Annotated in this window: 91 protein-coding genes, 3 tRNA genes and 2 pseudogenes (2 of these 96 only partly in view); 55 read left to right on the plus strand and 41 right to left on the minus strand. The window is 49.2% G+C overall.

Annotation, left to right across the window (positions count from 1 at the left end):
• The 11 genes from BLT51_RS02210 to dnaA form a co-directional block, all read right to left on the minus strand.
• Positions 1-2316, minus strand: the 5' portion of a protein-coding gene (locus BLT51_RS02210) for a family 20 glycosylhydrolase (RefSeq protein WP_172801298.1). It extends 864 nt beyond the left edge of the window; only the first 2316 of its 3180 coding nucleotides appear in the window; its start codon is at positions 2314-2316; the stop codon falls past the left edge of the window.
• A 317-nt stretch (positions 2317-2633) separates the two neighbouring features.
• A tRNA-Ala gene (locus BLT51_RS02215) sits at positions 2634-2706 on the minus strand.
• Positions 2707-2728: 22 nt separating this feature from the next.
• Positions 2729-2848: a DLW-39 family protein gene (locus BLT51_RS09270; protein ID WP_216378518.1), complete on the minus strand. Its 120-nt coding sequence runs from the start codon at positions 2846-2848 to the stop codon at positions 2729-2731.
• Between the two features lie 23 nt (positions 2849-2871).
• A tRNA-Ile gene (locus BLT51_RS02220) sits at positions 2872-2945 on the minus strand.
• Positions 2946-3051: 106 nt separating this feature from the next.
• Complete coding sequence (locus tag BLT51_RS02225) at positions 3052-3489, minus strand: DUF3566 domain-containing protein (RefSeq protein WP_091279389.1); 438 nt, start codon at positions 3487-3489, stop codon at positions 3052-3054.
• Between the two features lie 42 nt (positions 3490-3531).
• The gene (gene gyrA / locus BLT51_RS02230) at positions 3532-6102 is read right to left on the minus strand and encodes a DNA gyrase subunit A (protein WP_091279392.1); all 2571 of its coding nucleotides are present in this window, start codon (positions 6100-6102) and stop codon (positions 3532-3534) included.
• Between the two features lie 23 nt (positions 6103-6125).
• On the minus strand, positions 6126-8174 hold the full coding sequence (gene gyrB, locus BLT51_RS02235; RefSeq protein ID WP_091279396.1) for a DNA topoisomerase (ATP-hydrolyzing) subunit B: 2049 nt from the start codon (positions 8172-8174) through the stop codon (positions 6126-6128).
• A 205-nt stretch (positions 8175-8379) separates the two neighbouring features.
• Positions 8380-8979, minus strand: a complete 600-nt coding sequence (locus BLT51_RS02240) for a DUF721 domain-containing protein (protein WP_091279399.1) — start codon at positions 8977-8979, stop codon at positions 8380-8382.
• Positions 8979-10208: a DNA replication/repair protein RecF gene (gene recF / locus BLT51_RS02245; RefSeq protein ID WP_091279402.1), complete on the minus strand. Its 1230-nt coding sequence runs from the start codon at positions 10206-10208 to the stop codon at positions 8979-8981. The genes BLT51_RS02240 and recF overlap by 1 nt, the downstream gene beginning before the upstream one ends.
• Before the next feature lie 4 nt (positions 10209-10212).
• Entirely contained in the window at positions 10213-11331 is a 1119-nt protein-coding gene (gene dnaN, locus BLT51_RS02250; protein WP_091279407.1) for a DNA polymerase III subunit beta, read from the minus strand.
• 345 nt (positions 11332-11676) lie between these two features.
• Positions 11677-13233: a chromosomal replication initiator protein DnaA gene (gene dnaA, locus BLT51_RS02255; protein ID WP_091279410.1), complete on the minus strand. Its 1557-nt coding sequence runs from the start codon at positions 13231-13233 to the stop codon at positions 11677-11679.
• A gap of 370 nt (positions 13234-13603) precedes the next feature.
• On the opposite strand from dnaA, the gene rpmH reads away from it, so the two are divergent.
• The 10 genes from rpmH (at position 13604) to BLT51_RS09275 (ending at position 20588) form a co-directional block, all read left to right on the plus strand.
• Complete coding sequence (rpmH, locus tag BLT51_RS02260; RefSeq protein ID WP_091279413.1) at positions 13604-13744, plus strand: 50S ribosomal protein L34; 141 nt, start codon at positions 13604-13606, stop codon at positions 13742-13744.
• The gene (rnpA, locus tag BLT51_RS02265) at positions 13745-14110 is read left to right on the plus strand and encodes a ribonuclease P protein component (RefSeq protein WP_091279415.1); all 366 of its coding nucleotides are present in this window, start codon (positions 13745-13747) and stop codon (positions 14108-14110) included.
• Positions 14103-14435 (plus strand): membrane protein insertion efficiency factor YidD, encoded by a 333-nt coding sequence (gene yidD / locus BLT51_RS02270; RefSeq protein ID WP_091279417.1) that lies wholly within the window; start codon positions 14103-14105, stop codon positions 14433-14435. The genes rnpA and yidD overlap by 8 nt, the downstream gene beginning before the upstream one ends.
• Positions 14436-14449: 14 nt before the next feature.
• Positions 14450-15589 carry a membrane protein insertase YidC gene (gene yidC, locus BLT51_RS02275; protein WP_091279420.1) on the plus strand — a complete coding sequence of 380 codons (1140 nt, stop codon included), beginning with the start codon at positions 14450-14452 and terminating at the stop codon, positions 15587-15589.
• Between the two features lie 38 nt (positions 15590-15627).
• Positions 15628-16152, plus strand: coding sequence for a Jag family protein (locus tag BLT51_RS02280; protein ID WP_091279423.1), 525 nt, complete (start codon positions 15628-15630; stop codon positions 16150-16152).
• Positions 16153-16336: 184 nt separating this feature from the next.
• Complete coding sequence (gene rsmG / locus BLT51_RS02285; RefSeq protein ID WP_231943964.1) at positions 16337-16978, plus strand: 16S rRNA (guanine(527)-N(7))-methyltransferase RsmG; 642 nt, start codon at positions 16337-16339, stop codon at positions 16976-16978.
• A 227-nt stretch (positions 16979-17205) separates the two neighbouring features.
• The gene (locus BLT51_RS02290) at positions 17206-18153 is read left to right on the plus strand and encodes a ParA family protein (protein ID WP_091279429.1); all 948 of its coding nucleotides are present in this window, start codon (positions 17206-17208) and stop codon (positions 18151-18153) included.
• Between the two features lie 13 nt (positions 18154-18166).
• Complete coding sequence (locus tag BLT51_RS02295) at positions 18167-19417, plus strand: ParB/RepB/Spo0J family partition protein (protein ID WP_091279431.1); 1251 nt, start codon at positions 18167-18169, stop codon at positions 19415-19417.
• Between the two features lie 254 nt (positions 19418-19671).
• A complete protein-coding gene (locus BLT51_RS02300) occupies positions 19672-20004 on the plus strand; it encodes a helix-turn-helix domain-containing protein (protein WP_091279434.1) in 333 nt (110 codons plus the stop codon).
• Between the two features lie 446 nt (positions 20005-20450).
• Complete coding sequence (locus BLT51_RS09275; RefSeq protein WP_231943965.1) at positions 20451-20588, plus strand: IS3 family transposase; 138 nt, start codon at positions 20451-20453, stop codon at positions 20586-20588.
• Between the two features lie 151 nt (positions 20589-20739).
• On the opposite strand, the gene BLT51_RS02310 is transcribed toward BLT51_RS09275, so the two are convergent.
• From BLT51_RS02310 to BLT51_RS02335, 6 genes are all read right to left on the minus strand, one after another.
• On the minus strand, positions 20740-21939 hold the full coding sequence (locus tag BLT51_RS02310; RefSeq protein ID WP_407922101.1) for an aminotransferase-like domain-containing protein: 1200 nt from the start codon (positions 21937-21939) through the stop codon (positions 20740-20742).
• A 112-nt stretch (positions 21940-22051) separates the two neighbouring features.
• Positions 22052-22417: a thioredoxin family protein gene (locus BLT51_RS02315; protein ID WP_091279440.1), complete on the minus strand. Its 366-nt coding sequence runs from the start codon at positions 22415-22417 to the stop codon at positions 22052-22054.
• 5 nt (positions 22418-22422) lie between these two features.
• Positions 22423-23364 (minus strand): thioredoxin-disulfide reductase, encoded by a 942-nt coding sequence (gene trxB / locus BLT51_RS02320; protein WP_091279443.1) that lies wholly within the window; start codon positions 23362-23364, stop codon positions 22423-22425.
• A gap of 44 nt (positions 23365-23408) precedes the next feature.
• A complete protein-coding gene (locus BLT51_RS02325) occupies positions 23409-25511 on the minus strand; it encodes a protein kinase family protein (RefSeq protein WP_091279444.1) in 2103 nt (700 codons plus the stop codon).
• 52 nt (positions 25512-25563) lie between these two features.
• The gene (locus BLT51_RS02330) at positions 25564-27579 is read right to left on the minus strand and encodes a DUF6049 family protein (RefSeq protein WP_091279447.1); all 2016 of its coding nucleotides are present in this window, start codon (positions 27577-27579) and stop codon (positions 25564-25566) included.
• Positions 27580-28086, minus strand: a complete 507-nt coding sequence (locus tag BLT51_RS02335; protein WP_091279448.1) for an NUDIX hydrolase — start codon at positions 28084-28086, stop codon at positions 27580-27582.
• 62 nt (positions 28087-28148) lie between these two features.
• Between BLT51_RS02335 and BLT51_RS02340 the strand changes: the two genes are divergently transcribed.
• The 10 genes from BLT51_RS02340 (at position 28149) to BLT51_RS02385 (ending at position 41856) form a co-directional block, all read left to right on the plus strand.
• On the plus strand, positions 28149-29630 hold the full coding sequence (locus BLT51_RS02340; RefSeq protein WP_091279451.1) for a CCA tRNA nucleotidyltransferase: 1482 nt from the start codon (positions 28149-28151) through the stop codon (positions 29628-29630).
• A complete protein-coding gene (locus BLT51_RS02345) occupies positions 29630-30853 on the plus strand; it encodes an MFS transporter (RefSeq protein WP_091279453.1) in 1224 nt (407 codons plus the stop codon). Before BLT51_RS02340 ends, BLT51_RS02345 begins: the two co-directional genes overlap by 1 nt.
• 46 nt (positions 30854-30899) lie before the next feature.
• Positions 30900-32174, plus strand: a complete 1275-nt coding sequence (locus tag BLT51_RS02350) for an AI-2E family transporter (RefSeq protein WP_091279455.1) — start codon at positions 30900-30902, stop codon at positions 32172-32174.
• Between the two features lie 5 nt (positions 32175-32179).
• Entirely contained in the window at positions 32180-34354 is a 2175-nt protein-coding gene (locus tag BLT51_RS02355) for a transglycosylase domain-containing protein (RefSeq protein WP_091279458.1), read from the plus strand.
• Between the two features lie 157 nt (positions 34355-34511).
• Positions 34512-34817 (plus strand): 30S ribosomal protein S6, encoded by a 306-nt coding sequence (rpsF, locus tag BLT51_RS02360; protein ID WP_091279460.1) that lies wholly within the window; start codon positions 34512-34514, stop codon positions 34815-34817.
• 18 nt (positions 34818-34835) lie between these two features.
• Entirely contained in the window at positions 34836-35366 is a 531-nt protein-coding gene (locus tag BLT51_RS02365; protein ID WP_091279462.1) for a single-stranded DNA-binding protein, read from the plus strand.
• Positions 35367-35426: 60 nt separating this feature from the next.
• Entirely contained in the window at positions 35427-35663 is a 237-nt protein-coding gene (gene rpsR / locus BLT51_RS02370; protein WP_091279464.1) for a 30S ribosomal protein S18, read from the plus strand.
• Between the two features lie 21 nt (positions 35664-35684).
• Entirely contained in the window at positions 35685-36131 is a 447-nt protein-coding gene (rplI, locus tag BLT51_RS02375; protein ID WP_091279467.1) for a 50S ribosomal protein L9, read from the plus strand.
• Between the two features lie 215 nt (positions 36132-36346).
• On the plus strand, positions 36347-37927 hold the full coding sequence (locus BLT51_RS09235) for an LPXTG cell wall anchor domain-containing protein (protein ID WP_157672863.1): 1581 nt from the start codon (positions 36347-36349) through the stop codon (positions 37925-37927).
• A gap of 197 nt (positions 37928-38124) precedes the next feature.
• Positions 38125-41856 carry an endo-beta-N-acetylglucosaminidase gene (locus tag BLT51_RS02385; protein WP_172801300.1) on the plus strand — a complete coding sequence of 1244 codons (3732 nt, stop codon included), beginning with the start codon at positions 38125-38127 and terminating at the stop codon, positions 41854-41856.
• A gap of 94 nt (positions 41857-41950) precedes the next feature.
• Here BLT51_RS02385 and BLT51_RS02390 read toward each other — a convergent pair whose 3' ends face one another.
• On the minus strand, positions 41951-43282 hold the full coding sequence (locus tag BLT51_RS02390) for an MATE family efflux transporter (protein WP_091279472.1): 1332 nt from the start codon (positions 43280-43282) through the stop codon (positions 41951-41953).
• 543 nt (positions 43283-43825) lie between these two features.
• The gene (locus BLT51_RS02400; protein WP_091279476.1) at positions 43826-44266 is read right to left on the minus strand and encodes a helix-turn-helix domain-containing protein; all 441 of its coding nucleotides are present in this window, start codon (positions 44264-44266) and stop codon (positions 43826-43828) included.
• Positions 44267-44754: 488 nt separating this feature from the next.
• Between BLT51_RS02400 and dnaB the strand changes: the two genes are divergently transcribed.
• Positions 44755-46101 (plus strand): replicative DNA helicase, encoded by a 1347-nt coding sequence (dnaB, locus tag BLT51_RS02405; RefSeq protein WP_172801355.1) that lies wholly within the window; start codon positions 44755-44757, stop codon positions 46099-46101.
• Here the strand turns inward: dnaB and BLT51_RS02410 are convergent.
• From BLT51_RS02410 to BLT51_RS02430, 5 genes are read right to left on the minus strand one after another with little or no spacing between them, the layout of a single operon-like run.
• Complete coding sequence (locus BLT51_RS02410) at positions 46098-46796, minus strand: HD domain-containing protein (RefSeq protein WP_172801301.1); 699 nt, start codon at positions 46794-46796, stop codon at positions 46098-46100. The genes dnaB and BLT51_RS02410 overlap by 4 nt on opposite strands.
• Positions 46797-46798: 2 nt before the next feature.
• On the minus strand, positions 46799-47626 hold the full coding sequence (locus BLT51_RS02415; RefSeq protein WP_091279482.1) for an aldo/keto reductase: 828 nt from the start codon (positions 47624-47626) through the stop codon (positions 46799-46801).
• Positions 47623-48210, minus strand: coding sequence for a 1-acyl-sn-glycerol-3-phosphate acyltransferase (locus tag BLT51_RS02420; RefSeq protein ID WP_091279485.1), 588 nt, complete (start codon positions 48208-48210; stop codon positions 47623-47625). Before BLT51_RS02420 ends, BLT51_RS02415 begins: the two co-directional genes overlap by 4 nt.
• A gap of 12 nt (positions 48211-48222) precedes the next feature.
• On the minus strand, positions 48223-48948 hold the full coding sequence (locus tag BLT51_RS02425) for a DsbA family protein (protein ID WP_091279487.1): 726 nt from the start codon (positions 48946-48948) through the stop codon (positions 48223-48225).
• Positions 48949-48952: 4 nt separating this feature from the next.
• Positions 48953-49873, minus strand: coding sequence for a DUF4862 family protein (locus BLT51_RS02430; RefSeq protein WP_157672864.1), 921 nt, complete (start codon positions 49871-49873; stop codon positions 48953-48955).
• Positions 49874-49992: 119 nt separating this feature from the next.
• Here BLT51_RS02430 and BLT51_RS02435 point away from each other — a divergent pair, with 119 nt between their 5' ends.
• From BLT51_RS02435 to tgt, 3 genes are read left to right on the plus strand one after another with little or no spacing between them, the layout of a single operon-like run.
• Positions 49993-50529, plus strand: coding sequence for a DUF4825 domain-containing protein (locus BLT51_RS02435; RefSeq protein WP_172801302.1), 537 nt, complete (start codon positions 49993-49995; stop codon positions 50527-50529).
• Positions 50530-50549: 20 nt separating this feature from the next.
• On the plus strand, positions 50550-51380 hold the full coding sequence (locus BLT51_RS02440; protein ID WP_091279493.1) for a DUF4261 domain-containing protein: 831 nt from the start codon (positions 50550-50552) through the stop codon (positions 51378-51380).
• A 24-nt stretch (positions 51381-51404) separates the two neighbouring features.
• The gene (gene tgt / locus BLT51_RS02445) at positions 51405-52625 is read left to right on the plus strand and encodes a tRNA guanosine(34) transglycosylase Tgt (RefSeq protein ID WP_091279496.1); all 1221 of its coding nucleotides are present in this window, start codon (positions 51405-51407) and stop codon (positions 52623-52625) included.
• Between the two features lie 9 nt (positions 52626-52634).
• On the opposite strand, the gene BLT51_RS02450 is transcribed toward tgt, so the two are convergent.
• Positions 52635-53942, minus strand: coding sequence for a hypothetical protein (locus tag BLT51_RS02450; protein ID WP_091279499.1), 1308 nt, complete (start codon positions 53940-53942; stop codon positions 52635-52637).
• Between the two features lie 151 nt (positions 53943-54093).
• Here BLT51_RS02450 and BLT51_RS02455 point away from each other — a divergent pair, with 151 nt between their 5' ends.
• Positions 54094-54693 carry a TetR/AcrR family transcriptional regulator gene (locus tag BLT51_RS02455; protein ID WP_091279501.1) on the plus strand — a complete coding sequence of 200 codons (600 nt, stop codon included), beginning with the start codon at positions 54094-54096 and terminating at the stop codon, positions 54691-54693.
• Positions 54690-57113 carry an ATP-dependent helicase HrpB gene (gene hrpB, locus BLT51_RS02460; RefSeq protein WP_091279504.1) on the plus strand — a complete coding sequence of 808 codons (2424 nt, stop codon included), beginning with the start codon at positions 54690-54692 and terminating at the stop codon, positions 57111-57113. The genes BLT51_RS02455 and hrpB overlap by 4 nt, the downstream gene beginning before the upstream one ends.
• Positions 57114-57278: 165 nt before the next feature.
• Here hrpB and BLT51_RS02465 read toward each other — a convergent pair whose 3' ends face one another.
• On the minus strand, positions 57279-59072 hold the full coding sequence (locus BLT51_RS02465; RefSeq protein ID WP_157672866.1) for a glycoside hydrolase family 13 protein: 1794 nt from the start codon (positions 59070-59072) through the stop codon (positions 57279-57281).
• 129 nt (positions 59073-59201) lie between these two features.
• On the opposite strand from BLT51_RS02465, the gene BLT51_RS02470 reads away from it, so the two are divergent.
• The 7 genes from BLT51_RS02470 (at position 59202) to BLT51_RS02500 (ending at position 68428) form a co-directional block, all read left to right on the plus strand.
• Positions 59202-60221, plus strand: a complete 1020-nt coding sequence (locus BLT51_RS02470; protein WP_091279506.1) for a LacI family DNA-binding transcriptional regulator — start codon at positions 59202-59204, stop codon at positions 60219-60221.
• A 140-nt stretch (positions 60222-60361) separates the two neighbouring features.
• Positions 60362-61597 carry a sugar ABC transporter substrate-binding protein gene (locus BLT51_RS02475; RefSeq protein ID WP_091279508.1) on the plus strand — a complete coding sequence of 412 codons (1236 nt, stop codon included), beginning with the start codon at positions 60362-60364 and terminating at the stop codon, positions 61595-61597.
• A 128-nt stretch (positions 61598-61725) separates the two neighbouring features.
• A complete protein-coding gene (locus BLT51_RS02480) occupies positions 61726-63234 on the plus strand; it encodes an ABC transporter permease subunit (RefSeq protein WP_197672585.1) in 1509 nt (502 codons plus the stop codon).
• Position 63235: 1 nt separating this feature from the next.
• Entirely contained in the window at positions 63236-64102 is an 867-nt protein-coding gene (locus BLT51_RS02485; RefSeq protein ID WP_091279514.1) for a sugar ABC transporter permease, read from the plus strand.
• A gap of 105 nt (positions 64103-64207) precedes the next feature.
• On the plus strand, positions 64208-66403 hold the full coding sequence (locus BLT51_RS02490) for an alpha-amylase family glycosyl hydrolase (RefSeq protein ID WP_091279517.1): 2196 nt from the start codon (positions 64208-64210) through the stop codon (positions 66401-66403).
• Between the two features lie 120 nt (positions 66404-66523).
• On the plus strand, positions 66524-67168 hold the full coding sequence (locus BLT51_RS02495; protein WP_091279519.1) for an HAD-IA family hydrolase: 645 nt from the start codon (positions 66524-66526) through the stop codon (positions 67166-67168).
• 27 nt (positions 67169-67195) lie between these two features.
• On the plus strand, positions 67196-68428 hold the full coding sequence (locus BLT51_RS02500; RefSeq protein ID WP_197672586.1) for a methyltransferase domain-containing protein: 1233 nt from the start codon (positions 67196-67198) through the stop codon (positions 68426-68428).
• 124 nt (positions 68429-68552) lie between these two features.
• Here the strand turns inward: BLT51_RS02500 and BLT51_RS02505 are convergent, their stop codons facing one another.
• Entirely contained in the window at positions 68553-69458 is a 906-nt protein-coding gene (locus BLT51_RS02505; protein ID WP_091279522.1) for an exonuclease domain-containing protein, read from the minus strand.
• Between the two features lie 134 nt (positions 69459-69592).
• Here BLT51_RS02505 and BLT51_RS02510 point away from each other — a divergent pair, with 134 nt between their 5' ends.
• The gene (locus BLT51_RS02510) at positions 69593-70360 is read left to right on the plus strand and encodes a hypothetical protein (RefSeq protein WP_091279525.1); all 768 of its coding nucleotides are present in this window, start codon (positions 69593-69595) and stop codon (positions 70358-70360) included.
• A gap of 239 nt (positions 70361-70599) precedes the next feature.
• Here BLT51_RS02510 and BLT51_RS02515 read toward each other — a convergent pair whose 3' ends face one another.
• The 4 genes from BLT51_RS02515 to BLT51_RS02530 form a co-directional block, all read right to left on the minus strand.
• Entirely contained in the window at positions 70600-70821 is a 222-nt protein-coding gene (locus BLT51_RS02515) for a hypothetical protein (RefSeq protein ID WP_091279528.1), read from the minus strand.
• Positions 70808-71200, minus strand: a complete 393-nt coding sequence (locus BLT51_RS02520) for a hypothetical protein (RefSeq protein WP_091279531.1) — start codon at positions 71198-71200, stop codon at positions 70808-70810. Before BLT51_RS02520 ends, BLT51_RS02515 begins: the two co-directional genes overlap by 14 nt.
• A gap of 56 nt (positions 71201-71256) precedes the next feature.
• Positions 71257-71883, minus strand: a complete 627-nt coding sequence (locus BLT51_RS02525) for a hypothetical protein (protein ID WP_157672867.1) — start codon at positions 71881-71883, stop codon at positions 71257-71259.
• Positions 71884-72087: 204 nt separating this feature from the next.
• On the minus strand, positions 72088-72768 hold the full coding sequence (locus BLT51_RS02530; protein WP_231943967.1) for a hypothetical protein: 681 nt from the start codon (positions 72766-72768) through the stop codon (positions 72088-72090).
• Positions 72769-72954: 186 nt separating this feature from the next.
• Between BLT51_RS02530 and BLT51_RS02535 the strand changes: the two genes are divergently transcribed.
• On the plus strand, positions 72955-73350 hold the full coding sequence (locus BLT51_RS02535; RefSeq protein WP_091279537.1) for a hypothetical protein: 396 nt from the start codon (positions 72955-72957) through the stop codon (positions 73348-73350).
• A 285-nt stretch (positions 73351-73635) separates the two neighbouring features.
• Here the strand turns inward: BLT51_RS02535 and BLT51_RS02540 are convergent, their stop codons facing one another.
• The 4 genes from BLT51_RS02540 to BLT51_RS02555 all read right to left on the minus strand — a co-directional run bounded on the left by BLT51_RS02540 (position 73636) and on the right by BLT51_RS02555 (position 82587).
• Positions 73636-74253, minus strand: coding sequence for a hypothetical protein (locus BLT51_RS02540; protein WP_091279541.1), 618 nt, complete (start codon positions 74251-74253; stop codon positions 73636-73638).
• A 46-nt stretch (positions 74254-74299) separates the two neighbouring features.
• Positions 74300-75421, minus strand: coding sequence for an RHS repeat domain-containing protein (locus BLT51_RS02545; protein ID WP_157672868.1), 1122 nt, complete (start codon positions 75419-75421; stop codon positions 74300-74302).
• A 330-nt stretch (positions 75422-75751) separates the two neighbouring features.
• Positions 75752-77029 (minus strand): hypothetical protein, encoded by a 1278-nt coding sequence (locus BLT51_RS02550; RefSeq protein WP_091279547.1) that lies wholly within the window; start codon positions 77027-77029, stop codon positions 75752-75754.
• Between the two features lie 2 nt (positions 77030-77031).
• Positions 77032-82587: a DUF6531 domain-containing protein gene (locus BLT51_RS02555; RefSeq protein WP_091279550.1), complete on the minus strand. Its 5556-nt coding sequence runs from the start codon at positions 82585-82587 to the stop codon at positions 77032-77034.
• A gap of 307 nt (positions 82588-82894) precedes the next feature.
• Here BLT51_RS02555 and BLT51_RS02560 point away from each other — a divergent pair, with 307 nt between their 5' ends.
• From BLT51_RS02560 to BLT51_RS02585, 8 genes and pseudogenes are all read left to right on the plus strand, one after another.
• On the plus strand, positions 82895-87265 hold the full coding sequence (locus tag BLT51_RS02560; protein ID WP_091279553.1) for an RHS repeat-associated core domain-containing protein: 4371 nt from the start codon (positions 82895-82897) through the stop codon (positions 87263-87265).
• Between the two features lie 36 nt (positions 87266-87301).
• Positions 87302-87982 (plus strand): hypothetical protein, encoded by a 681-nt coding sequence (locus BLT51_RS02565; RefSeq protein WP_231943968.1) that lies wholly within the window; start codon positions 87302-87304, stop codon positions 87980-87982.
• 64 nt (positions 87983-88046) lie between these two features.
• Positions 88047-89315, plus strand: a complete 1269-nt coding sequence (locus BLT51_RS02570) for a hypothetical protein (RefSeq protein WP_091279556.1) — start codon at positions 88047-88049, stop codon at positions 89313-89315.
• Between the two features lie 217 nt (positions 89316-89532).
• On the plus strand, positions 89533-89964 hold the full coding sequence (locus tag BLT51_RS02575; RefSeq protein WP_157672869.1) for an RHS repeat-associated core domain-containing protein: 432 nt from the start codon (positions 89533-89535) through the stop codon (positions 89962-89964).
• A 118-nt stretch (positions 89965-90082) separates the two neighbouring features.
• Positions 90083-90250 (plus strand): annotated as a pseudogene (locus tag BLT51_RS09465) (transposase); the annotation flags it as partial.
• Positions 90251-90287: 37 nt separating this feature from the next.
• Positions 90288-90665 carry a hypothetical protein gene (locus BLT51_RS09280; RefSeq protein ID WP_231943969.1) on the plus strand — a complete coding sequence of 126 codons (378 nt, stop codon included), beginning with the start codon at positions 90288-90290 and terminating at the stop codon, positions 90663-90665.
• A 12-nt stretch (positions 90666-90677) separates the two neighbouring features.
• The gene (locus BLT51_RS09390) at positions 90678-90806 is read left to right on the plus strand and encodes a hypothetical protein (protein ID WP_269456647.1); all 129 of its coding nucleotides are present in this window, start codon (positions 90678-90680) and stop codon (positions 90804-90806) included.
• Positions 90796-91191 (plus strand): integrase core domain-containing protein, encoded by a 396-nt coding sequence (locus BLT51_RS02585; RefSeq protein WP_172801303.1) that lies wholly within the window; start codon positions 90796-90798, stop codon positions 91189-91191. The genes BLT51_RS09390 and BLT51_RS02585 overlap by 11 nt, the downstream gene beginning before the upstream one ends.
• A gap of 235 nt (positions 91192-91426) precedes the next feature.
• Here the strand turns inward: BLT51_RS02585 and BLT51_RS09050 are convergent.
• A pseudogene (locus tag BLT51_RS09050) lies at positions 91427-92642 on the minus strand (IS3 family transposase).
• Positions 92643-92746: 104 nt separating this feature from the next.
• On the opposite strand from BLT51_RS09050, the gene BLT51_RS02605 reads away from it, so the two are divergent.
• Positions 92747-93202, plus strand: coding sequence for a hypothetical protein (locus BLT51_RS02605; protein WP_172801304.1), 456 nt, complete (start codon positions 92747-92749; stop codon positions 93200-93202).
• 50 nt (positions 93203-93252) lie between these two features.
• The gene (locus BLT51_RS02610) at positions 93253-93924 is read left to right on the plus strand and encodes a hypothetical protein (RefSeq protein WP_091279575.1); all 672 of its coding nucleotides are present in this window, start codon (positions 93253-93255) and stop codon (positions 93922-93924) included.
• A gap of 175 nt (positions 93925-94099) precedes the next feature.
• Here BLT51_RS02610 and BLT51_RS02615 read toward each other — a convergent pair whose 3' ends face one another.
• Positions 94100-94381 (minus strand): pyrophosphorylase, encoded by a 282-nt coding sequence (locus tag BLT51_RS02615; RefSeq protein ID WP_091279578.1) that lies wholly within the window; start codon positions 94379-94381, stop codon positions 94100-94102.
• 308 nt (positions 94382-94689) lie between these two features.
• On the opposite strand from BLT51_RS02615, the gene BLT51_RS02620 reads away from it, so the two are divergent.
• From BLT51_RS02620 to BLT51_RS02635, 4 genes are read left to right on the plus strand one after another with little or no spacing between them, the layout of a single operon-like run.
• Positions 94690-97305: a hypothetical protein gene (locus BLT51_RS02620; RefSeq protein WP_091279581.1), complete on the plus strand. Its 2616-nt coding sequence runs from the start codon at positions 94690-94692 to the stop codon at positions 97303-97305.
• Positions 97269-98531 carry an ABC transporter substrate-binding protein gene (locus BLT51_RS02625; RefSeq protein ID WP_091279584.1) on the plus strand — a complete coding sequence of 421 codons (1263 nt, stop codon included), beginning with the start codon at positions 97269-97271 and terminating at the stop codon, positions 98529-98531. The genes BLT51_RS02620 and BLT51_RS02625 overlap by 37 nt, the downstream gene beginning before the upstream one ends.
• 49 nt (positions 98532-98580) lie before the next feature.
• The gene (locus BLT51_RS02630; RefSeq protein ID WP_091279587.1) at positions 98581-102870 is read left to right on the plus strand and encodes an FtsK/SpoIIIE domain-containing protein; all 4290 of its coding nucleotides are present in this window, start codon (positions 98581-98583) and stop codon (positions 102868-102870) included.
• Positions 102870-104837, plus strand: a complete 1968-nt coding sequence (locus tag BLT51_RS02635) for a serine/threonine protein kinase (RefSeq protein WP_091279589.1) — start codon at positions 102870-102872, stop codon at positions 104835-104837. The genes BLT51_RS02630 and BLT51_RS02635 overlap by 1 nt, the downstream gene beginning before the upstream one ends.
• 164 nt (positions 104838-105001) lie before the next feature.
• Here the strand turns inward: BLT51_RS02635 and BLT51_RS02640 are convergent, their stop codons facing one another.
• From BLT51_RS02640 to BLT51_RS02655, 4 genes are all read right to left on the minus strand, one after another.
• Positions 105002-105820: a type 1 glutamine amidotransferase gene (locus tag BLT51_RS02640; RefSeq protein WP_091279592.1), complete on the minus strand. Its 819-nt coding sequence runs from the start codon at positions 105818-105820 to the stop codon at positions 105002-105004.
• Complete coding sequence (locus BLT51_RS02645) at positions 105817-107178, minus strand: MurT ligase domain-containing protein (RefSeq protein ID WP_197672587.1); 1362 nt, start codon at positions 107176-107178, stop codon at positions 105817-105819. Before BLT51_RS02645 ends, BLT51_RS02640 begins: the two co-directional genes overlap by 4 nt.
• Positions 107179-107384: 206 nt before the next feature.
• A tRNA-Arg gene (locus BLT51_RS02650) sits at positions 107385-107457 on the minus strand.
• A gap of 128 nt (positions 107458-107585) precedes the next feature.
• Positions 107586-109142, minus strand: coding sequence for an SLC13 family permease (locus BLT51_RS02655; RefSeq protein WP_091279595.1), 1557 nt, complete (start codon positions 109140-109142; stop codon positions 107586-107588).
• Between the two features lie 231 nt (positions 109143-109373).
• Here BLT51_RS02655 and BLT51_RS02660 point away from each other — a divergent pair, with 231 nt between their 5' ends.
• The 6 genes from BLT51_RS02660 to BLT51_RS02685 form a co-directional block, all read left to right on the plus strand.
• Positions 109374-109775: a DUF1801 domain-containing protein gene (locus BLT51_RS02660; RefSeq protein WP_091279597.1), complete on the plus strand. Its 402-nt coding sequence runs from the start codon at positions 109374-109376 to the stop codon at positions 109773-109775.
• Positions 109776-109834: 59 nt separating this feature from the next.
• Positions 109835-110611, plus strand: a complete 777-nt coding sequence (locus tag BLT51_RS02665; protein WP_157672872.1) for an alpha/beta fold hydrolase — start codon at positions 109835-109837, stop codon at positions 110609-110611.
• A gap of 186 nt (positions 110612-110797) precedes the next feature.
• Positions 110798-111505, plus strand: coding sequence for an NYN domain-containing protein (locus BLT51_RS02670; protein WP_231943970.1), 708 nt, complete (start codon positions 110798-110800; stop codon positions 111503-111505).
• Positions 111506-111639: 134 nt separating this feature from the next.
• Complete coding sequence (gene gnpA, locus BLT51_RS02675) at positions 111640-113802, plus strand: 1,3-beta-galactosyl-N-acetylhexosamine phosphorylase (RefSeq protein ID WP_091279604.1); 2163 nt, start codon at positions 111640-111642, stop codon at positions 113800-113802.
• Positions 113784-114872 carry a phosphotransferase enzyme family protein gene (locus BLT51_RS02680; RefSeq protein ID WP_231943971.1) on the plus strand — a complete coding sequence of 363 codons (1089 nt, stop codon included), beginning with the start codon at positions 113784-113786 and terminating at the stop codon, positions 114870-114872. The genes gnpA and BLT51_RS02680 overlap by 19 nt, the downstream gene beginning before the upstream one ends.
• A 1-nt stretch (position 114873) precedes the next feature.
• Positions 114874-115343, plus strand: partial view of a galactose-1-phosphate uridylyltransferase gene (locus tag BLT51_RS02685; RefSeq protein WP_091279607.1) — the beginning only. It continues 1018 nt past the right edge of the window; the window shows 470 of its 1488 coding nt (coding positions 1-470); its start codon is at positions 114874-114876; its stop codon lies off the right edge, out of view.

A 115343-nucleotide genomic window follows, 5' to 3' on the forward strand; every position in this document is an offset into this window, starting at 1 on the left:
CTTCAGCGGACCGCCTGCACTGTAAGCTTCAATCTCGAATAGTGAAATTCCGTAATCGGGAAGGGAACGTTCGTTTCCTGTTATCGTGATTGCCGTTACGCGTTTCTGGTCAATACTATGCTCTGCCCATACCGCATTTTTATTACTCTCGCGAGTAAACGCGAACTTATCTACTGTGGTGGAACCATCTGGATGAGCATAGGAAACCGTGTACTTTGTTGCATAGGCCCCTTCCCAGGCTAACCGAAGTTTGACAAGATCTGTTGCTTCTTTAAATGTGACAGTGATGGATTCGCCGTCTTTCTTGCCGACTGATGACCATCTCGAGTCAGCGTTCGAGGCATCTCCATCAATAGCTTTGCTGGCATCAAACTTCGCAACTTCTACAGAACTTGCCTCAGCTGTAGCGCCTTCTGATGCAAGAGCAACGTTTTTCCCTTCTGACATAACAGGTTTACCGTCATTATCAAGAACTTTAACTGGTACGTCACCAGCTGCTGTTTCAAGGAACGTAGACGTTACTTTCGCATCAATAGGGAATGTTTGGTTGGATGTATTTTTTATTTGTCCGGTCACAGTGACTGCCATCCCAGGTTTCACTGCTGTTCCAGATTGTGGAGAGACTAGGTCTGATTGGGTTCCGACGACGATCTGGTCAATGTTTGCCGGTATTTCTGGAGCATCTCCAACTGCAGCCATTGCATTCGTGAATTCTTTGATTGTGCGCTTATCGCCGGAATACCAAACGCGGTCTGCAAACGCAGTGTATGGACCTTTTGATTTATCAGCAACTTGTTCTTCAGTCAATGCACGAGCTATGTCGGACCAAATAGCAAAAGATGCACCACGTAGCCAGGTTGGATATGTTGTATCTTTACCTAGCACTGGTTTTTCTTGTGGAAATGCCTGTGGTCCACGACCTTGAGCTAAGCCTGGGAATCGGCCCGCATGGAAACCGCCATCAACAGAATCATTGCGCTGTCCTAGATAGACACGCTCAACCGTTGGATACTTATAGCCGGCTGCTTCACCAAGTACGAAGTACATGTAGGCATCATTAAAGTTGACTAGCTTAAATCCTCGATCAACAAAATCCTGGACTGACGTCATCGGCCTATCCCAATTCGTCCAGTAGTCAATAGTGAGATCTTTGTTCAGTTCAACCTTTTGAGCTACATCCGAACGATAAAAAGCATCATTCCACACTCGGACATCAGTCTTGTGATACTTGTCTTTCACATAGGTAGCCATGTCGTTAATGAATGACACAAAACCGTCAACAAATTCTTTGTCTTGACCAAGCTTAGCTTTAATACGCTCGACCGCTGCTGGATATTTCTGTCCTGCCTGAGTGAAGTTTACGTATTCATCTGCTCCTAGATGCCATTTATTTGTATCAGGGAAAAGGGGAGCAAACTCATCAATAAGTTCTTTGACAAATTTTTCTGCTTCAGGTTTCGAAAAATCAAGGCCGCGAAGATGCTCTTCATTATTAGAGCCAATGTATCTCGGCTCTAAGCGAAGATCCGCATGCTGAGATAACACTTGCTTCATATGTCCTGGCATATCGAGTGCAGGTATTACCTCAATATGATATTTCTTTGCTTCGGCTAGTATCTCAGCCAGCTCGCTTTGAGAAATATATCCGTCCGACGACATGATTTCTGGATGTTTCTTCGATTCCAGTCGGAAACCTTCATTTTCTGAAAAGTGGAGTTGCAACGTATTAATCTTGCGGTAGCTCAATTGATGAATCAGATTCAGAAGATAATTTTTAGAATAGAATTTCCGGGCCATATCTTGATGGAACGATCGTTCGCTAACATCGGCCCAATCGCGTACCGTTCCTGCTTGCACACCACCTGAGCTGGCAACCGACTGAACAACAGTCTGTTCACCCCAGAAGGCCCCATCCGCGGATTTTCCGGTTACTGTAAGCCGGTCTTTAGTCGAAACTATTTGGTACCCATCATCACGCGGAACATCTTTTAGTTCCGGATCGACGCGGAGCACAATATCGTCAGCGTCAGCTTCACCATCGATTTCTACTGTTGGCTTTATTTTGCCCTTGATAGCCAGATCCAGAGCAAGTTTATTCGCATCATCTTTAAGGTCAGAAGGAGCTACAATTTTCGTTTCCTTCGACAGTTTCCATGGTTGTCCGTCGTCGGCACTAAAATGACGCACAGCAGGAATAACGGCTTTAATTCCTGCTTCTTCTAATGGTGTTGCAAGCGCACTCGAAACACAACTTAACGAAGAGAACGCAAGAACTGTTGCTATTGCGCCTCCAATTAGTTTTTTATGGGTAGACATCATTGTCCCTTCCAAGCGAAATACATCTAAGGACGATATATAGCTCATTGATTCTAAGGCTGTGTCGAATCTTCATACGGGCAATCATCATTGATTTTACGTATCTTCATTCTTCACGTTTTCAGTCTAGTTGCTAAAACGTTTTAGTAAAACCATTTTTACAAACAAATATAGAAATTTTTGCTATCCACGCCGCACAAAATCTCGCCCAGCGCAACGGTAGCAGCCTATATCGCACTACCATGCTGAATCTCGAGATTTTGTGCGGCACAGAGCAAACAAAAAAATCCCGGTAGGCTATTTCCTACCGGGATTTGTGGAGCTAAGGGGACTCGAACCCCTGACCCTCTGCTTGCAAAGCAGATGCGCTACCAGCTGCGCCATAGCCCCATTTCGAACTGTTCGTTCGAAGCTATTCTACAGGATCTGTGACCGATTGCCACATCGCCTGCGTTTGCATCGTTTCCGATGCTTTGAGGAACAATGCATATCCCCCAACTACTGCGAGAGTGACGAGAACGAATTTCTTCATCGCTCCTCCTTCTCACGTTAGCGTGGGCCTAGATGGACTCGAACCATCGACCTCTACATTATCAGTGTAGCGCTCTAACCGACTGAGCTATAGGCCCTTGTGCATTTCTTCGTGCCGAATTAGATTAACTCAATTTCGAGTTCAGAATCAAACCACAACAGCTCCAAGCAATGCACGTCACATTTTCATGTAACTATTTCAGACTATTCATCGGTAACGGTCACATGTAAGCCGCCTACCAGCATGGCAACGACGTTGTACACAAGTGCCATGAGCGCCCCGAAAGCGGTCATCAACACAATCTCAATCACTCCTACCACAACGGAGAATGACATGACACGCCCAAACTCCATGAACTGCCCCAATTGCAACAACGCTTCGGAGTTGAGCGTCTTGAGCAGCCCATCGATTTGCGACCAAACATGCATCGAATCGAGCACAAACCACAAAACGGCGGTAGCAATTACTAGCATGATGCCGATTGCAACTGAAACCAAGAATGACAGTTTCAGAGCCGACCATGGGTCAACCCGGGAAATCGTCATCTTGACTCGCCGAATGCCAACTTCTTGCTTTTCATGTGGCACGACTTCTTGCACCATGGTTGGCTGCGGCGTCGTTTCGTCCGGTGTGGTTGTCATCTTCTTCTCCATTGACCAGGTGTGAGTGATTTACACGTAGGGTTATTCTACTTCGGTAGCGGTTTGTGCGTCATCTTTCGCGTCAGATTCCGGTTCGACGGCGGCGGTACCGTCTGCTTCCGTATCTTCGTCCTCTTCAGCTTCTTTTTCCATATTGAGCGCGATGGAAATGATCTTGTCACCCTTGTCCGGGGTAGCAAACTTGACACCTTGAGTATTACGGCCAGTCAGTGACACTTCGTCTACTGCTGAACGCACAACCTTGCCCGATTCCATAATGACCATAACTTCGTCACCTGGATGAGTGATGAGTGCGCCCACCAGATCGCCACGGGACTCAACCACGTTAGCAACCTTGATACCCAGGCCAGCACGGCCCTGGACTCGGTACTGCTCGATATCAGTGCGCTTAGCAAAGCCACCTTCAGTTACAACAAAGACTTCCGCACCTTCGTCAACAATATCCATTGCAAGCAACCGATCATCACCACGGAACTTCATACCAGTCACACCAGAGGTTGCTCGACCCATTGGACGCAAGGTTTCGTCGTCGGCCGTGAAACGCAAGGACTGCCCACCGCGCGAGACGAGGATGACGTCGTCGCCCTCATTCAGCAAACGGGCAGCCACGAGACGGTCAGTTGTGCCATCTTCACGTTCGCGCAGCTTGACGGCGATCAAACCGCCGGTACGGGCGGAATCGTAGTCACTCAAGCGGGTCTTCTTCACCAGGCCGTCTTCGGTGGCAAGCACAAGATAGTCGGCTTGATCGTAGCTACGGATCGAGACCATCGAGGCAATTGATTCACCTGGCTGGAATGCCAACATGTTGGCAATATGCTGACCCTTAGCGTCACGTGCGCCTTCTGGTAGCTCATAGCCCTTGATTCGGTAAACCCGGCCCTGGTTGGTAAAGAATAGCTGCCAATCGTGAGTGGAGGTAATACCGAAATGCTCGACGATATCGTCGTCACGCAACGAGGTTCCCTTGATTCCCTTACCGCCGCGATGCTGGGCGCGGTATTCGCTCACCTTGGTACGCTTAACGAATCCAGAGCGGGTAATGGTGATAACGACGTCGTCCTCCGGAATCAAATCTTCATCGGACATTTCACCGTCAAATGGGAGGATCTTGGTACGGCGTTCGTCGCCGAACTTGGCAACAATCTCGCCGAGTTCGTCCGCCACGATGGTTCGCTGACGGCCTGGCGAAGCTAAAATGTCCCGGTAATCGTCACGCAATGCCATCTTTTCGTCACGCTCGTCCAGGATCTTTTGCCGTTCGAGAGCAGCTAGACGGCGGAGCTGCATAGCTAAGATATGGTCGGCTTGAATTTCGTTGATGTCCAGCAACTTCATGAGGCCTTCGCGAGCTTCATCCACGGTTGGCGAGCGCCGAATCAAGGCGATTACTTCGTCGAGCGCATCGAGGGCTTTAACGAGTCCCTCTAGAATCATCAAACGCTCAAGGACCTTACGGAGCCGGAATTCGGTACGACGGCGAATCACTTCGATCTGGTGGTCAACCCAGTGGCGGACAAAACCATCGAGTGAAAGCGTGCGTGGCACGCCGTCAACCAGCGCCAGCATATTGGCTGGGAAGTTGTTTTGCATCTGGGTATGCTTGTAGAGGTTGTTGAGCACAACCTTGGCAACCGCGTCCTTCTTGAGGACGACGACGATGCGCTGGCCGGCGCGCCCAGAGGTTTCGTCGCGAATATCTGCGATACCCGGCAGACGGCCGTCTTTAATGCCTTCCACCATCTTGTCCAGCAAGCGATCAGGATTGACTTGGTATGGCAGATCGGTGATAACGAGGCATTGACGCCCATTGATTTCATCAACTTCAACAACTGCGCGCTGCGTGATCGAACCATTTCCGGTCCGATACATCGACTCGATGCCTTTGGTTCCGAGAATTGTTGCCCCAGTTGGGAAATCTGGTCCTTTGACGCGGGCAATCAGTGCTTCGAGGAGCTCTTCACGGGTAGCTTCTGGATGCTCGAGGAACCACTGGACACCTTCAGCAACTTCACGCAGGTTATGCGGTGGAATACGAGTAGCCATACCAACCGCGATACCTTCCGAACCGTTAACCAGCAGGTTCGGGAAACGAGAGGTGAGCACAGTTGGCTCTTGTACCGAGCCGTCAAAGTTTGGTGTGAAATCAACTGTGTCTTCGTTAATGTCACGAACCATTTCGACGGCGAGCTGGGCCATACGAGCCTCAGTGTAACGCGGTGCAGCTGCGCCTAGATCACCAGCAGTACCGAAGTTTCCTTGGCCGGCAACGAGTGGATAGCGCAGGTTCCATGGCTGGACCATGCGCACCATTGTGTCGTAGATTGCGGCGTCACCGTGCGGGTGGAAGTTACCCATCACGTCACCAACAATTTTCACCGACTTAGAGAAAGAGGAATCTGGCCGGTAGCCACCGTCCCACATCGCGTAAATAACGCGACGGTGGACAGGTTTCATGCCGTCGCGAACGTCTGGAAGTGCGCGGCCGATAATAACGGACATCGCATAGTCCAAATAGGACGTTTCCATTTCGCGCTGGAGATCGACGTCCTTGATGAGGCCGTGGTTGTATTCTGCTATTTCTTCAGTCATGAGTTGTTCTTAACCAGCCATTCTTAAATGTCGAGGAAGCGGACGTCGTGGGCATTGCGCTGGATGAAGGAACGACGTGATGCGACGTCTTCACCCATCAAGATCGAGAAGGATTCATCCGTTGCAGCCGCTTCGCCGATGCTGACACGCTTCAAGGTACGGGTTTCTGGATTCATGGTGGTGTCCCACAATTCTGAATCGTTCATTTCACCAAGACCCTTGTATCGCTGGATTCCTTGGCCTTCGGCTTTCGGTAGGCGCTTTCCAGCTGCGAGTCCTTCTTCGAGTTTGATGTCTCGTTCTTTATCAGAGAAGACATACTCGTGGTCTGCATTCGTCCACTTGATGCGGTAGAGCGGCGGCATCGCCAAGAAGATATAACCGTGTTCGATCAGTGGGCGCATGTAGCGGTAGACCAGGGTCAACAGCAAGGTTGCAATGTGCTGGCCGTCCACATCAGCATCCGCCATGAATACGATCTTGTGGTAACGCAACTTGTTGATGTCGAATTCTTCGCCAACACCAGTTCCGAACGCGGTGATCAGGCTCTGGATGGATTCGGATGATAGTGCACGATCGAGCCGTGCTTTTTCTACGTTCAAAATCTTTCCGCGAATCGGCATGATCGCCTGATGGTTCGGGTCACGGCCGTTAACAGCGGAACCGCCTGCCGAATCACCCTCGACGATGAAGATTTCACATTCGGCTGGATTATTCGAGGTGCAATCCTTGAGCTTTCCAGGCATTGCGGCCGATTCTAGAACGGACTTACGCCGGGTTGCTTCGCGGGCTTTACGTGCTGCTAACCGAGCAGTTTGCGCTTGGGTTGCCTTGCGAATAATTTCTTTGCCTTCACTCGGATGCATATCGAGCCAGTCCGTGAGCTGGGCGTACGTGGTTTGCTGAACAAAGGTTCGTGCTTCCGTGTTGCCAAGCTTAGTCTTGGTCTGGCCTTCGAATTGTGGTTCGCCGAGTTTAATCGAGATGACGGCTGTTAGGCCTTCACGAATATCATCACCGGTCAGGTTGGCGTCCTTTTCTTTCAGGAGGCCCTTGTCTCGTGCGTACTTATTGATAATCGAGGTCAGCACGGTACGGAAACCTTCTTCGTGGGTTCCACCTTCAGTTGTATTAATCGTGTTTGCGAATGTGTGCAAAGATTCGGAGTAACCGTTGGTCCACTGCATTGCGACTTCAACCGAGATGACTCGTTCTTTGTCTTCAGCTTCAAAGTAGATTGGTTCTGCATGAACTGGTTCTGCCTTCTTGGTTTTGATCAGGTAGGTGACGTAGTCATGCAGTCCGTTGTCATATTGGTAGGTGACTGAGGTGTGCTTCTTTTCGACGTCGTTCTCTTCGCCAGTGACTTCATCGCCGTCGGCAACCGCTGATTCACGTTCGTCAATTAGCGTGATCTTGAGGCTCTTGTTCAAGAATGCCATCTGGTGGAAGCGTTGACGAAGGGTGTCAAAATCAAAATCGACGGTTTCAAAAATGTCGGCGTTTGGCCAGAACGTTTGGGTTGTTCCGGTGCGATCTGTTGGTTCGCCTTGTTCTAGTGGCGCAACTGGGACACCGTTTTCGTAGGAAATCCGCCAAACATAGCCGTCTCGGCGAACTTCGGTATCCATGCGGGTGGATAGTGCGTTGACAACCGAGATGCCGACGCCGTGCAGACCGCCGGAAACAGCATAGGAGCCGTTGCCAAATTTTCCGCCGGCGTGCAGAACGGTCATAACTACCTGAACTGCTGCAACGCCTTCCGTTGGATGGATATCGACTGGGATTCCACGACCGTCGTCTTCAACTTTCACGCCACCGTTATCAAGCAAGGTGACAGTAATTTCCGAAGCGTATCCGGCGAGCGCTTCGTCGACTGAGTTATCGACGACCTCATAAACAAGGTGATGCAATCCGCGTTCACCAGTTGAACCGATGTACATGCCCGGACGCTTCCGAACAGCTTCAAGACCTTCAAGGACTGTAATGTCAGCTGCGTTGTATTCAGTACCTTGCGCTACTGTACCCGCATGTTGTGTAGTCTCATTTGTGGCCTTATTTTCATCTGACACGCGTAGACTTCCCCTCATTCTTCGTGGTGGCACATCTATGGCGAACACATATGTGTTCTACCTCATATAACGTGCGTAAAACCGGCTCTGCTTGATTTCGCCCCTAAAAAGGTAGGGACCTACCTCAAGGCATCCTTAGTTATTATAGCGCGTTTTTACTGCCAGAACATAGGGTTCGAACTAAAATCCCGAAATATTGAAAAGATTATCCGTAGGTATCGCGCGGACCACGTCCAGGAACTGACAACCGCCCATGCTTCCAGGACGGCACATACGGCCCATTGACCACGATTTCTTTCACTACACCTTCACCGAGCTCTTGCGCGAGTCGGGCATCGAGGTGGTGCAATAGCGAACGAATCTGTTTCTCCCACGCCACCGTTTTTGCCTGCAATGTCAAGGTTCCATCCGGCGTAAAATCAACAACCTCGCAGTGCGCCGCAAACGCTTCGCCAACGATCTCCGGCCAACGAGTCACCACAGATGCCACTTCAACCTGCGAGTTCCACCCGCGTTCCTCAATCGCTTTTTTCATCAGTGTGAACACCGGTTGCGGGTCACGATAGGACGGGCGCGCCCCCGACCCAACTTCTTGTCCAGGGCTCGGAACGAGCGGTGCATCCCCGATCGGTTTCGGCTGCGTTGCAGCTAGCGTTGCTCGGGACGTGTTTCGACGACGAACAAATCCCTGGTCTGCTGCCATGCGACGAACCCGATGCAGAATCTGTAGCGGCAAAATATCACCATGTTTGCGAGCAGCTGCCAGCCGTGCCTGCTCAATTTTGTTGTGTGTTGATGTGGCCACTATTCATCACCCGCATCGCGGGTAACGGTGCCATCGTGTACCAAAAACTTTTCACCAGATAGCTCGTCTGGCAAGTCATCTCCCACTGCGGCAGTCACGAATACTTGTTCTCCTTGGCTAACAATGTCAGCTAAGCGTTGCCGACGCCGGGCATCGAGTTCGGCAAAAACATCGTCGAGAATGAGGATGGGTTCGCCGTCGTCGGCCCAATTTCCCGAAACGTCATCACGTAAAACGCGCCACGACGCTAACCGCAACGCGAGCGCATACGACCATGACTCGCCGTGGGAGGCAAACCCTTTCGCTGGCAACGTTCCCAAGGAAATCGCTAGATCGTCGCGATGTGGACCAACTAGGTTGACACCGCGTTCTATTTCTTGAGAACGCCACTGTTTCATTGCGTCAAGAAGCTGCTCTATCGTAGCTTTTTCTTCTTGCAGATCTGCTTCATGGGTTGCGATAACTTCACTTAAGGAGTCATCGGCGTGCAGTTGTTGTGCAGTAGGTAAATCCCAGCCACTGCGATGATCGATGTTGGCTGCATAGTCGATACGGGCAACGCCTTTTCCGCCGGAAAGCTGGTGATAGTACTGGGTGACGTAGGGGCGCAGGGCACTGATAATGCGGACGCGTTCAGCAATAATTCGCGCACCGAGTTGAGCGAGCTGCTGATCGTAAATGTCGAGCATAGTTTCATCAGCAACAACGTCACGACGCCGATTTTTCCACAAGGTTTTCAGCAACGCCGCGCGCTGTTTGGCAACTTTGCCGTAGTCCGCTTTGATTTGCGCCATCCGAGGACGTAACTGAATCATGACGTCGTCGAGAAAACGACGCCGTATTCCAGGATCACCTTTAATAAGCTCAAGATCTTCCGGCGCGAACATAACGGTTCGAACAATTCCGAGGACGTCAGCAGGTTTGGCATTACCACGGTTGATTCGTGCTCGGTTCGCGCGCCCAGCCAAAATTTCGATTTCGACCGTTGTTGGCGAATCGCCATGCATGACTTTGGCACGCACTACGCCAGCATTAGCTCCTTGCCGAACCAGACTGATATCTGCATTCACTCGATGTGAAGAAAACGTTGCAAGATAGCCGATTGCTTCAACTAGATTGGTTTTCCCTTGCCCGTTTTCTCCAACGAATGTTGTCACTCCTGAACGGAAGGACACAACAACGTCGCGATATGAACGAAAATCGTTCAACGCGAGGTCGGTGATATACACGGTGTCAGTTGTTACCGAACGTACGAACAGGCATGAGCAAGAGACGGAAATCGTTCACCGATTCGCCGTCTTTTTCTGCTGTCATAACTGCTGGCTTAGTTGGGTGAGTAACGGCTAGGCGAACCTTTTCACCACTCATAACCGCAAAACCTTCTTGAAGGAAGATGGGATTGAACGCCATCTTCAGATCTTCGCCAACGACCTCAGCGGCGAGCGCTTCAGATGCTTGTGCTTGATCGCCTTGTCCAGCTTCGATTGTAACTTCGCCTTCGGTAAAGGAAAGCCGAACTGCAGCATTCTTTTCCACAACTAGGCGCGAACGCTTAATTGCATCAAGCATTTCCATCCGATCCATCACCATGTATCCAGCACTTTCAGCTGGGAACAGTGAGAGGACTTGCGGATATTCGCCATCGATAAGCTGAACTGTGTTTTGCTTACCGCCGGCTGCAAAGCCGATTAAGGAATCTGATAGTGAGATTTCGATTGGCCCGGCCGACCCAAGTGCTTTGGCAATGTCAAGAAGACGCGAGGCACGAACTAGGATGCGCTGAGAAATCGTGGTATCAGCTGGATTCCACTTAAGTTCCCGAACAGCAAGACGATAACGGTCTGTTGCCATGAGAGCAATGGAATCACCGTTAATTTCAATGCATACCGAAACTAAAAGTGGCAAGGTGTCATCATTTGAGGCTGCGATCGATACCTGGCTAATTGCTTCGAGCCACTGCGTTCCGTCTACAGTTCCAACAACTGGTGGCATCTCGGATCCCTCAGTATAGTCTTCACTTGCCATCGTCTTCATCGAGAAGTGCGAAGCTCCGCATTCGATATCGAGCTTGGTTCCATCGAGAGTCAGTTCAATTGGCTTACGTGGAAGTGCCCGGCAAATATCTGCGAGTAGACGTCCATTGATAAGAACATCGCCAGCGGTGAGAACATCTGCTTCGATATCAACGTGAGACGAGATATCTGAATCGCGTGAACCAAGAGAAACAATACCGTTTTGAGATGCCTGAATTTTCAAACCGGCCAGAACTGGTATCGCTGGACGATTTGGAATGGTTCGTGCAACCCATGTAACGGCTTCTGTGAAGACGTCATGTTCAACGATAATTTTCACCGCAACCTACTTTCCTCAAAATTACTACTTAATACTGTACGCGAAATACCCCACGCGTCGGAATCGAAACGACATTTTGTGGATTGTTGAGATTTACTCGCAGTCGGTGGCGACCAGATCTTCCCTATAACTATTTAGGTAGTAGTAGTAATAGGGTCTGTGGAAACTGTGGAAAACCCATTCTTCCGTTGTAAAATCAACATTTTCTACAGTGGATTATTTGTGGTTTATCAGTGAATAACATATGTCATTTTGTGGATGAGACAAAACGAAGTAGTTTTTATCCACAGATTCACAGGTTTTATCCACAGTTATCCACAAAATAAATCACATATTGTGTGTTATTTACTCTTGAGCGAGCTGAGCGTGGTCTTTTGCCGCGTTTTTAATGATCGTGGTTAGTTCAGACACTTGCGTGAAAATAGTTTGTTTCTCTGCCATCAGGGCTTCGACCTTGCGCACCGCATTCATTACTGTGGTGTGGTCCCGTCGATTAAATTCCTCGGCGATCTTCGGAAGTGACAGATCAGTTAATTCCCGGCATAGGTACATTGCCACGTGGCGTGGCTGGGTTAGCGTTCGGGTACGCGTTGGGGACTTCAAATCCGCTAGCGGAACGTTGAAATAGTTTGACACTTGCGCCACGATCATTCCGGCTGTGACCTGAATAGAGTTGGGATCAGAAATCATGTCCTTGAGCTGAGATTCAGCTAAATCAAGGGAAATCTGCTGTTTGGTTAAGTCAGCGAAGGCCCGGATACGGCGGAGCGCACCTTCCATTTCACGTACGTTACTGGTGATACGAGTAGCAATAAACTCAATGACATCGCGTGGCACTTCAAGACCTTCTGCCGTCGCTTTGCGATTGAGGATGGCGATACGTGTTTCAAGGTTCGGTAGATCGATTGCTGCGGTAATTCCGGACTTGAATCGTGAAATCATCCGGTCTTCGAAATCGACGAGAAGATTTGGTGCCACATCGGATGTGATAACGATCTGTTTATTGGCGTTAATAAGTGCGTTGAAGGTGTGGAAGAATTCTTCGAGCGTACGCGAGCGGTCACGCCCGGAAAGGAATTGAATATCGTCGATCAACAGAACATCGACGGTACGGAATTGGTCTTTGAAGTTATGCATTTGCCCGTTTGCCAAGGCGTTAATAAATGCGTTGGTGAACTCTTCGGCAGATACGTAAAGCACCTTTTTGCTAGGAAACATCTCCTGCACTGAGTTGCCGATGGCGTGCAGAAGGTGGGTTTTACCCATTCCGGAGTCTGAGTACAAGAACAGTGGGTTGTAGGTAGAACCAGGAAGCTCTGATACTGCCAATGCAGTTGCATGCGCGAAACGGTTAGATTCACCGGTGACGAATGTTTCGAAAGTGTAATGCTGGTTTAGGCGTGCTAAATCGCGGACTTCTTGTTGTCTATCTAGATGACGTGGCGGAGCAGGTGGCGCTGTAACGGGTTTTTCGTACTGTGGGGTAGGGAAAAGCTGTGTAGGTTCGGGGGACGACGACGGAGTTTCGTTGTAGGCCGGTTTGGCAAATTCTTGCACTGGCGTTGAAGAAACAGAATGCAGAGTCGGTTCTGGCACAGACATTGGTGATGCAGATGAAGCCGATACAGATGATTCCGAAAGAGCTGGATCAACGGAAATTTCTAGTGTCAGTTCGCGTCCGACGATAGCTGATAGTTGCTCAGTTAATACCTGTGCAACGTTGGTATTAATGAGGTTTCGAGTGAAATCAGTAGCTACGCCGATAAGGAATTTTTCGTCGATCAGCGCAAGAGGAGTTGCTAGCCGAACAAACGCTGTTTGTGATTCAGACAAGCGACCTTCAGCTCGTGAGAGCTCGATTGCTGCTGTCCAAGCATCGTTCACAAATGATCCATCAGACATGTTTTCCCCTTGTTGTGCACGCCAGCCTTTTCTGGCCTGTGACAATCATAGGAGAACCTGCGACTAAAATCTAAAGTTATCCACAGGTTTATTCACAACTGTGGATATTACATGCGTGTAATTACATGAATTGAACCGCGGAGTTGCAATGCAAAAATGTATCCACTGAAATATCCACAGCTGTGGAAAGTAATATGGAAAGAGTTATCACACGTAATTCATCATGTGACAATAGTTACGGCACCCGTGTCTTTTATTGACTATGAGCCGAAAACTCGCGTAAAGTCATCAAGTCATGTGTGTGCAGGACACACACACGAATCCGAAACCATCGGGTTCGTTTCAAGTATCGATAAGTGGGAGATCACCCATGTCTACCAAGCGTACGTTCCAGCCGAATAACCGCCGTCGTGCGAAGGTCCACGGCTTCCGTAAGCGTATGGCCACCCGTGCGGGTCGTGCAGTTCTTGCCTCCCGCCGTCGTAAGGGCCGCGCGCGCCTCTCTGCGTAAATGCTGCCAACCGTCAACCGATTACGAACATCGGGCGATTTTGCTCGAACAGTTCGTCATGGGAGGCGGAGCGGAAACAGCCTTGTAGTTGTCTACTTTTTAGCAGACAACTCCATAAATGAAGCCGACCTTTGCACAAAGGTCGGCTTCGTCGTGGGCAAAAAAGTTGGCAATTCGGTTGTCCGGCATACAGTTGCTCGCAAACTCCGCCACGTCGTCAGGAACTTTCTTCCCGAACTAGAGCCGGGAACCATCGTCGTACGCGCAAACCCCGCGGCGGCAACGGCGTCGTCGCAAGATTTCACCCGAGCACTCGACAGTGCGCTCACCAGAGCACAGGCTCGGAAGGCGCACACTCATGATTAAACGTCTGTTCATGTGGATGATTCGCTGGTACCAACGCACAATTTCAGCCGGATTACCGCGGCGGTGCAAATATCAGCCCACCTGCTCACAATATGCACTTGATTCCATTGAGGTTCACGGCGTAATTAAAGGTACACTTTTATCAGTGTGGCGATTGTTACGCTGCAACCCGTGGAGTAAAGGTGGCGTGGACTGGGTTCCTGAACCTGGTGCCTGGCCAACCAAACCCCTCGGATACACCGAACTCTTGGCGTACCGCGCCCAGCAAGAATCATCAGGCCACTACGGCCATGGCGATGATACACATCGTGGCAACTGCCCCTAAGCGAAAGAAGAACTGTGGATATTATCCTCTTCCCTATTAAATGGGTCATCTCGTGGATCATGTATGGCATCCACACGGTATTAACTACCGTCGGCATGAATAGCGGATCCGGCGCTGCTTGGGTCATGTCTATCGTTGGCCTGACCATCGTCATCCGTATCCTCATTATTCCGCTGTTCAACAAGCAGATTCGCGCAATGCGTATGGGACAAGAAATTCAGCCGGAAGTCCAAAAGCTCCAGAAGAAGTACAAAGGACGTACCGACGCTGTATCTAAGCAACGTCAGCAAGAAGAGCTTATGGCACTCTACCGTGAACGCGGCACATCGCCATTCGCATCCTGTTTGCCGCTTCTTATTCAGATGCCAATCTTCTTCGCGCTATTCCGGTTGCTCCATGCTGTGCGGCCTATTTCAACTGGCGAAATGGCATCAATTGGTGCTGTTAATAAGACGGTTGCGGAAGAAATTGCTAACTCTACTCTGTTCGGTGCACCGCTATCATCGTCGCTAGGTACTGCTGCCCAGTATGATCTGCCGACTAATGTTCGTATCGTCGCTATTATTTTGATCGTTCTGATGATGGCAACTCTGTTCTTCTCACAGAAGATGATCATGACGAAGAACCTGCCAGAATCGGCTCAGGATCCAAACAATCCAGCTTATAAGATGCAGAAGATGATGCTTTACGGTATGCCGTTGATCTACGTCTTCAGTGGTTTCGCTTTCCAGGTTGGTGTGCTTATTTACTGGTTGACTTCTAACCTGTGGAACATTGGTCAGCAGTACTGGCTCATCACCTATAACCCAACACCAGGGTCACCAGCCTACAAGAAGCGTCAGGAAAAGCTTCGTGCGAAGCGTATTGCGGCCGGCCTGCCACCTGAAGAAGAACCAGAAGAGCCTATTCAGCCACGAGTACAACCATTGGGCAAGGAACGGTCGAAGAAGGCTGCTAAGAAGAAGCACGTTGAGTCAACGACGTCGGCACCGGAAAGCGATTCCAAAGAGGTGCGCGGCCTTGACGGCTTGACTGATGCGGAACGTGCTCAAAAGCGCTATGAACGGCGTATGGCCCAGCGCCAGCGAGCTAATGAAAAGAAGCAGGCTCGCCAAAAGAAGGCAAACCGCAACAAGAAGAATCGTAATTTTTAAAGCCCGTACTACGGGAACCTGAGAACAAAGGGAACCACATGACTGAAGAAATCACTGATTTGCGCGCAGCCTTAGATGAAGAAGGCGATATCGCTGCTGATTATCTCGAAGAGCTCCTCGATATTGCAGATGTTGACGGAGACATTGAAATTGCGATCGAGGCGGATCGCGCTGCTGTCGGTATTGTTTCCGACGACGGTGGTGATCGTCGTCTGAAGCGACTGATTGGTAAGCATGGAGATACTCTCGATGCCATTCAAGAGTTAACCCGGCTCGCGGTCCAACAACAGACTGGTGAGCGGTCGCGATTGATGCTCGATATTCTGGGCTACCGCGATCGGCATCGCAAGGAAATTGCTGCTATTGCTCGGGATGCTATTGAGCGTGTCGAGGAAAGTGGCGAAGCTGTCGCGTTGAAGCCGATGAATCCGTTTGAACGCAAGGTTGTTCATGACGTCGTAGCCGACGCCGGTTTACTCTCGGATTCATCTGGTATTGGCTCCGCTCGGCACGTAGTTATCTCGTTGCCAGACGACGATGAGGAAATCGAAGACGACGAATAATTCTCATTCTTTTTGTGCCGTGTGTCCTGTACTTTACTGTGCAGGACACACGTCTATGTCGGGAAGGGTGAAGATCGTTAGACTGTAATGGCTGGTGGTCAGGTAGACTGTTAGAGATGTATCGTGATTTTACATATTACTTTTCGATAGATATGTAGCTTATATATAGGTTTGGGTGATTATTGTGGATTTTAAACAGCAGACTGAACTCCCACCTATTGAAGGTGATAAGCATTTTGGTGTTGAAATATGGGAAAAGCTTCTCGCTTTTTCACGTCTTATTGAGGCTGAAGGTGAACTCCGTGGGCTAGTCGGACCACGTGAAATGTCAAAGCTATGGTCGCGGCATATTCTTAACTCAACAGCAATTACTGATTTCATTCCAAAGAATGCAGAATTAGTTGATGTTGGTTCTGGTGCAGGATTTCCAGGTTTGATAACCGCTATTGTTCGGCCAGACCTTCGTGTGAATCTTGTAGATTCTTTAGGACGACGTACCGATTGGCTTTCTCTCGTTGTTTCAGAACTTGGGCTATCTAATGTGTCGGTATTTAATCAACGCTCTGAAGATCTGTTCGGTACTATCACAGCCGATGTTGTAACTGCTCGCGCGGTTGCTGCTCTTAAAAAATTGATTCCTTGGACAATGCCGTTGCTACGAAGTGGTGGTCAGCTTGTTGCTTTAAAAGGTGGCAGAGCAGAGCAAGAGATTGAGGACGCAGACAAGATTCTCCGCAAGTATGATGCACAGTGGGTTGATGTGCATGATATTGATGTTTGGGGTTCAGACGAAGGCACTCGGGTTCTTGTTGTTCAGAAAAAATAGTTAGCCTGCAATGTTTCACGTGAAACATGAACCCACCTAAAGTATGTTTCACGTGAAACATAGAGTTCTTCGTAAGAAGAATTTCTGTTCTGGTTCTTATGCGGCGGATCTGTATTTGTCACTTTGACAGTGATTGGTGTGGATAACTACTAACTTGTGGATCCTATACCTATAGAAGTTGTATTACCGAGTAGAATTAAACGAGTTGATCGATAGGAGCTGTTAGCATGGTGGATCCCCGAAAAAAAGCTGTTGGATATTCTGATTCTGACCATAACCAAGCTTCCCGTGCTTCATTATTTAATGATATGGACTCTCCAGTGGGTGCTGACCTGTTGCGTGATAAAGAATTGATGAAGAAGCTGGAAAAGGTTGAGTTTAAGCATCCGGAGCATACCCGCATTATTACGGTTGCAAATCAAAAAGGTGGGGTTGGGAAAACTACTTCTGCAGTTAATATTGCTGCAGCGCTTGCGCAAGGTGGTTTGAAAGTTGTCGTTATTGACGCTGATCCACAAGGAAATGCCACTACTGCTCTTGGTGTTGAACATACCGCAGGAACCCCTTCTTTGTACCATGTTCTCGAGGGTGAATTAGACTTAGGTCAAATATTGCAGCCATGCCCAGATATTCCGTTACTCTCCGTTGCGCCATCAACTATTGATCTCTCTAGTGTTGAAATTTCCCTGGTCCTTCAAGAAAATCGCGAATATAGATTACGTCAAGCAATCCATTCTTACTTAGAAGCACATGGAGAAGGGGATAAGGTTGATTACGTTATTATTGACTGTCCACCTAGCTTAGGGATTTTGACACTTAATGCTCTAGTTGGTGCGGATGAAGTGATGATTCCGATTCAAACTGAATATTATGCGCTAGAAGGTCTTACACAGTTAATGAAGACGATTGAAATGGTTAGGTCATCTCTTAATCCGCAGTTGAAACTGTCTTCTATTTTATTAACGATGTTTGATCGGCGGACAAACCTAGCACAAGATGTTGCACATGAAGTGCGTCAGTACTTCCCGAAGGAAACTCTCTCCATTGAAGTCCCACGCAATATTCGTATTTCGGAGGCACCAAGTTTCCAGCAGACCGTTGTTACATATGATCCAAAGTCGTCTGGTGCGCTAGCTTACCGTGCGGCTGCATTCGAACTGTCGGAACAACTTTAAGGGTGAATTGATAATGGCAGAAAAACGTCGTGGTTTAGGTAGAGGTATTGGAGCCCTTTTCCCTACTGATCAAGAGGAAACAAAGAAGCGACCAATTGATATCTTCTTTAGTAACCCTCAAAACAGTGTCGAAAAAGTTGACGATCACTCTGGCACAGGAGAGATAGTAGATGAAAAAATCTCTCGTTCACATCAGGAAAATCAAACAAGAAAACAAGTGGATGTTTCACGTGAAACATCTATAACAGTTCAACATAATTCTGATAGTCAGGCAGCTAATGTTGTTAAAGTTGCTGGCGTTAAAGAATCAGCAAAACACCAACGCGAAAACACACCGAGTAAAGTAGAAAAACACACAGTTAGCGCTGATATTAGCGCAGAGAACGACGCTGTGGAACAGTTACAAGCTATTCCAGGAGCAACTTTTGGTGAGTTGGATCTTGATGAAATCGTTCCAAATACGCAACAGCCTCGCCAGATTTTCGATGAAGAAGAATTAGCTGAGCTCGCTGATTCGATTAGAGAAGTCGGGGTGTTACAACCTATCGTTGTGCGTCCGCTGGTGCAACCGATTTCAGATAATCCTATAGCTCGGTATGAGCTTATTATGGGTGAACGTCGTTGGCGCGCTTCACGCTTGGCTGGGAATTCAACTGTTCCAGCAATTGTGCGCCGGACTGACACGGACGATATGCTACGCGATGCACTACTTGAAAACCTCCATCGTGTGCAGTTAAATGCTTTAGAAGAAGCAGCTGCTTATCAACAGCTGATGGAGGACTTCCACTATACTCAGGAAGAACTATCACGTAAGATTGCGCGTTCGCGCCCGCAGATATCTAATACCCTTCGCCTTCTTAAACTACCACCCTTAGTGCAACGTAGAGTAGCTGCGGGTGTAATTTCAGCAGGACATGCTCGAGCTTTGTTAGGGCTGTCAGATCCAGCGGCAATGGAACGTTTAGCTCAGCGGATTGTTGCAGAAAATTTGTCGGTGCGTGCAGTTGAAGAACTAGTCTCAATGGGTGAAGACGGGGTTCCAGAAAAACAACCACGAGCGCACCATACTAAGCGATATCAATCAGAGCTGAATAGTTTAGCTGTGCGACTCATGGATCGGTTTGACACAAAAGTTAAGGTGGTAATGGGCCAGAAAAAAGGTCGTATTTCCATTGACTTTGGATCTATCGAAGACCTGAATCGTATTCTTGGTATGTTGAATGAAGAAAACGTCGATGTTTCACGTGAAACATCTGCTGAGTAACTCTACAAAATAAATCTGCAGATTACTGTAGGAGAGTGCAACTGTTGTATGGCCTGTAGTTACGGAGTGATTAGCATAAGTAGAAAATAAGAAGCTTGCTAAGTGATGAACTGCTCCCTGAAAGTTGGACTGATTAATACGGTTCCTTCTTTCAGGGAGTGTTTCTATGTTGGTCTCGAGTAAAGCAACTACGGCTCAGCGTAAAGCGTTGGTCGAGCATTTTGAACAGGATTGGGGTTTACCGATCTACAGCGATGCGGGTTGGTTTTGGACTTAAAACCTCGCAACACTTGTGGGATCGGTGGCGGATTCATGGCAGGCTAGTCCTTATGCATAAACCTGTCAAAGCAACGTATTCCTTCGAGTTCAAGCTCCAGGCAGTCCAACGCGTCCTCAGCGGCGAGACTAGGCCTGCTATCGCCAAGGATCTTGGCCTATCATCACCAAAGATTTTAGATAAGTGGCTGAGTACCTATCGCTCTCGGGCGAAGATCAAACCTAAGGAACGCCCGAAAAAAGGACCCTTCCGGAACTGGCTACGCCGGTCAGTGAAGTCGTTCAACTCAAGCGTCGCTTGGAGTATTTAGAGGCGGAAAACGATTACCTAAAGCGTTAAGGGACTCACTAGCCCATGCTCGGGCTATTACTGGTCTTAAGTCCCACTATCGTCTTGATGATTTGCTGACAATTTCTGTCCTCGCGCGTTATCACCATGCCCGCCTATCTCAGCCCGATAAACATGCCAAGCTAGCGCGTGCTATCAGCGCGGTTTTCGATAATTCAAAGGAATGTTATGGTCACAGGAGCACCCGTTTAGCGTTGATGAAGAGAGATGGCGAATATCAAAAAAGCTGGTCGCTAAAACCATGGCCCGCGATAAACTCGTGTGTATCACCCAGACAAAGAGGCCCTATAACTCCTACCGAGACACGAGCAGTCTGCCCCTGGCTTAATCGTCCATACCGATCACGGAATCTACTACCAACATATTTCATGGTCTAGCCAACTTGCAGACATTGACGCTATCTTGTCCATGTCTCGTAAGGGAAACTCCTATGACAACTCGCTAGCAGAAAACTTCTTTGGTCGCCTCAAAGCCGAGTTCTACCACCCGGACATCTTCACCACCGTCGAGAAATTTATTGCCGGACTTGACGAGTACATCGCCTGAAATAACAACGAACCGTCCAAGAACGACTCAAGGGCCTGACCCCGGAACAATACCGGAATCAGGCCCTCGCAGCTAACAGACCGGATATGATTTAACCTGTCCAACACTTGAGGAGCAGTTCAATACGGCTGGCCTCTTATTGCGCAGCTAGTTACAGTTGACCAAATTCTTCGTCAATAGTTTTGGCAAGACGCTTAACTCCTTCTCGAATTTGTTCTGGAGTTGGATAGCAGAAAGATAGACGAACATGATCAGAACCTTGACCGTCAGCATAGAAAGCAGTTCCAGAAACGTACGCTACTCCGTTATCAACAGCTCGAGGAAGCATATGGCGAGCATTAATTCCTTCAGGAAGCTTAACCCACATATAGAATCCACCACCGGGAACAGTCCAGTCACAGTGGGGTAAATATTCCTTAAGAGCAGCATTCATTGCATTTCGGCGTTCGCAGTACATTGCTCGATAGTCTTTGATCTGGCCCAACCAGTCATATGTGCGTAAATACTCGGCGATGGAAAGCTGACCTACGCGAGTTGGGGATAACACGGCATTTTCATTAGCAAGCACAAGGCGTGCTGTTAATTCTTTGCTAGCAAGAGCCCATCCAACGCGGTACCCAGGAGCAAATATCTTAGAGAATGAACCCAAGTAAATAACACCATCGGGGTTCCAATTGTAGAGTGCACGATTGGTTTGATCGTCGAACCCAAGCATGCCATATGGATTATCTTCAAGGATGATGACCTTATGTTGCCGAGCAATTTCAACAATTCGTGGACGACGCTCAATAGCAAGGCACACGCCGCCGGGGTTGTGGAAGTTGGGGACTGTATAAATGAACTTTACCGGGCGTCCTTCATTTTCGAGGCGAGTAAGCGTGTTCTCTAATTCTTCTGGAATGAGACCGTTTTCATCCATTGCAACGTGGACAACGTTTGCTTCGTGGGCGGCGAAAACACCGAGAGCACCTACGTACGAAGGAGCCTCAGCAACAATTGTATCGCCTGGATTTACGAGTACCTGTGTCACGATATCGAGTGCTGCTTGGGAGCCGGTGGTAACAGTAATTTGATCAGGCGTTGCTTGTACACCCTCCTGCTCTAACAAGTGAACTATTTGTTCACGGAGTTCGAGCTCGCCTTGACCGCCACCATATTGGAGAAGTTCTGTGCCACGTTCCCGAACAAGACGTGCAGTCATGTCTGCAAGAAAATCCAACGGCAATCCCGCGATATTAGGCATTCCGCCTGCAAGCGACACTACTTCTGGTCGATTCGCTACTGCAAAAAGAGAGCGAGTCTCGGACTGCTTTGTATTAAGTGCACGGTTTGAATAAATATGTGCCCACATTTCCTCGCCAAGATGAGGATCATGTTTGTTAACTTGATTTGTAGAATGTTCGCTTTCACCGCTGGCAGCGGCGGCAGCGGCGGTCGTCTGGAATGTAGTGCTGCCATCCATATCAACTGCCATGGTTACTCCTTTGTGCACGAGAAGATAAGTCGTGCGTGTTAAGCGCAGAAAAAATTTCACTGCGCAAGGCCAGTTTTGGTCTTGCTCCGGTAAGAGTAAGAACATCGTAGCCTTGTATTGATAATTGAATTGTAGGAACATGATCAATGCCGTGAGTCGCCATCAGATCAGGATCGTCGTCGATATTGACGATATCTTTCTCGAAGGATGTTCCTAGTGACTCAGGCAAGTTTTTCTGAATGTATCGAGCACAATCGACGGCGACTTCGCTAAAAATTCGATTCATTTGCACGCAAGGTAAAGACCAAGGTGCATGAAAGTAGCGCAAGACAACCGTCGATTGATACTCGTCCATAGTATTTATGCGTTATTAGCCTCCAGCTGGATGAGATAAGCTTCAGCATCAAGTGCAGCTACACAGCCAGTACCAGCGGCAGTAACGGCCTGCTGGTAGGTGGCGTCAACAACATCACCACAAGCAAAAACTCCGGGAATAGATGTCTTAGCGGATGGCGAATCAACAATAATATATCCGTGTTCATCAAGCTTGACCTGTTGTTCGAGCACGGCAGTACGTGGCTTGTGTCCAATTGCTACAAACAGACCAGATACAGGCAACTCTGAGGTATCGCCAGTGACGGTATCTTCCAACGTGAGGGACTCCAAACCAGCTGATCCATTAATCTCGGAAACTTTTGAGTTCCAGTGGACTGTAATGTTTGGAATATCTGCGACTCGCTGTGCCATAACTTTCGAGGCGCGGAGTTCATCACGACGATGAATGAGATGTACAGTTGATCCAAAGCGTGACAAGAAGATAGCCTCAGTTACTGCCGAGTCTCCACCACCAACTACTGCGATTTCTTTCCCTTTAAAGAAGAAACCGTCACAGGTTGCACAATAGGAAACACCTTTACCGGCGTAAGTAGATTCGCCCTCAAGACCGAGCTTACGATATTCCGAACCAAGAGCAAGTATGACAGTTTTTGCTTGGTAAACAGCGCTATCTGTGGTTACCGTTTTAATGTCGGAAGAGAAGTCAAATGAGATTGCGTCTTCATAGCGAACCTCGGCTCCGAACTTCTCCGCTTGCTCCTGCATACGCATCATGAGTTCAGGACCCAGAATAGGCTCTGGCCAGCCAGGGAAGTTTTCGACCTCAGTGGTGGTCATCAGGGCGCCACCAGCTTCAAGTGTGCCAGCAAGCACAATTGGCGATAATCCAGCGCGGCCGGTATACGTGGCAGCTGTCCAGCCTGCCGGTCCCGAACCGACAACAATAACGTCATGAATAGTGCTCATAAAAACCTCTTTACTCGACACAAAAGTCGTACTCTTCATTCGTATTATCCCACTGAAATCTCAGCGAGGGAAATACGGTTGGTGTTCTTGTGATCAACCGGCAATTCTGTAAACCAAATGAGCAAATCTTTGGTTATAGGTTGTTGCTCGAAGTTGATGGTTGTTGATTCATCAACAGCTCCTTCATAAAGAAGCTCTCCTCCGGCAGGATTATTCCCGGTTTTTATCTGTACGTTTCCACCAGTGCCCGCAATCGCAAGAGTCAGTTGGGACACGCGTGTTTCTTGCTTTAATGAAACATGAATACCTATGCCTGAAATATTACCCATTTTTGGGTCATTAAAATACCAAGATTCCCACGAGGTAGCTGGGTTAGAATCGATGGCTTGTGAGACGCGATCAGGAAAGTTAGGTGTTTCTTCTTGTGAAAAGTATTTAGAAGAATCAGGATCAACCAACTCGGCAGAATCAATTTCCGGTTTCGGTTGTACTTTCTGTGTAGCATCTGATTTCTGATCTTCAGCGTTCTCAGAATCTGTTTGAAGTGCCTTGCTTTGTGGGTCCTGTAGATTAATGTCATGCAATGGTCGGAATAATCCAGCGAAACCAAAGATAGCAGCAATAGCAACGATTACGATAAGGAATACAATAACGAAATGAGATGAATTGAGGGAGTTGCTTCTATCTGGTGATTCCTTCTTCGTTGTCTGCCTCTCAGCTACTTTACTAGCAGATTCACGGATCTGAGCCGCTGTGTTACGAAGAGAACTGGACAGTGCCGAAATCTTCTCGGTAACAACACTTGTTTTCGATGTGGCGTGCGAGTCTGATGCTGAGTCAACACCAGTAGTAACTCCATCCTTATCGTTTTCTATAGTTACTACTGGGATTAGTTCTCTATCTGGCGTAGCTTCATCTATTGATTCCAGCTCATTTCCTAGGAACGTATTGTTTTCCGATTCTGGTTCGTCTTGCGCCTCGGAATCGGCAACGGCTTCCAACTGGCCGATTGTTGGCCATTCTTCGATGACTGGGACATCAGTCGATTCATCAACTCCGAGTAGTTCATCGACTTTCTGTATAGCTTCTTCTGGGGTTTGTGCCGGTTCGTTGCCGATGATAGTCAACTCACCTGCTACCGGTTCATCTACTACTGGTTCATTCGCCTCAGCTTCAGTATTCATGTCCGTGTTAGGTGTATCACCATCAGCAGCGTCGGCGTCGTCAGGTACATCGACGGCAACAGATGCGCCGTCGTTAAAAACCTTAGGGAAGGAGACGTCGGAAAAAGCACCTTGAGATTCGGGCGTGCCTAGATCAGAGAAGTCGGTGGAAGTAGGGTCGGGAAGTGAAGGGGCATAACTTGAGAGAAGCTGTACATCGATGTCTGTCCACGGAACAAGCTGGAGCAAGAGCCCGCTTGGCGAATTTGGAGATTTGCCGTCAGTAACTCCATTAAGGAAGGTTTCAATCTCTGCTGGAAGGTTAGGTAGGGTAGCAGCTTCGCGCACAAGATCTTGGTCAATCTCACCTGTTGTTTCACGTGAAACATTTTTGCCAGTGAGCGTTCCAGCCAGCAAGTTGATTATGGAGTTGGAATCGCGGCGATCTAGCTCGGCAGTATCCAAATCTATCGGAACACCATGCAACGCCGCTTTAATTCCATAGCCATCAATAACAATGTTTCCAGCGTCGGTAATGAAAACGTCATCAGCGGTGAGCGCAAGGTGTCGAATGCCTTGATGGCGGGCAGAATTGACTGCGGAGGATACTTCGCCAATCACTGACCGAACAAGGTTTGGATCGATGCTGTTTCCAGCTAAGAAAGAAGAGAGATTTCGCCCCGGTGGAATCTCGGTGAAAATAGCGTAATCACCGCCGCGGCCCACAACAGCGATAGTGGATACCATTGTGGCAGAAGCGTCGTCTGTTGTATGAAGCACTGAGGTTCGGCGCGCTGCGTCTAAAACCGCCTCAGCCCCATCAAACTGTGGATCAATTATGATGGCGCGGAGTTGGACTGAGCGTGCCGTATCTCGAGCAATCCATACCGAGGCATTCGGTGTATCAGAGTGCGCTGAGGCCGGATACATCAATTCGAAACGATCTGCAATGCGCTGACCGGCGAAGGCGTAGGATGTACTCACGAACTTCTCCTCAATCTAGGTATCCATGAAATGGGTATACTACTTCGACAGTTTACTCTGAGTCTTCCGAAAGTTTCTGGTCAGAATCCGGCGATGACGTAGCTGTACGTGCTCGTTGGTGCAATGCCCGGATAGCAACCTGAGCGTCCACAGGTTTTGACCGCCGGCCATTACGAATCGATTTGAAAACGCCGATGAGGAATAAAACGCCAATCGATCCAGCAATGACGATTGTTCCCATGTTTTCCCAATTGGCTCGCACCCGCACTGGCACTGTTGCCGGATTGCCCACAGGAGTCCCGTCATCGCTGGTTAAAAGAACCTTCACGTCAAGATCACCGGACCCCCATGCTTCTACCGGGAGTAGCACAGATTCAGTACCTTTAGCTGGAATGGTGGTGGTAGTTGGATTGAGTGCATGAAGACGAGTATCTGGAACATCCAGTTTTACAGTAATCGTTACCGGGTAATCGTAGGCATTGCTGACGTGGATCGGTAGCGCCGAGCTTTCCGAAATGAGATTAATAGTTGAGGATGTTTCAACCTTCAGCGCAGCCTTGTCGATGTTTCCAAGTCGTGCGACAAAAGAATCCCGCTGATCTGGATGGGTCCGCCAGTGTGTGCTAAAAAACGCATCTGAGTGCGCCTTGAATAATTGATCGACCGCAGAAGACTCTTCAAACAAGCTCTTTACTTGACGCGCATGTGCCGTTGCCTTATCAAAAACAGCGAGTTGCTGTGCACCAAATTCACCTGGGTTAGTTACCGTCTCAGGTAATGCCTCGGCTTCGTAGTGTTCTTCGGGCGTTCGTAAAATCTGATTGATGGAACTGGCGTGGTTCCATGGCGCCTGCGCAAGCGACGTGAGAGTTTCCCGAATTGCTTCCGTGTCTGTTTGAGCTGCGGTAGCACGATCGGCAACGACGACGACGTCGCGCTGATTACTTGGTTGTTGGCGATATAAAACTGCAGACATTGCTAAAGAAACTTGGCGGCGGTCTAGCTGGTCAAGTGCAAGGTTGGTATCGCCGTCGGCCAAGGTTCCAGTAACAGCATGCGACAATGCACTATTTGCGGTTAAGACTGTCATGGGCGTGCCGTCGATATCGATCGTGGTGTGTGCGTGTTCGGTATATGTTACCGGCCCAGTTTGTGGGATCTGTGAATCTGAAATGATTGCTGATGTCATCCCGGCTGCCCGAACCGCCCGCAGAGTTGCCATGTCGGTGTTGCCTGCTGGAACGTAGACGTCATTATCGCTCGTGATGAACTGGTGTAACCGGTCCGTAGCATTTGCGTGAACGAGGGCGGCGAGGTCGGCGTCGTTGGCTGGAAGCGCATGATACTCGACGTTTTTCAACGTAGCAGGGCGGGTGAGGGCTGGGTCAGCTAGTAACGTGACACCCGGGATATCCCATCCTGAAAGTTTGTCAGCATCGGCCGGTTTGTTCGTAGTCTCCGGTGGATTCAACGCTGCTTGAACGAGCTCGTACGGGGTTTGCGGGGTGACGAGAGCGTCATCAACAACCGGGACAACGGTAGTGATATTGCTTTGTGGAATTTCACTATCCGGGGTAACGACGAGATAAGAATAGTCTGTGAGCACCAGATCTTGACTGACTACTGCATCGACGGCGATACCTCGCGGTCCCCAAAACTGTGCGGTGTTCTTCCAGTTGATGTCTTTTCGAGGGACAGTAATTTTTTGGACCGTACTTTGTCCTGCCGAAATATCTAAATCGGCTTTGACTCGCCGTAACTGGTACCCGAATAGATCGCCGTTCATCCACGCAGTTATCTGTGACATATTGGATGCTGGCCACACTTGGGCGCGAAGGTTGAGTGCGGAGATAGACAACGGTCGCGATGTGGGGTTAGTAATGGTCACCTCTAACGTCAGGTCTTTTTCGGGAGCCAAGGTAGCTTCACCTACGGACGTGATCGCAATGCTCGGGGCGGCATCCGCGGTGACGGTTAGTGGAGCATGTGGGGTGCTGGCCCAGCTTGCTACTGGAGTGGTCGCTAATGACAGAGCTGCCAGAACGGCGGTGAGTATTCCCTTTTTCATTTAATTCTCCAGGAGTTCGCGGGCTACCCCAACGATTCGGCGTTCGTTGGGGTAGGCCAGGCGGCTGGTGACGCGGTCGATTCGGACCCATTCGACGAGTTCTGCTTCGTGGTCTGGATCGTTTTCTACAGTGAGAGTGCCGTGGAGTGCTTCAAGTAGGAAGTGGTGGACAACTTTATGCACTCGCCGGTCATGGCCGGAGAACCAGTAGTCGATTGAAGCGAGGTGGCGTAGTACTCGCCCGGTGATTCCGGTCTCTTCGCTAATTTCGCGTACGGCTGCTTGTTCAGCGGTTTCGATACCTTCGAGGTGTCCTTTTGGTAGACACCATTCGAGACGGCCCGCGCGGTTGCGTCGAGCGATGACAGCAACGTACGCGCGCCCTTCTTGGACTGAGATAATGACTCCGCCAGCGGATGTTTCGTTCACTATAGGCAGGGGTGAACGCCGCGCTGAATAGCTTCGGCGCGGTCCGTTTGGTGGCGGAGCCGGATATTTTCGCGACATAACTTCTACTTCACAGTCGCTGAGAATATGCTTGAGAGCGCCTTTTATGACACCCTAAGAGGGTGACTTTAAGCGATTCTGTATTCAATTCTCATACGACGACGACGGACACTGACGTTAATCAGCGTGCCCGGCTACTTACTCAGGCCCATAAGAGGCTGAGTGAGTTGCCTGCGGCAATTCTTGAACTAGGTTCTATTTTCGCACGTAATGGCTATGAATTGGCAATGGTAGGCGGCCCTGTTCGCGATGCGCTTCTCGGTATGCCGATTCATGATTATGATTTCACGACGTCGGCACGTCCTGATGAGACAGAGCGTTTGCTAGCTTCGTGGGGTGGGGCGCATTGGGATATTGGTCGGGAATTTGGCACGATCGGTGCTTCTCGTGACGGTATTGTGGTAGAAGTCACAACTTATCGTACGGAAGAATATGATGCAGATTCTCGCAAGCCGGGGGTGTGTTACGGCGATTCGCTCGAAGGAGATGTGACCCGTCGTGATTTCACAGTCAATGCGATGGCGGTGCGATTACCATCCATGGAGCTGGCAGACACAACCGGCGGTTTAGATGACATGGTTGCCGGCATATTGCGCACACCAGTAACAGCTCGGCAGAGTTTCGACGACGATCCATTGCGCATCATGCGAGCCGCGCGATTCGTGGCCCAGCTCGGTTTTGACGTTGCTGATGACGTGCGAGCCGCAATGACGGACATGGCATCCCGCCTCGAAATAGTTTCGGTCGAGCGAATCCAGGCAGAACTCCACCGGCTCGTCATTTCCCCATTTCCGCGTAAAGGTTTAGAGCTACTAGTCGAAACCGGTGTAGCTGACATTGTGTTGCCAGAGTTAGCGAATTTGCGGGACACAGTTGATGAACATGGCCGTCACAAGGATGTCTATACACATACGCTCACGGTTTTAGATCAGGCGATGGCACTAGAAACTGATGCCGAGGGTCCAGTTCCAGCACCGGATTTTATTTTGCGTTTCGCTGCGTTAATGCACGATATCGGCAAGCCGGTTACGCGGCGTTATGAAGAAGATGGAACGGTCACGTTCCATGCCCACGATATTGTGGGGGCGCGAATGACGACTAAACGTATGAAAGCACTGCGGTTCGATAAGGCAACGACGAAGGCGGTCTCGCGTCTCGTTGAGCTTCATTTACGTTTCCATGGCTATGGTGAACAGCGCTGGTCTGATTCTGCCGTGCGTCGGTATGTCACCGATGCTGGAGACCAGCTTGAGCGCCTGAATCGGTTGACCCGGGCAGACGTGACAACCGGAAATAAGCGCAAGGCACGATGGCTCGCAGCTGGTATGGACGATTTAGAAGAGCGCATTGAGCTTCTCAAAGAACGCGAAGAAGTCGATGCGATCCGACCAGACCTCAATGGCCAGCAGATTATGGAACTTCTTGGTCTGCAACCTGGTCCAGAGGTTGGGCAGGCATACAAGTTCTTGCTAGAACTGCGTATGGAAGAAGGTCCGTTAGGCGAAGAGGAAGCTACCAAGCGGCTGCTTGCCTGGTGGAGCTAATGTATCCGGTTTTCCGCCGGTTACTGACCGTTCGGTTAATCTCTCAAACAGCAGACGGCCTGTTTCAGGCAGGGTTAGCAACCCTTGTCTTATTTAATCCGTACTATGCGGCAACCCCAGCTGAAGTCGCGCTGGGGTTTGCCGTCATACTCCTTCCGTTTACTTTTGTGGTTCCGTTTGTTGGGCCGCTGCTGGATCGCTGGAATCGACGTCGAGTTCTTGTCATTGGGAATTTGGTGCGGGCTGGAATCATCTTGCTTCTGGCCGGAATAGTTGCGAGTTTTCCGCAGACTCGACTAGTTTTCCTTGGTGCTCTTATTGTGCTGGGCATTAATAGGTTTATTTTGGCTGCGCTATCTGCTGGGTTACCGCATACGTTGCCACAACGACTCCTTGTTATCGCAAACTCGATTGTCCCAACCGTCGGATCGATAGCTGCTGGACTGGGTGCACTCGCGGTTTTTGTTGTGTCAGTGGTGATTGGCCCGTGGCAACATGTGACGTCTTTAATATTGGCAGCCTTATGTTGTGTGGGTGCCGGTTTCACTGCGATGACGATGTCACCTAACTCGCTAGGGCCAACATATGTTCGAACCTGGTCGATCCAAAACATCGTAGTTCAGCTATCCGATGGTATTAGGTATTTGATGAGGCAACGGACACCGGCACTCGCCTTAAGCGCAATGGCCGTACACCGATTGCTTTACGGTATATCAATGATGATGGTGCTTTTTGCAAGCCGTGAAATTGGCGGCATGGCCCTCTTTGGCACGTTGTTGGCTGTGTCCTTTGCCGGAAATGCGCTCGCGATTGTGGTTACTCCGTTAGCTCACCGATTCATGACCTCATTGGTCTGGATCGTTGTGTGTTCAGGCCTTGGTGCTGTGGCGCATGTGATATGGTGGGGCAGTTTTTCCGTCATATCTGCGGGTATTGGATGTGTTTTATTGGGATTGAGCGTGCAGGGCATCAAGATTGCCGTTGATACAATTGTGCAACGTGATACTGCCGATGCGTATCGCGGACGAGCCTTCTCTATATATGACATGTTGTTCAATATGGCCTTCGTGGCCGCCGGCATAATCGCAGCTTTTATTCTTCCAGATATGGGCTGGTCTGCTGCGGTTTGTGTGGGTTGTGCGCTAACTTACGGTGTTTTTGGATTCATTTACGCTAGTGTGGTGCTGTGCTCATCGCGTCTCCACGGTGATTTGGCACAATAAGGTACATATACAGTTCATATGTTCACCGTTTCTCAAGGAGGTCAGTGTGAGCCAACAGAATGACGACGACGTCGTGAACGTCAATTCTGCGCACGAGCAGGAAAAAGTCAGTGAACCTGCGGTTGATATCAACACCAGCGGTTTCATGATTCTTGCTGTCTTAGCACTGACAACTGTGGTTGGTATCGGGGTTCATTCGGTTGCCGATGTTTTCACTCCGTTGTTCCTAGCTTTCACGTTGGTGCTGGCAGTGCGTCCGTTTGGCCAGTTCCTTATGCGGCATCATCTGCCGTCTTGGTTGGCATCGCTGACAACTTTGATTTTGACTCTAGCGATTATCGCTGGTTTGCTTGGAATGACCGTGTGGTCATTGACGCCGGTTCCAGATTTAGTGCTCGAATATTCAGGCAAGATGGAATCGACAATGTATGGTGCGTTGCAATGGTTGCAAAATCAGGGAGTAAACACACGCGACTTGTCTTACTATGCCGGTCAAGTAAATGTTAATTCGATCGTGTCATGGACATGGAGTCTAGTAGGTGGGCTTTTCTCCTTTGGTGGATTATTATCAATCGTGGCGATTGCAGCCTTTTTCCTCACACTCGATACAACGGTGACGCGATCCCGTGGCCAGATCGTCAATCAGGGCCACTGGAACATGGGAGAAGCCTTACGCGGGTTTGAACGCCGGGTGCGTCACTACTGGATTGTGACGACCGTCTTTGGTTTGGTTGTCGCATTTGTTGACGGTTTAGTTTTGGAAACAATGAGTATTCCGTTAGCGTGGACATGGGCATACTGGGCGTTCATTACAAACTATGTTCCGAATATTGGCTTCGTCATTGGTGTTATTCCGCCAATGATCATTGGGCTCCTCGATTCTGGTTGGCAAACCATGTTGTGGGTTTTCGTTGCCTACACGGTGATCAACGTTGTTATTCAAACCTTGATCCAGCCGAAGATGACTGGTGATATCGTTGGCTTATCACCATCGGTTACGTTCTTTTCCTTGGTGGTGTGGACGTCGATCGTTGGTATGCTCGGCTCAATCTTGGCGGTACCACTCACCTTATTCTTTAAAGCGCTCCTTGTTGATTCAGATCCTCGAACCAGATGGCTCGATGTGTATTTGATTTCGGAGAATGAAGCGGCTCGTCGTCGTAAAGATGGCTACTACGATAACCCAGAGACGTTCGACGATACTCTCCCAGAACTTCTTCATCCGTTAACTGAATTTGAACGCAAAGCACGGCTGCGTTACCGTCCTAAACTGCAGGCGCTGTCTCGGCAGCTGAAGCGGTCTCCTAAGAAAGAAGGCTAAGCACAGTGACTTCTAAAACGTCATCGAAGAAAAAGTCAAAGCCACCACGCAAGCGTGGCTGGAATTATCCGCGTGCCGGGTTGGGACCAATCCGGCGATGGTTGCCGTCGTGGCGTTTCTTGTTCGGTAGCATCTTCACTTTGATTGCATTGGGGCTAGGTGCTTTTGCCGGGCTCTATATTGCGATTGACGTGCCTGAACCAGATGATTTCGCGCTCGCCCAAGCCACGAATGTGTACTACGGCGACGCCGAACAAAAGCTGGGTACGTTTGCTGAAGCAGACCGGAAATCGGTAGAGCTAGAAGAAATTTCTGCAGATGTGCAACATGCAGTGATCGCCTCGGAAGATCGGCGTTTTTACGAAAACAGCGGTATCGATCCTAAGGGTATTTTGCGTGCTCTGTGGAACAACATTCAAGGGCGACCAACTCAGGGCGGTTCTACACTTACCCAGCAGTATGCAGAGCGATACTATACTGGCCAAAATTCGTCACTAACTGGGAAAGTTCGCGAAGCTATTTTGGCGATTAAAATTGATCGTAAACAGTCCAAAGATCAAATTTTGAACAACTATCTGAACACGATTTATTTTGGACGTGGCGCATACGGTATCGAGTCGGCAGCTCAAAAGTATTTCGGAGTTGCTGCGAAAGATCTCACCCTGGGACAGTCTGCCTTGTTAGCTGCGGTTATCCCAGCACCATCTGCTTGGGATCCGGCTGTTGATCCGGAGACGTCGAAGCTCAAATTTGATCGCGTTTTACGACGCATGGTAGAAGATCAATGGATCTCTCAAGAGCAGGCTAGCACTACTGAGTTTCCAGAAACGTTAGATCCAGCAACGGTGCAGTCAGATTTGAGTGGAACCAACGGTTATTTACTACAAGAGGTTCGAAACGAATTAGTTGACGACGCCGGTTTTACAGAGGAACAAATTGATCGTGGCGGATATACGATTGTGACAACAATCGATCAAAATAAGCAGCAGGCCGCAGTTGATGCTGTCAATGCACTGCCACAGGACCGGCCGGATAATAACCACATTGGGTTAATGTCAGTAGATCCAGTAACTGGTGAAACTCTTGCGATGTATGGTGGCCGTGACTTTTCGGTACGTCAGCAAAACAGTGCTACACAAGATCGAGCACAAGCCGGATCTGTTTTTAAGATTTTTGGTGTGACTGCTGCGCTAAAGTCTGGGATGTCTCCGAACCAGACTTTCGCTTCACCGGCGTCCTACACAGTTCCCGGTACGGACTCTAAGTTCAGTAATTTCGGTAACGCTAGCTATGGGCCACTCAATCTGCGTGACATGGCTGCGTATTCGGTGAATACTGGGTTCATTCAACTGAACGAAAAAATCGGCCCGGCAGCTACTGCAAAAATGGCGGTCAACCTCGGTTTGCCAGAGAAACTTGTTGGGCTAGATAACAATGTAGGAAATATTCTAGGATCGGCTGCGCCAACGGCTAAAGAAATGTCGCGGGCATTATCTACGCTTGCTAACGGTGGAAAACGACTCAATGCAGTGCATATTGTGCGTGAGGTGAAAGACCCTGACGGCAACGTTATCTACCGAGGCGATACGGCGTCGAAACAAGTCATATCTGCAGAAACTGCAACGTTGGCAGCGCACGTCCTCCAAGGTGGGATTGCTCCATATGGAACAGCTGCAAAACTCGCAGGACTGCAGCGGGAGATTGCTGCTAAGACTGGTACCTCAACTGGTCCTCGTTCCGCATGGGTCGCCACTTTCACACCTAATTTGGTGACGGTTGTGGACATGTATCAGGTTGGTGAAAATGGGAGTGAAGAAGATCTTGCTCCGTTCGGTGGAATCCGGCTTATTACCGGGTCTAGCTGGCCAACTGAGGTGGCATACAACTATCTGAAAGTTGCATTCGAAGGAATGGAGAAAGTGAAATTCCCGAACGCACAGAAGATTATCGATACCAAGTTCCCTCGCCCGGTACCTCCAAAGGAAGAAAAAGAAGAAGAACCTAAACCTGAAAAACCCGCCGAAGAAGAGCAACCGGCTCCTGAAATAGTTCCGTCTCAGCCAGAAAATTCAGAAGGCGGTTCCGGAAATGGACCGTCGGATAACCCGTCACTTCCTGATGTACCTGGTGATGATTCTGGAATTCCGGTCCCAGAACCCCCGGGACAAGAAGAGCGGTAGGACGTGACGAGAATGATAGCGCTGTGTGGGGAAAACCGCACGGCGCTATCGTCATTATTCAGGTAGTCTTATATGTAGTGCGTCCAATGCGCACAGCATGACCCTCCTGTCATGGAAAGACCATGACCGTATATAGTCCAGAGGAGGTGGGTACAACATGCGTCAGTATGAGATGATGATCATTCTCGATCCTGAAAACGATGAGCGTACTCTCCAGGGAACCCTAGAGAAGTTGCTCGCCGTCGTCCCAGCAGAGGGCGGAATTCTCGATAAAGTAGACATCCTCGGTAAGCGCCGTCTTGCTTACTCGATTAACAAGAAGTCCGAAGGTATCTACGTAGTTGTCTACATGACGGCTACCTCGGCTACCGCTCAGGAACTTGACCGCCAGCTCGGCCTTAATGAGTCGATCATGCGCACCAAGCTTCTGCGCTACGAGCCAGCTACTGTTACCGAAGCCTGAAAGAAACTGGAGTAAACCATGGCTGGCGAACCGATTATCACCGTCGTCGGAAATCTCACCGCAGATCCGGAACTCAAGTACGTTGGCTCGGGGACGCCGGTTGCCTCGTTTACCGTGGCATCTACTCCGCGTAACCTGAACCGTCAAACTAACGAATGGGAAGATGGCGAAGCCATGTTCATTCGTTGCTCAGTGTGGCGTGAATATGCTGAGAACGTGACTGAATCGCTGTCTAAGGGCATGCGTGTTGTGGTCACCGGAAAGCTTCAGGTGCGCAACTATCAGCGTCAAGATGGATCGCAAGGTACATCGATTGAGATGCAGGTAGATGAAGTAGGGCCATCACTACGTTACGCTACTGCTCAAGTGACTCGTTCACAGGGTGGCGGTAACCGTGGTGGGTTTAATAACCAAGGTGGGTATAGCCAGGGAGGTGGCCAGCAACAAGGTCGCGCTTCCTACGATGCTCCGGCTGGCGGATCCGCTTATGATCCGTGGGGCCAAGCACCAGCTGGTGGTTCGTCGTTTGACGACGCGCCACCGTTCTAAGACTTTTTGGAATAGCTCAACCCAACGGTGGGTTATTCAATCATCGAAAGAGGAATCACAATGGCAAAGCCTGTATTGCGCAAGCCAAAGAAGAAGTCCAATCCGTTGAAGGCAGCCAAGGTTGCCAACATCGACTACAAGGACACCGCAACCCTACGCAAGTTCATCTCGGACCGCGGTAAGATCCGCTCCCGCCGAGTAACTGGTGTATCCGTTCAGGAGCAGCGTCAGATCGCCCGTGCAGTGAAGAACGCACGCGAAATGGCTCTTCTTCCTTACACGAGCTCCGCTCGCTGATCGAGAGAGGGAAGATAAAATATGAAGATTATCCTCACTCACGAAGTTGAGAAACTAGGCGAAGCCGGCGAAGTCGTTACCGTTAAGGACGGCTACGCACGTAACTTCCTTCTCCCACGTGGCTACGCCACCGTGTGGACTAAGGGCGCTCAGCGTCAGATCGATCAGATCGCCGCATCACGCCGTAAGCGTGCAACTGAGGACATCGAGCAGGCTCGTGAGATTCGCGAAGCTCTCGAAGCTAACGTTCTCACCATCACCAAGACCGCCGGTGCAAACGGTCGCTTATTCGGCGCTGTTTCCACTGCAGATGTTGCTGTAGTAGCATCCGAAGTTGCTGGTAAGCCAGTTGACCGTCGCTCGGTCAACCTGCACACCAACATCAAGTCTGTTGGTGAATACACCGGCCAGGTCAAGCTTCACGCAGACGTGGTTGCAAACATTAAGGTCAGCGTTATCGCTGAGTGATGTCTTAAATACGACAACAAGAGTGCAGACCCTAGTTTTCTAGGGTCTGCACCCTTATTTCCGTGAATAAATTGCTTTGTTATGTTAATCATTACTTACAGAGTTTCTATTTTTGTCAACGTGTATGAAAATTAATGAGAATAAAACAATGGAAATAATTCTGTATTGATGAGAATTATTTCTTTTGCACGTAACAAATGAAATTACGGAGAAAAATGTCTAACCTTAAAATTAAATTTCAGTCGGCAGGGCGTGGTAGAAAAACAGCTGTCACTATTGCTGCTCTTTCTGTTCTAACAACAGGACTTGTTGTGAATAACCATGCTGTCACAGTAGCTAGTGCAGCCGATGCTAATCAAAGCGGTGCGGTAGCCGAAGTTAGCCGGCCGATGTGGGATGCCGTCGGATATGTCTTTCCGGGAGAGGCAGTCATATTTCCTAACCGTGGCGGAGTTGTTCCTGGTGACGTAGCGCCTGGCGCGGTGGCTTCGCCGTTCGGAGCTTCCATTAGTCGCGATGGAACAATAATTGTCAGTGCCGATAATAACGCGCAACCTGGCAATAAGATCTCGATAGACATTCGTACAGGTAACGGTCTAGGGGACGTTGTTGGGAAAATCCAGGTAATTGTCGCTAATGACAGTGATAAGGATGGTTATCGAGATCCAGAGGATCCAAAACAGCCCAAGGAAAACGAAGATAAATGCGAAAATACTCCTCATGACGCTGCGATTGATAAAAATGGTTGTACAGTAGCTCCACAGTTTGCTGAGAGTCAGTTTCCTGAGATCACCGGTACCAAGGGTACAGCTATTGATCCAGTACTAATCTTCGTTGGCAATAGTGGAAAAGCAACTGATCTTGTTTGCGCAGGAGAAGGACTAGCTGGCCTTGAGATTGCATATGACAATGAATCGCATTGTCGTATTTCTGGAACGCCGACCGAAGCACTCGATGGTATGTATAAGGTAACTGTTACCTCCAACCGAGTAGACGGCGATAAATCTGCCCACACGCCAGTGAGCAAGAGTGGCGGAAAAATTAAAATTACTTCGGAAAATGTAAATAAGCCGGCCCCGGCCCCAGCTCCAAAGCCTGCTCCTGAAGAGCCAAAGCCTGCTCCGGCTCCAAAGCCTCAGCCGCAGCCTCAGCCGGAACCTGCTCCGGAAAAGCCGCAACCTCAGCCAGAGAAGCCGGCTCCAGCCCCAGCTCCACAGCCTGCTCCTGAACAGCCTAAGCCGGAGAAGCCGGCTCCAGCCCCAGCTCCACAGCCAGAAGTTGCACCAGTTTCTCCTAAGTTCGTTGATCCACATGCAGACGATCCAGCCACCTGCAAAATCAAGCCATTTGCTACCGTGAAAGAACAAGCTGGCGTCATCTACACAGTCACTGTTAATGGTAAGGAAATCAAAGCAAATAACGAAGGTAAGTTCGTATACGGCTATGGTGAAACAATCGTCGTCAAGGCAGTCCCGGCAAAGGGAACTCAGTTTGCTAAGAACGCAAAAACTGAATGGACTTGGACAGCTCCTACACGTGAAGCACTTAAATGCTCCGTTCCATGGACAAAGCTAAATCCGGCAACTCCAATCAAACCGCAGCATGAGATGAACCAAAAAGAGGAGAAGTCTCAAAAAGCATCGAACTCGGATCGATCAATGGCTACCAAGACTCAAGCAACTAGTGAAAAGCCACAACTAGCAAAGACCGGTCTTGGAATGAGTGCTTTGATGTTGATTGGTCTTGGATCTGTCATTGTTGGTGCAGTGATGGTCCGACGTCGTCCACAAAACTGAAACCCTAGTGATGTAAACTGAAAACATACGAAGCAAGAAGAGGGGCGATTGCGTGAAGCAGTCCCCCTCTTCTTCTACGTATAATGAAAAAATTTCATAGATTTTCGTACAAGAAAGAGCTATATTTTCCTTGACTAAATCGTTTTAGTGTGGTGTGCTTAACGTGAGCTTGATATTCAATGACGAAAGGATCAAGTATGCACAAGAAAGAAAGCCAGCGACGTTCCACTAAAATAACCGCACGTGTTATCGCGTCTTCACTTGCGGCCACACTAAGTTTTAGCGTAATAGCAACGTCAGCACAAGCTGCAGATACTGTATATAACAAAGATGAAAAGTCCCTTGGGAGCGCACAACCGAAGAATATGGGGCATCGACTACAAGATGTTCGTGATTGGAGCCCGCAAACTGATCCATTTGCAGCATTTATGCGTTCAGATATTCCACTCCAACAACGCACTCAACATGACCCATCCACGCAAGCCCATCAGAGTCTGGATGGGAAAGCAGAAATTATGTTAATGCAAGGAGACTACGGAAACTCCTTTTTTGATAATTTCCGCGCAAACAATGACGCTAACCAGCACACTCTGCAATTCTGGCAGTATGCTGATTATTGGAGCCCGTGGCATGGTAGTGCATCGATAGGTACCCCACGAGCACTCTATGATCCAAAGACTAGCGCATGGCAGCGGCGTGGATTTGAATTCGGAATCGTTGATATCCCAAATCCTGCTTGGACTAATGCGGCACATCGTAATGGCGTCAAGTCCATTGCTACTATTTACTTTGATCCTGCATTTCGGCCAGCTCTTACTCTTCATGAGGCATTTGAAAAAGATGAGAATGGCGAGTATAAGACTGCAAAGAAGCTCGTTGAGATAGCGAAATATTATGGCTATGACGGCTATTTCTTAAATGATGAAGAGACTAATCTTTCTGAAGATGAACTTCGCCCATTCATGAAATACTTGACCGATCATGGGTTATATACGCAGTGGTACACCAACAGTTCATCCTACTGGGATCAAACAAAATCATCATGGCTGGGTACCGGGAAAAACGAGATCATGAATTCCGTATTCCTGAATTATCGATGGGCTGGAAGCGCAAATAACACAATTGCTGGAGCTGCGGCGGGCGGATACGATCCACACCACGATTTGTTCTTCGGCGTCGAAGCGAATCAGGGAAGGCTTGATAATCGTCATAACACAGCCTCCAGCGTCCCGGAGCTGTACGTCAGTGATGAAAACCATTCTCCAAAAGCATCGATAGCGCTGTTTACTCCGTCGGATTATTATCATCGGGGGCTCGACGACGATTTCCGCGATTTGAGCAAAGCTGATGATCCAGTGCATCAGCGTGATGGTTTCCAATGGATGGTAGACGCACGCCAGCGCCTCTATTTCTCTGGTGGTTCGAACAATCCACTAAAGAGTGGATTTAATAAGAATGAAGATATTTCTGATGTAACTAATACTCAGACAATGAAGTGGGGTGGAGTAGCTGATTTCACTCCGGCTCGTTCAGTTATTAAAGGGGATTCCTTTGCCAGTAGTTTCAATATTGGCCGTGGTCTAAGCTGGTGGACTGATGGAGTTAAAACCGGTAATGAGCAATGGGCGAATATGGATTCCCAAGACATCCTTCCGTCATGGCAGTGGCTAGTAAAAACCGAGGACAGTAACGCTACGCTAACTGCAGACTGGGATATGGGAAACCAAGAAACCCGAGTGCAAAAAGACGGATCTAGTGCAGCTCAAATTCCATTCACTCCAATTGGAGCATATAACGGGGGAAACTCGTTAGCAATCCATGGGTCGAGTAATAAAGAAGCGACTTTCGGTCTGTACAAGACACAACTTGAAATAAACACAAAATCAAAGCTCAATCTTGTTACTCGTCAAGTTTCTGGAGATGCTGGCAAAGTATATGTTGAGCTAACATTCAAGGACGAACAAAACCCAGTTGATGTTGAACTTACCGATATTAATAAGGAAACTTGGTCCGTTCAGAACATAGATCTTGCCAGCTATGCTGGCAAAACGTTAACCTCGATCAATCTAAAGTTCGAAAAAGCTCAAAACTATCAACTCAATCTCGGAGCCCTATCAGTGAATGCGGGTGATCCGGCGCCGAAGGCCCCTAAAAATATTCATATCGACCATGTCTATGAGGATGGTCAGCTTGTACTGGGTTGGGACGAAGCTGAATACGGTGATGTTGTCAACTATCGAGTAAGTGCTCTCGAAAACGGTGTTGAAAGCCATTTATATAAGGGATTTACAAACCTTGCCTACATCAAGAATGCACCACATAACGACGTCGTCTACCGGGTACAAGCAATCGGTAAAGATGGACAGCTATCAGCACCAGCAGAAGTGAAGTTTACGATGGCTGGTTTGCCGAGTGATGTAAAAATTGCGAGCAAGGCTGTCACCGAAGTTCATGTCGGAGATAATGTTATTTCTGGACATGAACCGCTTCGAGTTTTTGCTGATGGGGACAAGAACCTGACTGTGACGTGGAAAAATACTGCAGTTACTGCCGAACGGTGTGTCATTTTTGCTCAACTTGCTGATCGTGCACAAGGGATGTTGACAGATTTCCATAAGATCGTTTCGTGCGCTGATCAGCATGCAACGATTGATATTCCGGTTTCTGAGGGTTATCCAGTAGACGTGACACTAACGCCGGTTGGAAGTCCACTGGGATTAACCGTTCACGGCGAAACGGCTGATACTTTAGCTCGTCCGATGCCGATCAGTGACCTAAAGATTCAGGAGGAACAAGGAAAGAAAGTCTATCGGTTCTTTAATCCTTCAACGCCAGACTGGGCAGGACTTGAAGTTAGCTGGAAAGATGGTTCAGGCAAGCTAACAAAGATTTCCACTCATGTTCGTGGAGACACTACCCAAGCAAAATTCGGGTATGCGCCAAAGACAGACTCGATTGTGAAATGGCGTGATCTGCCAGCTGACAACGGAACAATTGTCGCTCGTTTGACCGATACCGCAGGCAATGTGACGGAACAAGAATTTGTTATTAAAAATGGCGAGGTTACCTCGGTTTCATCCCAACCAGAGGAAAGCGAACCGAAATATGCGGATGTGTTAGATCTAGCTTATAGTGATGTCGAAGTTTCGCAAGGAGAGACTCTAGAGCTGAGGATAACCGACTCAGAAATAATTCCAGCACCTACGGGAACAAAGTTCGCTTCAGCTGATCTTCCGGATTTTATAGCCATTGATGAAACCGACGGCAAGCTTACTATTATGCCAACTGCTGATACTAAGCCAGGGGATTTAACAGGACATGTAGATGTAACTTACCCGGATGGTTCTGCTGCCAAATTGGTTCTCAAGGTGACAGTCAAAGAAGTAGCAAAGCCAGAACAAAAACTAACTCCGGAATCTCCGATGTTTGTTGATCCGAAAGCTGACGATCCAGCAGCCTGCTCAACCAAGCCATTTGCAACGGTAACGGAGCAACAGGGTGTAGAGTACACAGTTTTTGTTGACGGAAAAGGCATTAAACCGAACGATGAAGGAAAGTTTGTCTATGACTATGGTCAAACCATCGTTGTTAAAGCTACCCCAGCTGACGGTGCCCATTTCGTGCCAGAAGCAACAGTACAGTGGTCATGGACAGCACCGACGCGCGAAAAGCTCAAGTGCTCTGTACCCTGGACAAAACTAATCCCAGCTGTTCCTGCCGCGCCCCAAGATAAACCTGGAGTGAAAAATCCGAACCCAACAGAACAGAAGCATGCAGATACGGATGCCAAACCACAGAAGCCAACTGTTAAAGCAGCTGGATCTGATTTAGCGAAGACGGGTATTCAGATTCATACTCTCGCAGTGTTGAGTTTAGGAAGTGCACTAGCTGGTGCAGTTGTTGCACTCCGTCGTCGCCAACACAGCTGAACTCCATAGCGGCATAATGTAACAGACGCGAAATAAGAGAGGGCACGAACCGTTCGTGCCCTCTCTTGCACCAACAATCAGCAGGCAAACGTATCTACAAATGCATCCACGCGGTACCACGAGTACGAGCAAACTGCGTGCCAGCACGAACAGCCATAGTCACGCCACCATAGCCCAGCCATAGCGTCACCATTCCCCAGGTCTGTCCAAAGGATTCCGGCCACCACAAAACTGCACCGGCAATCGGAGCGAACGCAGCCAACGTAATGAGCATGTACCATGCCAACCGGCGCGTATCACCAGCACCAATCAAAACCCCATCGAGCATGAAAGCTAATGATGCTAACGGCAAGGCCGCAGCAGCTACCCATAGGACAGTCCTGGAAAGGGCACGAACGTCGTCGTCGCCACTCATAATCCACGGGACCACAAAAGAAAGTCCTACCATAATCACGCCGAGGCCCACACCAACCCACAGTCCCCACAGCACACATCGGTCTAAAATGTGGCGAACACGGGCCGGCTCACCTGACCCAAGCGCCTGCCCAACCAGGATTTGGGCGGCTGTTGCGAGTGAGTCTAAACCATAGGACATGAAGTTCCAGAGTGTCATCACGATCTGATTTGTTGCTAGCGCGATCGCTCCCAGCCCGGACGTGCCCGCAATCAGTAAGAGGATTGCCGCGCGCAACGAAACAGTCCGGATAATAAGCGGGACTGCTTCAGACAAGGACCGTAGCACCCCACCGCCAGACGGAATAATGGCCGCTCCGGAGTGCCGTGCTCGGCTCACGATTATCCACGTCAGTGCACCTGCCATAAGTGTCTGTGCAGTTGCTGTGCCGAGTCCTGCGCCGACGATTCCTAAGCCTAGCCCGTAGATTAAGAACGCGTTGAGCGGAATGTTTGCCAGCGCACCAGCAGTTGCGACGACGAACGGCGTTTTTGTGTCGCCGAAGCCGCGCAAGGTTCCGGTCGCTGCGAGCACGAGGAGCATTCCGGGTAGCCCCCAAGAACTTGCGTGCAGATAGGCTTGGGCTTGGTTTGATACCGACGACGACGGACCGAACCAGCCAATAATTATCTCGCCAGCAAAGAATAGAACGAGACCTAAAATGATGCCGATTCCGACGGCGAGCCACATGCCGTCAAGACCAAGACGGTAAGCATGTTTCTTATCCCCGCTACCGACTGACCGTGCCGTTGCTGCCGTGGTGGCGTAGGTGAGGAAAATGCACAGACCTACGAGGGTGGTCAGGATCGTGGATGCTAACGATAAACCAGCAAGGGGGGAGACGCCTGGAAGGCGGCCAATCATCGTGGTATCTACCGCAACTAAGAGGGGCTCAGCTAGGAGGGCTCCCAGAGAAGGCAATGCTAGTCGGAGAATAGATGAATCAACATGGGGTAGGTCGTTATTAGCCACGACAGTTCCTTATATCTGAAAATATGAGTATAAAATGACAAACCTTAGTATTAAGTGAAATAGCTAAGAATTGGATTTTTGCATAATAGCGCTATATGTTTCGTTCTCCACCTAGGTACAGTAGGACAAAAGAAGCAAATTTTGGACAACCTGCCTGTTTGAGTTTGGTGCATATATCGATAGTGTTAGTACGCTTTTTGGTGACCCAGTAATCGCAGCGGCGTGAACATGATAATCGTTTTGATCGGTGCCAGTAAAACTTTCAAGTTTGCTGTCAAAACTGTCTTCGAGGACTTCATTGATAAGCTTGCGTATTAGGTCTATTCGTTTCTTAATTATCTCGTCGCTTTCCTTCGGGTAGTCTCGACGTGTCGTATACCAAACTTCGTTGAGCACATCTTGTGAGGTTTGTAGCGAGAACATTCCATGCGCAGCGTTATGAAGATGAAAAAGCCAATCCATGAGGCAACGACTGCGTAAGATGTTAGCATCGAGAAAAACTAAATGGACCATGCTTGATATTATAGCGTGGTCCATTTAGGCTTAATCGTCGAAGATAGAGCCCTCGTTATCGTAGAATTCGTGAAGTTGGGCGAGTGCTTGAGCTTGAGTTTTCAAAGTCTGCTTGCGTATAGCAAGAATATCTTCTCGCCTAAACCGTGTGTGAGTGCCGACTTTAAAAGACGGGATTTCATGACTTGTTGCCCGCTTCATGAGAGTGGGCCGTGAAATTCCAAGAAGTTCAGCGGCAGACGTAGATGAGAGTATCTCCGGTAATGTTGATACTGTCACTTGCCCGTTATTCTTAAGTGATTCAAGTATTTTCTGTAATAGATGGGCAATTTCTTGGGGAAATCCTGCGAAGGCATCTGCCGCAGGATTGTTTTGTGAAACATAAGAATCGTTGTTATGAGGTAACTGACGAATTTGTTGCAGGAGCTGTTCATTAATCGTGATCTTATTATCAACGCATGTTGTGGACATGAATTTATCCTTTCCAAGCTTACGTCAATGGTTATTGATCTACACTGTACTGTTATTTCGAACTTTCAGATATAAGTGTAATATTGATTGTTGGATATGACAAGTAGGATCAAGACACACCGATAGTTAAAGTGGTTGACATCTAGTTGTGGTTAACTTTTGCAACGATAAAGAAGATAATCGCAGGTTATCCACAATAGTGGAAAAAACAATCGCGGATTTCCAGCCGATTTTGAATAATTCTCCACTGTAGTGGATAACATCGTGAAAACCTGTGGATAACCTATTGAGTTATCCTCAGAGTTATGCACAAATCCACCTTATTTATCCACAGTAATAGTTAAAGTAATCGCAGGGCTGTGGGTAAGTTAGGTGCATAGGGTATTAATCAATGTGGATAACACCAGCATATGGGCGCAAAATGCGCCATAATTACCTGTGAACTACCAGCAAATAGAAGAACACCGTAAGGAATTCTCGTGAGTGATATGTCAAATTCCCAATTCGAACGTACCCCGCCACACGATATTGAGGCTGAACGTTCCGTCTTGGGCGGCATGATGCTCAGCAAAGACGCATTAGCTGACGTGCTAGAAATGCTTGATGCACAAGACTTTTACCGTCCAGCACATGCCACAATCTTCACTACGATTCTTGACCTCTTCGGTGCGGGACAGCCTGCAGACGCCATCACGGTAGCCGCCGAACTACAACGCCAAGGAAAACTCGAACAAATAGGTGGACGCGCAGTTCTCCATGATCTCGTTTCAGCTGTTCCAACTGCTGCTAATGCCTCGTATTATGCACAAATCGTCCACGATCAAGCTGTGTTGCGACGGCTGGTTGAAACCGGAACACGAATCGCACAGCTGGGCTACACAACTGACGGCGGGGATGTAGCCGAACTCCTCAACCTTGCCCAGTCCGAAGTGTATGCCATGAGCGACACGAAAACTACCAACGATTACGCCTCGCTTTATGAGATTATTCCGGGGCTTGTGGAAGAACTCGAACTGAACTCTGCACGTGACGGCCAACTAGCCGGATTAGCTACTGGCTTCCACGATTTAGATAAAGTTTTGCTAGGGTTACGCCCGAACCAGATGATTATTGTGGCCGCCCGCCCAGGTATGGGTAAAACAACGCTTGCGATGGACTTCTGCCGTCATATCGCGATTAAAGATGGCAAACCAGTTGCATTCTTCTCCCTCGAAATGAACCGCAACGAACTAGCAATGCGTATGCTTGCTGCCGAATCAGAGGTTTGGCTCTCGAAACTCATCGCTGGTGAACTCGAACAGCGTGATTGGGAACGTATTTCGCGAACCTTGGAACGAGTAGCGTCTGCTCCGCTCTATGTTGACGATTCCCCGAATCTCACCATGATGGAGATTCGGTCCAAAGCCCGCCGAATGCGCCAGCAACAAAAAATCGAGCTCATTGTGATCGACTACCTGCAGCTGCTCACCTCAGGTGGACGCAGTCCCGAATCACGCCAGCAAGAAGTCTCCGAATTTTCCCGTTCCATCAAGCTTCTTGCAAAAGAACTGGAGATACCTATTATTGCGATCGCCCAGCTCAACCGTGAAACCGAACGGCGAGATTCTAAGAAACCACAAGTATCGGACTTGCGCGAATCCGGTTCGCTCGAGCAGGATGCCGACGTCGTTATCCTCATTAACCGGCCGAAAGACCGGGACGAAATGGGTGCGCTTCCGCCAGCGCAAATCATTGTGGGTAAGAACCGTTCCGGCCCAACCGCAGATGATATCGAGCTCGAATTCCAAGGCTCGCTCACGCGCTTTGCGAACTATGCGGCCGCAGAAGATTATTAAGCTGTCACCTCGGTAGCTAGCCGGCCAAAGAATGCACGTTGCACATCCACTGCTTCACGCCACAACCGCGTAGCAGTAGCAGTGGAGCATTCCTGTTCCCACAGCCGATCAAGTTTCGTTTGGTAAGACGAGAGCCACGAGCGTTGCTGATCTGTGGATAATTCCAAGAACTTCACATATTTGAGAGTATCCGCTACTCGGTAAGCCCCGAACCGATCAATATTGTCGCAGTCTCCGATAGATTGTGCCAAAACGCTTGGTTCGTGATCGAATACGAGATATGGCCGCCCAGTGCTATCACAACACGTACCTTCATCATCCGGACGTGGATTCCACAGATCATCCGTGTGCATCGCAATGCCTTGGACGATTTCGAGACGCTGGCTATCGGCGAGTCCTAATTCCTGCAAAAAATCATTTGCCGAAAGGGCGCCCGCCCGGCCGTGATCGACTGGACGTTGGGCATCGAACTTGCCCACATCATGAAGTAGGCATCCCAATGCGAGAAGATGTTCGTCAAGCCCTTCGCCCTGTGCTACTAACCGCCCGATTCGAGCCACCCGAAGGCTATGCTCAAACCGGTACCGGCGTGAGCTAGCACTAACAGTTTTTCCGTCTACTACGCGTTCGTCGCTGAGCAGATGCCGGCGCACAAACTCCAATGCCGGCTCGAAAGCCTCGTGCGCACTGACCATCATCACATCTTCGCGAATACGTCAGGGTTTGGTCCCATTCGGCCGTCTTCGCCGCGATCAAGAGCGCGGATAGCAGCCAGATCGTCGTCGTCCAAAACCACGCCCAACGAATTGAAATTCTCGCGCTGACGAGCCAAACTCGACGCTTTCGGAATCGCCACGAAACCTTCCAAACGATGCCAAGCTAACACAACCTGTGCCGGGGTGGCGTCATGCTTTTTCGCGATCTCGATAATAACCGGATCCAACAAATCCTTGCCCCGGCCCAACGGCGACCACGACTCAACCACAATTCCGGCAGTCCGGCAGTATTCAACCACCTGACGGTTCTGGAAATACGGGTGAATCTCTATCTGGTTAATCACCGGAACCCCAGTGCCGGCGGCAACCAACTGCTCCAAGTGCGAAATCTGGAAATTCGAGACACCAACTGAACGCAGATGACCCTCAGCTACTAGGTCCTCCATCGTGGCAAAGGTCTGCATAAAATCGCCGTCGTAATGCATCGGCAGTGGCCAGTGCATCAAAAACAAATCTACGTAATCGGTACGCAATTTTGCCAGCGACTGAGCGAAGGAAGTGTAGACCTGCTCGGGTTCATGGTTCGGGTTGTCGAGCTTCGTGGTAATAAAAAGGCTCTGGCGTGGAATGCCGGATTCGACGATTGCCCGGCCCACCCCATCTTCGTTGCCGTACATTTGTGCCGTGTCAATATGACGGTATCCGATGGCAAAAGCCTGCTGGACTAGGTCGGCTGCGTCTTTTTGTGTAACCTGATAGGTTCCGAATCCTAGTTCGGGAATATTAAAACCAGATCGAAGATGAGTCATTGGTTTATTTCTCCTTCTTCAATTTCGGCACGCAACCGTGGAACTGAGGTTAGCTCCGGATGGATGCCAACTTTGTCGGCATAAAACTCACGAATCTTTGCCATGTCCGCTGCGACATCTCCGGTGAGCATCATTGACCCACGCCAGCCATACGTTTTGGTTGCCGAATCGACGAAGCCGAAAACCACCGGGATGCCAGCTTCTAATGCAATATAGTAGAAGCCGGATTTCCAGGTGTCACGGTGTCCACGAGTGCCTTTAGGCGCCACGCAGAGAGCAAAGTGTTCAACAGATTGTGCATGTTCAACAATGTTGTGGACCATGCCATGTGACGAATTACGATCGACGCCTACGCCGCCTACCGCACGAATAAAAGAGCCAACTGGCTGACGCATGTACGAGCTTTTGATGAGGAATCGAAGATTGCGGTCCGCGTGCCAAAATGCCATGAGCATGTAGAGCGCATCCCAGTTCGAGGTGTGTGGTGCACCGATCACTACAGCCTTTGGCGGTAACGTGTCCACATCAATTGTCCAACGAGAAAACCGTTGAAATGTTCGCGCGATAAACCGTTTGAATGACATAGGAATCCTTATTCACTTCTGATTTTCTGGGCGTTTAAGTTCTGCGTTAATGATCTGGTTAAACTGATCGATAGGGTAGGCGCCGGCAAGGAACGAGTAGCCAACGATAAATGACGGCGTACTCGAAATACCAAGGGCCTGGCCGTGGGTGCGTTCCTCATTCACTGCTTTCACGGTTTCTTCGGATTGCAGATCGGCAGTGAATTTGTCAGTGTCCATTCCAACTTTTCCAGCTAGCTCAGTGAGGGCTTCGGCAGTTGGTTCTGGCGGGTTAGCAAAAAGTTCGTGGTGGTATTCCCAGAATTTGTTTTGTAGCGCGGCTGCGTGGGACGCTTGCGCAATAAGTACCGACTCGTCGCCAAGAATTGGTAGTGAGTTGTATTCGATGCGAACCGTGCCGTCGTCAATGAAACTTTGGAGTTCAGGCAGAGTTTTTAGTGACCAGTCTCGGCAGTGTCCGCAACGATAGTCGGAATACATTTCGATTACGACGGGTGCGTCAAGCGAACCGAGTGCACGCGGATCATCTGGGTTGAGGCGATGCTGTTGCTCGATGAGTTTCTTTACTTCTGGGGAAAGTTCGGCTGGTTTTTGTGGTTCGCTGGTTGACGACGACGAATCTGCCTTCGGAGCGGCCGGAGTTTTAGACGAAAAAACTCCGGCAACAATCATGCTGATAACGAGTGCTGCCACAGTTAGTAGGGCAACAAGTGAAGCAATTACTTTACGTTGGTTCATCAATTCAACCTATCTGCGAACCGGTCTCTACCCGGGCTGCCGCCGCAATTCGACGGATCATGTCCAGCCTAGTAGATAACGACACCTCGGGACGAATGCTGACCTTAGCTCCGAGGAAGTTAACAGGATATTGCCGGGTGGCGTTGGCGGCGGTAGCGACATTCTGAACCGTCATTAATGACGATGGTTCATCGTCATGCAACGGCATATGGTCATCATTCCAAGCTGGGCCGAAACTGTTGGTTTTACTGTGTGCTCCCGAGAAAATAACACCGCCGAGAACGCCAGCCGCGCCGGCTTGTTGGATGTGCGCTAGTGGAGTATCGGTACTCCGGCCTTCAATAACTGACCGTCCCCAGTTAATCACGATAGGCATATTTCGTTCAGTTGCTGCCTGGATTTCATCGGTTAAACTCAGGAACCCTTTCTGTGCCAACTGTCCCGGGATGAATTCGTCTTGATGCTCGATGACGAGTTGAGCGCCGTCCCAATCCCACTGTGAAATGATGTCTAGCGAATGTAAGAAAGGATCGAGGTGTGCGTTTCCTGTTGGGGCTGAGTGTAACTCTACGTGGGTAAAGATTTGCCGACCGGCAGCATCGTTGACTTCCTTGATCGCCCACGAAGCGTTGAGGAGGAAATCGAGGGCGGTAGCCTGTCCGGCGTCGTCAGGCGAAGCCAATCCAAAAGTGGGATCGGAGCTGACGCGTTGCATCGTTCCCGGAATAGGGGTTAAAACGTTGACGTGGAAATGGTCGGGGAGCTGGGCTGCGAACCAAGCCGGATCGTCAGTGATCGCGTTACGGAACGGAATTTCTAGTCCGTCAACCCATGACTGTGCGCCTAACGTTGCATAATATTCTTCTTGCTCCGGCAAAGTTGCAGGTAGCGAGGCGTAAGCGCCAACAATAAACGGAACCGACATAATCATACCTTCCAATGGCTAAGCGCGATAAACACTTCTCAGTTTACGGCTCGCAACGGAAAGGTGGTATTTTGACAAGCATGAGGGTTGGTTTTTCTCATTGGCGTACAATCGCTAGTTTGGTCATTGTTGTAATTATCGTTTCGGCCGCATTCTGGGGCGTCTATCGTTTGGTATCGAGCAAGCAATTTCGGATGGATAGCGAACCAAAATCTACACTGTCATACCGCACTCACAATATTGCTGATTCGCGCATTTATGTGTCCGATTATATTGGTGATCAGGCCAATACGTTTGCGCTTATGCGTACACTGCCATTAAACGACAGGATTGTTAATATCGGAATTGCAGACCAAGGTATCAATATTAATCTCCGAAAAACAAACTTGACTGAAGAAGATGTGCAGCGTGACGCTCTTTATTCGGCTTCTGTAGTTATGGCAGTAATTAAAGACGCGAAATATGTATCCTTCCGCAGTGGAATGTCGTTGATTGAAGTGACACGTTTCGACGTCGAATCCTTCATCCCCGAAGGTGCGCTGACAACAACCAAACAGCAAGTGTGGGATCGTGTTCGACGCGCAATACCGGAAGCTGTCCCGCAACTGATCGAAGTCCGCAACACAGCAGCAGTGCTGAGACCGTCTTCCCAATGAAGCTCCCGTAGAATTATCGTATGAATCATCTTGAAATCGACGCTATTCATCCAACCGCACCCGAATATCTCACTGCGGCCGCTTTGTTCTCTGCTCCTATCGATGTGGGAGCAGCGATGCAGCGAATCCGTGACGTGTGGGGCGAAGATGTGGACCCGCAATGGGTGAGTGTGGATGCGGCAGCTACTGGCGGGCTCAGCGGGGAACTCCTGACGTTCCGGCTACAAGGTGTCCAAGTGATGATCACTCCGGTTACTGGCCAGCTCGAAATAGATAAAGGCCAGCTACCAGAACATCATACCCATGTGGCGATGACCTTCTATGCGCCGCTGGCTGGGATGGTTGAAGGTACGCTTGCCGGGGAACAAGAGCTCCATGGCGATAATGCGCCTGAGCTGATGCGCCGGCACCGAATGGTATCAGCACATATTGCTTACACTCAGGTAGCCGATGCGTTGATGTGTGAGCCGGCCGCGATCGGGGTATACCGGCATGAGCTCGGGGTGATCCATCCGCCGCAGATGGTTCAAGCACTCGCGGAATCCTTGACTTCTGGGCAAGCACCGCTTCCGTTGTGGATTAATATCCGGTTGGCTGACGGGCCGACGAGCCGGGCTCGCACGCTGGGTTTGCCGTTGTTTGGTCATTTAGATGTGGAAGTTACCGGCGGGCCGGCTCTTGAGAAGACGGCTGCTTTTATCGAAAACACGGCTAACTATATTGTGATGGGTGATAGTTATTTGTTGCCGGGGCAGACGATTGGCGTTAGTGACGGCAGTAGTTATCCAGTGACGCAAGAGATTTCGGTAGCCGATGGCTCTACTGTTATTGCAATTGATGTGCAGGGCTAATAGTTAGCTTTGAGGGAGAAGAACATGTTTGATATTAAGACCCGGCTTGAAGGTCATCTTGGCCGTACTGGCACGATTCACACGCCGCATGGCGATATTCAGACTCCGGCGTTTATCCCGGTTGCGACGAAGGCGACCGTGAAGGCGGTGCTTCCGGAAACGATGCGGGAGATTGGTGCGCAGGCGTTGTTGTCTAACGCTTATCATCTGTATCTGCAGCCTGGTTCGGACATTGTTGACGAGGCTGGTGGCGTTGCTGCGTTTGAGAACTGGCACGGACCGACGTTCACGGATTCGGGCGGTTTTCAGGTGTTGAGCCTGGGCTCTGGCTTCAAGAAAGTTCTTTCGGAAGAGTTTAACGGCAAGGCTCATGTTGATGGTCAGGTTGCGGGAAAGAAAGAACGTCTCGCTAATGTTGACGACGACGGCGTCTGGTTCCGTTCGCATTTGAACGGTTCGAAGCATCGTTTTACGCCGGAAGTTTCGATGCGTATTCAGCATGAGCTGGGTGCGGATATTATTTTTGCTTTCGATGAGCTCACAACCTTGTTAAATTCGCGTGGTTATCAAGAAGAGGCTTTGGAGCGTACCCGGTTGTGGGCACAGCGGTGTTTGCGGGCGCATAAACAGCTCACCGAAGAGCGCGAGGGTAAGCCGTATCAGCAGTTGTTCGGCGTGATTCAGGGCGCTCAATATGAGGATTTGCGCCGTAAAGCGGCACGCGATCTGGGGAATATGGAGATCGATGGCCAGCGTTTTGATGGATTCGGTGTTGGCGGTGCGTTAGAGAAGGAAAACCTGGGCACAATTGTGGGCTGGGTGAATGAGGAGCTTCCGGAGGATCGGGCACGTCATCTGCTAGGTATTTCGGAACCTGACGATTTGTTTGTTGGGGTGGAAAACGGGATCGATACGTTTGATTGCGTTAATCCGTCCCGGGTGGCGCGCAATGCGGCGATCTATTCGCCAGATGGCCGGTTTAATGTTAACCGTGCGCGGCATCGGCGTGACTTTACTCCGCTGGTTGACGGGTGTGAATGCTACACCTGTACGCATTACACGAAGGCCTATCTCCATCACTTGTTTAAGGCGAAGGAAATGGTTGTGAATACGTTGACGACTATCCACAACGAGTACTTCACAATCAAGCTCGTTGACGATATCCGTCACCATATGGAGGCGGGAACATATTGGGAGTTTAAGGAAGAGACTCTGGGCCGGTTTTACGACAAGCGCGATATCTAAGAGCGTGGTCTAGAACTCGCGATCGGTTGCTCGGCGTAACTGCTCGATGGTGTCAGCATCGGGGAATCCGGTAATTTTCCAGCGCGGTGGCCACGCATCTGGGTCGCGTTCGAAACCATCTGACCATATTTCGCGTGCCACGTGTGACCGGAGAGTGATCGATAATTCAGGTGCGTCTTCCCACGGGTGTGGGGAGGCTTGCCGAGTGAAGGTGATCATGTCTGTGTCTGGAACCGAGCCGTGACCATCGGTGGCATCCCAGGCGGCTAGGCCGACAGATTCGCCAGTTGGTATGTGGGTGATGCGGTAGCTTTTCAGACTGCCGAAGTCTCCCCAACGATTCATAAGATCGACTTGGGCATTATAGATTGCTTGGCGGTATTGGGTTCGTAGCTGACTAAGTGCCTGAGAGAGCTCGTCTCCTGGGAAAGGAACCCATTCGCGCCAGCCGTCAGCGGCGAGAGTGTGTGGCAACGGATAAACCATCGTGGATGTGTCGCTAGTTTCGAGTAGAGCATTAACGACGTCGATCAGATGCGGATCGTCCGCGAAAACGATATAGAACTGGGTGCGAGAAATCGGGATGAAGAGTGGAATATCGCCGGGCCGATCAGCGGTGATGTGTTCAGAGATCTTATGCATCATCTCTACGTCGCACCACCAGGAAAGCTGGTAGCCTTCGGGTTTCATGAAAGACATGACTTGCCCGTTGCCGATGGTGGCAACACCCATCTCAATCATGTGCCGTTCCTCCCCAGTAAAAGAGCGGAGGTTCATGACTGCTTCACTCATGACTTCGCCAACGTCACGCATACTATCTGCTAAATGCGAATAGTAGATGGGACGTTCATAGTTCTTGGTGTCATTAACTAGCCCGACGGCGATGAAGTCCGTCAGTGGTAAGTAGACGATGGAATCGCCGTCGTGATGCGAATGTAGGAAGAACGGGGCAGCATCAACGATAGGTAGGAGGCGAGGTTCGCCGTCGTCCTCATCCTCGTCTGGTTCTGGCGCAAGCGGAAGCGTATCTGTTCCGTGGTCAGTGTTCATCAGGCTAGGATGCGGTGATATCTCTGGCGTATTGGTAGGGGTAGCCGGGGGAACCGCTTGCTCAATGCCGATGGTGAGGAGTCGGTTGAGGATATCGGTACGCGTGGACTCAGGGGAATCTTGGCGGATTAGCGCCCCGGGACGAAAACGAAAAGAACGCCCATCAGACAATAGGATATCTAGCCATTCGTCATTTGTTGTCACAATCGCGTCTTGAAGCTGCGGATGAGCTGAAGCTACGTTGTGTGCCCACGTCATAAAGTCCATAAAAGTATTGTCCCACGAACCTCCACCACACCCAAAGAAATAACGCGGGACTTTGGGGAGATGAACATGAATTAAAACAGGGTACCCTTGTATGTAGATTTTAAAACTGCAGAAACGCCATTGGCGTCATAACGGTAAGAAAGGACGCTCAATGCCACGGATTTCAGCGCCGACAGTTAAAGAACATCACGATATCGTGTTTGAAAAACTGGTGAATTCTGCTGAGGAAATTTTGCGTTCCCCCAATAACCTTCCCTTTACTGCCGGTGCTGTTGCGAAAAAAGCTGGGATCGCACGTAATTCTATTTACCGCTATGTTCCGTCCGTGGATCATCTACGGTTGCTGGTGCTCGAACGCTATCTGCCAGCGTGGAAAGAGCGGGCGACGGCGGCGATGGAATCCGCAGATACTCCCTCGGAGAAACTTATCGCCTTGGTTGACGTAAGCATGGAACTAGGCGCGGAAACCGGACACCAGTGGCTTATTAACGTATTGAAAACGACTAAGCTCACGCCAGAAGCATTTGAATCGATGGAGAGTTTGCCGCCGGCGGTAGTGAATTTTCATCGTGAGCTGGCGATGCAGATCGTGAAGCTGTGGGATCAAATCGATCCGGTTGCTGCGCCGATGAATGCGCGTATCACCCGTAGTCTGATGGATTGTGGATTGCGGGCATTGGATGATGGGCTGGAACTACATGAGGTACGCTCATCCGTTCTGGGTGCGGTCCAATCGCTAATTAAAGCGTGAATCTTTCAGATATTTGTGCCAATCCGCCAGCGCTGCCGGTAGCTGAGGCACTAGCTGATATTGCGGCAACAGATGGAAACCTCGTTATCGCAGCCCCTCCCGGTAGCGGTAAAACAACGCTCGTCCCAATAGTTATTGCAGAACAACTGACAAAATCTGATGCTCCCAAAGTCTTGGTTGTGCAACCGCGACGGGTAGCCGCCCGGGCAGCTGCCCGGCGGATAGCCTCACTCCTCGGTGAACCGGTTGGCAAACAGATAGGCTACCGTGTTCGCGGCGAAACTCAGCCCGGCAGTGCCATCGAAATGATTACGCCAGGCGTACTGCTACGCATGCTACACAGCGATCCGGAACTGCCCGGCGTCGGCTGCGTAATCATCGACGAAATCCACGAACGCGACGTCGATACTGATATAGCCTGCGCCTTCGCCCTCGATGTACAAACCGCGTTGCGTCCCGATCTGCGCATTATCGCCATGTCCGCCACCATCGCGCTAGAACAAACAGCTCAGCTACTCGACGGCTCGATAATCAACGTTCCCGGTGCAATCCATCCGGTAGACGTCCGAGATACTCCCGGCCCACAGGCCCTCACTGCAACCCGCGCGGGCGCAATCGTCGTCGCCGACGAATTCCTCAACCATATCGCCAACGTTGTGTTCCAAGCCCGGCGCGAGTGCACCGGCTCGATCCTCGTGTTTGTACCCGGAGTGCGTGAAATACATGCCGGCATAGACCGGCTCTCCGGGATAGACCTGCCAGTTATGGCGTTACACGGGCAGTTGAGCGCCACCGAACAAGACCGCGTCCTCGACGCCCACGAAGACCGAATCATTGTTGCCACCGCCTTAGCCGAATCATCACTCACAGTTCCCGGGGTGCGAGTTGTGGTAGACAGCGGGCTCGCCCGCCAAGCCCGAGTCGACGCTGGCGTAGGTGGACTAGTAACCGTACATGCCTCCCAAGCGTCGATGACCCAACGCTCCGGTCGCGCCGGACGCGAAGGCCCCGGCGTCGCCTATCGCTGTATTCCCGCCGCGCGCGCACCACAATACTCACCTCCCGAAATCCGCACCGCTGACCTGACCGACGTCCTGCTCCAATGCGCAGCGTGGGGTGCGCCAAACATGGCCGGGTTGCGTCTGCTTGACGAACCGAACCCTGACAATCTTGCACACGCCCACACCCAGCTACATGCGTTAGGACTGATCGACGACGACGGTGCTATCACCTCCCGCGGACGCCTCGTCTCGCAACTGCCCCTTGGAGCTCATCTAGCCCGTGCCCTCATTGACGGCAGTACCCTGGTTGGGATGAGCGTGGCTACCGACGTCGTCGGACTCCTCTCCGTCAATATGCGAATCTCAAACGCAGATCTCGCCAGTGGGCTACGCGCCAACCGGCACCAGCGTGACGTCACCAGAGAAACACGCCGGTTGCGCGCCTTGACCACCCAACTCATCCCGGATGCACCGCACGAGACCGGAAACTGGACCTGGGACGATGCCGTGGGCGCAGTCGTCGGACTAGCACACCCGCAATGGGTGGCACACGCTCGCGGGCAAGGATACGTGTTAGCGAACGGGCGCGGCGCGATTCTGCCGCCCGGGTCGCCGTTAGCCGGTGAAGAATGGCTCGCAATCGCAGACCTCGGGCAGACCCAAGGACGTGCCGATGCCATGATTTATGCGGCTGCGCCGATCGATGCGGATATTGCGCAAGAGGTAGCACACCACCTCGTTACCAACGAAACCGTGATTGACAACGAAACTATGCGCGGATATCGGGTCACCCGGCTCGGCGCGATCGAACTCACCCGCACCTCAGTCACGCTCACCGATGAGGACAAAGTGCAGACGCGAATCGAGCGGATTCGATCAGCTGGGCTCGATAGCCTGCCGTGGACTGACACACTTAATGCAACTCGGCAGCGGTTAGCATTCCTTCACCGAGCGCTCGGACAACCTTGGCCGGACGTCTCCGACCAAGCGTTAACCGACACTCTCGACGCTTGGTTACTGCCCTTCGTCACCGCCCATGGAATCGATCTCGTCGGCGCGCTCGCGAGCCTGAAACCCTGGGAACAAGCACATATGTTTGACGAACTCGCCCCCGAACGCATCCCAACCCCGCTCGGCACTGTACGAGTTGACTATTCTGATTCTGGCCCGCGCGCTCGAATGCGGATCCAAGAAGCATTCGGGTGGGAGAGCACCCCGCAAATCTGCGGCATTCCGATCACGTTAGAACTCCTGTCACCGGCACAGCGACCATTAGCGATCACCAGCGATCTAGCCTCATTCTGGGCCGGGCCATATGCGGGCGTGCGAGCCGACATGCGCGGACGCTACCCACGCCACCCCTGGCCCGAAGACCCCGCTCACGCCGAACCCACTCGCCGGGCGAAGAAGCGGAAATGAGACATTGAAATAACTATAGGTGGAGTAAAATCTTATGTGCATTATGCAGGTAAAAATCGTTGAGTGATGCGATCAGCAGGATAACGCCACTGATAAAAGACATGATCTCTAATCAGTCAAAAAAGAACGTAATAGCAGGTAACGCATGGTGGTGATTGTGTCGGATTACTCCACCTTCCACATGTTGAACCCGCACGATAACTCAGGCATAAGTTTCCCAGCAGTGAGATCGGCTCCCTCCAACAAGCTGGATCCGTTTACGCTAGAAACAAGAGGGTCGTGGGAGGCGCGAGAAACCTCAATAAGTAGCGTTTCTTCACGGTTGGCCCGCTCGAAGATTACGTAATCATCACCAGTGGAGAACCAACGTAAACCACCAGATCGTAATGCAGAATGAGTGTGGCGCAATCGGATCAACGTCCTATATAGGTCATAGATATCATGATCCCACTCAGCTTCATTCCACAAGAATGGCTTGCGAGAAGCCTCCATGCCTAAGCCATCAATCCCGATCTCATCACCTGAAAAAATCATTGGCATACCGGGGAGAGTGAGTAAGAGTGCGATTCCCAGAGGCTGGAAATCGCCGGACACAGAACGAAAGCGTGACGAATCGTGGGAGTCAAGGAGATTCATATTTGCCAGCAGGTTCTTCCACGGAATCAATGAGGAAAATTCGGTCATCATCTCGGCTAACTGGGTGCCATTAAGTCGAGGCGAAGGAAGTGGAGCACCCCACTGATCTCGTTCAATATTCTTCCCCAGCCAGCCCCAAATTGGCTTGGTGAATCCGGCATAGGCCATGGTTCCATGCCAGCCGTCGCCCTGAAGATCCACCGACGCATCAAACTGATGCTCTGCTAATAACAAACGATCGGTTCCAAACTCAGCCATGGTCCGCCGAGTTTTCTGCGCAATCTCCCGGCTCAGATCCGTTTCACGATATCGTCCGGCAGCCTGGGCAACATCGATCCGCCATCCGTCAAGATCAAAATCGGAGATATATCGCGAAATAACGGAGTCTGGACCGTTGTAGAGTTTTTTCTGAAGAGCACCCGAACGATGATCGAACTTCGGTAGCGAAGGAACATCTGCGAAAGAAACGTAGGACTGGCGATCCGCAGATGTAAAGAGGTAGAAATCGCTCTTCGGGGAATCTGGCTGAATTTGAGCCTCAACAAACCACGGATGTTCATTCCCAGAATGATTCAAGGTGAGATCACCGATTACACGAATACCTGCTTGGTGAGCCGTCTCAATAAGAGAGCGCAACGCTTCATCGCCACCCAAGAAAGGATCGACGGTATCGAAGGAGCTGGCATCATATCGGTGGTTCGAATTCGCCGGGAAGAAAGGAGTGAGATAGAGAGCATTGACGCCTAGATCGGCAAGGTAATCGATGTGTTCGGCGATTCCCCAAAGCGAACCGCCGTACCACTGCTTCACCCCAGCAGGAGTTTCGGCTGCCACCGGAGTTTCCCACCTTGCAGGGATAGCCCATTCTGGCGACGACGTTGCCACATGGTCGATTGACCGTGCGAAACGATCGGGAAAAATTTGGTAGAAGATGGCGTCATCAACCCAAGCAGGAACAGAATAGGTTGTGAGAAGAAAATCGTGAGCGTCAGAAACATCCCTATCATGAAGCCCGAGCCCATTGAACCAATAAGTACGATCGGCACTCTGGAGTGCGAAACGATAATTAACACGATGGTTAGTTTGCGTGATCATAGCAGACCACCATGTTTCATTATCGCTCTCAGACTGAAGTTCCGCGCGAATAAAGTGCGGATCGCCGTCGAAAATAACACGAACGAACACCTCATCAACCGCGAGCGAATGATCGACGCGGATAGATAGCGTCACCTCATCCCCGATCTTGGGAACCATAGTGCTGACGTAAAGTTCAGAACCGTCGTGGTGAACGCGGGGTGGGGCAAGCATACTAGCGTTAAACATGTTGTTCCTTCTAATCGGTGTTAAGCACAATCGTAAGAACGAAAATTTGTGAATCATGATGGTTTCAGAAGAGAGCGTTAACGTTTCAGTCTTTTGCGTCACCGTTTCAGATGTTGCACAATTTATGTTATGGTGTCACGCATAGATCAGATTGCTCAGCAAGCATCGGTGAGTAAAGCAACGGTGTCGCGCGTGCTGAATAATCGGCCGGGTGTTAGCCCACAAATGCGACGCCTCGTGATAGATGCTATCGATAATCTCGGGATTGAACGGCCGCAAAGTTTGCGTGCTCGGAGTTTCGGAGTGATCGGTCTGGTTGTACCAGAATCGGAAGAACCGTGTGATCGTTTGTTTGTCAAAGTTGCGCAATCTACCCTGGCGAAAAGTGGTTATACTCCGGTTTTGTGCACTCACAGCAAAGACGGAATTAGTGAAGAAGACTACATCGGGATGCTCTGTGAAAAGGGGGCCGCTGGGATTATTCTCGCGGGTGGGACACACGCCAAAATAGGCAGTGATGTAACACGATATGCCGATCTAGTTGCTCGGGAGGTTCCCATTGTGTTTTCTGACGGTTTCAATCCGACGTTACGGGCGCCATTCTTTTCTCACGACGATCATGCGGCAAGCGATATAGCTGTTCGACACCTCAAAAACCTAGGTCATACCCGAATCGGATTGCTGATTTCCTCAGTTTCTACTGTACCCATACGCCGTTTTATCGACGGCTACAAGGCTGCGATGGAACGTGAATGCGGATTGTATAAACCGGAATGGATCGTGATGAGCCACAACCGGGAAGAAACAGGATATGTTGCTGCGCTGCGGTTGCTGAGATGTGGCGTGACTGCAGTGGTATGCGGGTCTGACATGTTGGCATTGGGGGCGATGCATTCGGTTACCCAACACGGAAAACTAGTGCCGGGTGATATTTCGATCATCGGGTATGGCGATTCGAATTTGCTTGCCTATACAGCGCCGCCACTTACTACGGTGCGAAAGGCAATGCTGTCAATGGGGACGGCTGTTGCCCACACGCTAATTGACAGCATTGAAGGCGAAGAAACAATCATGGGTGAATCACTTTTTTCTCCCGAACTCGTTATCCGTGAAACAACAGCACCTCCATGCAGTAAAATAGACACCTGAAACTGAAACATTGTTTCATCATTTTGAAACAACTGAGCGAGCCTAAGAAACTCGGATTTCTCTCACGTGTTACCTGTTAGCCTGTGGCTAAATGTGAATCCACAAAGTAGTGGGATCGCACAGAGTATGGAGGTAATACGATGTTTGGTACGTCGTTCCGAAAAATGACATTCTTATGTTTAGCGGCAGCCGTTACACTGAGCGGAGTTGGAGCATGTTCTCAGGGACAAAGCGCGGAGCAGGGCGAAAAGAAGACTGGTGGCGAACTCACCGTGTGGGTAGATGCGGGCCATATCGATGCGATTAAAACAGCCGCTACCAGTTTCACTAAGAAAACTGGTGTGGACGTCAAACTTGTTCAAAAAGATTTCGGTTCCCTGCAACAAGATTTAATAACTCAGGTTCCAGCAGGAAAAGGCCCAGATATTTCGATCGGTCCAGACGATTGGACTGGATTGCTGGCCGCAGATGGTGTTATTCAGACTATCGAATTAGGCGCTTCCGAAGCCAAATATGAAAAAGTTGCCGTTGACGCATTCAAGTATGAAGGAAAGACCTACGGTGTCCCGTATTCAATTGAAAATGTTGCCCTTATTCGCAATAAGAAACTAGCTCCAGAGGCCCCTAAGGATTGGGCAGATATGAAGGCTATGGGTAAGGCCGCTGGAACAGAATACCCCTACCTCGTTCAGGTTGGCGATAAGGGTGATCCTTACACGTTGTATCCTGTGCAAACGTCGTTTGGCTCATTCGTTTTCGGGCAAAATGACGACGGAAGCTACAATCCATCGCAACTGACAATCGGCGATCAGCACGGAACAGATTTCGCGAACTGGATGAAGCAAGAAACTGAGGAAGGTCTGCTGAGCACCTCCATGTCTGCTGATATTGCGATTTCGAAGTTCACCGAAGGTGCGTCGCCATTCATCATTAGTGGCCCATGGAACATCCAAGCAATTCAAAAGGCCGAGATGGATTTCGCGGTTGAACCGGTCCCAAGCGCAGGCGGTATGCCTGCCCGCCCATTTGTTGGGGTACAGGGCTTTTTCCTCACCGCAAAAACTCAAAACAAGATCGCTGCAACAAACTTCCTTACCAACTACATCGGAACGAAAGACATCCAAGTAGATCTCTTCAAGGCAGGTGGAAACCCACCAGCTTTGAAGGACGCTCTGGCTGAAGTTGCATCGGATCCAATTGTTCAAGGCTTCGCTGAAGCGGGGAAAAACGGCGTTCCGTTGCCAAATATTACGGAAATGTCGGCCGTATGGGAATCCTGGAACTCTGCAGAAGTTGCCATAGTCAACAAGCAGGGCGAAGCACAAGAAATCTGGGCAAAGATGGCTGACGATATCGCCAAGACTCTAAAGAAATAGCGTAACCCTAGATACAGCATGACGGGTAGAGGCTGGAAGAAAGAACAATGACACACGATTCGCGATCCTCAGTGCAACACAAGCGAGCGAAACGCCTATGTGCGCATGCAGATATTCGAATAACCCCCATGATTATCAAAATCATCATCCTGGGTTTCTTGGACGCTTTTAGCCTCTACTCCGCATTTCTCCTTCTATCCAGCCAGCGCTGGCTACTATTCACGGCGTTAATTACGATCACCGTCGTCGTCAACTGGGTGTACTGGAGCAAAAACAAACTCCCCGCAAAATACCTTATCCCGGGGCTTGTTTTTCTCTTCATTTTCCAAATGTTCGCAATTGTCTACTCCAGCTACGTGGCGTTCACCAACTACGGAACCGGGCACAACGTGGATAAAAGCCACGCAATATCGTCGATCGTGCAAGCCTCGCTAGAAAAAGTTCCCGAATCTGCCACTGTGCCGATCACGGTTGTGAAATGCGGCGGTGACTACGGATTTTTGTACTCTGACAGTGAAGGAAACTACCTGCTTGGAACAGCGGAAACTCCCTCACAAAAAGTTGACGTCGAAACGGATGCCAACGGGCTTCCTGCTGTACCTGGCTGCGAATCACTTGATTTCGCTGGACTCTTAGAACATCAGAATGACATCACTGAGCTGAGCGTACCTGTGAGTACCGATCTTCGTGATGGAATGCTCCGCACCTCAGACGGTACTTCCGCGTTCGTCTTCCGTTCTACCCTAGAATACGATGCGAAAAACGATACCTTCACTGATACCCAAACCGGCGAAGTATATAGAGATACTGGTTCCGGATCCTTTGTTTCCGCCTCCGGAAAACAGCTGAGCCCAGGCTGGAAAATCAACGTAGGCTTCGCCAACTTCGTGAAAGCCTTCAGCGCGAAAGAAATACGCGGATCTTTCGTCAACGTTTTCCTGTGGACCATTGAATATTCGCTCATCTCCGTGGCCTCGACCTTCGCACTCGGCCTTTTCCTGGCCGTAGCTTTTAACAATTCGCGCATGAAAGGACGGCGCTTCTACCGTTCGATACTCATTTTGCCGTATGCATTTCCTGGGTTCCTATCGGCACTTGTGTGGGCCGGATTGTTGAATGAGAAATTTGGGTTTATCAACCAGGTTCTACTCGGAGGAGCGGATATCCCATGGCTCCAATCGCCCGTGCTGGCTAAGGTGTCTGTTCTTGTAGTTAATTTGTGGCTGGGTTTCCCGTATATGTTTTTGGTGTGTATGGGGGCATTGCAGTCTATTCCTGAGGATATTTCTGAAGCTGCAAAGTTGGACGGAGCCTCCGCATGGCAGATTTTCCGGCTGATCAAGTTTCCTCTGTTGTTGGTTTCGGTTGCTCCGTTGCTGATTTCATCTTTCGCGATGACCTTCAACAACTTCAACCTCATTTATATGCTGACGTCTGGCGGCCCGGTGAATTCCGAATCTCAGCTAAATGTTGGTAGCACAGACATTCTCATCTCGATGGTGTACAAGCTGGCATTCGTAGGGGCCAACCGAGATTACGGTTTAGCCAGCGCGTTTGCGATCATCATTTTCTTTATTGTTGCGTTGATTTCCGCAATTGGTTTCCGGATGTCGAAGTCGCTTGAGGAGGTTAACTAACATGGAATTCTTTGGTCGTGCTAAGCGGTGGCTTTTGGATACTGGATGGCGGCACATCGTTGGGGTGTTTGCGTCTGTTTTCGCGGCGTTCCCAATTTGTTATATTCTTTCTGCCTCGCTGAACCGAAGCGGCACGTTGTTATCCGCAAACAGTCTTTTCGCAGAGCCAACCATCGACAATTACATTGGCTTGTTCTCCATTCCGCACCAGCCATACGGGAATTGGTACGTTAATACGGTTGTGATTGGATTGACGACGGCGGTACTGTCAGTTTTCTTGGGAGCCTTGGCTGCGTATGCGTTTTCTCGGATGAGGTTTTATGGACGACGTGCCGGGTTGCTTTCGCTGATCTTGGTGCAGTTGTTCCCTCAACTTTTATCGATCGTAGCTATCTATTTGCTGCTGGATACATTCGGGGATTTTGTTCCTGCGTTGGGAATTAACAGTCGATTAGCACTGATCCTGGTGTATTTAGGGGGAGCACTAGGGACGAACACGTATCTAATGTACGGGTTTTTCAACACGGTGCCGAAGGAAATCGACGAGGCGGCAAAGATCGACGGAGCTGGGCATGCACGGACTTTCTTCATGATCATCCTTCCGTTGGTGACCCCAATTTTGGCTGTGGTGGCATTGCTATCTTTTATTGGAACCGTGAGCGAATACGCGGTGGCAAGCACCGTGCTGGTATCACCAGAAAAACAGACCTTGGCTGTGGGGTTATTTAGTTTCGTTTCGCAAAAGTTCTCCCAAAATTGGGGACTTTTTGCCGCGGGTGCTGTGCTGGCGGCTATTCCAGTAATGGTTGTGTTCTTTGCTTTGCAAAAATACATCGTTTCTGGGCTAACCGCGGGTTCGGTGAAGTAGGAAGAGAAAAATATCTTTAAAAAACAACGCTGTATGGCTAAAAGAAACTATATGGCTTACCAAGAATAGTGGTACGCAAATAGCTAGTTTTCAAAGGAGAAAACGGTGAAAATCAATTCAAGAAAAGCTATGACAGGTATTATCGCAGGTGCTCTTGCGGTTGCTATGTCGTGCGTAGTTCCTTCGGCTTCTGCTGCTTCTAGTGAGGGAAGTAGAAGCTCAGTTGGATACTCTAGCGATTTGGCAGGAGATGTTATTTATCAGATAGTTGTTGATCGTTTTTATGATGGTAATCCGGGGAATAACGATCCAGCTTCTGCGCCAGGGATGTTTAGTCAAGATAAGTCCAATTGGCAACTGTACTGGGGCGGTGATTTTGCTGGAATTACAGCAAAAATTGACTATTTAAAGAAAATGGGAGTGGGAGCTATCTGGATTTCTCCTCCGGTAAAAAATATGAGTGTTCCTGCAATTGATCAAAACGGAACCAAGCTTGCTGGATATCACGGGTATTGGGGAATGGATTTCTTTGTGCCAGACCCCCATTTTGGTACGTGGAAAGAGTTTGATGCCATGGTTAAAGCGGCCCATAAGGCAGGCATCAAAGTGGTGATGGATTGGGCAATGAACCACACGTCTCCAGAAGACGTTAATAATGTTAATTATGGAGTCAATGGTGCCCTGGAGAAGAACGGCGAACGGATCAGTTCTTATAACTCCGATCCAGCAGGGTACTTTCATCATAATGGCGGTGTCTCTGACTACAATCATCGTTACCAAATGCGGTATCAAAACTTGTTTAATCTAGCCGATTTAGCTCAAGAAAATCCGGCAACGGAAGCGTACCTTAAAGAAGCTGTAGATACGTGGATTCAGCATGGTGTTGATGGTATCCGGATGGATGCGGTTAAACACATGTCTCAAGGATTCCAGAAAGCCTACGTCGATCATATTTATTCTCAAAAAGGAATGTTCGTCTTCGGAGAATGGGCTGATACTGCAACAGCACCGTTGTGGCAAGACGAAATTAACTTCGCAAATGCAAGTGGCCAATCGGTTGAAAATTTTGATCTCAATGCCAGCTTACATAAAGCATTCGGCCAGAATATGTCGATTAAAGAAGTAGATGCTGTGATTGGCCGTCAGCAGGAGAAGTTTAACTGGCCAAATCACCTAATTAATTTCGTCGATGGACACGATGTCTCACGTCTTTTATCCATACGAAATGACACAAATAAGCTGGATCAAGCAACTATTATTGCGATGACTGCCCCAGGTATTCCGTCTATCTACTATGGAGATGAGCAGTATTCGCATAATGACGAGACTAACTTTTCGCAGCAACGTGGCGGGGACCCGTTCAATCGTCAGCAGATGCCAAAATTCGATACAGAAACGAAGAATTTCAAGGTCATTCGTGCTCTTTCAGATCTACGAAAAGACAATCCTGCTTTAAGATACGGAATCTCGCAACAACGGTGGATAAATGATGATGTTTATGTGTATGAACGTCACTTCTTCAACGACGTCGTTCTTGTAGCAGTTAATAAAGGACAACAAGATCAAAAACTTGACGGTCTTAGAACACGCTTACCTCAGGGGAAATACGATGACAGGTTAAAGAAGATGCTCGGTGGCGGTACACTTTCTGTTATGTCGGGTACCGGTGAAGATCGTGCTACTGGAGAATATATTCTGAAGGCCGGTCAGGCTGCTGTGTGGTCGTATGTTTCTGATAAGAAAGATGACGCTCCAAAAATTGGAAACATCGGGCCGACAATGGGACGTCAAGGAAACATGGTAGTGGTATCTGGAAAGGACTTTGGAACAGATAAAGGAGCCGTCACAGTTGCTGGAACACCTGCAACCGTAAAACAATGGACTTCTCAATCGATTGAGTTTGTTATCCCTAATACAGGATCTTCAGGTATTAAGCAGGTTACTGTTACAAGTAAGACAGGAAAAGAATCCAACGCAATCAATTATGAGATTCTTTCAGGTCCTCAAACCCAAGCAACTTTCTCGATAGATGGAATATCGATGACCATGGGTGACGAATTGTACCTCTCAGGAGATGTTCCAGAGCTTGGGGATAACAATGCCGATCGTGCAATGATTAATGGTCCTGCCGCGTGCCCACAGTTCCCTAAGTGTTTTATTAACGTTAGTGTTCCACAAAATAAAGAGATTAACTACAAGTTCTTTATTAAACGGAAGACCGGCGAGGTCGAATGGCAACAGCAAAGCCACAGGGCCACAATTTCTTCACCACAGGCGATGTCTTTTGACGTTTCTTGGTGAAACTACTTGATCCTCAAGCAAGTAGAGAATAAATAATGGGGTGTGTCGTGTTTAGCGTGATGCACGTATAAACACGGCACACCACTATATTTATATGCTTAAAAATGGGAAACTAAGACCATGCGCAAACTATTATTTGATCTGTTCGGTCTGTTTATGAAAATCCAAAACGACGCCGGAGTGGCTGGCATTCACCAAGCCGCACAGCTCGACGAGCTCGGCGTGGATGTGAATCGTTTCGATGTTCTCTACCGGCAACTGCGGGACCCGCTCGATGCCGGCACCCAAAACTATGCGCAATATTTGGCAGCAATCGGCCAAGAACTAGACGTCGATTTCCTCGCGATACCGGGACTCGTTGACGCAACCGAGCAGGCCGACGTCGAATCGTGGACTGATCATCATGACGATATGGTCGCCTGGCTCGAACAACTCCACGCCCAAGGCAAGAAACCCGCAGTGTTATCCAATGTACCTCACACTCATTTAGCATGGCTCAAAGAAAACAAGCCGTGGCTCGCGCTTTTTGAACCGGCGCTCTTCTCCTGTAATCTCGGCCTAGCCAAACCAGACCCGGCGATTTATCAGGCAGCTATCGATGCGCTCGGTGGGGACGGCGATGAGATTTTGTTCTTTGACGACACGTACGCGAACGTCGTCGGCGCCCGCGAAGCCGGACTACGTGCCGTTCACTTCACTGGTCTAGCACAAGCACAACGTGACGCCGAAGCGTTCCTTGCCGGCGCAGACATCGGCCACGCATAACAGTCGGGGAACAAGTAGAGTAGACAGGTGAAACCTCAAACCCTCATGCTAGACGCCACCGCCCACCGCTCACTACCGGCCCCGCCGACTTCCCAGATTCTGGACTGTCACTATTTTCAGGCGGGCGAATGCCGGTCATGCACCGAGCTTTTAACGCCGTACCTGCAGCAGATCGACGCTAAGAACAAGCGCGTCCAGGAGCTGATTGAGGCTGGGCAGTGGGACGAGCCGTTCGCCTCGCGCCCGCAAGCCTTCCGCAACAAGGTCAAGCTTGTTGTTACCGGAACAGTAGGGCGCCCGAAGTTGGGGATTTTAGGTGACGATGGACGCGGAGTCGACCTGAGTGACTGTCCGTTGCCAACCCCCGGTATCCGTGGTGCAATCCCTGCAATCTCGCGATTTATCACCGCGTGCCGGTTGGAGCCGTATTCGCCGGCGACCAATATTGGGGTGCTCAAGTACGTTATTATCACCGAGTCTGACGACGGCGAACTCATGGTTCGATTCGTGGCTCGCCGACGCGGCGTCCAAGGCGTCTTATTTAAGCGGCAGACTGAACTGCGGGCGATGTTGCCCAATATCCGCGTTATCTCGCTCAACGTGCAACCGGAACATAAGGCAGTTATCGAAGGCGCTGAAGAAATTCTGATCACCGAAACGGACGTCTTGCCAATGGTCTTGGACATTCCAGCACTGCCAGAGCCGTTGACGCTCAACTTGCGGCCACAATCGTTCTTCCAAACCAACACCGACGCTGCCACCACGCTCTACCATAATGCGGTTACCTGGCTAGCCGACGCGGGTAATGTGTGGGATTTGTATTGCGGTGTTGGCGGGTTTGCGCTCGCGTTAGCTGCAGCGCGCACCCACGGACACATTGTTGGCGTGGAAACTTCCGAACAAGCAGTTCAGGCGGCATCCCAGACTGCCAAACAGATGGGATGCGCTGACCGCGTGCACTTTATTGCCGACGACGCCACCGCATGGGCAGCTCGCGCCGGCGAGATGCCGGACGCCGTCGTCGTCAATCCGCCACGACGCGGACTAAGCGCAGAACTGTGCCAGTGGCTCAACGAATCTGGTGTATCACACGTGGTCTACTCATCGTGCAACCCGGAAACGTTAGCGCGAGATATAGCGCGGATGCCGGAATATGAGGTGACGCGCGGGCAGGTTGTGGACATGTTCCCGCATACGAAGCACTGCGAGGTAATCGTGTTGTTAGTGTCCCGCTCAAAATCTCGCCCAGCGAAACGGTAGCGGTCTATGGCGGGCTACCGTGCTGGATTTCGAGATTTTGTGCAGGGATCCCCGGCGGGCCGGGGCAATCGGACTGGATGACCGGGGCGATGGCGGTTCGCCCGCTAACATATGCGGCGGTGAGCTAAGCAAGTAGACGGTTAAAGAATTCTTCTTCGCTGAGTACTTGAATTGGTGATCCTTGCTCACGTAGTTTTGTGGCTTTTATTAGTTTCTTTGAGGCAGAGGAACCTTCTGCCCATGCGCCTGGATTGGGAATGCCAACCACAAGCAATGTGGTTTTCCTAGTCAGATTACTGTCACAAATTCCACCTACAGCAGTAATAAGTTGTTGGACTGCGGAGCGTTGTCCGTGTTTAAGTGTGCCGGTAATAGCTACATGTTCGCCTGCAAGTGCCTGACTACTACCATATTGGTTGATAAGCGAAGTAGCATCTGTTTGAGAACCTCGTACTCCTGGATTCTGAATTGAGCGGTGCGTCGTTGGCGGGCATTGTTCCTTCAGTTTTTCGTAGGAGTTTTCAATTTGCATTCGGGCGAAGATCCGCCCACAAGCTTGAGCATCGGCAACAGCGTTGTGATGGACGAATGATTCACCGGGAAAGTAGTAATCGTAAACGTTATCAAGGGTTTTACGTTCGATACGGTCAGCTAATATATGCCTAGCAAGGCGCAAGGTGCAGAATCGGTAGTTTTCGACCGCTGGAGTGCCATATAGTTGCGTGAGATCCGAAAGTACGGAACCATCGAACGCCATATTATGAGCAACGATAGGCGCATCTCCAATAAAAGCAGTAACTGTCTCAGTTAGTTTGTCCCACTGCGGAGCATCTGCCACATCTTCAGGGGTAATGCCATGTACCCATGTGTTAATCGGATTGAAATAATTAACATCTGGGTGAGGTTGAATTAATGCTTCATAGGTATCGGTGACTGCTCCTTCTTCGTCAAACCGAGCCATCCCGATCATGCATGCGGAACGGCGTTGTTCATTTGCAGTCTCGAAGTCAATCGCTACAAAAGAATGCATGTCTAGCGCCTTTCATGCGTGATTAGTCCATACGTATTCTAATGAATTGAGTATGTGTTTTTATCCTAGTACTTTCACCAAGAGTAATATCGTTTAAATAAATATCAGCGTTGATACACAAGGATGTGTTTTTCATGCTTAGCAATGATCAGAAGGAACAGCTAATTGAGCTCTTGAAAGCTCCTATTGTTAGGAATCGGGAAATTAAAATTAGAAAAGATAGTGGTGAAATAGAATCGCCACAACAATATCGTTCTAATTTTGATCCGGATATGTCAGATTTTGCTGTTGGCTATTACAAGGTTATCTATCGCAATATTTTAGCCAGTTCAATACTGGAAAGCGCGGAATTTGAAAATAAGATGTTTGCCGGCGACACGATGAACTCTTTCAATCGTGTTGCCAACCAAATCGCTACAGCGGGTAGATCGGCAAGCGAAAGAACTCCGCAAAACGAGTGGCCAGAATGTTTACGGGACTATTACGAAAAGTATCATTGTTTAGCTAATTTTTGGATTTTGCCGAGTGAGCTTGGGAGATCTAGCAACCGTCAGTCTTTAAATAAAAATCAACGTTCGTGGGACTACATGGATCGCTACTTGAAGCGTGTTCAAGCGGCTTATAGCGGTAAATATCAAGAGGACTTCGAAAAATATCGGGACTATTTTGAAAAATTTGATGGTTTTGAAGACTTTTGCGATAAACATTTCCTTCGGGGAGTTTATGTCGATAATAACTATGGCATTATGGAGTATAGTAAACAAGGTTCGCCAGAAAAAGTGGTTGAAGATATACTGATGCGGATTAATCAGCGAGCAGAAGTTATCGCTAGGTCTCAGTATGCCAAGAAATTATGGGATTATTTCGGTAAATGTTCAGTGGTTAATACTGCAACCGCGTGAAGTTTTTACGTTTGTACACCTTCCATACATTAATTTACGCATTCCGCTGGCGTTTAGCTGTGCCAATAATCAAAATAGAGTGTGCCTCTTGAGGAGTTCTTTAATGCTCATTGCCGTGGATAACGCTGTGCTCTGGTCTCCTTTGGCTTTAAGTTAACGCAGGTTCATGTTTTTAGTTGTCGTAGTGGGTAGGAATTTCGGTTAGCGATTTTAAGCAGACCAGGGCTTCAGGGGTGTTATTATAAAAATCTTGATGATATGCGTAGAGCATTTTTTGCAAAGTTTGTGCGCCAGCGCTGAGCAGCTACTTCCCAGGCCGGATCCTCAACAGGAAATTTCGGTAAATCAAAGCGGCGGTGTTGGAGTTCTTCTAAAAGACGTAAATACACAAGTGCATAATTAAACCGACTAAAGTCGATATCAACTTTTGTTTCGCCAGCATAAACTCTAAACTGCTGCATTCCAAATGCCTAGTCGTGTTACCTCGTCAAACCGAACTTCACGATAAAACAAGGCGCCAAACTTCGTCCACACCTTATCGTGATCGACTCCAAACCGGCACCATAAACTGTAAGCGAAAAAACTGAACGTAAAAATCAATGAATACATAAGTATCGTGGCAGAATCTACTGGTTGCCCAGAAGATAATTTATCAAAAACGGCTATAATACCGATACCTGTCAAGATGTATCCTATCGCACTAATAGGGACGAGTAACTTTGTTGGGGAAAAGACATGGTTTTTGCTTGGATCCTTATCGGTCTTTGGAGGTTTGCCCATCAGCTTTTTGATAACTAAAATGAACGTCAAGATTACACAGGTAAATACGAGCAGATACATTCTTCTGAGTCTTTCTTGATAGTCCTTAAAGATTTATACAATTGCGGTGCGAGAACTTAATGGAAAACTCGCAGGATCCATTGTTGGAAAACAGGTACCTCATCCGGGTAAATAGTTCCCAACAAGTTTACGTAGTCCGTTATGATGAGAGACCCGGCCGGAACCAGATTCTTCTCGGCAACCTCAGTTATTTGGCTACCTTCGAACCCGAGACCGCATAGCACAGGCTCATCGTCGGTCAAGAAAAAGCTAGGGTCGTCCAGCAAGGACTTGATGGCTTCATAGGTGAAGTCGTCTGAGGTGAAGCGTATTTTTCGGCCGTTAACCTCACAGTAAATACACATGTCGTTGTAGGTGATCGGAGAGCGGAAAAATCGATACCGAGTGCGAGGAAACTTCTTGGCATAGATCCTCATCTGACGTAGCTGAAGGGGCGGAGTGTCTGTGCCGAACGGACCGCCGTCGACAAGCGGTGTTAACGGCGGAAGCGACGTTGGACTGAGCGAAGCTCCTACAGCAAATCCTAAACCTGCGGAAATAGTATAGAGAAGCGCCAAACGAGGGTCGTATATTCCCCAGGTAAGATATGCGCCACCAAGAATAATTCCGATTCCTATTAAGAAAATTTTTTGTTTCCGACGACGAGCAAGGTAACTGCAGATAATTGAGATAGAAAATATCACTGCCGACGCTACTATCCGGTCCAGCGAAACGTGTCGGGCTGACGTTAAGGGGTATATGCAAAATCGACCCCAGAGGATTAATAAGCCCAATATGAGGAACGGGTCAACATGATTTTTTGAGAACGCATTATTGGTCAGCAACTTCTGTATTTCCGTTGTGTTATTTGGCGATTGTTATTGCGCGGAACGCTAATTTCGTTCTAGCTAATTGTCGTAATGAGTAGGGGTTTCGGTTAACGAGTTTAAATACGCGAGGGCTTGCGGGTTATTGGCATAAAACTCTTGATGCTCAGTGTAAATCCTTTCCGCGAAACCGTTACGCGTTATCTGAGCATTTTCATCCCACTCAGGATCATCAATAGGACACCTGAGTAATTCAAACCGGCGGTGTTGGAGTTCTTCTAACAAACGTAAATACACCAGCGAGTAATCGAATCGATTATAGTCAATATTGATCTTTTTCCGACCCGCATACAGCTTATACCGGTTCACACCATAACCAAGCTTAGTCACCTCATCAAAGCGGACCTCACGGTAAAACAAGAACCCAAACTTCGTCCACACCTTATCACGATCAACCCCAAACCGACGCACTAACCCATACACAAGAAAGAAAAGGGGAATGAGAAGGAAAACAGAACCACCTACCATGGCATTTTCGATAGCGCGTGGGCTATCTGGCGATTTTAAGATGCTATCAACAATAGATCCAAGTATTAAAAGGCACCCTAACCCGCCAACAGGCACGAGTATCTTTGCTTGGGAAAACACGCGTTCTTCGGCAGGATCTTTACTCATCTTCCGCAACGCACGCTGCATACTCGCACTACCAGCCCCCGCACTAAACGCCAGCCCCTCACCAAACTTCGCCGGTTCAATTATCACGATTTAGCCTTACTCTAGCAATGAAACCAACCGGGGTAATCTTACCAATAAGAAGACCACCACAACGACATAAACGGAACGAATAATCGATCATGCTCTTATCAGTGGTATACAATTTAAATCGCCCATAAGAATAACTAATCTTATAAAGTGCAACGTTGAAGTTTTGACAGGAAAGGGTGTGGCATGAGCGTCGATATAGCTCCACTACATTTACGCGACGTGGTTTTAAGTGCCCGGTTTCGTAGAATTACTCGACGTCATTTATTCCGGGCTGATTCTTATCGTCAGGTATTGGAAGTTCAGTTGTCAATCGGTGACCATGTCATTGTTTTCCAGGAAAATGATTTTTCAGCTGACATGATTTCTTTATTATTGACTGAACCAGGGAAAGTAATTTTTGGTAATGACCCCTTCTTGTGCGGTGTGGACTATCCAGGTAGCGCTGTAGCGGAAATCGCACGTGCTTATCATGTAGATGTTCGCAACTTGGTTGTGATCACCAAACAGCAGGTTTTGGCGACTATTTATCAAGATGAAATTCCGGCTTTGCACCGGTGGTTGGATAATGTTTTTAGTTAGACGCTTACTAACCAACAAATAAGTTGGTCGCGTCCCGAGGTTGAAATGGTGCAACTATCTCATCATTAGGGTGCAAGAGCAATTGTTCTTCCCACTTTTCTGCTGGCTGTTGTTACCAGATGGATGATCAAGATAGTGTGCTTCGAGGGCGATGGGATATGATCGTGTAATGCCAGGGGTTGTGATTAAGACGGGTAACGTCGTCGTACAAAACCCAGCAAGATACCCAAGTATTGACACGCTAACCCATACGACGTGGTTGGCCCCGTCGTGCAAGCCAACCAGTTACCAGCTTGCGCTGGGTTTCTTCGTCGTCGACGACGGCGAAACGATGCCTGGATCTCGCATTAGGCAGGCGGCAATATAGGCGTACATCCAGATCGAAGTCGCTAAACAGATCTGGTGAAGCGGTTTATCGAAAACGAGTAACGGAACTAGTAGTGAGGCAGTAAGAAAATAAAATTTATATCCGCCGGTATATGCACTGGTGAGGCCTATCAGTGCCGCGGAAAAAATGATTAAGAAGAGCGTGTCGAGATGAACGTGGAAATATAGCGGAATTAAGAGAGAATACCCTAAACCTAGCGTTCCGACGAGCAGAAGTGAAGGCAAAACAGCTTTCATAAATGCCAGATAAGAAGCAGACGTTGTTGGTGAATAGTCCTTGAGCGCTCGACTGAACCATACTTGGGGCCGTGGTTGTGCGATTGCCGAAAAGATGACCACCACTAGGGCGTTATATATCATCCATACCTTTGGTTCTAATGGAATATTAAAAATAGCGATGACGGGGGTGCTTCCTAGAAGACTGACTCCGAATATGATCAATGCCCAATGTGGCTGCGTATAACGAAAGAGCAGATAGAAAATTAGTGGAGTCGTACAAGCTACTATCCACACCATGTTAATCCCTCCCTAGTAACTATTAGATGGTCAACATCTCTATCAATCACTCCATGAATTCAAGTATTTTTCCTGGAAGTTCTCCGATCGCTGCCCCTGCAAGTGACGACTTAATTAATCTAGACCCATTTGGTCCAGTTGGACGAACAAGGCCATGGCTAGAGCGAACACTAAAGTAGGACGCTTGTTCTAGCGTATGAGTTCCTTGCTGTCCAGGCATCCTATCGGCAATAGGAGATAAGATACCCGAAAAGGCTCCATTCATAGTTGCGTTAGCTATCGAAAGTTCTTTACTATTCATCAGATCATTTGTTATTGACGCCGCAAATCCTCCTCCAAAATTGATAGTAGCAGTGATGCCACTGGCCAAAGCTGAAGTGGAACGTTGTCCTATAGTTCTAGCGATAGTTCCACCAGCAGGTCCTGATAATCCACCAATTCCCCCGGCAACTCCTCCTGAAATAAAGCTTGCAATATACCCCTGAGCCGTTTTTTCATCTTCACTGAAAGTATAAGATATAATGGAAGATGTACCACCTGCAGCAGCATTTGTTCCTGTCATAGCGAAAAGGCCTTTTACTCCATTAGCGGCTTTAGAAACATTCATACTCCATCCCAATAAAGATCCTGTCGCCAGGCCTGTCATTCCAGCAATAGCTACTTCTTTCAAAGAAACGTCTTCGCCAAAAAATTTTTGTACAGCAATTGTACTTCCAGCATTAAACAGTCCTTGCCCTGCTGCTACCGCCATAACCAATGCGGGACCAGATAGAGGAGAAAGCATCAATGCAACCCCAGCAACAACCGCTAATCCAGCAACGAGGTATGCATGGTCGTTAACAAAATTTCCAGCACGTTCCCAGAACGACACTGACCGGGTGTTGTTATAAGCAGCGAGTTCTTTATCCGTTACTGGTTTCAGGCCTAACGGGTCGGATAACGACAACGGGTTGTTTGCCGCATAGTTATACGGGTTTGCCTCCCACACCACACCAGGCAATGCCGGCAACGGGTCACGGGTAAGGAAACCATACGTGGTGGGGTCATAAACACGTGCCCTCAACCAAGCCAGACCACCAACAAACAGGCTCCCACTACCAACACCTATCCCATCAGGCAGACTGGGAAGATGATGATGAGTTATCTGATACGGGTTATCTAACCGCATATTCACCGATTCACGCCAACTACCGGTATTTGTGGGGATTCCTAGATCGATACCACCAGTGATACTAAAGAATGGTTGATGATCTACACCAACAAGACTATGAAAGGGGCGTCCATAATCCCATTCAATATCCGTATCATTAACCCGGTCAAGGAAACCCTAAAGCGTTAACATGAACATCAGTACGGGTTGTGTGTCCATGACCATCACGCTCAACAATGGCCTGTAGCCAGCCTCGTTCATCCCACACGCAAAGGTATAGGATAAAGAAAGCCCGTCCTACCCAGCCGCTAACCTATAACGACGACGGTGTAGGGGTTTACGTGACCATCACCAGGTGAAGTCGGTGAGGGTGAAAATACTACGACGCGGAAGTACTTGTGGACCACCCTCGAGCAAGTGTGTGGGTGGGCTAAGTGGGATGGTGAGTTTATTGGTGAAAAACTCATCAACCACCTCATCATCAATACCGGGCGTATGAGCACGTGCTTCTTTCCAATCTACTGGAGAACGCAACCGTAACCCTTCCGTACGTGGCACAACCAACGCTGGGTAACACATAAACCAGCCCTCAAACGGACGCGACTGCCACCCCTTATTACGGCAATCACCACGTAAATCAATCGATAACCAATCACTAAGCGTGGCATCAACATTCTTATACCAGCCTGTGATTTGGTAATGCCAGACTTTGTTTCCCTCACTATCAACCATCAACAACTCGTAGGTGTTTTTCGTTATGTGGCGTGCCCATAAACACCCAAACGGACCATACTTATTCGCCCGATACTGACATATCTTGTACGCATAATGATTCGCAAGAACAAAACCAACAATAGCGCCGCTACTCCATGACCAGATCACTCCGCGTGACATGACCTCGGTGAGATAGATTAATGGTAACCCGCCAATAACCCATCCAAGAATCTGCACACTAATACTAATAATGCCGTTTAAATGCCGGCCTGTGTAATACGACCAGGCACACATTAAACCCATATATACTGGCGGAACAAGCCGATACCAGCCAGTAGATAACCAGATAGGAACCAGCAAACCAATCAAGACCAACGCAACAGAAAAGAATGCTTGCACAAACTTAAACTCGGCAATATCTACAAACCGGTAGACGCCTTTAGACCCACGTTCACGCCAATCATGGGACATATCAAACCATAAATTAATCAATCCAGCGCGTTGACGGCGAGCATTACCTGCCATCAACAAATACCGATACCGGTGCAGATAATCCTTATACGGGCTGGGATCAAAATTAGTCGAAGCGACCTTTTCTTCCACACTCATTACCACCGATAACGCCGTGGTTTGATCCCCACCCTCAACAGCCGTAATACCTTGAGCAAACAACCGGTCAACCTCACCCGCATCATACTCATGAGGAAAGGTGAAAAACTTGATAATCGGATCCCACAAGAAACGCAACGGGCGATACAACACCCCAAGTTTTTCCGCACTAATCGTAGGATCCTCATCCAAATCACGTAGCCGTACGCACTCAACCCGCAACCACCACATACACCAGGCCAGCAACCGCGAATTATCCACCGTAAACCGACCATAACGATCAGTATCCATAACTTCTTTCACTTTTACTTCTCCCACGGCAAACCAATAATATGAACATCACGAGAACGAACCGGACTCGTAGGACCAGCTTGATACTCATACGTCGCTATTTCTTTACCATCAACAGCTTTATCAAAATTCATCATCCGAACCTCACCAGTTTCCACATACTTCTCACCTATCGCAAAAATCTTATCCGGATTTTCTATCGACGTTCGAGGATCATACCCAAACGTTTCAGAACCTAAATAATCATCAATATTGTCATATCCCTTTTGACCAAACTGGAATGGCGATACCCCATATAAATCACCATAATAAGCCCTACCCCGAGCTTTAATCCCAGAACCCACACCACGCATGAGCATATTACGCGGATTAAACATCCCATCTTTAATAGTCCCACCAAACCCCTGGTCGTTTTCACGGCCTACCAAACCATTCAGGCCATACTCAAGCACACTAGAGGCACCATCTTCTACCGTATCCCCAACAAAAGACACCCCAAAACGAGCCACACGCCCACCAGCCCCAGACAGCGCATTCAAACCATCCTTCGCACCTTTAACAAGCTTTCCTACCCGCTTTATTTTAGTAAGGCCTTTACCGAACCAACCGAGTGCCGCTCCGGCACCTAAACCAGCTAGAACACCAATGCCAACACCTAACCAGTCAACCGACCCGCTAAGAGTTTTCTCAGCAACGACCTGAACCCCAGCACCAAGCAATACCCCAGCAACCGGAAGGCCCACACCGGTAAACATCAGTCCTACACCAACACCTATAGCAAGACCGCCTACTACGTTTTCCCAACTCAATCCGTTCTGTTGAACCTTGTGCCATAGGCTTGTTGACCGGTTGTTGTTATAAGCAGCGAGTTCTTGATCGGTGACTGGTTTCAGGCCTAACGGGTCGGATAAAGACAACGGGTTGTTCGCCGCATAGTTATACGGGTTTGCTTCCCATACCACGCCTGGTAGCGGGGGTAGGGGGTCGTGGGTAAGGAAACCATACGTGGTGGGGTCATACACGCGTGCTCCTAACCATGCTAGGCCGCCAATATGTAGGCTCCCACTACCAACACCTATCCCATCAGGCAGACTGGGAAGATGATGATGAGTTATCTGATACGGGTTATCTAACCGTATATTCACCGACTCACGCCAACTACCGGTATTTGTGGGGATTCCTAGATCGATACCACCAGTGATACTAAAGAATGGTTGATGGTCTACACCAACAAGATTGTATACCGGGCGTCCATAATCCCATTCAATATCCGTATCACCCACCCGGTCAAGGAAACCCAGAGAGTTAACATGAACATCAGTACGGGTTGTGTGTCCATGACCATCACGCTCAACAATAGTCTGTAACCAGCCTCGTTCATCCCACACATATTCGTGAGTCTTACCATTACTAGCAACACGTGTTAAGCGTTGACCTTGACCACTATAGGTATACCCCCACTCGGTAGCGTGACCATCACGTGTTGTACTCACACGCGTTAGTTCACTTGCCTGGTTATAGGTAAAACGTGTTGATTCACTATGACCATCAGGAGTGTTAGCATGGTTAATGTTGATGATTCGGCCAGCGCAATCGTATTCATAGGTTGTAGAATTACCATCTAGCTGGCGAACTTTTACTAGCCAGCCAGCATCGTTATACGTATAAGTATAAGAACCATGTTCGTTTCTAATACTCGTTATCCGACCGAACGCGTCACGAGTAATACTCGTGGATTGACCATGATAATGATGAGAGATGAAACCATCAACATAGGCCCACGTATGGTTCTCATCTGCACAATCACACGATACGACCCGTCCAGCATTATCGTATCCAAAACGCACTTTACCTAAAACACTATGATCAACACCCTCTAGGCGGCCATGCTCATCATAAGAATAGCCTACCTGGTGACCGTCTTCTGTTGTATAACAAATGCGTTGACCATCTTTGTTATACGCCCAACGAGATTGCACAGAAACCTGGCTGGAACCACCATGAGCTACGTGACGTGTTTGAGATACCAGGCGGCCTTGCCGGTCATACTCTAATACATGTTCAACTGGTTTAGTTTGGTTTTTATCAGTCCAATCACTCACCACAAGCCGGTGATTATCTCGATCCCTCTCAACACGGCTCAATAGCCGACCATCACCATAACAAGCCACCAAGTCACCATTATTGTCATACTCAACAGATCGGCGGCGACCATCTGGATCAACCTGACTCAACACGCGACCTGCTTGATCATACCCCCACGAGGTAACCCGCCCGAGTTGATCTTTTACACCAACAATATTACCTGCAGCATCGTATGACCTTTCACTGACTGTCCCACTAGGATCACACACACGAATAAGCCGGCCACGTTCATCATACGAATAGCGTGTTTTACCACCCACACCGTTAGTCACGCTCACCAATTGACCGGCAGCATCATAGGCGAATTTACGGATACCAGTTTTAATATCCGAACTATATGTTACCCGCCCGCACTTATCATATTTACGAACAATCTGACCGATGCCGGGCACCCATGCACGAGTTAAACGCCCCAGACCATCATACGAGTACGTTGCTTTTTCTCCGACCGCGTTCACGCGTTCAACCACCCGTGAATCAGCATCATAACCAAACCGCGTTAGCCCACTCCCAGGCTCATCAACACTAGATAACCGGCCACACTCATCATACGTATAAGTAGTGTGCCGGCCTTCAGGACTAACCACCTGCGTGACACGCCCAGCAAGATCACGCGTCATAACAGTTAGCCCGCCATCACCATCAAGTAGTTCAACAGGCCGACCCAACGCATCATACGTCACAATACTCGCCCCACCAAAAGGATCACTACTCTTTACCGGCCGGCCATACTCATCAAACTCAATAACACCATCAACACGACCACGACTATCATAAGCAACACTTTGCTTAAGGCCATGGCGAACCGTATTTTTCACCCCGGTAGGATCTTCAACCCCAACCAAAAAACCATTCTTACTATACGTATATGACCAGCTTCCCCCAACCGGATCAACAATCGACGTCAAACGAGACAACCCGTCATGAACAAACGAATACCCAGCACCATCAGGCAAAACAAGAACGCTGAGATTCCCTAAATCATCAAACTCACGCCGGACAGTACGCCCAAGCGCATCAGTATAACTATCAACATCCCCCGCATCATTATACGAATAATGGATTTTCGCATGATACGGATCATCCACAACACTCAACCGACCCGAACCATCATACTCAAACCGCCACATGGCACCATCAGGATCACGCCGCGAAACCAACAACCCACGATCATCATACCGATACTCAGTCACATAACCCAAAGCAGTACTCACTTTAGTAACACGACCGGCATCATCACGTTCTAGATAAACCTTATCGCCAACAGCATTAGTGATAGAAACAAGATCACCATGAACGTCATAACCAAAATCAATCCGAACACCCATCGGATCAATAACATACTCAATCAACCCTTGCCGCCACGAAAGCCGGGTAACACCCCCACACCCATCTATAATCCGGCAAGGATAACGCACATCATCATCCGCATACTCATAAGCTAACGTTGACCCATCACCATTAACCAGTAGCGTTAACCGATCAAACCCATCCCACTCATAATCAACACGACCACCCGCAGGTAACACATCACGCACAACACGAGACCGCTCATCATACAAATGAATCGTCGCATTACCCTCACGATCACGCACCTGAACAAGATTGCCATACTTATCATAAGACATCGACTGACGGTTACCATCACAATCAATAACCCCAACCGTTCGCCCAAGCCCATCACCAATCCACGTATTACTACGCGAACCATCCTCATCACTCACAGCCGTCACCCCACCAGGCAAATAAGAAAAACGAGTCGTGCGCCCATGCGGTGAAACCTGCGAGAGAACCCGACCGTCGTCGTCAAACGTATTCACACACTCAACCACACCCGAAACATCACTCACAGAAACAATAAAATCACGCCCATCCCACGCATAAGAACGTGAACCATGAGGCAAACACACTTCTACTAAACGCCGTAAACCATCATAAATATACTCAATTCTTTGCCCACCACTATCACGAACAACAGCCAAACGATCTTCACAATACTCACACTCAAACCAACGACCCCAATGATTTTCACAGCGACTCACACGCCCATCACCATCACGGTAAACCCACACCGAATCAACAAACCCAGAACCATACGCAACCAACAAACCCGCAACATCAAAAACCCACCGGTTTCCCTGATTATCGTTAACCACCCACACATCATCCACACGCACTTCGGCCGGAACACCCAACAACTCTAATTCACGGACACTACCAGATTGAACCCAAAACGACTCCCGCAACGCACGCCACTGATCGCTTCCCGAAACCACAGGGAAAACAATCCGACGACCATCATCACGAACCCACACAATCTCCGTATCACCAACAATAAGACGCTGATCGACAACGGACCACCAACCAACACCACACACACCCACATCAACACTCTTATCCGTACGCTGCAAAGCAGACAACACAGAATTAAACATACGGGAAAATACCAGCGAAGAACTAACACCCGCAAAACCCAAATCAACCTCAGGCTCAACAAAATTACCCGTCACAGTATTCACCGGATCATCCGAATACCCCGTCGTCGGAACCATACCAACAAAAGCCAACGGACCAAGAACCACATGCTCACGCGTAATACGAGAATTTTGCAACACAGCAGCCAACGCAGCATCAGATAACGTCACAACACCACCACTACCATCAGCCTCACGAAACGCAGCAGCAACCAACGAAATCCAGTCCGCATCATTCATATTCGCGTCAATATGCCGGCGCATAGAAGATATAAAATCAGCCATACCCGCGATGGTCGATTCGCTCTCCTCCTTCCACGTCCACCCAGCTTCAAAATCATTGTAAGCATTCTCAAAACGCTGAACTGCTGCAGACAAGTCATCACACACCCCACGGCATGCTACAACCCACGAATCCAAATCACCTGGACGAGCTGAAGAAACCGGTGCTGTGCCAGCACTACTCCCTAAAACAGGATTATCTCGACCACTCCTAGGCGCATCCACAGATATATTCGGAGCATCGAAAGGTTCTTGCTGGAAATCAATAACCGGCTCAGACCACGACCAGCGATATACGAAATCTGGTCCCCACCAATCTTCACGCGCATTTTCCCACTCAGCATGTTCTTTTTCCCACGCCCGAGCCTTCTCTCGGCGGGCCTGCTCTTCTTTCGCTACTTCCGCTGCCCTATTAATCGACGACACCAGCGAATAAAGCATTGCGCGAATATTCGTACTATCCGTACGCTGAACTGATAAATTATTAACAAACTGCTGAGCAAAAACCCCACGAAAATCCACATTAGCCTGCTCACCAACTGAATCAATACGACTCATAGCATCAGCAAAAGCATTAATCGAATTCAAGCACTGAGTACGTAAACCCGCACAGACAGCCTCTTGGGAAGGACCCCAAACATCCTCTTCAGCACCATGCAACTTACTCACAACAAACCGCCAATCACATCAAAATCAACATGCTAGAGGTATAAAACTAGCGAAAAGCAACCTGACAACACAACGTTAACCACATATCAACCAATATTCTACCCACAACTACCATATTTGGAATATTACCCTATGGTCATACTGACATGACTCCAATGATGTGCAGCACTTAGTGCCCTACAGTTCCCCATAATTAATGCTCCGACAATGTCTGTTCGCTATTACAATATAAACCGTTATCCTTTGTACCGATAGTGCCTATAGGTCTGTATTTTATAAACAGAAGCTAAGCGTTTTTAGATGCGGTATGCATGAGATGGAGTCGTTAAATATTCCTGGCTTAGTGCGTGTGGATGATGTGTGGGTGGTTAACGATAATCAGGGAAACCGGTGGGTTTTTGATGTTGCGGGTTTGTTGGTTGCGTATGGTTCTGGGTTTGTTGATTCGGTGTGGGTTTACCGTGATGGTGATGGGCGTGTGAGTCGCTGTGAAAATCATTGGGGTCGTTGGTTTGAGTGTGAGTATTGTGAAGATCGTTTGGCTGTTGTTCGTGATAGTGGTGGGCAAAGAATTGAGTATATTTATGATGGTTTACGGCGTTTAGTAGAAGTGTGTTTGCCTCATGGTTCACGTTCTTATGCGTGGGATGGGCGTGATTTTATTGTTTCTGTGAGTGATGTTTCGGGTGTGGTTGAGTGTGTGAATACGTTTGACGACGACGGTCGGGTTCTCTCGCAGGTTTCACCGCATGGGCGCACGACTCGTTTTTCTTATTTGCCTGGTGGGGTGACGGCTGTGAGTGATGAGGATGGTTCGCGTAGTAATACGTGGATTGGTGATGGGTTTGGGCGAACGGTTGGGGTTATTGATTGTGATGGTAACCGTCAGTCGATGTCTTATGATAAGTATGGCAATCTTGTTCAGGTGCGTGATCGTGAGGGTAATGCGACGATTCATTTGTATGATGAGCGGTCTCGTGTTGTGCGTGATGTGTTACCTGCGGGTGGTCGTGTTGATTATGAGTGGGATGGGTTTGATCGGTTAACGCTACTGGTTAATGGTGATGGGTCAACGTTAGCTTATGAGTATGCGGATGATGATGTGCGTTATCCTTGCCGGATTATAGATGGGTGTGGGGGTGTTACCCGGCTTTCGTGGCGGCAAGGGTTGATTGAGTATGTTATTGATCCGATGGGTGTTCGGATTGATTTTGGTTATGACGTTCATGGTGATCTTGTTTCTATCACTAATGCTGTTGGCGATAAGGTTTATCTAGAACGTGATGATGCCGGTCGTGTTACTAAAGTGAGTACTGCTTTGGGTTATGTGACTGAGTATCGGTATGATGATCGTGGGTTGTTGGTTTCGCGGCGTGATCCTGATGGTGCCATGTGGCGGTTTGAGTATGATGGTTCGGGTCGGTTGAGTGTTGTGGATGATCCGTATCATGCGAAAATCCATTATTCGTATAATGATGCGGGGGATGTTGATAGTTATACTGATGCGCTTGGGCGTACTGTCCGGCGTGAGTTTGATGATTTAGGGAATCTCAGCGTTCTTGTTTTGCCTGATGGTGCTGGGTATTCGTTTGTTCATGACGGGTTGTCTCGTTTGACGTCGATTGTTGATCCGGTTGGGGGAAGCTGGTCATATACGTATAGTAAGAATGGTTTTTTGGTTGGGGTTGAAGATCCTACCGGGGTGAAAAATACGGTTCGCCATGGCCTTAAGCAAAGTGTTGCTTATGATAGTCGTGGTCGTGTTGATGGTGTTATTGAGTTTGATGAGTATGGCCGGCCGGTAAAGAGTAGTGATCCTTTTGGTGGGGCGAGTATTGTGACGTATGATGCGTTGGGTCGGCCTGTTGAACTACTTGATGGTGATGGCGGGCTAACTGTTATGACGCGTGATCTTGCTGGGCGTGTCACGCAGGTGGTTAGTCCTGAAGGCCGGCACACTACTTATACGTATGATGAGTGTGGCCGGTTATCTAGTGTTGATGAGCCTGGGAGTGGGCTAACGCGGTTTGGTTATGATGCTGATTCACGGGTGGTTGAACGCGTGAACGCGGTCGGAGAAAAAGCAACGTACTCGTATGATGGTCTGGGGCGTTTAACTCGTGCATGGGTGCCCGGCATCGGTCAGATTGTTCGTAAATATGATAAGTGCGGGCGGGTAACATATAGTTCGGATATTAAAACTGGTATCCGTAAATTCGCCTATGATGCTGCCGGTCAATTGGTGAGCGTGACTAACGGTGTGGGTGGTAAAACACGCTATTCGTATGATGAACGTGGCCGGCTTATTAGTGTGTGTGATCCTAGTGGGACAGTCAGTGAAAGGTCATACGATGCTGCAGGTAATATTGTTGGTGTAAAAGATCAACTCGGGCGGGTTACCTCGTGGGGGTATGATCAAGCAGGTCGCGTGTTGAGTCAGGTTGATCCAGATGGTCGCCGCCGATCTGTTGAGTATGACAATAATGGTGACTTGGTGGCTTGTTATGGTGATGGTCGGCTATTGAGCCGTGTTGAGAGGGATCGAGATAATCACCGGCTTGTGGTGAGTGATTGGACTGATAAAAACCAAACTAAACCAGTTGAACATGTATTAGAGTATGACCGGCAAGGCCGCCTGGTATCTCAAACACGTCACGTAGCTCATGGTGGTTCCAGCCAGGTTTCTGTGCAATCTCGTTGGGCGTATAACAAAGATGGTCAACGCATTTGTTATACAACAGAAGACGGTCACCAGGTAGGCTATTCTTATGATGAGCATGGCCGCCTAGAGGGTGTTGATCATAGTGTTTTAGGTAAAGTGCGTTTTGGATACGATAATGCTGGACGGGTCGTATCGTGTGATTGTGCAGATGAGAACCATACGTGGGCCTATGTTGATGGTTTCATCTCTCATCATTATCATGGTCAATCCACGAGTATTACTCGTGACGCGTTCGGTTGGATAACGAGTATTAGAAACGAACATGGTTCTTATACTTATACGTATAACGATGCTGGCTGGCTAGTAAAAGTTCGCCAGCTAGATGGTAATTCTACAACCTATGAATACGATTGCGCTGGCCGAATCATCAACATTAACCATGCTAACACTCCTGATGGTCATAGTGAATCAACACGTTTTACCTATAACCAGGCAAGTGAACTAACGCGTGTGAGTACAACACGTGATGGTCACGCTACCGAGTGGGGGTATACCTATAGTGGTCAAGGTCAACGCTTAACACGTGTTGCTAGTAATGGTAAGACTCACGAATATGTGTGGGATGAACGAGGCTGGCTGCAAGAGGTTATTGAGCGTGATGGTCATGGACACACAACCCGTACTGATGTTCATGTCAACGCTTTAGGGTTTTTGGACCGGGTTAATGATACGGATATTGAATGGGATTATGGACGCCCGGTATACAATCTTGTTGGTGTAGACCATCAACCATTCTTTAGTATCACTGGTGGTATCGATCTAGGAATCCCTACAAATACCGGTAGTTGGCGTGAATCGGTGAATATGCGGTTAGATAACCCGTATCAGATAACTCATCATCATCTTCCCAGTCTGCCTGATGGGATAGGTGTTGGTAGTGGGAGCCTACATATTGGCGGCCTAGCATGGTTAGGAGCACGCGTGTATGACCCTACCACCTACAGTTTCCTTACCCGTGACCCGTTGCCGGCATTGCCTGGCGTGGTATGGGAAGCAAACCCGTATAATTACGCGGCGAACAACCCGTTGTCTTTATCCGACCCACTCGGACTCAAACCAGTCACCGATCAAGAACTGGCCGCATACAACGCAAACCGATCAACATCTTTCTGGGAGGATACTACTAGTTTCTTTGCAAATAACTGGGAATATATTGCTGCTGGAGTGGCGGTTGTTGTTGGAATAGGTGTTGCTGCTACGGGTGTTGGTGGTCCGTTGGGTGCTGCGATTATTTCTGGTGCGTTGATATCTGGTGGTGTTTCTATTGGGTCGCAAAAATATTCCACTGGTAGTGTCGATTTTTGGCAGGTTGGTAAAGAGGCGTTGGTTGGTGGTGTTCTTGGTGGTATCGGTGCGGGTGCGTCAAATCTTGTATCGTCGAAACTCTTGCAGTATTCGTCAACAGCTAGGTCTGCTTTAGCAGAAAATCTAGGCAATGAGGCGGTTAAGAAGGCTGGTAGTGGTGTGTTGGCGATGGTTAAAGGTCAAACGAAGTTATCAGTTGCAACTAAGATAGCAGCTGAAAGTGATGTTTTTGCGAAAAGTAGCCTTGCCCTTTCCAATATAGGGGGCGAAGTGGCATCGAATTTTGCTACGGCAAACGCGGGGTATGTGATTGACGTGGTCAGTGATCCGGCTCGTGATTTTAGTGCTCATGATCTCCTCCTCACGAATATTAATGCAGGTGTCTCTAGTGGAGTTAGTGCATATGGAAATCTGTTTAAAGTAAGCGAGACCGCTAATCTTGGGAATACTTTTGATGACAATGCGGTAAAACTTATCATCAATGGTGGGACAACAGCCGTTACGAGTGGAGTAAATATGAGTGTTGATGCTAGCGTGAATTATCTCATGGGTGAAGACTATCAAATCGGTACTGAACTTACTAAAACTGGAGTAACAGACATGGGTGATGTGCTACATGAGAGTATCCCTCAGATCAACATTGGCAATTAAGCACAATAATGATAATGCTTACGAAAGGATGAAATGATGATGATTGAACCGGCGAAGTTTGGTGAGGGGCTGGCGTTTAGTGCGGGGGCTGGTAGTGCGAGTATGCAGCGTGCGTTGCGGAAGATGAGTAAAGATCCTGCCGAAGAACGCGTGTTTTCCCAAGCAAAGATACTCGTGCCTGTTGGCGGGTTAGGGTGCCTTTTAATGGGTCTTATTATTTTTGTAGGTTTGCAGTCCATGTATGTGGGAGAGCCAGTAGACCCTGCTATGGTGCCTGCATGTTCAGTTGGTTTCGCGATTAGTTTCGTTTTATTGTCGCATGGTTTGTGGCGTCGGTTTGGGGTTGATCGTGATAAGGTGTGGACGAAGTTTGGGTTCTTGTTTTATCGTGAGGTCCGCTTTGATGAGGTGACTAAGCTTGGTTATGGTGTGAACCGGTATAAGCTGTATGCGGGTCGGAAAAAGATCAATATTGACTATAATCGATTCGATTACTCGCTGGTGTATTTACGTCTGTTAGAAGAACTCCAACACCGCCGGTTTGAATTGCTCAGGTGTCCTATTGATGATCCTGAGTGGGATGAAAATGCTCAGATAACGCGTAACGGTTTCGCGGAAAGGATTTACACTGAGCATCAAGAGTTTTATGCCAATAACCCGCAAGCCCTCGCGTATTTAAACTCGTTAACCGAAACCCCCACCCACTACGACAACTAGTGTTTATATGACTAGCGCGTAGCTCATGCGTGTAGCACACATGAGCTGGTTTGGGAGGATGCACATGTCAGAGTCTGATCGTTATGGTCGGTTTACGGTGGATAATTCGCGGTTGCTGGCCTGGTGTATGTGGTGGTTGCGGGTTGAGTGTGTGCGGATGCGTGGGTTGCGGGAGTCTCCGGTATTAACACCAAAGATGCTTGGGGTGTTGTATCGTCCGTTACGTGTTGTGTGGGACCCAATTATCAAGTTTCTTACGTTCCGGTTTAAGTATGATTCTGCTGAGGTTGACCGGTTGTTTGCTCAAGGTATTACGGCTGTTGAGGGTGGGGATCAAACCACGGCGTTATCGGTGGTGATGAGTGTGGAAGAAAAGGTCGCTTCGACTAATTTTGATCCCAGCCCGTATAAGGATTATCTGCACCGGTATCGGTATTTGTTGATGGCAGGTAATGCTCGCCGTCAACGCGCTGGATTGATTAATTTATGGTTTGATATGTCCCATGATTGGCGTGAACGTGGGTCTAAAGGTGTGTACCGGTTTGTAGATATTGCCGAGTTTAATATTGTTCTGGGTTTCTTTTCTGTGGTGTTTATTTTTATTGGCTTGTTCTTCCCTATTTGGCTTTCTTCTGGCTGGTATCGGCTTGTTCCGCCAGTATATATGGGTTTAATGTGTGCCTGGTCGTATTACACAGGCCGACATTTGAACGGCATTATTAGTATTAGTGTGCAGATTCTTGGCTGTGTTATTGGCGGGTTACCATTAATCTATCTCACCGAGGTCATGTCACGCGGAGTGATCTGGTCATGGAGTAGTGGCGCTATTGTTGGTTTTGTTCTTGCGAATCATTATGCGTACAAGATATGTCAGTATCGAGCGAATAAGTATGGTCCGTTTGGATGTTTATGGGCACGCCACATAACGAAAAACACCTACGAGTTGTTGATGGTTGATAGTGAGGGAAACAAAGTCTGGCATTACCAAATCACAGGCTGGGATAAGAATATTGAGCCTACTCTTGCTATTGGTTTAACGACTAACCTGTGGGGGGCGTGCCGTAATAAGGGGTGGCAGTCGCGTCCGTTTGAGGGCTGGTTTATGTGTTATCCGGCGTTGGTTGTGTCACGTACGGAAGGAATGCGATTACGATCACCCGTTGATTGGAAAGAAGCACGTGCTCATACGCCCGGTATTGATGATGAGGTGGTTGATGAGTTTTTCACCAATAAACTCACCATCCCACTTAGCCCACCCACACACTTGCTCGAGGGTGGTCCACAAGTACTTCCACGTCGTAGTATTTTCACCCTCACCGACTTCACCTGGTGATGGTCACGTAAACCCCTACACCGTCGTCGTTATAGGTTAATGGTTGGAGTAAGGGACAGGTTTTCTTGACCGGGTTAATGATACGGATATTGAATGGGATTATGCTTGCCCCTTTCATAGTCTTGTTGGTGTTGATCATCAACCATTCTTTAGTATCACTGGTGGTATCGATCTAGGAATCCCCACAAATACCGGTAGTTGGCGTGAGTCGGTGAATATGCGGTTAGATAACCCGTATCAGGTGGTAGGCCGTCTCGTGCCTGGGTTGCCTGAAGGCCTTGAGATTGGTAGTGGAAGTATACATATTCATGGTCTGGCCTGGTTGAGAGCACGTGTTTATGACCCCACCACGTATAGTTTCCTTACTCGTGACCCGCTGCCTGCTTACCCGGGCGTGGTGTGGGAGGCAAACCCGTATAATTACGCGGCAAACAACCCATTGTCTTTATCCGACCCACTCGGACTCAAACCAGTCACCGATCAAGAACTCGCTGCTTATAACAACACCCGGTCAACAAGCCTATGGCATAAAGTTAAACAGAACGGGTTGAGTTGGGAAAACGCGGTAGGTGTTGGTGCCATGATCGTTGGTGGCGCACTGATGTTTACTGGTGTGGGTGCTGGATTTGGTGGGGCTGGAGTGCCCTAAGTTTTTAGGGCCAGGTGGCTTGAGTGTTGTCTATTGATGCTCTGCCTATGGGTAGGGAGAATAGATCAATGGTGAAAAAGTTTAGTAAACACACCTCCTTAAACAGATTGTTCGTAAGCTGGAAAAGGCTCGGGAACTTAAAGATGATGGGGCGAGTACAGCCCAGATTCTGAGCGAGCTAGGAATCAGCGAAGCGACGCTACACCGGTGGCAGGCTACCTACGGGGCAATGACGAGGAGCGAGGCTAAAGAACTCCAGCGGTTACGTGAAGAGAACTCACGCTTGAAGCGCCTTTTAGGCCAGGCCGAGTTGGAAAAGCAACGTGGAAGGAACTGTCGGAGGGAAACTTTTAAGCCCAGCTCGTCGCCACGATGCAGTATGGCATCTGATCGAGTTGGGCTATTGGCAAAGACTTGCTTGTTCGTTTGTGGGGCTCTCACGTAGCGCTTACCAACGAGCTCGAGCAAGTGATATCAAGCTGGATAAGTATGCGTCTTTGCGCCAGTGGATGCACCAGTTCGCTAAGGATTACCGCCGGTGGAGACACCGGCGCGCCTGGGTTACAGCCCTAGCGCAAGGATATGGGGTATGTCGGGAAACATTTCGCAGAATCTGGCGCGAGGAAGGCCTACGTGTGCTGCTAGGTAAGAAACGTAAGCGTTTAACTGGTAAAGATCACCGTAAGGTTGCCCCTGGTTAATACCCTAAAGACGTGCGGTCTTTAGATTTTCAGTTTGATTCGACTTGGCATGGGAAGATGATCAAGATGTGTAACATCATCGATGAATATACCCGTGAACATGTTGCCTTCGCTATCGATGACAGACTTGATGCGGCTTGAAGTCATCGAGTTACTCGATCTGGCATCACTCGAACATGGTGGCAGGCCACGGGTGATCCGGATGGATAACGGACCTGAATTCATCTCTCAAGCCTTACATGAATGGGCTGGTGAGGATGAGACGATTCAGGCGTTTATTCCACCGGGCCAGCCTTGGCATAACGGGTTTGTTGAATCTTTCCACAACCGAATGCGAGACGAGCTTCTTGAAGATAACAGCATCGAGAACCTAGAACACGCCCACACGTTGGTAGCTCACTGGTCACAACGCTACAATAACTTCCATCCACATTCCTCACTGGGCTACCTCAGCCCACGACAATATGCGGAACAATGGAAACAAAAAACACGGTCAACTCTTAAGTCAACTGGCCCGAAAAACTAGGCCACACCAGGGCGTTACTCGGTGCAGGACTACAAATCGTTGCTGAGCAAACGTTTACCGGATCAGTTGACTGGGCAGGTGTTGGCATTGGTGTTCTAGCTGGTTTAGGTGCCGGAGTGGCAGTCGGTTGGTTCGGTAAAGGCCTTATGAAGTTCGACTGGATTAAAAATACCGTTTCCATTGCGAAGGATGGTTTGAATTCGCTGTCTGGGGTGAACCGTCCTGGGTTTTGTTCCTAGGTGGTGGGTATTAGTATACTGGGTTGGTTGGCCCAGTGGTGGTCTTCGATTTCTTGCGGGGTGCGGTATCCCAGTTCGCAGTGGAGGCCGGTGGTGTTCCACCAGTGAACCCAGCATAAGGTTTCCCACTCGACTTCGGTTAATCCTTCCCAAGTTTGGGAGTAGATCAGTTCACTTTTGTATAGGCCGTTGACGGTCTCGGCTAGGGCATTGTCGTAGGAGTCTCCCACGCTACCAGTGGACTCATCAATCCCCAGTAGGTGTTCGTGGTAGGCGATGGAAACGTATTGGCTACCGTGATCACTATGATGTACCAGGCCCTTCAGGCTTCCTTTAGCGGTTACAGCATGATTGGCCGCTTCTAAGGGCAAAGCCTCGGTGGTCAGGCGGCTCTTGGTTGCCCAGCCCACGATCTTCTTGGAGTACACGTCGGTGACGAACGCGGTGTAGACGAATCCAGACTGGGTGCGCACATAGGTAATATCCGCAACCCACAAACGGTTCGGCGCTGGTGCGCGGAAGTTACGCTGAACCTAAGTCAGGGGCCACATCTGGCGTTCTAGCGGGCTTGGTAGTGATGGGCTTCCTGCCTCGGATCGCCGTGAAGTCCAGCGATCTTCATTAACCGGGCAACCTGATCGCGGCCAATGTTATGGCCTGCCCGAGCCATGGCGTGCCACATCTGACCCTCCCCATACACGCCGTAATTGTTCCGGTGGATATCGATCATGATGGGGATCAATTCGCAAGTCCCGCAACGAACGCTTGGAAGGCAAACGCCTCTTAGCAGCACGGGTATCCGCGCGCGGTTATAAACCCACCTTCGCGGTAGCGAGCCAATGTAGTGCAGATGAACTCTACCCCGAAACGATCACGATACGCATCGATGAACACGACCATTTCTTAGCTCGGGGATCGAGTTCGGACGCGAAAAAAGCCGACGCCTCTTTGAGTAGCTCATTGACCCGCCGAAGCTCCAAATTTTCCGCACGAAGCCGAGCATTTTCCGCCTCGTAATCGATCGCGCTGCCTTGCCCGGCTTTAGCCGAAGCGGCGTCCTTTTTCATCCAATCCAAGATCGAATGCGGTGACATACCAAGTTTAACCGCAATCGCTTGGGCTGCTACCCAACATGAACACTCATGAATCCTGATGCTCAAACAGCAAACGAACAGCCCGATCCATCAACTCCTGCGTAAATTTCCGTGCCATAACAACAATCCTTCCTCAAAACAACACGGAACAAAAGTCAGGGCGGTTCAAAACAACTTGGCTCTACCTGGTTTTTAGCTGGGGTACTGGGTATGCTTCTTGGCATGTTTTTACTCCATTACCGGACACCTGTTAGTAAGGTGTCGGTTGGAATTGATGGGGTCTGTGGTGAAGATACTCCTCCTCTTGACTTACGTGAGATGAGGATTTACGCCAAAGAGGTTCGTCGTACTCGGGATCGTTTGTTGCGTGCTCCTGTGACGTACGAAGAAGTATGTGTATATTTTGAGATTAAAGAACGTACGATACGGTTTACTGCGTTTGATTTTGAGCCTGATCGGGTTAAGCTTTTGGTTAATTTCCCGCAACAGTTTATTGCTGGGAGTGGACCGTTCTTAAGTGGTCTTGATTTTCCAGATAGCCAAATAGCTGAGATTGCTGAGAAGAATTTGGTTCCAGCTGGGTGCCTAATCATAATGGACTATGAAAACTTACTGGGAACGATTTATCCAGATGAGGTACCTGTTTTTCAGCAATGGGTCTTGCGAGTTTTTCATTAATTATTACGACAAGTTTTATCTATATGGTCGTTGTTTAGAAAGGTTATAAAATGTATCCTGCATTGATCACCCTTGGGATTGTGTTGTGTGTAAATCTCATCAAAGGTCTTATTCGTGTACTAGGAAAAACGGACAAAGATCCGAGTGACGAACGCGTATTTTCTCAAGCAAAGATACTCGTGCCTATCGGCGGGTTGGGGTGTCTTTTGATGGGTCTTATTATTTTTGTAGGTTTGCAGTCTATGTATGTGGGAGAGCCAGTAGATCCTGCTATGGTGCCTGCGTGTTCAGTTGGTTTCGCGATTAGTTTTATTTTGTTGTCTTATGGCTTGTGGTATCGAGCAGGAATTGACCGGGATAAGATCTGGTCGAAATTTGGAAAAATCTATTCCCGCGAGATCCGCTTTAGTGACGTGACCCGCCTTGATAAAGGCATCCTGTTATACAAGCTGTATGTGGGTAAGAAAAAAGTGAATATTGATCTGAATTCCTCAAAGGTCACATTGATTCATTTACGTCTGTTAGAAGAACTCCAACACCGCAGATTTGATTTGCCAAAATTCACTATTGACGATCCAGGATGGGAAGAAGCTGCCGGCTATTGGCGTAAATGGTTATCCCAAAGGCTCTACCATAATCATCAAATGTTTTACGATAACAACCCTGAAGCCCTCGCGTATTTAAACTCGTTAACCGAAACTCCCACCCATTACGACAACTAATTCATACAAAACTCTGCATGGTTACAAAACTTCTAATTTGATAACGGAAAGCGCTTCTTGATTACACGATTTGCATAGTTGAGTAATCAAGAAGCGCTTTCTTTTAAGGAAACTGCTTCTAATAATGATGCTACTTAGCGTAGCAATCAGTTTACAGCAGGTCAGGAACCTACTCTTACTGACCACCGCCAGCAGTGAAGATATTCGTGGAAATCTGCTGAAGATTGTTGCGCAGTTGCTCTAATTCTTGCTTTGCCTTCTCTAATGCTTGACGGGTCGCAGGCCAAGTCTCACCGCGGAACCTTTCGGCAAGTGGACCATCCCAAACGTTAGGATCTGAAAGGGTCTGACCCTGGTGATCCAATGCTTGGATCTGATCAGTTAAACCACCGTTAATGATCGATTGCATTTGATTAATTGCAGACTTTGCTTCTTCAGTTGATAGTACGCGAGACATGCAGTAGCTCCTTGAAATAGATAAGAACCCGCACTGATGCACAGGCCCATATAAACATAAATAGGTCAATAATGAATTTAACACGGATAGATCCGATCTGCCTATATTTGGAAGGTGTTTAATGGTAAAATGCGCTCTGGTTATAGTTTGTAAAATGCTACTGTGCGGAGATGGTTATGGGGAAAATACGGCAACTCAAAAGTAAATATGTGGTGATGATATTGTCTATATGTCTGGCTTCGTTGGTGGTGGTCTGCGCTCCTCCTAGCTATGCTCAAAAGCCAACAGATGAATTGTCAGGTATAAATGTGACCATTGCAGAAGACGGAACAGTCACTGGGATCGAAAAATCAACGGGGAAGATATTTACCCCAAACGATGATGTGTCCAGTCTGCCATTCCGGATAGTTGTTACCTACTCTCGAGATGGAAAAGTTTCATCGGATCCGCGCATCATCAATGGGTATTCCGGGCCTGTGCGCATGGATGTAGCAGTTTACAACACTACCGGGAAAACTGAAACAATCAGTGCAGACATTGACGGTAAGGAAGTCGCTCGTCGGGCAGTAATCTCAACTCCTCTGACAATTGCAGGTAGTGCAGAACTGTCTGACGTCGATCCAGATCGCGTATACACAGAAGCCAATCATCCTGCTGGTCAGGATATTATCGGCAATGGTATTTTAGGGAAAAATGACGAAGGAACAACTACCGTGCAGTGGGCGGCGTTGACTGGAATAGATCCTTTGGGGTCAGTCGCTCGTTTCTCTCTCGTTGTGGATGCAGATAAGTTCACGATACCTGTTGTGAATCTTGCAATAGCGCCCGGGTTTGGAGTGCAGGGTGTTTCTTCTCAAGATGAAAACGACTTGGTTATATCAACCCTCCAAACGCTATCTCAGGCAGGGAAAATCCTTGACGAATCGGGCCAAGCGCTAGAACAAGCACATAACCAATTGACACAAGCTGGATCGCGGATTGGATCCCAAACAATTAATGATTTACAGATTTCAAATTCACGTATTGAAGAAAATGCTCGAGCAACAGTAGCGACACTTTCGCAGGTTAGTCAGCAGGCATCGGCGACATTTGAAAATACCGGTTCTGTGGTGGCACAACAGCTAGCCCAGACCACACAAACAGTTAAAGAATTATTGGGTGATCCAGAAGATGTTCAGGAGATTGTTCACGTTGATGGTGCTAAATGTCAAGTGACAACAAAGGATAACGCAGAAATATCTGATGGTGAAAGTGAAAAAACCAACGGGCAAGCCACTACTGTTTTAGCCGTGATACGAAACGTATCGCAACGTCTTGAAGGATTAGCTCAGACTACCGGGGAGTGCCAAGCAATCCTTCTGCAAAATTTTCAAAATTCCCTTGGAACAGAAGCGCCTGATGAGGACAAATGTGACGGCGAAGCGCACAACTTAACGTGCGCATTGTATAAAAATCAGAAAAAGTTCCAAGAAGAATTTCACAATCTGACGGCACGAAATAGCGAATTAGCTCAGCGTTTACGTGCAGATTCGCGAGGAAGCTCATTTTCTAGTATTGCTCTCCTCGAAGGAAAAATTAGAACACTGCAAGATGCTATTAGTACACTTGGGCAGCAAGGAGCTGAGCTGGATGTTATAGAACGTCTAGGAAAAGTTGACGCATCTATTACTGACGTAAAGCAAAATATTGGTGCTGTTAGAAATCAAGTGGGAGATATTCATAAAAATGTGAATAGTATATTGGAAACCACCGGTAAGCAAACAAGCAAAATAGATGAATTGAAAAAAGAAATATGTCTAGCTTCTGGCTTGACACAGCAGGAAGGAAAGTCGAGTAATAAGACGCCTACCATCGACAAAAAAGAAGCACAAAAGCTTGTAGGGCTACTTTCTGACACAGATTGTCCACAGGACGATCCTGGGAAAAATAACTCATACATTGGGAAAAATCCTACAAAAAATAACAATAATCTGGCTGTATATAGCTCTGAAACGCGCGCGCTTCTGCAAGAGATGTACAGCGAGACAAATACAGAGTTGACACAGGCTGAGCAAGAAGCGTTCGGATCTGATTTGGTTCGTGCAATGAACGATACGGATAGCACCCTCGCAGAGATGGCTACTGACATCGAGTTAATTAAGAATTCGTATGTAAGTGACACACAAACATTTGAAAAGCTTATTACAAACCTTAAATCTGCAGCAGATGATGTATCTGACTCGTACCAAACCGTACAGAAGTCGACAACAAGTTTGCAGGAAGAACTACAAAAAGTTGCTGCTGACCTTGAAGAATATGTTGATTCGGTAACTCAACTATCGCAAGAAAAATCAAGTGAGCAGATGAATGGTTCACTCAAGTCCATCAAGGAAACAAAGCAGCATGTTAACGAATTATCAAACACTATCTTTGGTCGATACAGTCAGCAGCTGAAAGCTCAAGCACCTTTACTCTCTGAATTTGGCACTAAGGTTGTTGATGAAACAAATGGGCGGGTACAGGAACAAAGTCAGCAGCTTGCAACAAAGACGCAAACTCTGATGAAGAATAATTCCGCTCATGTACAAGAAGTTGCTGCCAAAGCAGTAGCTGATTCTGACGCTGTTGCAGTGTTGCTTTCGCAAGACATTGCTAAAGTTTTGGTAGATATTGGAAATAACACAAACAACGGTGGCGGTCTTCTCGGTGTTATTAGTACATCTTCGGGCTATCTCAAGGTTGCTGATAGCAAGATGTCAGATGCCAGTAGTCATGCTGCACTAGCTCGATCTCACCAACGTGCATCGTACGGTGATTCATTATTCGCAGATATACGCTTACGTGCCAGCTTAGCCCGGTTAGAAAAACCACTGACTCTTGTTATGTCTGATGAAAAAACGACCTCAACATGGATGAATGTTTGGTTGAAAGGAAGCAACAAGTGATGGCTCTCAATCAGTCAGTTAGCAAACGTAAAATATGGACACTTATTGCATCAGTTGCTGCCCTCAGCTTGGTTGTTACTTTTATCGTGCTTTGGTGGATTTTTAAAGATGCACCTAAAACTGAGCCTTTCGCAAGCTCAAAAGTCGAACTAGAAATAGGCGAAGTTCCGAATGATTTACGCATAGGATTAGTAGTTTCCCAGACAGAAAACTACGCCGAAGGCGGACAATGGCTAGCTAATGCGCACGGAGTCAGTGTAGCTGCGTGGCGACTAGAACAGGCAGGGGTGCACGTAGAAACCATTGCGGTATCGGATCAAGGAAGCAGTGAAGGTGCTCAACAAGCGGTAGAAGAACTCAAGAAACAGAACGTTTCCGGCATTATAGCAGTCACAAGTGGCCCTCATACACAAGTTCTTGTGGAGGCTGCACAAAAAGCGAATATTCCAATTATCCTTCCTTATGCTAGCGGAACGAGTGATGCAAAGAAAGGTACTTGGTATGGGCAACCACTACAAGCAGACATCGATAGTATTCTTCTTTCACATGCCCAAAAACTACATTGCTCGACGATGGCAACTACGAGAAAAATTGAAGGAATTAACAATGTTGAGGTGTCGATAAAAGAATCTGGAGAGTTATCGGCGAACTTGGCAGAAAACCTAGCCAACAATTCTAGTATGTGCGTTTTCCTTGATATGCGCACTCCGCAAATGGCAAATGTTGTATATGCTATCAAAGCAATACGATCTGACATTCCAGTATTTTTGGATGCTAGTGCCAACTCTTGGGATATCACTAAAGAGTTGATGCGGGATAATGGTGTTCCTACACAAGTTTTTACTTATGGAACCTCGTCGTTTAGGGCACGCGTATCTAGCCCAGAAACTTCAGAAAGTATTCGAGGATTTAATGAATCTATTGAGCAGATGAAAAAGATTAATGTTGCATCGATAGTAGATGACACCAAAAAGTTTAGGGATTTTGCTGAAGGTGTAGATACGCGTGGCTACGATGCTTTTATCGCTCTTGTTGGTGCAAGTGTTCATCAGCACTCATCGAATCCCCGTGAGGTAATGAACGGACTGGCGGAGATTAACTCGCAAGATCTACCGTTGCTGAGCCGTTATGATAATGATGCAGGGCAGAGTAGCAGCTATGTCAGCGGAAATCTTTTAGAGCTTAGCAGCGTACAAAGCCACCCAGTGTGGATCTCGCTAGACTAATTGGTACACTGCCGGAAAACTTATTCAGAATCTAGACGAAAAGATAATAATGCGAATAGTTATTGGGCAATCAAACAATGAACACGTTTATTTTGCGTCCAATATGGACCAAGAAACTACATTGCATGAAATTATCTTCACATCAGGTAATGATGTTCGAGATTTTGAAGAGATCTGGGTAGATGGTATCGCTAGTAGCCTTTCACAGACTGTTAAAGAGGCACACCTATATGAAGGATCCACAATAACGAACTATCCGACCTTGGGTGGTAGCGTAACGACTGCTAGTCCTTCACTAGAAAGCCAGTGGGAACTGCGGTGTATAGGTGGATTATCCAGTACTGAATCTTACCCGCTATGCGCTGGTCAAGTTCTTCGTATTGGAAGGTCAGATCAAGCAGACATTACACTTCACTCAGCTTCTGTGTCATGGTCGCACGCAGTGCTCAGCATTGATGAGCGTGGTGTGTGGATAGCGGACGATTCGTCGTCGAACGGAACTTTCGTTGACGGGCAACGTATTAATACCGAATCGACCGAACCAATTTTACTTACCGAAGGGAGCATCCTCGGATTAGGTGGAATTTGTTTGATACTTCAACGGCCTCAACCAGTTCCAACTCAGCCAGATCTTCCCTACACTGCTGGCGGTCTAATCGCATTCAATCGTCCACCTCGTGTGGCTTTACCGCCGCATAGTGAGCCAGTGAGTGTACCGGTAAAGAAAGATTCTCAAGGAAAAGCGCATTTTTCGTGGATTAGTGTCCTTGCGCCATTATTTATGGCGATGGGTATGGTGGCGGTTATGGGGTCGGCACGATACGCGCTCATCGCGTTATTATCCCCCGTTATGGCTGTTGGATCGTGGTTAGAGCAAAAACGACGGAATAAAGACAACGAAAAAGAAAACGAAGAAAACTATTGCCGCGATCTAGAAATAACTCGGCAAGAAATTATTGATGCAAGCGAAGCAGAACGGGTTCGTGATCGATTACAAACACCCTATCCACACGAACTAATAGAGACCGTTCAGCATGCCACACCTGCCCTATGGCAGGTACGGGCAAGTGACGAAGATTTTCTTACCGCCACCATGGGAACCACAAACCGGGAATTCACTCCACTTCGAAAATCATATAGTGGCCAATTGCAAGCACGAACACAAGAAGTATTCGACGAAGCAACAATCTTTGCTACACCCCAGATTGTTGACTTATGTAAAGGCCCTGTCGGCATATGGGGGCCACGAGAATCTAGTATGGCATTAGCTCGTTCGTTGCTCTGCCAGTTGGCTACTTCTTCTGGGCCAGGAGATTATCGGGTCGTTGTGCTAACCGACAAGGCACGTAGCGAAGATTGGCGATTTACCGCATGGCTACCGCATACTCAAACTGGTAATACTAATCCACATGAGCGTTTCATAGCTTTAGATTCCACTCAAGCTACAACAATGGCACGAATGTTACGGGATCAGCTAAACCAACCAGAAGCTGATGCAATGCTACTAGTGGTAGACGATATTTCTTTACTCCAAGGAAGAGATTGTCCCGTCCGAGACATACTCGAATATGATCGCAATGTTAACCAGCAACGACGTCGTAAACGACCCGTCACGGCAATTATTTTAGCTGCACAAGCTAACGAACTACCTTCCATATGCCACAGCGTCATCGAAGTGAAATATGACAACGACGCAACACTGATGATTCCTTCCCAAGCAAAGACTACTGAGTCGATCACCATATCTGGGATTAGTGCAAGTGAAGCTCAAGAATGGTCGCGCATGTTGGCTAGATTTGACGATCCGAATGCGTCTGCGGGCGGTGGTGGATTACCAAGCCTAGTTCACTTATTTGATCTATTAGGATTCAACCGGAGCACTATTGATGGCTCAACAATAACGAAGTCGTGGGATTCTTTTGATGGATACAATGTTCCATTGGGTGTTTACGAGGACGGAATATATACCTTTGATTTAGTCAAGGACGGTCCACACGGACTGGTTGGAGGAACTACAGGATCGGGTAAATCTGAGCTACTGCGTTCCCTTGTTGCTGGTTTGGCAGCAAAAATTGATCCGGAACATTTGACGTTTATTCTTATAGATTTTAAGGGAGGGGCCGCATTCGCCTCACTTGATCAATTGCCACACACCATTGGCACACTTTCTAATCTAGAATCATCATTAGCCTATCGAGCCTTGAAAGCACTCGAAGCAGAACTGGCGTGGCGGCAAAAATGTTTTTCCGAAGCCGGAGAAAACGTAGATAATATTGATGCCTATCTTGCAACCCGCCCGGCTCAGCCAATGCCACGATTACTGGTAGTTGTTGACGAATTTGCGCAATTAGCAAAAGAGTATCCAGATGTACTGACATCATTGGTGTCGATCGGTGCGGTAGGGCGAACACTGGGCGTACATATGATTCTTGCGACGCAGCGTCCGGCAGGTGTTGTTAATGACGATATCTTAGCGAATACTAATATGCGTGCAGCGCTTCGTGTTCAAAGCCGCGAAGATTCTTCAAATGTTATCGGAGTGCCGCTAGCTGCAAGTATTGGGCGCAACCAACGCGGGCGAGCATATATCAAGCTTGGAGAGGAAGACATAACACCAATCCAGACTGCACTAGTTACCGGTGTGAGTGGAATTAAACAGACAAACGATCTTTTTGTTGATCCGATGATTTTAGGAATGCCCCCTCAAGATCACACTGTCACCACTAGCACAGATAGCAACAATGACATGGAAGTATTGATTGAAGCTATTAAAGAGGCGAACAAAAAGAAAGGCTTCAAACCGGCTCGAAAAGTATGGCCAGATCCGTTAGAAGAACATGTGCGGTTGCGTCTTGAACATGCTTTGGACGACGACGAACATGCACAGCTCCAAGAAATACGTGCAGATAATAGAGCGAAATCAGTGATACAAGTAGGCCTATATGATGATCCGGATCATCAACAACAGTATGTATCTGGCTGGGATATTTCCGATGGCAACCTTGTGATCGCAGGCATACCAGGTTCTGGAACGTCGAGTGCGCTGGTGTCGCTGGCATTGCGGATAGCAGACACGTATGCTCCCGATGAGGCTGACATACTTGTTCTAGATGCGGGAACATCGTCGTTGAGTGCACTTGAAGAGTTATCGCACGTTCGCGGGTTTGCTGGAGCAGGAACAGCAAACCGGGAACTCCAAACACGGTTGTTGCGTTACTTGCATAATGAGTTAGAGAAGAGGACTGCCGATTCGCAGCAAAAATATCCTAAAGTTTTTGTTCTTATCGACGGTTTAACAGTGCTAAAAGAAGAATATAATGACATTGACGGAACGCAGTTGCTAGAACAGTTCTATCGAGTGTGGGCAAAAGGACCTGCATTGGGGATCCATTGTGCCGCAACCACTAATCGCCTCAAGGCGCTACCCACGGCAATTAATGAGATAACAAGCCAAAAGTGGCTTTTCCGATTGGCGGATAGCTACGATTACTCACTCGCCGAAATTGCTAGGGACAACCATCCAGCGCCGCTGCCAGGGCGATATGTTGATGCGTTGCGGTCACATCAAGCTCACATCGGATTAGCGCAAGATGCTCAACGCAGTATTGAGGAGATTAACAAGTCGTGGGGTCTTGAATACGCCCACAGACCGTTATTAGTGCAAAAGCTTCCGACGTTCGTTGAGCCGACTTTGCTAGCAGATTATGCACGTATTGGGACAGAACCATGGAATATTCCGATTGGAATGAGTGAAGCTGATCTGCAACCGCATATGCTTCACGCATATGGTGGAGAACATGTGTTAATTGCGGGGCCAGCACGATCTGGTAAATCAACAATGCTAGGGGCGATTCGTTCTGTTTTTGCTGCTGCTGCAAAGAAGAACAATATTGATTTGACCATTTTTACAGTGGCATCTCGACGTTCTACATTACATACGTTATTTGATGATGTTCGAGAGCATGATGAGATTTCAGCCGTTGTTGCAAGTGCTCAAGCATTATCTGGTCCATGTGTCATTTTAATTGACGATGGACACCTTGTTACTGATTCTGACCAGTCGTTATTCTCGCTGATCAAGAAGTCAGATCCGCGAATTCTCATTGTTGTTACCGGAAGAAATGAGGATTTACGAAACATGTACGACAATTGGATAAAAGAATTACGCAAATCTCGCTTGGGTGTTTTGCTGGCACCTAACGTTGATTTCGATGGACCTCTATTGGGTGCTCAGATACCGCGACGTTCGCCGGTGAATCTAAGTATTGGCCGTGGGTATGCTTGTCAAAATGGGGTAGTATCATTGATTCAAGCAGCTACGTTGTGGAAGGATCAGTAATGACTATCAAATCGCTACCGTGCGATTTTGGGTCAGCATACCGTATTGACAGCGAGATTGGGCAAGGGGCATCTGGCACAGTTTACCGGGGCACTAATAAAGAAACAGGGCAAGCTGTAGCAATTAAAATTCTCCATTCCCAATTACAAGGGGATTCAGAAATTCTGCATCGTTTCATCACTGAACGGCAGACACTAACACAACTTAATAATAATTTTATTATCGGAGTGGAAGACCTCGTCGTTGACGCTGGAATGTTAGGCATCGTGATGGAACTAGCGGCTGGTCCAACACTTGGTGAAATTCTGTCCACAAGCGGCCCCTTACCACCTTCCTATGCGTTAGCTATCGTTTCTCAAGTTGCTCAAGGTTTGGCCTATGCGCATAGCCAACACGTAGTTCATCGAGACATAAAACCAGACAATATTATTATTACTCAACCTAACAACATAGCTGATCCAGGCGTAAAGATTGCAGACTTCGGAATCGCAAAAATAATCGATGCTTCTTCAACCGCTACACAAATGGTGGGAACAGCACATTATATGGCACCGGAGTTCATTCAAGAAAACATAGTTAATCCCAGCGTTGATGTATACGCTTTGGGAATTTCGCTATATCAAATATTGTCGAATAGGTTCCCATTCGGAAAACCAGAAGATAATCCTTTCGCGATTGCTCAGCATCATCTACATTCCGTGCCACCGATACTTTCCGGTCTGGAACCTCGTATATGGGATATCGTCGCGCGGATGCTGGAGAAAAATGCGGAACGCCGGCCATCTGCGAACGACGTCGTCGAAATCATCAAATCGATACCGAACGACATACAAACACTATCGCCATTAGACACGTCAGATATGGAACTTTCCCCACATCCGCAAACGATACTGCGCGGTAGTAACAGTGGTGAAGGTGATTCCGGCGAATCTCTAACTCCGCACATACCTAATATCAATAGCGCATCGTTGCGAATGCTTGATCAGCCTGCGAATGCAACTATTTTAAAACTCACGCCGCAGAAGTCAGAAAAATCTTCGGTTGCACACCAAACTAAAAAACTAGCCAAACCCGCTAAGACAAAAGATCATATTCAAAAATATCTGATCATTACTTCAGTAGCGATAGCTGTGCTTGTGATGTTCGGCGTCGGCATATGGTATTTGACTAGCGGCGCAAAGGCAAAGAATTCACATCAGGAAGCTAATGTACAAGCAAACATTCCTTCGACGACGTATCCGTCAGGACTAGTTGTTGGACGGGAAGCAGAAATCGCTGACAATAAGATTACATATACGATCACGTATTCCTCGGTGAAAACGCCACTATCTGGCAAAATCTATGAGTCAGTACAGAACGAAAAAACCTGTATTGAACCTGTGTGGTCTCCAAATAGCAACGCCACGCCACACAGCACCTCAATAACATCTATAGAATCAGAATGTGGCTGGACCTTGGCTTTGGATCGTATCCAGCAAAATCAACCAGTAACTGTTAAAGCAGAAATAAGCCTTGATGATCTAGATCTTTCCACATCTGAAGACCTGCAAAAATGGTTAACAGCTCAAGCCAGCCAGAATCAGGCGGATTTAAATGATTCATCCACTACATCTACTGCTTACCCATTGCAGCGCCTGATAGGTATGCATATCCAAGCGCCATCAAGAATTAATCAAGGAAACGTCATCCCTATAACAATAATAGGGCAGTGGCCAGGTGGTGAAAATACGTTAACTCCTATTTATACAACTCCGTCAACTCCCAATCCGACGAGTATTTTGCATGATATTACCGGCGGAGACTTGTCCGGCCTCCGGTTAACGGATAGGTGTTCGGGTGCAGTTTCTGTTACACCTGATGGGCATGATATGAGTGCGCTTCATCCAGCAACATGTCAAATAGGGGCAACTGTTGGGAATTATGACGTGCCGGAAGTTCCCCTTACAATCACGTCTACAGGATCGTAACACGCTCAAAATCTCGCCCAGCGAAACGATAGCAGTCTATAGCGTGCTACCGTGCTGGATTTCGAGATTTTGTGCAGGGATCCCCGGCGGGCCAGGGCAATCGGACTGGCTAACCGGGCTAATCGGACTGGCTAACCGGGGTGATGGGCCCGGGCCAACGCCGGCTACTGACCTGCGATAAACTGCTCGCGCTCGGCGCGCAAATCAGCCACCCCCGGCACATCCAGTGGCGCAAGTGAATCCCCGGTAGCCATGGCAATGAGCATATCTGCCAGCTGCGGGTTACGTGCCAAGACCGGGCCGTGCATGTAGGTAGCAAAAACCGATCCTTGCACTGCGCCGTCAATCCGCCGACCATCAACCTCAGTCACATAACCATCAGGCGTGCCAGCCAAAACTAGTTTCGGATCGGGCGTGCGCGAATCGTTAGTACGCGCCGGTGCAACACCCGGAACGCCATTACCAGTACCGAACGTGACCAGCCCAAAAGGCGAAGCATCCGGCCCGAGCGCCGTACCGCCACCATGATTCTCAAAACCATACAGCGTGTCGGTTACCCCGCGGGCAGCCAGCCCCGGCCCAGGTTCGCTCCGCAATTCGCCAATCGCGCGCAATCCTTGGGGGAGAGTGACGACGTCGAGCAGGCCAGCCCCGGCAGTTTTCTTGCCGTCTGCGTCAGTATAGTAAGTGCCGAGCACCTGCAAGGCGGCACAAATCGCCAGCACCGGCCGGCCAGCAGCCACCGCGCGGGCTAGCCCAGAATCGGCTGCGAGTTTGCGAGATGCAATGGTTTGGGCAATGTCTTCGCCCCCGCCGAGAGTGTAAATATCGAGCGAGTCCGGGATGGCTTCGTCGATACCTACATGAACGATTTGCGCATCGATTCCGCGAGCCTGCGCCCGAAACGCCAAAATCTCAGCGTTTCCCGAATCGCCGTATGTGCCTAACACTTCTGGCAGAAGCACTCCAATACGTAAACTCATACCTCATAGCCTCGTTTCCTTAATGCTGCGCGGGTGTCGCGGAATGACGTGTAGTTCAGCAGAACATCAACATCGCCAGGCGGGGTGGCCTGGATGGCGTCCACCGGATCGGCCACGAAATCGGCTGCTACGCCGGCATAGTGGAGGCGCACGTTGAGGTCGGCGCCGCGTTCACCACACGCCCAGACCTGCCGAGTGGCGAGTTGAGAGAATTCGACGTCCCACAGCCAGGACAGGTCGACGCCGTCGGCCACTTGCCCGTTGATTCCTACCACGAGGGCTGCGCCGGGGCGAAGCATAGTTAATGATTCTTGCCAGCCAGCCGGGTTTTTCGCCAGCAATAACCGTACGTTTCGCCCGTCGATGTTCATGTTCGCGTACCGTCCAGCCACCGACGAAACGCCGGCAATACCGCGGGCGGCGACCTTCGGGTTCACGCCGAGCGCATGGGCTGCGGCGAGTGCTTGGCTCGCATTGGAACGATTTGCACGGCCCGGAAGATTGACGACGACGTCCGTGGTTCCATCTGGTCCATGCACCTGCATGGGAACACCAGGCTGATAGTTGGACTCTGCCACGCTCCACGACCAGTCTGGGTAGGGGCGCGCAAAGGTTGACGTGTCGGATGTGCCGAGGTCTGCATCAAGGCCAACGGCCCGCCACCACACCTGTGAATCTTGACCCGAAGCTGGCGGAACCTGTGAACTGGACGGGTGGGCTCGTTCGTCGTCGCCATAAACAATGATTCCGCCGGTGCGCGGCGAGGTGAGCGAATCGCCGGACCAGCCTTGGCCGGCAGCCACCCATACTGGATTGTGAGAATCCCAGGCGGCGGAGGTCATGAGTGGATCGTCGATGTTGGCGATCACGGTGGCGTTCGGGTGAGCGTCGATGGCGCTGCGTAACCGGCGTTCGATCGAGGCGATTTCGCCAACGCGATCCAGCTGGTCTCGGCTCAGATTCAGGAAAACGAAAACGTCTGGGTTAACTTCTTGAGCTACGCGCGCCACCCACATTTCATCCACTTCGAGGACGGCGACGTCAGCTTTCGGATCCTGCAGGACGGCAGCTAAAACGCCGGGGAGCATATTGTCCCCGCCACGATTGGTTGCCACACTCAGGCCACCGGCGGTGACTGCCTCCGCGATCATTCGTGTGGTGGTGGATTTACCGTTCGTGCCAGTAATGACGACTACTTTCATGCGCTGGGTTAAATCGCGCAGGAGGTTCGGGGCGATCCGGGAAGCTACCCGGCCACCGATCATGCCGCCCGAGCCACGGCCTAGTGTGCGCGACGCGGTAGCAGCAAGATGCCCGGCAATCATGCCAGCAGTATTGCGTAAACCAAGAAAAGTCATGAAGTAATTCTACTGTACGCGCACAAAATCTCGCCCAGCGGCACGGTAGGGGTCTATAGCGTGCTACCGTGTGGGATTTCGAGATTTTGTGCGGGGGTCTAGCCGGCGGGCAACGCGGTTGCCGCGGCCAGCCACTGCGGCCAGCCACCAGCGCATCCGGCATAAAAAATCGACCCAGCGGGATAATTCACCACTGGGCCGAAACGCGCGCTCGAAGGGACTCGAACCCCCAACCTTCTGATCCGTAGTCAGACGCTCTATCCATTGAGCTACGAGCGCAGTGTTCGTTGGAACGTCCTCTAGCTTACAACGATTTCCGCCAAGATGCTAACTAAAAAACGTGGCGTAGGAAACACTTAGGACGGTGGTTGGTGGGCGACAGTCCGCAGCCACCGCCCAAACTACTATTAATAGCCGAAAATCAGCGGTCCGACCCATACGGTGAACACGGTTATTAGGGCAATGCTGATGATGTTTAGTCGCATGCCGGCCTTCATCATCTGGCGGATCTTGATGAATCCAGAACCATACGCGATTGCGTTTGGTGGGGTGGCTACCGGCAACATGAATGCGCATGTTGCCGCCAGTGCCACTGGAATGACGAGTGCTTCAACAGGAACACCCATGCCAATTGCTACCGCGCCGATTATTGGTAAGAAGGCGGCCGCAGTGGCGGTGTTGGAAGTCATTTCAGTCAGGCCGATGATGAGCGCGGTAACGATGACTACGATAACTACCAGTGGCAGTCCAGCGAGAATTTGAGCGTGGTCGCCGATCCATAGTGATAGGCCGGAAGATCCGAATGCGGCGGAAAGGGATAGACCGCCACCGAACAGAATCAGGATGTCCCACGGAATGTCTTTCGCAGTGTTCCAATCCAGCAGCGCGATGCCTTGTTTTGGCTTAGCTGGTGTTACAAAGAGTAGCAACGAAACGATCATGGCGATGCCGGAATCGTTGATTGGGGTTTCGGGCCAGATGACTGGCAGGAAAATCCATGCCAACCCGGCGCCAATGAAAATCACGCCTACCGTGATTTCTTGCATTGTCACCGTCCCCATTGCGGCGAGTTCGCGCTGAATAATTGCTTTCCCGCCGGGAATTTCGTCTATTTCTGGCTTATAGATGCGGACCAACACTGCCCATGCCAGAAGGAGGAACGTCCATGCCATTGGTGCGGCGAAGAGCATCCATTGTCCAAAACTTAACGTGATTCCGTGGGTTTCTTGAAGGTAGGCGCGCAGTAGAACGTTCGGTGGGGTTCCGATCAAGGTGGATAGAGACGCGATTGACGCCGAGTACGCTATTCCGAGCATGAGAGCAGTTGCGAATTTCGGATAGCGCAAGGTGGGGTTGGCGCCGTCGTCGGAAACGTTCCCAACTGTGTTCAAGATTGACAGGCCGATCGGCAGCATCATCACGGCGGTGGCGGTGTTTGATACCCACATGGAGAGGAAGCCGGTGGCGATCATGAAGCCGAGGATGAGGCGCTTTGGGCGCGTGCCAACGAGTAGTACCGTGATAAGGGCGATGCGGCGTTGCAGGTTCCAGCGTTGCATGGTGAGTGCGAGGAAGAATCCGCCCATGAAGAGGAAGATCGTATCTGAAGCGTAGGGCGCGGCCGCGGCTTTGATGGGGACGACGCCGAACGCCGGGAACGCAATAAGTGGGAGGAGTGCGGTTGCGGGTAGGGGTATTGCCTCAGTCATCCACCATAGACCCATGACGACGGCGATCGCGGCGGTGATGGCGAGGTCGTGCCGGGTGACGTCCATGTTCTTTGCGGCGAATGTTTCGCGTAGCGAATCGGAGATGGTGTCCGGGAAGATGAAGTAGACGAGTGCTCCGAGGAGGAGCCCACCGACCACGGGAAGGAAGTGGCGGATGAGCGCATTTCCGATTTCCGGCTGGGCTTGTGAACCTTCGGAGATTGCGGTGCTTTCGTGGGTGATTGGGGTGGGCATGGGGTCCTCCAGTTTTGTCTCAAGGAGTGCTAGCGGGTCGTCATAGGAAAACTGTAACCCACATCATAGGACTTTGGTACCGATTTTGGGAAAGTCATTAAAAGTCATACGTCTGATTAGTTCCACAATGCTATAACGGCACTATTGCTGAGAACGAGCAAATTAGGGATGCCTATGGAACGATGGAAGGGTATTTGGCGATCATTCAACGACGTATGACAAGGGGGCGGAATGCGTATAGGCCCTGCATGCTCGTTCGGCAAACCCATAACTGTGCAACAGTTTTTACGTCGGCTCCCACATACCATCGCTAGTGACGCCACCGAGCTTGCGCATATTTTCCGTGAGGTGACTGGCCATGAGCCGATTATGTGGGGTCCGGCCATCGTTGGTTACGGGGAAACTAAGCCAGGGGTCAAGCCTGACTGTTTATGCGATGGCCTAGAGGTAGGATTCGCGGTGCGCCCGAATCGAATATTCCTGTATTTACGCCGATATACGAGCTATTACGAAGAGTTTGCTACCCGGCTTGGTAACGTCCATTGTGGCCGGACGTGCATATCGTTTGCTTCGCTTGCCGACGTCGATCGTGCGGTTTTGCGGGAACTTCTTGCGTTTGCTTGGCATGAGTGATGAATGCGCGAGTACTCTGAGGAGAGTCAGGCGTGTTCGTATTTTTTTAAGGACTAATCGTGCGGTTATCTGTGACTGAAACTGGCAAAAAGCTGGACGGCATTATCGTCGCTTTTCATGGGGTTACCGATAATGGAGCATCACTTGCTGATTTAGCTACTCGTTTCGGGGCTCGCTGGCAGGTTGTGTTAGTTGATTCCTTGGGGCACGGTTTTTCGGAGCGATTTTCCGACGACGATCTGCGCGATCCGTTCCATGCCGCATGTGAAGCGGCAAGCGGCGTCGTCAAACGATACGCACAGCAGGCCGCCACCGGAAAAGTCTTCGTTATCGGGCATTCGATGGGTGGTGCGATTGCCGCGTGGGTGGCGGTGAACTATCCGGATTTAGTGGCGGGAGCAGTCTTAGAAGATCCAGCGATTTTGACTGCCAGTCAAGCAAAAAGCTATCGGGAAGCTGCGCCGGACCTAGCGGCCGGAGTGCGCGGAGTGTGTGCTGACCCAGGGCAAGCGCTGACGGATATCCGTGCTGCACACCCAGCTTGGTCGGCATCGGAATGTGCTGGTTGGGTGCAAGGCAAAACCCACGTGGATATGCGTCTGGTAGAAAGTGGCGTGGTTGGAACTACGGACGAGTCTCTGTTCGCAAATCTAGCTGTGCCGACGCTGCTCATCGCCGGAGATCGAGACAATATTTTGTTTGATGACGGACGGCTTGCGACCATCATCAACCCGGTAATAACTATTGAGCGCATCGCTGGAGCAAGCCATTGTGTGCGCCGCGATCAGCCGGAAAAGTTCTATGACGCAGTGGATCGATGGATGAGTAATCAATAGTTGACCAGATGGACTTAATACTTGCTTTTGGGGCGGAAATAAAGTAGCTTATTTGCATAAGGAGCTCCTGCCGTTGACCATCCACCTATAAGGATAGTGCCGATGACAGGAGCATATCTTTGATGAAATGGGATAGTAACAATGGGGTTACAACGGCGAACGTTAACTCATGCTACCCGGCCAATCGTGACTGCAATATTGGTCGATGGTGGCTTTTATCGAAGAAGGGCTTATTCGCTTTTTGGCGATAAGACGGAAAAAGATCGTGCAGATGAACTTTTGAAATATTGCCACCGGCACATATCCAAATCTCGTAGCAGTCTTTACCGAATTTTTTACTATGACTGCCCGCCGTCGGATAAAGTTTTTTATCACCCGCTTTTAAAGAAACAAGTTGATCTTCGCAAAACTGACAAGTATCGATGGAGTACAAACTTTTTCGAAGAACTTACGAAGAAACGAAAAGTAGCTCTTCGTCTAGGGGAAGAGCTGGAAACACAGAGTGGTTATCGACTAAGACCTGTAATCCTAAAAAAGTTACTTGCAGGCAGAATAGCTATCGAAGACTTATCTGAGAGAGATTTCGAGCTTGATATTGTGCAAAAGGGTGTTGATATGAGAATTGGACTTGATATTGCCTCTCTTGCTGAACGACAGTTTGCCAATCAAATTATTATGATTTCGGGAGATTCTGATTTTGTGCCTGCTGCTAAGCATGCTCGACGGTCGGGAATAGACTTTATTCTTGATCCGATGTGGGCCAAAATCGCTCCAAGTCTAAGTGAACATGTGGATGGGATTCGGCAGTGTGTTCTTCCTCCTCCGGACAACCTTGACGATCCGTTACATGTGAAAGTTGATAGCGAAGAGGCTGATTTCGACGACGAAGCATAGGTTTATTTTGTGCTACGATTTTTGCAGTTGTGGAGTGTCATCGTGGACTCTCCAAGCCAGTCGCTGATCGTTCCACTGGCACAGCTGAGGGATGCTTATACCTTGCCGTGAGTACCTGTTATGAGGGAGTAAATATGAGCGTTGGTCGCTTTACTATACCTACCGAAGAAAACTTTATTCAGCAGTCCACTGAGTTAGCCGAAAAATGGGGTGCGGATGCTATCCGTAATTCAGACGGCACCCACCTCGATGACGACGTCATCAACATGGGCAAACGTATATATTCGGCATATTTCCCTAACCGCGGTCACAACTATTTTATGAAAGATCATATGGACTGCGTGCCCATGGTCTACCTGATGTCGGAACGTACCCGCGCCACGGACACCACGGTTGATGTGCCGTTGATGGTCACCTATTTTGCCGAGCAGCTCACCATTAACCGGGACGCTACGCCGCAACGTTTCTGGGAAGTTATTGACCGTACTTCCGGTGAAGTCCTGCCCATCGACCAGTGGGAGCTCGATCCGCACACCGACGTCGTTCATATTCACAACGCTCATCCGATGCACGAATACACGGTGACGTTCTTGGCATACGTCATCTGGGATCCGGTGCAGATGTACAACCACATCACCAACGATTGGGGCGATAAGGAACACGAAATCGCGTTCGATCCGCGCCATCCGGAAATCCAAGAATTTATGCTGAACACCTTGGATAAGTGGCTGGTGGATAACCCGCATGTCGACGTCGTTCGCTTCACTACGTTTTTCTATCAGTTCACGTTGATTTTTAACAACGAGCGCAAAGAGAAAATTGTTGACTGGACCGGTTTTGCGGTGACGGTTTCGCCGCGTGCGCTCGATGAGTTCGAACGTGAGTATGGTTATCGGATGCGTCCAGAACACTTCGTCGACGGCGGCTCCTACGGTTCGTCCTTCGTCTACCCGAGCAAAGAACAGCGTGACTGGCTCGACTTCACGGCGGACTTTGTTCACTCGCTGATGAAGCAGATGGTGGAGCGGGTTCAGGCGGCCGGTAAGGAAGCCATGATGTTCCTCGGCGATCAGTGGATCGGCACCGAACCTTACTCGGACACATTCCCGGCAGTAGGAATGGATGCGATCGTTGGCTCGGTTGGCGATGGCACCACCACCCGCATGATCGCCGACATCAAAGGCGTAAAGTACCATGAGGGCCGCTTCTTGCCTTACTTCTTCCCAGATTCTTTCTATGAAGGTGCTGATCCGTCAATCGAAGCTTGGGATAACTGGCGTAAGGCACGCCGAGCAATCCTTCGTTCCCCACTAGAGCGTATGGGATACGGCGGATACCTCTCCTTGGCAGCGAAGTTCCCGAAGTTCGTAGACGACGTAGCAACGATTGCGAACGAGTTCCGCGATATTTATGACAAGTCTGGCGGTACTGGTGCTCAAGCCCAGCTCACAGTGGCATTGCTAGATGCCTGGGGTGCTCGCCGATCCTGGCAGGAGTTCACGGTTGCTCACGCATTGCCGAACAAATACAACCGCTCGTTCTACGGCATCCTCGAAGCACTCTCGGGTATGCGCGTCAATGTGCGTTTCTTGAGTTTCGACGACGTCCTCACCAACGGTATCGATTCCGATATCGACGTCATTATTAACGCCGGTCCACAGGGCACATCGTATTCCGGTGCACAAGCCTGGAAGAATCCGCAGCTCGTTTCGCTGATTCGTTCTTGGGTCAGTTCTGGTAAGGGCTTCGTAGGTGTTGGCCAGCCGAGCGCCGTCGAACACGGTGGCCGGCTCTTCCAACTCGCCGATATTCTGGGCGTGGATCAAGAAATCTACCACAGCCTCAACGTGGACAAGTATTGGCCCGAGCTCACAGAGGATCACTTCGTCATCCAAGATATTCCGCGCGAGAGCCTCGATTTCGGCGAAGCTATTATGAACACCTTCCCGATTTCGCAACAGACAACCGTGATTTCTGGGCTCGACGGCCAAGTTCAGCTCGCAGTCAACAGTTACGACGACGGCCGTGGCGTCTACCTCTCTGGCCTACCATATTCGGCACTGAACGCACGATTGCTCGAACGCGCATTGTTCTATGCGGCACACAAGGAAGACCAGTACGCCGTTTGGGGTTCATCGAACCCAGAATGTGAAGTGGCATACTTTGCCGAGAAAGGTATCTACGCAGTAGTGAACAACTCGGAACAGCCACAACACACTGTGGTGAGCCTGCCAGGGAGTAAGGCGGCAACATTTGATCTGGCGCCGTCAGCGATTGAATGGACGTCGATATCATGAATGAAGCATGGAGCATTACACAAAAATTCGGTATTCGCGGGGAACACGTCTCGAGTACCCGCTGGGGTGACGGGCATATCAACCGAACCTATCGAGTGACAACCAGTAGCGACGACTATATCGTGCAGCAGATCAACACAACCGTGTTTGCGGATGTGGATAGTTTGATGAACAACATCAAGCTCGTCACCGAACATTTAGGGAAGAAAGGCAAAGAGACGCTGGAGATTATTCCGACGCTCGATAACAAGCTGTATCTTCGCCACGGGGAAGAATATTTCCGCGTGTATCGCTATATCGGCAACTCGCGCTCATACAGTTTGGCAACTTCGCCAAACATGGTGCGATCAGTTGCTGCAGCGTTCGGTCAATTCCAGCGTGACTTGGCAGATTTCGATGCCACGTTGTTGGCAGAAACGATACCGTTCTTCCACCACACCCCAACGCGATACCAGAATCTGTTGACCGCGATCGAGAAAGACACTGCGGGACGGGCGGCCGACGTGCAAGACGAGATCGCGTTCTTTATGGAGCGGGCCGCTGAATATTCGCGTGTGACAGACCTGATGGCTAGCGGGGAGATTCCCTCTCGCGTCACCCATAATGACACCAAGATCAACAACATCTTGCTTGATGCAGATACCGGCGAAGCCCGGGCCGTGATCGATCTAGATACGGTGATGCCTGGATCACTCCTCTACGATTTCGGCGATGCGCTGCGCACGGGTGCTGCGCTCGCGGACGAGGACGAAAAAGACCTCACCAAAGTTGGGTTCAGCCTGGATCTGTACACTGCATACTGTGAAGGATTCATCCCGGCTTTGCGGGAGACGCTCACTCCCGCCGAACTCGACTTGTTTGCTTTTTCGGCAAAGTTGATGACGGTGGAATGCGGCATGCGTTTCTTAGCTGACTACCTCGACGGCGATATATACTTCGGCACCGCATACCCAGAACATAACTTGGTCCGGGCGCGTAACCAGATCGCGATCGTTGCCGATATTGAACGCAAATATGACCAGATGCGGGCAATCGCCGAGCGAGTCTATAACGAGGCAGGAGAGAAGTAACATGAGCGACAGCGAGTTGACAGCGTTCTATCGTGCAGTCGATGCGCTGGTTGATTATGCGGACGCCCATCTGGGTCTTGACCCGACGGATGCGGATTGGACCCGCAACCGGATCTTCGGGCTGTTCGGACTCAACTCGTATCGGCCAACCGGTGCTACCGGGCGTGAACACGAGCGCCCAGATGCGTTGATTACACAATTGCGCGAGACGGGTATCGCGGCAGGTTTGTTTGACGCGGATGATGCGCCGTCGTTATGCGACCAGATGTTCGGGATCGTCAGCCTACCGCCGTCGGGAATCAAAAACCGATTTTTCGACGACGTCGCTGCGCACGGCGGATCGTATGCAATGGACAGGCTCTACGATTACTCGGTCAAAAACAACTATGTGCGGTTGAGTGTACTGGAGGAAAACCCGCGGTTTGAAACGAACGGGCTCGTTGTGACGATCAACAAAGCCAAACCGGAGTT

This window comes from Arcanobacterium phocae, from assembly GCF_900105865.1.
In the GTDB taxonomy this organism is placed as follows: Bacteria; Actinomycetota; Actinomycetes; order Actinomycetales; family Actinomycetaceae; genus Arcanobacterium; species Arcanobacterium phocae.

Bases quoted from the DNA above. Each gene is read 5' to 3' on its own strand.
- rpmH (WP_091279413.1), top strand. From the start codon at position 13,604: ATGTCTACCAAGCGTACGTTCCAGCCGAATAACCGCCGTCGTGCGAAG.
- BLT51_RS02420 (WP_091279485.1), bottom strand. From the start codon at position 48,210: ATGTCATTCAAACGGTTTATCGCGCGAACATTTCAACGGTTTTCTCGT.
- BLT51_RS02645 (WP_197672587.1), bottom strand. From the start codon at position 107,178: ATGACTTTTCTTGGTTTACGCAATACTGCTGGCATGATTGCCGGGCAT.
- BLT51_RS02560 (WP_091279553.1), top strand. From the start codon at position 82,895: ATGCATGAGATGGAGTCGTTAAATATTCCTGGCTTAGTGCGTGTGGAT.
- dnaA (WP_091279410.1), bottom strand. From the start codon at position 13,233: ATGTCTGATGGATCATTTGTGAACGATGCTTGGACAGCAGCAATCGAG.
- BLT51_RS02430 (WP_157672864.1), bottom strand. From the start codon at position 49,873: ATGTCGGTTCCGTTTATTGTTGGCGCTTACGCCTCGCTACCTGCAACT.
- BLT51_RS02505 (WP_091279522.1), bottom strand. From the start codon at position 69,458: ATGCATTCTTTTGTAGCGATTGACTTCGAGACTGCAAATGAACAACGC.
- BLT51_RS02365 (WP_091279462.1), top strand. From the start codon at position 34,836: ATGGCTGGCGAACCGATTATCACCGTCGTCGGAAATCTCACCGCAGAT.
- BLT51_RS02315 (WP_091279440.1), bottom strand. From the start codon at position 22,417: ATGGACGAGTATCAATCGACGGTTGTCTTGCGCTACTTTCATGCACCT.
- BLT51_RS09270 (WP_216378518.1), bottom strand. From the start codon at position 2,848: ATGAAGAAATTCGTTCTCGTCACTCTCGCAGTAGTTGGGGGATATGCA.
- BLT51_RS02630 (WP_091279587.1), top strand. From the start codon at position 98,581: ATGCGAATAGTTATTGGGCAATCAAACAATGAACACGTTTATTTTGCG.
- BLT51_RS02610 (WP_091279575.1), top strand. From the start codon at position 93,253: ATGTATCCTGCATTGATCACCCTTGGGATTGTGTTGTGTGTAAATCTC.
- BLT51_RS02680 (WP_231943971.1), top strand. From the start codon at position 113,784: ATGGACGTCGATATCATGAATGAAGCATGGAGCATTACACAAAAATTC.
- BLT51_RS02480 (WP_197672585.1), top strand. From the start codon at position 61,726: ATGATTATCAAAATCATCATCCTGGGTTTCTTGGACGCTTTTAGCCTC.
- BLT51_RS02440 (WP_091279493.1), top strand. From the start codon at position 50,550: ATGAATCATCTTGAAATCGACGCTATTCATCCAACCGCACCCGAATAT.
- gnpA (WP_091279604.1), top strand. From the start codon at position 111,640: ATGAGCGTTGGTCGCTTTACTATACCTACCGAAGAAAACTTTATTCAG.
- rnpA (WP_091279415.1), top strand. From the start codon at position 13,745: ATGCTGCCAACCGTCAACCGATTACGAACATCGGGCGATTTTGCTCGA.
- BLT51_RS02290 (WP_091279429.1), top strand. From the start codon at position 17,206: ATGGTGGATCCCCGAAAAAAAGCTGTTGGATATTCTGATTCTGACCAT.
- BLT51_RS02495 (WP_091279519.1), top strand. From the start codon at position 66,524: ATGCGCAAACTATTATTTGATCTGTTCGGTCTGTTTATGAAAATCCAA.
- BLT51_RS02400 (WP_091279476.1), bottom strand. From the start codon at position 44,266: ATGTCCACAACATGCGTTGATAATAAGATCACGATTAATGAACAGCTC.
- trxB (WP_091279443.1), bottom strand. From the start codon at position 23,364: ATGAGCACTATTCATGACGTTATTGTTGTCGGTTCGGGACCGGCAGGC.
- BLT51_RS09275 (WP_231943965.1), top strand. From the start codon at position 20,451: ATGTCTCGTAAGGGAAACTCCTATGACAACTCGCTAGCAGAAAACTTC.
- BLT51_RS02415 (WP_091279482.1), bottom strand. From the start codon at position 47,626: ATGACTCATCTTCGATCTGGTTTTAATATTCCCGAACTAGGATTCGGA.
- BLT51_RS02300 (WP_091279434.1), top strand. From the start codon at position 19,672: ATGCGGGTTGGTTTTGGACTTAAAACCTCGCAACACTTGTGGGATCGG.
- BLT51_RS02515 (WP_091279528.1), bottom strand. From the start codon at position 70,821: ATGCAGCAGTTTAGAGTTTATGCTGGCGAAACAAAAGTTGATATCGAC.
- BLT51_RS02465 (WP_157672866.1), bottom strand. From the start codon at position 59,072: ATGTTTAACGCTAGTATGCTTGCCCCACCCCGCGTTCACCACGACGGT.
- BLT51_RS02450 (WP_091279499.1), bottom strand. From the start codon at position 53,942: ATGGACTTTATGACGTGGGCACACAACGTAGCTTCAGCTCATCCGCAG.
- BLT51_RS02625 (WP_091279584.1), top strand. From the start codon at position 97,269: ATGGATGAATGTTTGGTTGAAAGGAAGCAACAAGTGATGGCTCTCAAT.
- BLT51_RS09235 (WP_157672863.1), top strand. From the start codon at position 36,347: ATGTCTAACCTTAAAATTAAATTTCAGTCGGCAGGGCGTGGTAGAAAA.
- BLT51_RS02540 (WP_091279541.1), bottom strand. From the start codon at position 74,253: ATGGTGTGGATAGTAGCTTGTACGACTCCACTAATTTTCTATCTGCTC.
- BLT51_RS02575 (WP_157672869.1), top strand. From the start codon at position 89,533: ATGCGGTTAGATAACCCGTATCAGGTGGTAGGCCGTCTCGTGCCTGGG.
- BLT51_RS02470 (WP_091279506.1), top strand. From the start codon at position 59,202: ATGGTGTCACGCATAGATCAGATTGCTCAGCAAGCATCGGTGAGTAAA.
- BLT51_RS02535 (WP_091279537.1), top strand. From the start codon at position 72,955: ATGAGCGTCGATATAGCTCCACTACATTTACGCGACGTGGTTTTAAGT.
- BLT51_RS02565 (WP_231943968.1), top strand. From the start codon at position 87,302: ATGATGATTGAACCGGCGAAGTTTGGTGAGGGGCTGGCGTTTAGTGCG.
- gyrA (WP_091279392.1), bottom strand. From the start codon at position 6,102: ATGACTGAAGAAATAGCAGAATACAACCACGGCCTCATCAAGGACGTC.
- BLT51_RS02640 (WP_091279592.1), bottom strand. From the start codon at position 105,820: ATGAGTTTACGTATTGGAGTGCTTCTGCCAGAAGTGTTAGGCACATAC.
- BLT51_RS02385 (WP_172801300.1), top strand. From the start codon at position 38,125: ATGCACAAGAAAGAAAGCCAGCGACGTTCCACTAAAATAACCGCACGT.
- BLT51_RS02635 (WP_091279589.1), top strand. From the start codon at position 102,870: ATGACTATCAAATCGCTACCGTGCGATTTTGGGTCAGCATACCGTATT.
- BLT51_RS02330 (WP_091279447.1), bottom strand. From the start codon at position 27,579: ATGAAAAAGGGAATACTCACCGCCGTTCTGGCAGCTCTGTCATTAGCG.
- dnaB (WP_172801355.1), top strand. From the start codon at position 44,755: ATGTCAAATTCCCAATTCGAACGTACCCCGCCACACGATATTGAGGCT.
- rpsF (WP_091279460.1), top strand. From the start codon at position 34,512: ATGCGTCAGTATGAGATGATGATCATTCTCGATCCTGAAAACGATGAG.
- BLT51_RS02410 (WP_172801301.1), bottom strand. From the start codon at position 46,796: ATGGTCAGTGCGCACGAGGCTTTCGAGCCGGCATTGGAGTTTGTGCGC.
- BLT51_RS02425 (WP_091279487.1), bottom strand. From the start codon at position 48,948: ATGAACCAACGTAAAGTAATTGCTTCACTTGTTGCCCTACTAACTGTG.
- BLT51_RS02295 (WP_091279431.1), top strand. From the start codon at position 18,167: ATGGCAGAAAAACGTCGTGGTTTAGGTAGAGGTATTGGAGCCCTTTTC.
- BLT51_RS02335 (WP_091279448.1), bottom strand. From the start codon at position 28,086: ATGTCGCGAAAATATCCGGCTCCGCCACCAAACGGACCGCGCCGAAGC.
- BLT51_RS02455 (WP_091279501.1), top strand. From the start codon at position 54,094: ATGCCACGGATTTCAGCGCCGACAGTTAAAGAACATCACGATATCGTG.
- BLT51_RS02510 (WP_091279525.1), top strand. From the start codon at position 69,593: ATGCTTAGCAATGATCAGAAGGAACAGCTAATTGAGCTCTTGAAAGCT.
- tgt (WP_091279496.1), top strand. From the start codon at position 51,405: ATGTTTGATATTAAGACCCGGCTTGAAGGTCATCTTGGCCGTACTGGC.
- BLT51_RS02605 (WP_172801304.1), top strand. From the start codon at position 92,747: ATGTTTTTACTCCATTACCGGACACCTGTTAGTAAGGTGTCGGTTGGA.
- BLT51_RS02615 (WP_091279578.1), bottom strand. From the start codon at position 94,381: ATGTCTCGCGTACTATCAACTGAAGAAGCAAAGTCTGCAATTAATCAA.
- BLT51_RS02485 (WP_091279514.1), top strand. From the start codon at position 63,236: ATGGAATTCTTTGGTCGTGCTAAGCGGTGGCTTTTGGATACTGGATGG.
- BLT51_RS02280 (WP_091279423.1), top strand. From the start codon at position 15,628: ATGACTGAAGAAATCACTGATTTGCGCGCAGCCTTAGATGAAGAAGGC.
- BLT51_RS02225 (WP_091279389.1), bottom strand. From the start codon at position 3,489: ATGACAACCACACCGGACGAAACGACGCCGCAGCCAACCATGGTGCAA.
- BLT51_RS02660 (WP_091279597.1), top strand. From the start codon at position 109,374: ATGCGTATAGGCCCTGCATGCTCGTTCGGCAAACCCATAACTGTGCAA.
- BLT51_RS02345 (WP_091279453.1), top strand. From the start codon at position 29,630: ATGTATCCGGTTTTCCGCCGGTTACTGACCGTTCGGTTAATCTCTCAA.
- BLT51_RS02570 (WP_091279556.1), top strand. From the start codon at position 88,047: ATGTCAGAGTCTGATCGTTATGGTCGGTTTACGGTGGATAATTCGCGG.
- BLT51_RS02475 (WP_091279508.1), top strand. From the start codon at position 60,362: ATGTTTGGTACGTCGTTCCGAAAAATGACATTCTTATGTTTAGCGGCA.
- BLT51_RS02585 (WP_172801303.1), top strand. From the start codon at position 90,796: ATGCGGCTTGAAGTCATCGAGTTACTCGATCTGGCATCACTCGAACAT.
- BLT51_RS02545 (WP_157672868.1), bottom strand. From the start codon at position 75,421: ATGCGGTTAGATAACCCGTATCAGATAACTCATCATCATCTTCCCAGT.
- BLT51_RS02655 (WP_091279595.1), bottom strand. From the start codon at position 109,142: ATGCCCACCCCAATCACCCACGAAAGCACCGCAATCTCCGAAGGTTCA.
- rplI (WP_091279467.1), top strand. From the start codon at position 35,685: ATGAAGATTATCCTCACTCACGAAGTTGAGAAACTAGGCGAAGCCGGC.
- BLT51_RS02310 (WP_407922101.1), bottom strand. From the start codon at position 21,939: ATGTGGGCACATATTTATTCAAACCGTGCACTTAATACAAAGCAGTCC.
- BLT51_RS02520 (WP_091279531.1), bottom strand. From the start codon at position 71,200: ATGTATCTGCTCGTATTTACCTGTGTAATCTTGACGTTCATTTTAGTT.
- yidD (WP_091279417.1), top strand. From the start codon at position 14,103: ATGATTAAACGTCTGTTCATGTGGATGATTCGCTGGTACCAACGCACA.
- rpsR (WP_091279464.1), top strand. From the start codon at position 35,427: ATGGCAAAGCCTGTATTGCGCAAGCCAAAGAAGAAGTCCAATCCGTTG.